This window comes from Pantoea sp. X-Soil-MYKO-1785, assembly GCF_059730675.1.
Window position 1 is genome coordinate 1,034,137 of the sequence record NZ_AP036000.1, and the last position, 111,860, is coordinate 1,145,996.

General features: G+C 56.1%; 110 protein-coding genes, 1 tRNA gene and 7 pseudogenes (2 of these 118 only partly in view). 58 read left to right on the plus strand and 60 right to left on the minus strand.

Annotation, left to right across the window (positions count from 1 at the left end):
* A protein-coding gene (gene cueR, locus AC6I8D_RS04700) for a Cu(I)-responsive transcriptional regulator (protein ID WP_031376061.1) crosses the window boundary here: on the plus strand, window positions 1–391 show its 3' portion. It extends 26 nt beyond the left edge of the window; 391 of the gene's 417 nt are visible here — the last part of the coding sequence; its start codon lies beyond the left edge, outside the window; its stop codon occupies window positions 389–391.
* Here cueR and AC6I8D_RS04705 read toward each other — a convergent pair.
* From AC6I8D_RS04705 to tesA, 5 genes are all read right to left on the minus strand, one after another.
* On the minus strand, window positions 367–825 hold the full coding sequence (locus tag AC6I8D_RS04705; protein ID WP_312053469.1) for an NfeD family protein: 459 nt from the start codon (window positions 823–825) through the stop codon (window positions 367–369). The genes cueR and AC6I8D_RS04705 overlap by 25 nt on opposite strands.
* A complete protein-coding gene (locus AC6I8D_RS04710; protein WP_312053470.1) occupies window positions 825–1,739 on the minus strand; it encodes an SPFH domain-containing protein in 915 nt (304 codons plus the stop codon). The genes AC6I8D_RS04705 and AC6I8D_RS04710 overlap by 1 nt, the downstream gene beginning before the upstream one ends.
* A gap of 57 nt (window positions 1,740–1,796) precedes the next feature.
* The gene (locus tag AC6I8D_RS04715) at window positions 1,797–2,654 is read right to left on the minus strand and encodes a tetratricopeptide repeat protein (protein WP_497819710.1); all 858 of its coding nucleotides are present in this window, start codon (window positions 2,652–2,654) and stop codon (window positions 1,797–1,799) included.
* 79 nt (window positions 2,655–2,733) lie between these two features.
* Window positions 2,734–3,507: an SDR family oxidoreductase gene (locus tag AC6I8D_RS04720; RefSeq protein WP_312053474.1), complete on the minus strand. Its 774-nt coding sequence runs from the start codon at window positions 3,505–3,507 to the stop codon at window positions 2,734–2,736.
* A 30-nt stretch (window positions 3,508–3,537) separates the two neighbouring features.
* Window positions 3,538–4,164: a multifunctional acyl-CoA thioesterase I/protease I/lysophospholipase L1 gene (gene tesA / locus AC6I8D_RS04725; RefSeq protein WP_312053475.1), complete on the minus strand. Its 627-nt coding sequence runs from the start codon at window positions 4,162–4,164 to the stop codon at window positions 3,538–3,540.
* Between tesA and ybbA the strand changes: the two genes are divergently transcribed.
* Window positions 4,132–4,818 (plus strand): putative ABC transporter ATP-binding protein YbbA, encoded by a 687-nt coding sequence (gene ybbA, locus AC6I8D_RS04730; RefSeq protein ID WP_159223788.1) that lies wholly within the window; start codon window positions 4,132–4,134, stop codon window positions 4,816–4,818. The genes tesA and ybbA overlap by 33 nt on opposite strands.
* A complete protein-coding gene (gene ybbP, locus AC6I8D_RS04735; protein ID WP_497819711.1) occupies window positions 4,815–7,232 on the plus strand; it encodes a putative ABC transporter permease subunit YbbP in 2,418 nt (805 codons plus the stop codon). The genes ybbA and ybbP overlap by 4 nt, the downstream gene beginning before the upstream one ends.
* Window positions 7,233–7,569: 337 nt before the next feature.
* Here ybbP and purK read toward each other — a convergent pair whose 3' ends face one another.
* The 4 genes from purK to ppiB all read right to left on the minus strand — a co-directional run bounded on the left by purK (window position 7,570) and on the right by ppiB (window position 10,481).
* A complete protein-coding gene (purK, locus tag AC6I8D_RS04740) occupies window positions 7,570–8,634 on the minus strand; it encodes a 5-(carboxyamino)imidazole ribonucleotide synthase (protein ID WP_497819712.1) in 1,065 nt (354 codons plus the stop codon).
* On the minus strand, window positions 8,631–9,140 hold the full coding sequence (purE, locus tag AC6I8D_RS04745) for a 5-(carboxyamino)imidazole ribonucleotide mutase (protein ID WP_497819713.1): 510 nt from the start codon (window positions 9,138–9,140) through the stop codon (window positions 8,631–8,633). The genes purK and purE overlap by 4 nt, the downstream gene beginning before the upstream one ends.
* 130 nt (window positions 9,141–9,270) lie before the next feature.
* Window positions 9,271–9,987 carry a UDP-2,3-diacylglucosamine diphosphatase gene (lpxH, locus tag AC6I8D_RS04750; RefSeq protein ID WP_312053483.1) on the minus strand — a complete coding sequence of 239 codons (717 nt, stop codon included), beginning with the start codon at window positions 9,985–9,987 and terminating at the stop codon, window positions 9,271–9,273.
* Window positions 9,987–10,481 (minus strand): peptidylprolyl isomerase B, encoded by a 495-nt coding sequence (gene ppiB / locus AC6I8D_RS04755; RefSeq protein ID WP_031376072.1) that lies wholly within the window; start codon window positions 10,479–10,481, stop codon window positions 9,987–9,989. Before ppiB ends, lpxH begins: the two co-directional genes overlap by 1 nt.
* A 212-nt stretch (window positions 10,482–10,693) precedes the next feature.
* On the opposite strand from ppiB, the gene cysS reads away from it, so the two are divergent.
* Window positions 10,694–12,079: a cysteine--tRNA ligase gene (gene cysS / locus AC6I8D_RS04760; protein ID WP_312758235.1), complete on the plus strand. Its 1,386-nt coding sequence runs from the start codon at window positions 10,694–10,696 to the stop codon at window positions 12,077–12,079.
* A gap of 33 nt (window positions 12,080–12,112) precedes the next feature.
* A complete protein-coding gene (locus tag AC6I8D_RS04765; RefSeq protein ID WP_497819714.1) occupies window positions 12,113–13,219 on the plus strand; it encodes an AAA family ATPase in 1,107 nt (368 codons plus the stop codon).
* Between the two features lie 27 nt (window positions 13,220–13,246).
* Here the strand turns inward: AC6I8D_RS04765 and ybcJ are convergent, their stop codons facing one another.
* Both ybcJ and folD read right to left on the minus strand, forming a co-directional pair.
* Window positions 13,247–13,459, minus strand: coding sequence for a ribosome-associated protein YbcJ (ybcJ, locus tag AC6I8D_RS04770; protein WP_031376075.1), 213 nt, complete (start codon window positions 13,457–13,459; stop codon window positions 13,247–13,249).
* Window positions 13,460–14,326, minus strand: coding sequence for a bifunctional methylenetetrahydrofolate dehydrogenase/methenyltetrahydrofolate cyclohydrolase FolD (gene folD / locus AC6I8D_RS04775; protein ID WP_312053487.1), 867 nt, complete (start codon window positions 14,324–14,326; stop codon window positions 13,460–13,462).
* A gap of 174 nt (window positions 14,327–14,500) precedes the next feature.
* Here folD and AC6I8D_RS04780 point away from each other — a divergent pair, with 174 nt between their 5' ends.
* Complete coding sequence (locus AC6I8D_RS04780; RefSeq protein WP_497819715.1) at window positions 14,501–15,004, plus strand: DUF1198 family protein; 504 nt, start codon at window positions 14,501–14,503, stop codon at window positions 15,002–15,004.
* A 94-nt stretch (window positions 15,005–15,098) separates the two neighbouring features.
* Window positions 15,099–15,175, plus strand: a tRNA-Arg gene (locus tag AC6I8D_RS04785).
* A gap of 15 nt (window positions 15,176–15,190) precedes the next feature.
* Here AC6I8D_RS04785 and AC6I8D_RS04790 read toward each other — a convergent pair.
* The 5 genes and pseudogenes from AC6I8D_RS04790 to AC6I8D_RS04810 form a co-directional block, all read right to left on the minus strand.
* Window positions 15,191–15,364 (minus strand): annotated as a pseudogene (locus AC6I8D_RS04790) (integrase); the annotation flags it as partial.
* Window positions 15,342–15,596 (minus strand): annotated as a pseudogene (locus AC6I8D_RS04795) (cupin domain-containing protein); the annotation flags it as partial. The pseudogenes AC6I8D_RS04795 and AC6I8D_RS04790, both read right to left, overlap by 23 nt.
* A gap of 15 nt (window positions 15,597–15,611) precedes the next feature.
* Window positions 15,612–16,355, minus strand: a pseudogene (locus tag AC6I8D_RS04800) (NAD(P)/FAD-dependent oxidoreductase); the annotation flags it as partial.
* A gap of 72 nt (window positions 16,356–16,427) precedes the next feature.
* The gene (locus AC6I8D_RS04805) at window positions 16,428–17,051 is read right to left on the minus strand and encodes a hypothetical protein (RefSeq protein WP_312053522.1); all 624 of its coding nucleotides are present in this window, start codon (window positions 17,049–17,051) and stop codon (window positions 16,428–16,430) included.
* A 42-nt stretch (window positions 17,052–17,093) separates the two neighbouring features.
* Window positions 17,094–17,499, minus strand: a pseudogene (locus AC6I8D_RS04810) (hypothetical protein).
* 630 nt (window positions 17,500–18,129) lie between these two features.
* Between AC6I8D_RS04810 and AC6I8D_RS04815 the strand changes: the two are divergent.
* Entirely contained in the window at window positions 18,130–18,630 is a 501-nt protein-coding gene (locus tag AC6I8D_RS04815) for a hypothetical protein (RefSeq protein ID WP_312053523.1), read from the plus strand.
* A 491-nt stretch (window positions 18,631–19,121) separates the two neighbouring features.
* Here AC6I8D_RS04815 and AC6I8D_RS04820 read toward each other — a convergent pair whose 3' ends face one another.
* Window positions 19,122–20,000 (minus strand): LysR family transcriptional regulator, encoded by an 879-nt coding sequence (locus AC6I8D_RS04820; RefSeq protein ID WP_312053525.1) that lies wholly within the window; start codon window positions 19,998–20,000, stop codon window positions 19,122–19,124.
* Window positions 20,001–20,237: 237 nt separating this feature from the next.
* Between AC6I8D_RS04820 and AC6I8D_RS04825 the strand changes: the two genes are divergently transcribed.
* The 7 genes from AC6I8D_RS04825 (at window position 20,238) to AC6I8D_RS04855 (ending at window position 27,700) form a co-directional block, all read left to right on the plus strand.
* Complete coding sequence (locus AC6I8D_RS04825; protein ID WP_497819716.1) at window positions 20,238–21,464, plus strand: sedoheptulose 7-phosphate cyclase; 1,227 nt, start codon at window positions 20,238–20,240, stop codon at window positions 21,462–21,464.
* Complete coding sequence (locus AC6I8D_RS04830) at window positions 21,461–22,483, plus strand: ROK family protein (RefSeq protein ID WP_312053528.1); 1,023 nt, start codon at window positions 21,461–21,463, stop codon at window positions 22,481–22,483. The genes AC6I8D_RS04825 and AC6I8D_RS04830 overlap by 4 nt, the downstream gene beginning before the upstream one ends.
* Window positions 22,480–23,601, plus strand: a complete 1,122-nt coding sequence (locus AC6I8D_RS04835) for an alcohol dehydrogenase catalytic domain-containing protein (RefSeq protein WP_497819717.1) — start codon at window positions 22,480–22,482, stop codon at window positions 23,599–23,601. Before AC6I8D_RS04830 ends, AC6I8D_RS04835 begins: the two co-directional genes overlap by 4 nt.
* 20 nt (window positions 23,602–23,621) lie before the next feature.
* A complete protein-coding gene (locus AC6I8D_RS04840) occupies window positions 23,622–24,365 on the plus strand; it encodes an SDR family NAD(P)-dependent oxidoreductase (protein ID WP_497819718.1) in 744 nt (247 codons plus the stop codon).
* 5 nt (window positions 24,366–24,370) lie between these two features.
* Window positions 24,371–25,207, plus strand: a complete 837-nt coding sequence (locus tag AC6I8D_RS04845) for a sugar phosphate isomerase/epimerase family protein (protein ID WP_497819719.1) — start codon at window positions 24,371–24,373, stop codon at window positions 25,205–25,207.
* A gap of 157 nt (window positions 25,208–25,364) precedes the next feature.
* Window positions 25,365–26,543 (plus strand): MFS transporter, encoded by a 1,179-nt coding sequence (locus AC6I8D_RS04850; RefSeq protein ID WP_497819720.1) that lies wholly within the window; start codon window positions 25,365–25,367, stop codon window positions 26,541–26,543.
* An 89-nt stretch (window positions 26,544–26,632) separates the two neighbouring features.
* The gene (locus tag AC6I8D_RS04855) at window positions 26,633–27,700 is read left to right on the plus strand and encodes an alcohol dehydrogenase catalytic domain-containing protein (protein ID WP_497819721.1); all 1,068 of its coding nucleotides are present in this window, start codon (window positions 26,633–26,635) and stop codon (window positions 27,698–27,700) included.
* A gap of 545 nt (window positions 27,701–28,245) precedes the next feature.
* On the opposite strand, the pseudogene AC6I8D_RS04860 reads toward AC6I8D_RS04855, so the two are convergent.
* A pseudogene (locus AC6I8D_RS04860) lies at window positions 28,246–28,923 on the minus strand (substrate binding domain-containing protein); the annotation flags it as partial.
* Between the two features lie 378 nt (window positions 28,924–29,301).
* Here AC6I8D_RS04860 and AC6I8D_RS04865 point away from each other — a divergent pair.
* Together AC6I8D_RS04865 and AC6I8D_RS04870 are read left to right on the plus strand one after the other, a co-directional pair.
* A complete protein-coding gene (locus tag AC6I8D_RS04865) occupies window positions 29,302–29,523 on the plus strand; it encodes a hypothetical protein (protein ID WP_497819722.1) in 222 nt (73 codons plus the stop codon).
* Between the two features lie 384 nt (window positions 29,524–29,907).
* The gene (locus AC6I8D_RS04870; RefSeq protein WP_497819723.1) at window positions 29,908–31,038 is read left to right on the plus strand and encodes a GGDEF domain-containing protein; all 1,131 of its coding nucleotides are present in this window, start codon (window positions 29,908–29,910) and stop codon (window positions 31,036–31,038) included.
* A gap of 7 nt (window positions 31,039–31,045) precedes the next feature.
* On the opposite strand, the gene AC6I8D_RS04875 is transcribed toward AC6I8D_RS04870, so the two are convergent.
* The 16 genes from AC6I8D_RS04875 to AC6I8D_RS04950 form a co-directional block, all read right to left on the minus strand.
* The gene (locus AC6I8D_RS04875) at window positions 31,046–32,671 is read right to left on the minus strand and encodes a mechanosensitive ion channel family protein (RefSeq protein WP_497819724.1); all 1,626 of its coding nucleotides are present in this window, start codon (window positions 32,669–32,671) and stop codon (window positions 31,046–31,048) included.
* Between the two features lie 66 nt (window positions 32,672–32,737).
* A complete protein-coding gene (locus tag AC6I8D_RS04880) occupies window positions 32,738–33,535 on the minus strand; it encodes a hypothetical protein (RefSeq protein WP_312053542.1) in 798 nt (265 codons plus the stop codon).
* A gap of 63 nt (window positions 33,536–33,598) precedes the next feature.
* Window positions 33,599–33,886: a YicS family protein gene (locus AC6I8D_RS04885; RefSeq protein WP_312758169.1), complete on the minus strand. Its 288-nt coding sequence runs from the start codon at window positions 33,884–33,886 to the stop codon at window positions 33,599–33,601.
* A gap of 47 nt (window positions 33,887–33,933) precedes the next feature.
* The gene (locus tag AC6I8D_RS04890) at window positions 33,934–34,947 is read right to left on the minus strand and encodes an HAD family hydrolase (protein ID WP_312053739.1); all 1,014 of its coding nucleotides are present in this window, start codon (window positions 34,945–34,947) and stop codon (window positions 33,934–33,936) included.
* Window positions 34,947–35,963, minus strand: coding sequence for an oxygen tolerance domain protein (locus tag AC6I8D_RS04895; protein WP_497819725.1), 1,017 nt, complete (start codon window positions 35,961–35,963; stop codon window positions 34,947–34,949). Before AC6I8D_RS04895 ends, AC6I8D_RS04890 begins: the two co-directional genes overlap by 1 nt.
* Window positions 35,960–37,486: a vWA domain-containing protein gene (locus tag AC6I8D_RS04900; protein ID WP_312053547.1), complete on the minus strand. Its 1,527-nt coding sequence runs from the start codon at window positions 37,484–37,486 to the stop codon at window positions 35,960–35,962. The genes AC6I8D_RS04895 and AC6I8D_RS04900 overlap by 4 nt, the downstream gene beginning before the upstream one ends.
* Window positions 37,483–38,460, minus strand: a complete 978-nt coding sequence (locus tag AC6I8D_RS04905) for a VWA domain-containing protein (RefSeq protein WP_497819726.1) — start codon at window positions 38,458–38,460, stop codon at window positions 37,483–37,485. Before AC6I8D_RS04905 ends, AC6I8D_RS04900 begins: the two co-directional genes overlap by 4 nt.
* Entirely contained in the window at window positions 38,453–38,890 is a 438-nt protein-coding gene (locus AC6I8D_RS04910) for a DUF4381 family protein (RefSeq protein WP_312053549.1), read from the minus strand. The genes AC6I8D_RS04905 and AC6I8D_RS04910 overlap by 8 nt, the downstream gene beginning before the upstream one ends.
* A complete protein-coding gene (locus tag AC6I8D_RS04915) occupies window positions 38,871–39,797 on the minus strand; it encodes a DUF58 domain-containing protein (protein WP_312053551.1) in 927 nt (308 codons plus the stop codon). The genes AC6I8D_RS04910 and AC6I8D_RS04915 overlap by 20 nt, the downstream gene beginning before the upstream one ends.
* Window positions 39,797–40,795, minus strand: coding sequence for an AAA family ATPase (locus AC6I8D_RS04920; protein ID WP_497819727.1), 999 nt, complete (start codon window positions 40,793–40,795; stop codon window positions 39,797–39,799). The genes AC6I8D_RS04915 and AC6I8D_RS04920 overlap by 1 nt, the downstream gene beginning before the upstream one ends.
* Entirely contained in the window at window positions 40,795–42,087 is a 1,293-nt protein-coding gene (locus tag AC6I8D_RS04925; protein WP_312758162.1) for an anaerobic sulfatase maturase, read from the minus strand. Before AC6I8D_RS04925 ends, AC6I8D_RS04920 begins: the two co-directional genes overlap by 1 nt.
* 54 nt (window positions 42,088–42,141) lie before the next feature.
* Window positions 42,142–43,725 (minus strand): arylsulfatase, encoded by a 1,584-nt coding sequence (locus tag AC6I8D_RS04930; protein ID WP_312053556.1) that lies wholly within the window; start codon window positions 43,723–43,725, stop codon window positions 42,142–42,144.
* A 107-nt stretch (window positions 43,726–43,832) separates the two neighbouring features.
* Window positions 43,833–45,017 (minus strand): OmpP1/FadL family transporter, encoded by a 1,185-nt coding sequence (locus AC6I8D_RS04935; RefSeq protein WP_312053558.1) that lies wholly within the window; start codon window positions 45,015–45,017, stop codon window positions 43,833–43,835.
* A gap of 32 nt (window positions 45,018–45,049) precedes the next feature.
* Entirely contained in the window at window positions 45,050–45,343 is a 294-nt protein-coding gene (locus AC6I8D_RS04940; protein ID WP_497819728.1) for a YicS family protein, read from the minus strand.
* Window positions 45,344–45,455: 112 nt separating this feature from the next.
* Window positions 45,456–46,247: a hypothetical protein gene (locus tag AC6I8D_RS04945; protein WP_312053560.1), complete on the minus strand. Its 792-nt coding sequence runs from the start codon at window positions 46,245–46,247 to the stop codon at window positions 45,456–45,458.
* A gap of 67 nt (window positions 46,248–46,314) precedes the next feature.
* Window positions 46,315–48,291 carry an alkyl/aryl-sulfatase gene (locus AC6I8D_RS04950; RefSeq protein ID WP_497819729.1) on the minus strand — a complete coding sequence of 659 codons (1,977 nt, stop codon included), beginning with the start codon at window positions 48,289–48,291 and terminating at the stop codon, window positions 46,315–46,317.
* An 823-nt stretch (window positions 48,292–49,114) separates the two neighbouring features.
* Between AC6I8D_RS04950 and AC6I8D_RS04955 the strand changes: the two genes are divergently transcribed.
* The 7 genes from AC6I8D_RS04955 to AC6I8D_RS04985 all read left to right on the plus strand — a co-directional run bounded on the left by AC6I8D_RS04955 (window position 49,115) and on the right by AC6I8D_RS04985 (window position 57,329).
* Window positions 49,115–49,870, plus strand: coding sequence for an alpha/beta hydrolase (locus AC6I8D_RS04955; protein ID WP_497819730.1), 756 nt, complete (start codon window positions 49,115–49,117; stop codon window positions 49,868–49,870).
* A gap of 23 nt (window positions 49,871–49,893) precedes the next feature.
* Entirely contained in the window at window positions 49,894–50,568 is a 675-nt protein-coding gene (locus tag AC6I8D_RS04960; protein WP_497819731.1) for a heavy metal response regulator transcription factor, read from the plus strand.
* The gene (locus AC6I8D_RS04965; protein ID WP_497819732.1) at window positions 50,565–51,950 is read left to right on the plus strand and encodes a heavy metal sensor histidine kinase; all 1,386 of its coding nucleotides are present in this window, start codon (window positions 50,565–50,567) and stop codon (window positions 51,948–51,950) included. Before AC6I8D_RS04960 ends, AC6I8D_RS04965 begins: the two co-directional genes overlap by 4 nt.
* A gap of 480 nt (window positions 51,951–52,430) precedes the next feature.
* Window positions 52,431–53,333, plus strand: a complete 903-nt coding sequence (locus tag AC6I8D_RS04970; RefSeq protein WP_374043807.1) for an ABC transporter substrate-binding protein — start codon at window positions 52,431–52,433, stop codon at window positions 53,331–53,333.
* Complete coding sequence (locus AC6I8D_RS04975; RefSeq protein ID WP_031376964.1) at window positions 53,330–54,253, plus strand: amino acid ABC transporter permease; 924 nt, start codon at window positions 53,330–53,332, stop codon at window positions 54,251–54,253. The genes AC6I8D_RS04970 and AC6I8D_RS04975 overlap by 4 nt, the downstream gene beginning before the upstream one ends.
* Entirely contained in the window at window positions 54,246–55,007 is a 762-nt protein-coding gene (locus AC6I8D_RS04980) for an amino acid ABC transporter ATP-binding protein (RefSeq protein ID WP_031376963.1), read from the plus strand. The genes AC6I8D_RS04975 and AC6I8D_RS04980 overlap by 8 nt, the downstream gene beginning before the upstream one ends.
* Before the next feature lie 36 nt (window positions 55,008–55,043).
* The gene (locus AC6I8D_RS04985; protein ID WP_497819733.1) at window positions 55,044–57,329 is read left to right on the plus strand and encodes a molybdopterin-dependent oxidoreductase; all 2,286 of its coding nucleotides are present in this window, start codon (window positions 55,044–55,046) and stop codon (window positions 57,327–57,329) included.
* A gap of 4 nt (window positions 57,330–57,333) precedes the next feature.
* Here AC6I8D_RS04985 and AC6I8D_RS04990 read toward each other — a convergent pair whose 3' ends face one another.
* Genes AC6I8D_RS04990 through AC6I8D_RS05000 form a run of 3 tightly spaced genes read right to left on the minus strand, consistent with a single transcriptional unit; the run spans window position 57,334 to window position 60,346 of the window.
* On the minus strand, window positions 57,334–58,653 hold the full coding sequence (locus AC6I8D_RS04990) for an MmgE/PrpD family protein (protein ID WP_312053573.1): 1,320 nt from the start codon (window positions 58,651–58,653) through the stop codon (window positions 57,334–57,336).
* Window positions 58,653–59,804, minus strand: coding sequence for an amidohydrolase (locus AC6I8D_RS04995; protein WP_312053574.1), 1,152 nt, complete (start codon window positions 59,802–59,804; stop codon window positions 58,653–58,655). Before AC6I8D_RS04995 ends, AC6I8D_RS04990 begins: the two co-directional genes overlap by 1 nt.
* Window positions 59,801–60,346 (minus strand): GNAT family N-acetyltransferase, encoded by a 546-nt coding sequence (locus AC6I8D_RS05000; protein ID WP_031377989.1) that lies wholly within the window; start codon window positions 60,344–60,346, stop codon window positions 59,801–59,803. Before AC6I8D_RS05000 ends, AC6I8D_RS04995 begins: the two co-directional genes overlap by 4 nt.
* 301 nt (window positions 60,347–60,647) lie before the next feature.
* On the opposite strand from AC6I8D_RS05000, the gene AC6I8D_RS05005 reads away from it, so the two are divergent.
* Both AC6I8D_RS05005 and AC6I8D_RS05010 read left to right on the plus strand, forming a co-directional pair.
* Complete coding sequence (locus AC6I8D_RS05005) at window positions 60,648–61,718, plus strand: iron-containing alcohol dehydrogenase family protein (RefSeq protein WP_497819734.1); 1,071 nt, start codon at window positions 60,648–60,650, stop codon at window positions 61,716–61,718.
* A 47-nt stretch (window positions 61,719–61,765) separates the two neighbouring features.
* Window positions 61,766–63,067, plus strand: coding sequence for an LLM class flavin-dependent oxidoreductase (locus tag AC6I8D_RS05010; RefSeq protein ID WP_497819735.1), 1,302 nt, complete (start codon window positions 61,766–61,768; stop codon window positions 63,065–63,067).
* Window positions 63,068–63,176: 109 nt separating this feature from the next.
* On the opposite strand, the gene AC6I8D_RS05015 is transcribed toward AC6I8D_RS05010, so the two are convergent.
* On the minus strand, window positions 63,177–63,770 hold the full coding sequence (locus AC6I8D_RS05015; protein WP_312053579.1) for a TetR/AcrR family transcriptional regulator: 594 nt from the start codon (window positions 63,768–63,770) through the stop codon (window positions 63,177–63,179).
* A gap of 139 nt (window positions 63,771–63,909) precedes the next feature.
* Here AC6I8D_RS05015 and AC6I8D_RS05020 point away from each other — a divergent pair, with 139 nt between their 5' ends.
* Entirely contained in the window at window positions 63,910–64,317 is a 408-nt protein-coding gene (locus AC6I8D_RS05020; RefSeq protein WP_031377985.1) for a RidA family protein, read from the plus strand.
* A 156-nt stretch (window positions 64,318–64,473) separates the two neighbouring features.
* On the opposite strand, the gene AC6I8D_RS05025 is transcribed toward AC6I8D_RS05020, so the two are convergent.
* The 3 genes from AC6I8D_RS05025 to norR form a co-directional block, all read right to left on the minus strand.
* Entirely contained in the window at window positions 64,474–64,977 is a 504-nt protein-coding gene (locus AC6I8D_RS05025) for an isochorismatase family protein (protein WP_031377984.1), read from the minus strand.
* Between the two features lie 218 nt (window positions 64,978–65,195).
* On the minus strand, window positions 65,196–66,386 hold the full coding sequence (locus AC6I8D_RS05030) for an MFS transporter (RefSeq protein WP_312758143.1): 1,191 nt from the start codon (window positions 66,384–66,386) through the stop codon (window positions 65,196–65,198).
* A gap of 495 nt (window positions 66,387–66,881) precedes the next feature.
* Window positions 66,882–68,402 (minus strand): nitric oxide reductase transcriptional regulator NorR, encoded by a 1,521-nt coding sequence (norR, locus tag AC6I8D_RS05035; protein WP_312053581.1) that lies wholly within the window; start codon window positions 68,400–68,402, stop codon window positions 66,882–66,884.
* Between the two features lie 151 nt (window positions 68,403–68,553).
* Between norR and AC6I8D_RS05040 the strand changes: the two genes are divergently transcribed.
* From AC6I8D_RS05040 to AC6I8D_RS05065, 6 genes are all read left to right on the plus strand, one after another.
* Window positions 68,554–68,811 (plus strand): hypothetical protein, encoded by a 258-nt coding sequence (locus AC6I8D_RS05040; RefSeq protein ID WP_312053583.1) that lies wholly within the window; start codon window positions 68,554–68,556, stop codon window positions 68,809–68,811.
* 4 nt (window positions 68,812–68,815) lie between these two features.
* A complete protein-coding gene (locus tag AC6I8D_RS05045; protein WP_312053584.1) occupies window positions 68,816–69,049 on the plus strand; it encodes a DUF2526 family protein in 234 nt (77 codons plus the stop codon).
* A gap of 13 nt (window positions 69,050–69,062) precedes the next feature.
* Entirely contained in the window at window positions 69,063–69,428 is a 366-nt protein-coding gene (locus AC6I8D_RS05050; protein ID WP_312053586.1) for a TehB family protein, read from the plus strand.
* 199 nt (window positions 69,429–69,627) lie between these two features.
* A complete protein-coding gene (norV, locus tag AC6I8D_RS05055; protein WP_312053588.1) occupies window positions 69,628–71,103 on the plus strand; it encodes an anaerobic nitric oxide reductase flavorubredoxin in 1,476 nt (491 codons plus the stop codon).
* Window positions 71,104–71,107: 4 nt separating this feature from the next.
* Complete coding sequence (norW, locus tag AC6I8D_RS05060; protein ID WP_497819736.1) at window positions 71,108–72,253, plus strand: NADH:flavorubredoxin reductase NorW; 1,146 nt, start codon at window positions 71,108–71,110, stop codon at window positions 72,251–72,253.
* 125 nt (window positions 72,254–72,378) lie between these two features.
* On the plus strand, window positions 72,379–72,660 hold the full coding sequence (locus tag AC6I8D_RS05065; RefSeq protein WP_497819737.1) for a hypothetical protein: 282 nt from the start codon (window positions 72,379–72,381) through the stop codon (window positions 72,658–72,660).
* A gap of 1,107 nt (window positions 72,661–73,767) precedes the next feature.
* Here the strand turns inward: AC6I8D_RS05065 and AC6I8D_RS05070 are convergent.
* Together AC6I8D_RS05070 and AC6I8D_RS05075 are read right to left on the minus strand one after the other, a co-directional pair.
* Window positions 73,768–74,004: a DUF2171 domain-containing protein gene (locus tag AC6I8D_RS05070; protein WP_312053593.1), complete on the minus strand. Its 237-nt coding sequence runs from the start codon at window positions 74,002–74,004 to the stop codon at window positions 73,768–73,770.
* Window positions 74,005–74,266: 262 nt separating this feature from the next.
* Window positions 74,267–74,656: pseudogene (locus tag AC6I8D_RS05075) on the minus strand (LysE family translocator); the annotation flags it as partial.
* A 349-nt stretch (window positions 74,657–75,005) separates the two neighbouring features.
* On the opposite strand from AC6I8D_RS05075, the gene AC6I8D_RS05080 reads away from it, so the two are divergent.
* On the plus strand, window positions 75,006–75,602 hold the full coding sequence (locus AC6I8D_RS05080; protein WP_312053594.1) for a DUF1349 domain-containing protein: 597 nt from the start codon (window positions 75,006–75,008) through the stop codon (window positions 75,600–75,602).
* Window positions 75,603–75,607: 5 nt separating this feature from the next.
* Here the strand turns inward: AC6I8D_RS05080 and AC6I8D_RS05085 are convergent.
* The 4 genes and pseudogenes from AC6I8D_RS05085 to AC6I8D_RS05100 all read right to left on the minus strand — a co-directional run.
* Window positions 75,608–75,751: pseudogene (locus AC6I8D_RS05085) on the minus strand (nitroreductase family protein); the annotation flags it as partial.
* 89 nt (window positions 75,752–75,840) lie between these two features.
* Window positions 75,841–76,572: an NADPH-dependent F420 reductase gene (locus AC6I8D_RS05090; RefSeq protein WP_497819738.1), complete on the minus strand. Its 732-nt coding sequence runs from the start codon at window positions 76,570–76,572 to the stop codon at window positions 75,841–75,843.
* A gap of 24 nt (window positions 76,573–76,596) precedes the next feature.
* Window positions 76,597–77,031, minus strand: a complete 435-nt coding sequence (locus tag AC6I8D_RS05095) for a MarR family winged helix-turn-helix transcriptional regulator (protein WP_312053597.1) — start codon at window positions 77,029–77,031, stop codon at window positions 76,597–76,599.
* 167 nt (window positions 77,032–77,198) lie between these two features.
* Window positions 77,199–77,525 (minus strand): four-helix bundle copper-binding protein, encoded by a 327-nt coding sequence (locus tag AC6I8D_RS05100; RefSeq protein WP_031377297.1) that lies wholly within the window; start codon window positions 77,523–77,525, stop codon window positions 77,199–77,201.
* Window positions 77,526–77,765: 240 nt separating this feature from the next.
* Here AC6I8D_RS05100 and AC6I8D_RS05105 point away from each other — a divergent pair, with 240 nt between their 5' ends.
* The 7 genes from AC6I8D_RS05105 (at window position 77,766) to AC6I8D_RS05135 (ending at window position 84,073) form a co-directional block, all read left to right on the plus strand.
* The gene (locus AC6I8D_RS05105) at window positions 77,766–78,800 is read left to right on the plus strand and encodes a DUF481 domain-containing protein (protein ID WP_312053600.1); all 1,035 of its coding nucleotides are present in this window, start codon (window positions 77,766–77,768) and stop codon (window positions 78,798–78,800) included.
* A gap of 103 nt (window positions 78,801–78,903) precedes the next feature.
* The gene (locus AC6I8D_RS05110; protein WP_312053602.1) at window positions 78,904–79,869 is read left to right on the plus strand and encodes a magnesium and cobalt transport protein CorA; all 966 of its coding nucleotides are present in this window, start codon (window positions 78,904–78,906) and stop codon (window positions 79,867–79,869) included.
* Window positions 79,870–80,257: 388 nt separating this feature from the next.
* Window positions 80,258–81,622: a cytochrome ubiquinol oxidase subunit I gene (locus tag AC6I8D_RS05115; RefSeq protein WP_312758130.1), complete on the plus strand. Its 1,365-nt coding sequence runs from the start codon at window positions 80,258–80,260 to the stop codon at window positions 81,620–81,622.
* A gap of 9 nt (window positions 81,623–81,631) precedes the next feature.
* Entirely contained in the window at window positions 81,632–82,564 is a 933-nt protein-coding gene (locus AC6I8D_RS05120; RefSeq protein WP_497819739.1) for a cytochrome d ubiquinol oxidase subunit II, read from the plus strand.
* Window positions 82,565–82,632: 68 nt separating this feature from the next.
* Window positions 82,633–83,142 (plus strand): hypothetical protein, encoded by a 510-nt coding sequence (locus AC6I8D_RS05125; protein ID WP_497819740.1) that lies wholly within the window; start codon window positions 82,633–82,635, stop codon window positions 83,140–83,142.
* Between the two features lie 12 nt (window positions 83,143–83,154).
* Window positions 83,155–83,604, plus strand: coding sequence for a DUF421 domain-containing protein (locus AC6I8D_RS05130; protein ID WP_312053610.1), 450 nt, complete (start codon window positions 83,155–83,157; stop codon window positions 83,602–83,604).
* 235 nt (window positions 83,605–83,839) lie between these two features.
* The gene (locus tag AC6I8D_RS05135) at window positions 83,840–84,073 is read left to right on the plus strand and encodes a hypothetical protein (RefSeq protein WP_031377290.1); all 234 of its coding nucleotides are present in this window, start codon (window positions 83,840–83,842) and stop codon (window positions 84,071–84,073) included.
* Between the two features lie 35 nt (window positions 84,074–84,108).
* On the opposite strand, the gene AC6I8D_RS05140 is transcribed toward AC6I8D_RS05135, so the two are convergent.
* The gene (locus AC6I8D_RS05140; RefSeq protein ID WP_312053613.1) at window positions 84,109–85,005 is read right to left on the minus strand and encodes a lipid kinase; all 897 of its coding nucleotides are present in this window, start codon (window positions 85,003–85,005) and stop codon (window positions 84,109–84,111) included.
* A gap of 160 nt (window positions 85,006–85,165) precedes the next feature.
* Here AC6I8D_RS05140 and AC6I8D_RS05145 point away from each other — a divergent pair, with 160 nt between their 5' ends.
* The 3 genes from AC6I8D_RS05145 (at window position 85,166) to AC6I8D_RS05155 (ending at window position 86,340) form a co-directional block, all read left to right on the plus strand.
* Window positions 85,166–85,438: a cupin domain-containing protein gene (locus AC6I8D_RS05145; RefSeq protein WP_497819741.1), complete on the plus strand. Its 273-nt coding sequence runs from the start codon at window positions 85,166–85,168 to the stop codon at window positions 85,436–85,438.
* An 18-nt stretch (window positions 85,439–85,456) separates the two neighbouring features.
* On the plus strand, window positions 85,457–85,882 hold the full coding sequence (locus AC6I8D_RS05150) for a DUF4186 domain-containing protein (RefSeq protein ID WP_312053617.1): 426 nt from the start codon (window positions 85,457–85,459) through the stop codon (window positions 85,880–85,882).
* Between the two features lie 140 nt (window positions 85,883–86,022).
* Window positions 86,023–86,340 carry a KPN_00521 family repetitive protein gene (locus AC6I8D_RS05155; protein ID WP_312053619.1) on the plus strand — a complete coding sequence of 106 codons (318 nt, stop codon included), beginning with the start codon at window positions 86,023–86,025 and terminating at the stop codon, window positions 86,338–86,340.
* Between the two features lie 64 nt (window positions 86,341–86,404).
* On the opposite strand, the gene AC6I8D_RS05160 is transcribed toward AC6I8D_RS05155, so the two are convergent.
* Window positions 86,405–87,634, minus strand: a complete 1,230-nt coding sequence (locus AC6I8D_RS05160) for an AI-2E family transporter (RefSeq protein WP_497819742.1) — start codon at window positions 87,632–87,634, stop codon at window positions 86,405–86,407.
* 353 nt (window positions 87,635–87,987) lie between these two features.
* Here AC6I8D_RS05160 and AC6I8D_RS05165 point away from each other — a divergent pair, with 353 nt between their 5' ends.
* A complete protein-coding gene (locus AC6I8D_RS05165) occupies window positions 87,988–88,314 on the plus strand; it encodes a hypothetical protein (protein WP_497819743.1) in 327 nt (108 codons plus the stop codon).
* A 20-nt stretch (window positions 88,315–88,334) separates the two neighbouring features.
* Here the strand turns inward: AC6I8D_RS05165 and AC6I8D_RS05170 are convergent, their stop codons facing one another.
* Window positions 88,335–92,105 carry an FAD-dependent oxidoreductase gene (locus AC6I8D_RS05170; protein ID WP_497819744.1) on the minus strand — a complete coding sequence of 1,257 codons (3,771 nt, stop codon included), beginning with the start codon at window positions 92,103–92,105 and terminating at the stop codon, window positions 88,335–88,337.
* Window positions 92,106–92,460: 355 nt separating this feature from the next.
* Window positions 92,461–92,712, minus strand: a complete 252-nt coding sequence (locus AC6I8D_RS05175; RefSeq protein WP_312053624.1) for a hypothetical protein — start codon at window positions 92,710–92,712, stop codon at window positions 92,461–92,463.
* Between the two features lie 5 nt (window positions 92,713–92,717).
* On the opposite strand from AC6I8D_RS05175, the gene AC6I8D_RS05180 reads away from it, so the two are divergent.
* On the plus strand, window positions 92,718–93,410 hold the full coding sequence (locus AC6I8D_RS05180) for a DUF421 domain-containing protein (protein ID WP_497819745.1): 693 nt from the start codon (window positions 92,718–92,720) through the stop codon (window positions 93,408–93,410).
* Between the two features lie 19 nt (window positions 93,411–93,429).
* Here the strand turns inward: AC6I8D_RS05180 and AC6I8D_RS05185 are convergent, their stop codons facing one another.
* Entirely contained in the window at window positions 93,430–93,864 is a 435-nt protein-coding gene (locus AC6I8D_RS05185) for a helix-turn-helix domain-containing protein (RefSeq protein WP_497820654.1), read from the minus strand.
* A 76-nt stretch (window positions 93,865–93,940) separates the two neighbouring features.
* Here AC6I8D_RS05185 and AC6I8D_RS05190 point away from each other — a divergent pair, with 76 nt between their 5' ends.
* Entirely contained in the window at window positions 93,941–94,417 is a 477-nt protein-coding gene (locus AC6I8D_RS05190) for a DUF2938 domain-containing protein (protein ID WP_497819746.1), read from the plus strand.
* A 173-nt stretch (window positions 94,418–94,590) separates the two neighbouring features.
* Window positions 94,591–94,803, plus strand: a complete 213-nt coding sequence (locus tag AC6I8D_RS05195) for a hypothetical protein (RefSeq protein ID WP_497819747.1) — start codon at window positions 94,591–94,593, stop codon at window positions 94,801–94,803.
* Window positions 94,804–94,852: 49 nt separating this feature from the next.
* Here AC6I8D_RS05195 and AC6I8D_RS05200 read toward each other — a convergent pair whose 3' ends face one another.
* The gene (locus AC6I8D_RS05200) at window positions 94,853–96,046 is read right to left on the minus strand and encodes a zinc-dependent alcohol dehydrogenase (RefSeq protein WP_312053630.1); all 1,194 of its coding nucleotides are present in this window, start codon (window positions 96,044–96,046) and stop codon (window positions 94,853–94,855) included.
* 214 nt (window positions 96,047–96,260) lie between these two features.
* Window positions 96,261–96,788: a hypothetical protein gene (locus AC6I8D_RS05205; protein ID WP_497819748.1), complete on the minus strand. Its 528-nt coding sequence runs from the start codon at window positions 96,786–96,788 to the stop codon at window positions 96,261–96,263.
* Between the two features lie 378 nt (window positions 96,789–97,166).
* On the opposite strand from AC6I8D_RS05205, the gene AC6I8D_RS05210 reads away from it, so the two are divergent.
* Complete coding sequence (locus tag AC6I8D_RS05210) at window positions 97,167–98,456, plus strand: HAAAP family serine/threonine permease (RefSeq protein ID WP_497819749.1); 1,290 nt, start codon at window positions 97,167–97,169, stop codon at window positions 98,454–98,456.
* A 5-nt stretch (window positions 98,457–98,461) separates the two neighbouring features.
* Here AC6I8D_RS05210 and AC6I8D_RS05215 read toward each other — a convergent pair whose 3' ends face one another.
* On the minus strand, window positions 98,462–98,977 hold the full coding sequence (locus tag AC6I8D_RS05215) for a 2-thiouracil desulfurase family protein (protein WP_497819750.1): 516 nt from the start codon (window positions 98,975–98,977) through the stop codon (window positions 98,462–98,464).
* Window positions 98,978–99,091: 114 nt separating this feature from the next.
* Here AC6I8D_RS05215 and AC6I8D_RS05220 point away from each other — a divergent pair, with 114 nt between their 5' ends.
* The 3 genes from AC6I8D_RS05220 to AC6I8D_RS05230 all read left to right on the plus strand — a co-directional run bounded on the left by AC6I8D_RS05220 (window position 99,092) and on the right by AC6I8D_RS05230 (window position 102,407).
* Window positions 99,092–100,189: an ABC transporter substrate-binding protein gene (locus AC6I8D_RS05220; protein WP_497819751.1), complete on the plus strand. Its 1,098-nt coding sequence runs from the start codon at window positions 99,092–99,094 to the stop codon at window positions 100,187–100,189.
* A 686-nt stretch (window positions 100,190–100,875) separates the two neighbouring features.
* The gene (locus AC6I8D_RS05225; RefSeq protein ID WP_497819752.1) at window positions 100,876–101,370 is read left to right on the plus strand and encodes an RcnB family protein; all 495 of its coding nucleotides are present in this window, start codon (window positions 100,876–100,878) and stop codon (window positions 101,368–101,370) included.
* A 200-nt stretch (window positions 101,371–101,570) separates the two neighbouring features.
* Window positions 101,571–102,407, plus strand: coding sequence for a Cof-type HAD-IIB family hydrolase (locus AC6I8D_RS05230; protein ID WP_312758106.1), 837 nt, complete (start codon window positions 101,571–101,573; stop codon window positions 102,405–102,407).
* A 76-nt stretch (window positions 102,408–102,483) separates the two neighbouring features.
* Here AC6I8D_RS05230 and AC6I8D_RS05235 read toward each other — a convergent pair whose 3' ends face one another.
* On the minus strand, window positions 102,484–103,632 hold the full coding sequence (locus AC6I8D_RS05235) for an iron-containing alcohol dehydrogenase (RefSeq protein WP_312053641.1): 1,149 nt from the start codon (window positions 103,630–103,632) through the stop codon (window positions 102,484–102,486).
* Between the two features lie 292 nt (window positions 103,633–103,924).
* Between AC6I8D_RS05235 and gntT the strand changes: the two genes are divergently transcribed.
* A complete protein-coding gene (gntT, locus tag AC6I8D_RS05240; RefSeq protein ID WP_233984943.1) occupies window positions 103,925–105,241 on the plus strand; it encodes a gluconate transporter in 1,317 nt (438 codons plus the stop codon).
* 51 nt (window positions 105,242–105,292) lie between these two features.
* On the opposite strand, the gene AC6I8D_RS05245 is transcribed toward gntT, so the two are convergent.
* Together AC6I8D_RS05245 and AC6I8D_RS05250 are read right to left on the minus strand one after the other, a co-directional pair.
* On the minus strand, window positions 105,293–106,375 hold the full coding sequence (locus AC6I8D_RS05245; RefSeq protein ID WP_497819753.1) for a malate/lactate/ureidoglycolate dehydrogenase: 1,083 nt from the start codon (window positions 106,373–106,375) through the stop codon (window positions 105,293–105,295).
* A 129-nt stretch (window positions 106,376–106,504) separates the two neighbouring features.
* Window positions 106,505–106,750 carry a hypothetical protein gene (locus AC6I8D_RS05250; RefSeq protein WP_031377748.1) on the minus strand — a complete coding sequence of 82 codons (246 nt, stop codon included), beginning with the start codon at window positions 106,748–106,750 and terminating at the stop codon, window positions 106,505–106,507.
* A gap of 256 nt (window positions 106,751–107,006) precedes the next feature.
* Here AC6I8D_RS05250 and AC6I8D_RS05255 point away from each other — a divergent pair, with 256 nt between their 5' ends.
* A complete protein-coding gene (locus AC6I8D_RS05255; protein WP_019105993.1) occupies window positions 107,007–107,090 on the plus strand; it encodes a small membrane protein YohP in 84 nt (27 codons plus the stop codon).
* Window positions 107,091–107,127: 37 nt separating this feature from the next.
* Here AC6I8D_RS05255 and AC6I8D_RS05260 read toward each other — a convergent pair whose 3' ends face one another.
* Complete coding sequence (locus AC6I8D_RS05260) at window positions 107,128–107,325, minus strand: hypothetical protein (RefSeq protein WP_312053649.1); 198 nt, start codon at window positions 107,323–107,325, stop codon at window positions 107,128–107,130.
* Window positions 107,326–108,077: 752 nt separating this feature from the next.
* On the opposite strand from AC6I8D_RS05260, the gene cspE reads away from it, so the two are divergent.
* Together cspE and AC6I8D_RS05270 are read left to right on the plus strand one after the other, a co-directional pair.
* Complete coding sequence (gene cspE, locus AC6I8D_RS05265) at window positions 108,078–108,287, plus strand: transcription antiterminator/RNA stability regulator CspE (RefSeq protein ID WP_006118399.1); 210 nt, start codon at window positions 108,078–108,080, stop codon at window positions 108,285–108,287.
* Between the two features lie 237 nt (window positions 108,288–108,524).
* Window positions 108,525–108,956, plus strand: coding sequence for a GNAT family N-acetyltransferase (locus AC6I8D_RS05270; protein WP_312053651.1), 432 nt, complete (start codon window positions 108,525–108,527; stop codon window positions 108,954–108,956).
* Here the strand turns inward: AC6I8D_RS05270 and AC6I8D_RS05275 are convergent.
* Window positions 108,934–110,289, minus strand: a complete 1,356-nt coding sequence (locus AC6I8D_RS05275) for an aminotransferase-like domain-containing protein (RefSeq protein ID WP_497819754.1) — start codon at window positions 110,287–110,289, stop codon at window positions 108,934–108,936. The two genes, AC6I8D_RS05270 and AC6I8D_RS05275, sit on opposite strands and share 23 nt — an antisense overlap.
* Window positions 110,290–110,418: 129 nt before the next feature.
* Here AC6I8D_RS05275 and AC6I8D_RS05280 point away from each other — a divergent pair, with 129 nt between their 5' ends.
* Entirely contained in the window at window positions 110,419–111,384 is a 966-nt protein-coding gene (locus AC6I8D_RS05280; RefSeq protein ID WP_497819755.1) for an ABC transporter substrate-binding protein, read from the plus strand.
* Window positions 111,384–111,860, plus strand: partial view of a deaminated glutathione amidase gene (locus AC6I8D_RS05285; protein WP_497820655.1) — the 5' portion only. The gene runs 312 nt beyond the window's last position; only the first 477 of its 789 coding nucleotides appear in the window; it begins with the start codon at window positions 111,384–111,386; its stop codon lies beyond the right edge, outside the window. The genes AC6I8D_RS05280 and AC6I8D_RS05285 overlap by 1 nt, the downstream gene beginning before the upstream one ends.

Consider the following 111,860-nt stretch of genomic DNA (forward strand, 5'->3'; position numbering starts at 1 on the left):
GACCGGTCTCACCAGCAAGGCAATTCGTTTTTATGAAGAGAAGGGGGTGGTGACGCCTCCGCTGCGCAGTGAAAATGGCTATCGCAGCTACAGCGTGCGTCATCTGGACGAACTCAATCTGTTACGCCAGGCGCGTCAGGTTGGTTTTACGCTGGATGAGTGTCGTGAACTGGTGGCGCTGTTTAATAATCCGGCGCGTCACAGTGCCGACGTTAAGGCGCGTACCCTGCAGAAAGCCGACGAGATTGCGGCGCATATTGAGGAGCTGCACGCGATGCGCGCACGTTTACTGGCGCTGGCCGAAGCCTGTCCGGGCGACGACAGCGCAGAATGCCCAATCATCAACAATCTGGCGGGATGCTGTTCTCAGCCGGGCGGTAAGCGCGGCTGAATACGCAGGGTGATGCCTTCGACCGCCACCACTTCGACCGGCGTTCCCGCTGGCAGATCCTGTTCAGCCTGAACCCGCCAGCTGCTGTCACCAATTCGCACGTGCCCGGTGCGGTTCTGCAGCGCGCTATCCAGGGTTAACTGCAGGCCAATCATCTGGCTGCCGCGCTGATTGAGCGAGTTCGGAAGCTGGCGCGCTTCACGGTAGCGCATCCAGCGATACCAGAAAAAGACGCAGACCAGCGTCAGAATGGCAAACATTGTGCCCTGAGCGGTCCAGCTGAACGGGATAAACCATTCGATAATGCCCACCATCACCGCAGCCAGGCCGCTCCACAGCAGATAACCGCTGGTGCCCAGCATTTCCGCCGCCAGCAGCAGGCCGCCGAGCGTCAGCCAGAACCAGTGCGGATGGGCAATGATATCGACCAGCATCAGCGTTTCGACTCGGTGCGGGATTCTTTCAGCAGTTCACCGATGCCGGCAATCGAGCCGAGTAAGCTGCTCGCCTCCAGCGGCATCATCACTACTTTGCTGTTATTGGCTTCGCCAATTTTTTGCAGTGCGTCGGTATATTTCTGCGCCACAAAGTAGTTGATGGCATTGATATCACCGGCGGCAATCGCTTCAGACACCATTTTGGTGGCATTGGCTTCCGCTTCCGCCTGACGTTCCCGCGCTTCGGCCTGCAAAAAGGCCGAGGTCCGTTCCCCTTCGGCTTTAAGGATCTGCGACTGTTTATCCCCTTCGGCGCGCAGGATCGCCGCCTGTCGTACCCCTTCCGCCGTCAGAATGTCGGCGCGCTTGGTACGTTCCGCTTTCATCTGCGCATTCATCGCGCCGACCAGCTCCTGCGGCGGACGCACATCGCGGATCTCGATACGGGTGATTTTCACGCCCCACGGATTGGTGGCTTCATCGACGATATGCAGCAGCCGGGTATTAATGCTGTCGCGCTGCGACAACATTTCGTCCAGCTCCATGCTGCCGAGCACGGTGCGCATATTGGTCATGGTGAGGTTCAGAATAGCCTGCTCAAGATTGCTGACTTCATAGGCGGCGCGCGCCGGGTCAACGACCTGAATAAAGCAGACCGCATCAATGGTAACGTTGGCGTTATCTTTGGAGATGATCTCCTGCGAGGGAATATCCAGTACCTGTTCCATCATGTTGATCTTACGACCGATACGATCCATGAACGGCACTACCAGGCTTAACCCGGGTTGCAGCGTGCGGGTATAACGGCCAAAACGTTCAACCGTCCATTGAAAACCCTGGGGCACAATCTTGACGGTGGCCCAGACAGCCACCAGCGCCAGCACGATCAGGGCAGGAATTACAGTTATCATACAACCTCCGCGTTGTCAGATGAACGGGCCGAGTCGCTTCGGCCCGTGGTCCCGCCGTTAGTAGAGCAGCGAGTAGAGCTGGCGACGATAACGTGCAGCGAGTGCATCGCCGGTGCCCAGCGCCGCCAGAATCTCCTGCAGCATTTTACGTGCCTGACCATCGGCGGCGTTAAGATCGGTTTTGAGGAAGCTGAACAGCAGTTCCAGCGCCTCTTCGTTACGGCCGACCTGATGCAGCTGTAACGACAGTTTAGCAGCCAGCCCGGCGTTCGATGGATCGGCCTCCAGCTGGGATTGCAGTTGCTGGATCTCCGGGGTATCGGCCGCCTGTTTCAGCAGATCGATTTGCGCCATCAGGCTCTGATAACGGGTATCCTGATCCTGTAACGGCACCGCTTTGAGCACTGCTTCTGCTTCATCGCTGCGGCTCAGGGCGATCAGCACTTCAGCCAGCAGAAAACCAATCTCACTCGATTGATTGCTCAGCTGCCAGGCCTCTTTTAACAGCGGCAGCGCATCCAGCGGTTTGCCTTCTTCCATCAGCGCCATCGCCTGCTGCGCTTTCAGCTCTTCTTCACGCGGCAGAACTTTTTCCAGCAGGGCGCGGATCGCCTCTTCCGGTTGCGGTCCCTGGAAGCCATCGACCGGCTGACCGTTCTGGAACAGATAGACCGTAGGAATAGAACGCAGACCAAACTGTGATGCCACCATTTGCTCTTTATCGCAATCCAGTTTTGCGAGAATAAACTGACCGGCATACTCCTGCGCCAGCCGCTCCAGCACCGGTGTCAGCTCCTGACAATGCTGGCTGCGCTCAGACCAGAAGTAAAACAGCACCGGCAGCTGCATCGACTGCTCAAGCGTCTGCTGCAGGTTAGATTCGTTGATGTCGATTATCGAAGCATGTGGTGACATGGATAAGTCTCTTTGCAAAAAGTGTTTAAAGAATATGGGGCCAACTGGCCGCGCTTCAAGTTCTAATCAGGCCGCACGCTCAATGGCTGCGCAAAATGCGATCCAGCATCCAGCCTGGCAGCAGGCGTTTCAACAGGCTCATGGCATGTGCGACCAGCGTCACCGGATAGCGTAAACGCGGATGTTTGCTCTCGAGTGCATGACGAAGTTTAGGCAGAATAGCCTCTGGCGGCAGCGTAAAGCGTGCGGCAATGCCCGGATTACGCACCGGCTTATCCTGCTCACCCTGCGTCACATTATCGGTGAAACGGGTGTGAATCGGTCCCGGTTCGATCAGGCTGACGCGGATGTTACTGGCGCGCAGCTCCAGCCGCAGCGCATCGCTCCAGGCTTCCAGCGCATATTTACTGGCGGCGTAAGCGCCCCGGCCAGGGGTAGAGATCAGCCCGAGTACCGAACTGGTATTAATAATACGACCATCACCACTGGCCGCCAGCGCGGGGATCAGCCGCAGCGTCAGCTGATGAACGCCGAAAAAGTTACTGGAAAACTGCTGCTCCAGCTGCTGGCGGGAGAGGGTGCGTAACGGTCCATAAAGACCAAAACCGGCATTGTTAAACAGGCCTGCCAGACAGTTATCGCTGAGCGCGATGACCTTATCGGCCGCGTTATCGACGCTCTGCGGATTGTCGAGATCCAGCTGAAGTCCGATAAAACCCAGCGTCTCCATGCGCGCCACATCATCCGCTTTGCGGCAGGCGGCGATCACCCGGTAGCCGCGCGCCTGAAGATCGTGCGCCGCCACCAGGCCGATACCGCTGGAACAACCTGTAATCAGGATGGTTTTTTGCATTTCTTTACCCTATTTGCGCGCCTGTTCGCGTTACTGCTGCTTAACTAAGGGAGCCAGTTCTTTTGCCATCAATCCGGCGATAAAGGGTTGGGCATCAGGATTAGGATGAATGCCGTCCTGCTGCATCCACTCCGGTTTCAGGTAGACCTGCTCCATAAAAAAGGGCACCAGTGGGATGTTGTACTGTTGCGCTAAGTCGGGATAGATACCGCTGAACGCTTCGGTGTAGCGGCGTCCGTAATTGGCCGGCAGCCGAATCTGCATCAGCAGCGGTTTCGCATTGGCGGCTTTAACATCATCGATCACTTTACGCAGATTTTGTGCGATATCGGCGGGCGGGAAACCACGCAGACCGTCGTTACCGCCCAATTCGATTAACACCCATTGCGGCTGATGCTGCTTTAATAGCGCGGGCAAACGCGCCAGGCCTTGGGCGGCGGTATCACCGCTGATGCTGGCGTTGATCACTCTGGGCTGCTGCTGCCACTGCTTATTCAGCAGGCTCGGCCAGGCCGCGGTGGCGGACATGCGGTATCCCGCGCTGAGGCTGTCACCCAGCACCATCAGGGTATCCGCGGCGGAAAAACGCGACACCAGCAAAAGAATCAATAACAGGAAGGGATAATGCCAGCGGAAAACATTGTTGAAGTTCATCATCTTACTAAGTCCGTCGGTCAGGGAGAGCATCAGTTAACCATCCTTACCGGAGTTGAGTTAGTTGTCAAACCAGCCGAGACGCTGGCGCTGATTGGCGAATCGGGCTCCGGTAAGTCAACCCTGTTGGGGATTCTGGCCGGGCTGGATGATGGCAGCAGCGGTGAAGTCCATCTGCTGGGCCAGCCGCTGCACCAGATGAATGAGGAGCAGCGTGCGGCGTTACGCGCCCGTCAGGTGGGCTTTGTGTTTCAGTCGTTTATGCTGGTGCCGACCCTGAATGCGCTGGAGAACGTACAGCTGCCGTCTCTGCTGCGTGGCGACAGCGATCGCCAGAGCCGTGAGCAGGCGCGGGAGCTGCTGACCCTGCTGGGACTGGGTGAACGCCTGCATCATCTGCCGGCGCAGCTTTCCGGCGGCGAACAGCAGCGGGTGGCGCTGGCGCGCGCCTTCAGTGGCCGTCCAGGCCTGCTGTTTGCCGATGAGCCGACCGGTAATCTTGACCGCAAAACCGGCGATCGGATTGCCGACCTGTTGTTCTCGCTGAACCGCGATTTTGCCACCACCCTGATTCTGGTCACCCACGATGAGCAGCTGGCCGCGCGCTGCGATCGTCGCCTGCGGCTGCGTGACGGTAAATTGTGGGAGGAGCAATGATCTGGCGCTGGTTCTGGCGCGAGTGGCGCTCGCCCTCGCTGTTAATTGTCTGGCTGGCGTTGACGCTGGCGGTGGCCTGCGTGCTGGCGCTGGGGTCGATCAGCGATCGGATGGAGAAAGGCCTCAGCCAGCAGAGCCGTGATTTCATGGCGGGCGACCGGACGCTGCGCAGCAGTGATGCCGTTCCGGCGGCGTGGCTGGATAAGGCACGGGCAACCGGACTCACCGTCAGCCGCCAGCTGTCCTTCATGACCATGACCTTTGCCGAACAGTCGCCGCAGCTGGCGTCGGTGAAAGCAGTAGACGACCGCTATCCAATGTTTGGCAACCTGCAGACCGAGCCGGCAGGCCTGAAGCCGCAGGCAGGCACCGCACTGGCGGCACCGCGGCTGATGGCGCTGCTCAATCTTAAGGTCGGCGATCTGCTTGAGGTCGGTGATACCCGGCTGCGAATTACTGGCGAAGTGATTCAGGAGCCGGATGGCGGTTTTAATCCGTTTGAAATGGCGCCGCGACTGCTGATCAACCTGGCTGATGCGGCCAGCACCGGTGCGATTCAGCCTGGTAGCCGCATCAGCTGGCGCTATAAGTTTTCCGGTAATCCGGAGCAGCTGGCACGCTATGACCGCTGGATCGAACCGCAGCTCAAGGCTGACCAGCGCTGGATCAGCATTGAAAACTCAGAGGATGCGCTGGGACGTTCGATGCAGCGCGCACAGCAGTTCCTGCTGCTCTCCGCACTGCTGACGCTGATGCTGGCGATTGCCGCGGTGGCCGTTGCCATGAGCCACTACTGCCGCAGCCGTTACGATCTGGTGGCGGTGCTGAAGACGCTGGGAGCGACCCATGGTGCGTTGCAGAAGTTGATCATCGGCCAGTGGCTGGCGGTGCTGCTGCTGGCGGCGATTGCCGGCAGCCTGGTCGGGCAGGGGGTGGAAGCAGCGCTGATGGCAATGCTCAAACCGGTGCTACCAGCCAGCCTGCCAGCTGCCAGTTTCTGGCCGTGGGTCTGGGCGGTCGGATCGCTGTTTATTATCTCGCTGCTGGTGGGACTGCGGCCTTATCGTCTGCTGCTGGCGACCCAGCCGTTGCGCGTGCTGCGGCGTGATGCGGTGGCTAATCTCTGGCCGCTGAAATTCTATATTCCGCTGATGGCGGCCGTGGTGGTAGGGCTGTTAGCGCTGCTGGTGGGCGGCAGTAAAATGCTGTGGGCGCTGCTGGCGGGCGTGGTGGTGCTGGCCGGATTGCTGGCACTGCTGGGCTGGGGCACGCTACTGCTGCTGCGTCGGCTGGTGGTGCGCAACCTGGCATTCCGGCTGGCGATCAACCGTCTGCTGCGCCAGCCGGGCATCACGCTGAGTCAGCTCTCTGCTTTTTCGCTGTCGTTTATGCTGCTGGCTCTGCTGCTGGTGATGCGCGGCGATCTGCTCGATCGCTGGCAGCAGCAGTTACCGGCCGACAGCCCGAACTTTTTCCTGCTGAATATGACCGCCGATCAGGTGCCGCAGGTGCGCAACTTCCTGCAGTCTCATCAGATCAAGCCCGAAACTTTCTACCCGATTGCGCGGGTGCGGCTCAGCGAACTCAACGGTAAACCGGCCGATCCGACGCTGGATAACGCCCTGAACCGTGAACTTAACCTGACCGCGCTGGCGGAGCGGCCGGATCACAATCCGCTGGTTGCCGGAAGCTGGCCGCCCAAAGCGGGCGAAGTCTCTATGGAGGCAGAACTGGCTACCCGCTTAGGGGTGAAACCCGGTGATACTCTGACCTTTGATGGCGATACGCAAAAGTTCAGCGCCAGAATCACCAGCCTGCGCAAGGTGGACTGGGAGAGCCTGAAGCCGAACTTTTTCTTCATCTTCCCGCCGGGCGCGCTGGATAGCCAGCCGCAGACCTGGCTCACCAGCTTCCGAATGGAGGCCGATCCGGCGCTGCTGGCGGCGCTGAACCGCAGTTTTCCGACGCTGAGTCTGCTGGATATCGGCAGTATTATGCGGCAGATTGGCCAGGTGCTGACGCAGGTCAGCCAGGCGCTGGAGGTCATGGTGATACTGGTCACCGCCTGCGGTGTGCTGCTGTTGCTGGCGCAGATTCAGGTGGGGATGCGTCAGCGTCGTCAGGAGCTGGTGGTTTACCGGACGCTGGGTGCCAGTAAACGGCTGCTGCGCACCACCTTATGGTGCGAGTTTGCCCTGCTCGGCGTGGTTTCGGGGGTGGCCGCCGCGATGGGCGCGGAAGCCGCACTGTGGGGATTGCAGCGTAAAATTTTTGATTTTCCGTGGCAGCCTGACTGGACCTTGTGGCTGGCGCTGCCGTTATCCGGCGCGCTGTTGTTGTCGCTGTGCGGTGGCTGGCTCGGGGTGCGGTTACTGAAGGGCAAAGCGCTGTTCAGGAAGTTTGATGCGGCATAAGGGGAGGGCTGGGTGCAGGGCGCTATTCAGCCTGCATCCGCTCGTCATCCAGAACGCACACCAGGTCAGCATTAGCGCTCACGGCGCGCGACGATAAGGTGTTAGCTCGGGGAGCATACGCCCTCCGCAAAGACGCCATTCCTGGCAGGCTCAGCGCGGGCGATTATGCACCTCATCCCTGAGGTGCGCCCGAAGCCGGGCCAACGCTTTGCGTTGTTCAAAAACGCTCCCGGCATTTTGTCCCTGGCCCGCTATGCTGTGCTCCCGGCGTATGCTCCCCTCGCGTTGAGCTTCTCAGCCGCCTGACAATGCCATCAGCAGGTTTTGGTACGGAGGATTACAGTTTTTCAACTGCCCAGGCGATGCCGCTGGCGTACTCTTCCGGCAGCTGAGGCACCAGCGCGTTAAGGGCAGTCCTGAGCCGCTGTGTATCACTGTCGGTCAGATTAAGATGCCCGACCTTGCGGCCCGGGCGCACCTCTTTGTCATACCAGTGCAGGTGCACCAGCGGCTGCTGCAACCAGTCAACGTTGACGGCGGTGCCAATCAGATTGACCATCGCCGACGGCGCAAACACCACCGGCTGCGGCAGGGGCAGCGCCAGAATCGCCCGCAGATGCAGTTCGAACTGGCTGATGGAAGCACCATTCTGCGTCCAGTGGCCGCTGTTGTGCACCCGCGGGGCCAGCTCGTTGATCAACAATCCGTCCGGCGTGACAAAACACTCCATCGCCATCACGCCGACGTAGTTCAGTTCCTGCATGATGGCGCTCAGCATCGCTTCCGCCTGCTGCTGCTGCGCCTGATCCGCCTGAGGCAGCGCCACGCTGGTGCGCAGAATGCCGTCCTGATGCAGATTGTGCGTCAGCGGATAGAACACCGTGCTGCCATCATGGCCGCGCGCGCCGACCAGCGATACTTCGCCGGAGAAATTAATGCCCTGTTCAACGATGCATTCGCCATAGCATTCTTGCGGCAGCGCATCGGTTTCATTCGCGCGCAGACGCCACTGGCCACGACCGTCATAACCGCCGGTGCGGCGCTTCACAATCGCCAGTTCGCCGAGCGAGGCAAACACCGACGGCCATTCGCCTTTGTCGGCCAGCAACTGCCACGGCGCAGTGGCGAGATGGAGCTGATCCAGCAGTTGTTTCTGGGTCAGGCGATCGGCCAGCCGTGGAAATATATCGCGGTTCACAAACGCCGGATGACTCGCCAGTTCTCGGGTCAGCGCGGTTTCCGGCCAGCGCTCAATTTCGGCGGTGATCACGCTGTCGGCCATTGGCAGGGCAGCCGGATCGGCATCCAGACCTACCGGATAAACCGCGATCCCCAGCGGTTCACCCGCCTGGCGCAGCATACGGCCTAACTGACCGTTACCGAGGACGCAAACCGGCTTCATGCTTCCTCCCGTGGATCAGGATGATTCAGTACCTCATCGGTCTGGCTCTGACGCCAGTTCGCCAGTCGTGAACGCAGCGCGTCGTCATGAATCGCCAGAATCTGCGCAGCCAGCAGCCCGGCATTGGCGGCACCGGCTTTACCAATCGCCAGCGTACCGACCGGAATGCCGCGCGGCATCTGCACAATCGAATAGAGGCTATCGACGCCGCTCAGCGCCGCGCTCTGAACCGGCACGCCCAGTACCGGCAGCAGGGTTTTAGCCGCCAGCATACCTGGCAGATGTGCTGCGCCACCCGCGCCAGCAATAATCACCTGAAAACCCTGGTCAGCGGCGGTTTCGGCGAAGCTGAACAGTTTATCCGGCGTACGGTGTGCAGAGACCACTTCAACATGGAAGGGCAGGTCGAGGCTGGTAAGGATTTCAGCAGTGAACTGCATGGTGGACCAGTCACTTTTGGAACCCATAACAATCGCGATGCGGGCCGGGGCGGCGTTGGATGACATGCGGTCAACTCCTGTGAATGAACAAACAGACCTGGCCGGGCGGACAGGTTTTGAAGGGCACAGAGAATAGCATGAGAAGAGAGCAAGGAAAACGGTTGCGTCGGGCTAAACGCGTCGATTTACCCGACGATTAAAAGTCAAAATCGATCAGCTGAATCCCGCTGGCGTCGAGCTGAATCATCGATCCCCGACTGTGCCAGGCCCCGAGCACCGCCCGTTGCGCAGTTTCACCCTGCAGCGTCAGCTGATGAATGGCCGGACGGTGAGTATGACCGTGGATCAGCAAGCGCACCTGCTGGCGCAGCATTGTGGCGGTCACCGCGTCGCTGTTCACATCCATGATGGTCAGGGACTTATGCTGATTGGCTTGTTTGCTGTCGGCGCGCATCCGTGCGGCGATGCGTTTGCGCAGCCGCAGCGGTAACGCCAGAAACAGTCGCTGGATCCACGGGTTATGGACTTTGGCACGAAAGCGCAGATAGCCGGCGTCGTCGGTGCAAAGCGTATCGCCGTGCATAATCAGCAGACGGTGGCCGTAGAGCGTCAGCACCTGTTCTTCAGGCAGCAGCGTCATGCCGCTGGCGCGGGCGAAGCGCTGGCCAATCAGGAAATCGCGGTTGCCGTGAATAAAGTAGACCGGAACGGAGAGGGCGCGCAGGGCGCTGGCGACCTGCTGATGCAGCGGATTGGGATCGTCGTCGCCAATCCAGGCTTCAAACAGATCGCCCAGAATATAGAGCGCGTCGCAGTGTGGCGCTTCGCGCTGTAAAAAATGCAGAAAACCGGCGGTGATCGCCGGTTCTTCCTGACACAGATGGAGATCTGCGATAAACAGGATGCGCGACATTACTCGCTGACAGTGACTTTCTGGATGATAACGTCATCTTTTGGCACATCCTGGTGCATACCACTGCGGCCAGTTGAAACGCCTTTGATCTTCTCGACCACGTCCATGCCTTCAACCACTTCAGCGAACACACAGTAACCCCAGCCTTGTACGCTTTCGTCACGGAAGTTCAGGAAGTCGTTGTCAGCCACGTTGATGAAAAACTGTGCGGTCGCAGAGTGCGGTGCAGAGGTACGTGCCATTGCCAGCGTACCTTTGGTGTTTTTCAGACCATTGTTGGCTTCGTTCTGGATTTCATCTTTGGTGGCTTTCTGCTTCATGCCCGGCTCAAAGCCGCCGCCCTGAATCATAAAGCCGTTGATCACCCGGTGGAAAATGGTGTTGTCGTAGAAACCTTCACGGCAGTAATCCAGGAAGTTCTTTACGGTTGCCGGCGCTTTATCATCGAAGGTTTTGATTACGATATCGCCATGGTTCGTCTGGAAAGTTACCATTTTTGTCGTCCTGTAAAGGTTGTCGTCAGTTGCTGAGGCCGCGTCATCGGTCGGCGTGCCCCTTTTTGTCGACCGTTCTTATATCATAATTTCTGATGACGCGTCAGCAGCGCGGCGCAGTTGGCTTGCTTTGCGTCGCGCGAGCGATAAAAATACGGCACAATGTCTGGATACTTAAAAGTGTCAACCACACGCCAATACGGAACCGTTCAATGCTTAAGATTTATAACACCCTGAGTCGACAGAAAGAGGAATTCAAACCCATTCATGCCGGTAAAATCGGGATGTATGTTTGCGGCATCACGGTGTATGACCTCTGTCACATTGGTCATGGGCGGACGTTCGTGGCGTTTGACGTGGTGGCACGCTACCTGCGTTACCTCGGCTACCAGCTGGACTACGTGCGTAACATCACCGACATCGACGATAAAATTATCAAGCGCGCCAACGAGAACGGCGAAAGCATCGAAACCCTGACCAACCGGATGATTGGTGAAATGCACAACGATTTCGCTGCGCTGGGCATTCTGCCGCCCGATCAGGAGCCGCGCGCCACGCGCCACATCGCCGAGATCATCGAGCTGGTGGAAACCCTGATCGCTCGCGGTCACGCTTATGTGGCCGACAATGGCGACGTGATGTTTGATGTGATGAGCGATGCCGATTATGGCGCGTTGTCACGTCAGGACCTGGAGCAGCTGCAGGCGGGCGCGCGGGTTGAAGTGGCCGACGTGAAGCGTAACCCGATGGATTTCGTGCTGTGGAAGATGTCCAAAGCGGACGAGCCCGCCTGGTCATCACCGTGGGGCAATGGACGTCCTGGCTGGCACATTGAGTGTTCGGCGATGAACTGCCGGCAGTTGGGTACTCATTTTGATATTCACGGCGGTGGCTCAGACCTGATGTTCCCGCACCATGAAAACGAGATCGCCCAGTCGACCTGTGCGCATGACGGTCCGTACGTTAACTACTGGATGCACTCCGGCATGGTGATGGTCGACCGCGAGAAGATGTCAAAATCGCTGGGCAACTTTTTCACCGTGCGTGACGTGCTGCAACATTATGACGCTGAGACCGTGCGTTACTTCCTGATGTCCGGTCACTATCGCAGCCAGCTGAACTATGGCGAAGATAACCTGAATCAGGCGCGTGCGGCGCTGGAGCGGCTGTATACCGCGCTGCGTCACACTGACAGCAGCGTGCCTGCCCGCGGCGGCGAAGCGTTTGAAGCCCGTTTCCGCACCGCAATGGATGATGATTTCAATACCCCGGAAGCCTATTCGGTGCTGTTCGATATGGCGCGCGAAGTTAATCGCCTGAAAAGCGAAGACCGTGATTCAGCGAACGGTCTGGCATCGAAGCTGCGCGAGATCGCCAACGTACTGGGCATCCTGCAGCAGGATCCTGAGCAGTTCCTGCAAAGCGGCGCTCAGGTGAATGATGAAGAAGTCGCTGAGATTGAACACTGGGTGAAAGCACGTGCTGATGCGCGTGCCGCCAAAGACTGGGCGCAGGCGGATATCGCCCGCGACAAGCTGAATGCGCTGGGCGTGATTGTTGAAGATGGGCCGCAGGGGTCCAGCTGGCGCCGCAAATAAACCGGAGAGGGCGAGCAATCGCCCTTTTTTATTATGGCGATTGAACAGATTCAGATACGTGGCTTTCGATCGATTCGTGATCTGACGTTGCCGCTGCAGCAGCTCAACGTGGTAAGCGGCCCTAACGGCTGCGGCAAATCCAACCTGTATAAAGCGGTCCGGCTGCTGCATGAGGCAGCCAGCGGTCGTCTGGCGCTGGCGCTGGCCGAAGAAGGCGGCATCCAGAAAGCGATATGGGCGGGTGGCTTACGGCGTGGCGATCGCCGTCATGATCCGAAGCGACTGATGCTGGCGGTGGTGATGGAGGATATCGATTATCAACTGGAGATCGGTTTTCCCGAACCGCTGGTCACCAGCCTGTTTAATCTCGATCCGCTGGTCAAGCAGGAGCGGCTGTGGCTGAGCGGACAACAGCGCCGTCCTTCTTCATGCATCCTGCAGCGTGAAAATCAGACCGCCTTTCTGCACAACGTTGAGGGCGAACGCGTCGCCTATCCGGCGGTGCTGCATCCGGAAGAGTCGCTGTTTGGTCAGCTCGGCGAACCCCATCGTTATCCTGAACTTTCCCAGTTGCGTGAACGGCTGCGCCAGTGGCGCTTCTACCATGAGTTCGCCGTCTGGCCGGGCTCGCCGATTCGTGCACCGCAGATTGGGGTCCGCGCCCCGGTGCTGTCACATGACGGCAGTAATCTGGCGGCGGCGTGGGCGACGATCGTTGAACGCGGCCAGACGGAACTACTGTATGAGGTGATGGCGCAGGCTTTTCCCGACAGTCAGTTTGAGGTAGAGGTGCAGAATGGCCGCTTTCAGATGCTGATGTCGCGACGTGGCATTCTGCGCCCGCTGGAAAGCGCTGAGTTTTCTGATGGTACGCTGCGGTTTCTCTGTCTGGTGGTGGCGCTGCTTAGTCCACGGCCACCGGCTTTTATGGCGCTAAATGAACCCGAGAACAGCCTGCATCAGGATTTGCTGCCGGCGCTGGCACGCCTGCTTGCTGAAGCCAGCCAGTTCAGCCAGCTCTGGATCACCAGCCATTCGCCCCGGCTTGCAGCACTGATCGCGCAACATACGGCAGTGAATCATATTGCGCTGGAACAGCGGGAAGGAGAGACGCGGGTGGTGGGGGAGGTAACGGAGTAACAGCGTCCCCGCAGGGACGCCTCAGGATTACGCGACCACAGTAATGCGGAAGCCGGAAAATTCCACCGTCTGACCGGCAACAATTTTGCAGCGTTTACGCGTTTCCACCGCGCCATCGACCTTCACTTCACCCTCGGCAATCACGACTTTAGCCTGTGCGCCACTCTGAACCCAGCCTTCCAGTTTCAGCAGATCGCACAGATCGACGTGCGGGAATTTTCCCAGCGAAAAAGTTGCCATTTATTCTACCTCTCCATCGTGAAACTCTTCACACGCCTGTAGCGTATTTTGAATCAGGGTTGCGACCGTCATCGGTCCGACACCGCCCGGCACCGGCGTAATATAGGCCGCGCGCTGTGAAGCGGAATCAAAGTCAACGTCGCCGACCACTTTGCCGCTTTCCAGCCGGTTAATCCCAACATCAATCACGATAGCGCCTGGTTTAATCCAGTCGCCCGGAATAAAGCCCGGTTTACCGACCGCCACTACCAGCAGATCGGCATGTTCAACGTGATGGCGCAGATCTTTGGTGAAACGGTGGGTGACAGTGGTGGTGCAGCCCGCCAGCAGCAGTTCCATACTCATTGGACGACCGACGATGTTGGACGCGCCAACCACCACCGCATTCAGGCCGTAGGTATCGATATTGTAGCGCTCCAGCAGCGTCACGATGCCACGCGGGGTGCAGGGGCGCAGTTTAGGCGCACGCTGGCACAGGCGACCGACGTTATACGGGTGGAAGCCATCGACATCTTTATCCGGCGTGATGCGCTCCAGCACTTTGACGTTGTCGATGCCAGCTGGCAGCGGTAACTGCACCAGAATGCCATCAATGTCGTTATCCTGATTGAGCTGGTCGATCAGCTCCAGCAGCTCAGCTTCGCGCGTGGTGGCGGGCAGATCGTAGGAGCGGGAGAGGAAACCGACCTCTTCACAGGCGCGGCGTTTGCTGGTCACATAAATCTGCGATGCCGGGTTTTCACCTACCAGCACCACGGCCAGACCTGGCGCACGTTTGCCGGCTGCCAGACGCTGCTTCACTTTTTCCGCAACCTCAAGGCGCACCTGCTGCGCAATCGTTTTACCGTCAATAATTTTTGCTGCCATCAGAGAGGAAATCCACTGTGTTGTGTTGAATCGGGGGAAGGGGGCTATTTTGTCAGAAGCGTGGCGCGCTGTCAGTTACAGTTTCAGACGCGTACGCGCTTTCCGGCTTTTTCGTCGCGACGAGTGCCGGCCTGCATGCGTATGATATCTGCAGGACAATCAGGGGACGATGTAATGATTTGGATAATGCTTGTTACTCTGGCGGTGGTGTTTGTCGCTGGATTTCAGCTGCTCACCGCTGGCTCACGTCACGCCGCTCAGCGGCTCAGCAAACGGCTGCAGCTGCCACCGGTACAGGTGGAATCAATGCTCTCTATGATGGGGAAAGAGGCGGCGAAAGAGTTTACCGACTATCTCAGCAACGATAATGAAACGCATCTGCATAATGGCGCAGCGGTACTGCTGATCTGGCAGGTGATGATTGTTGACGGCAGCGAGGAGAACAGCCAGCGCTGGCATGCGATTCTCAGTCGTGCCGGTTTTCCACCGCTTATTAGCCGCCAGCAGCTGCTGCTCGCGCTGGGCTTTCTGCGCCAGCTGGAGCCGGACATCCCGGCGCTACATGCACTTCGTGAGCAATACAATGCGCGTTTCACATCACAAGCGATTGAGCTGGAAGGAGAATTTACCGACAACAGTAAATTCGTGTCGCTCAGCGAATGGCGCAGGCGTCACTGACGCCAATTGGTCATTACCGCAGCACTTCGCTGCGGAGGAACGGCAAAAACGTTGACGTACCCGCTTCCCGACGTATAATCCGTGCCATCTCCATGCGCCCTTAGCTCAGCTGGATAGAGCACCGGCCTTCTAAGCCGTAGGTCACAGGTTCGAATCCTGTAGGGCGTGCCAAATAAAATCATCGACTTACGCCTTCCCTCCGACTACCAGATTTTCCACATGGGACAGATTTGGGACACGACTGCCAAAAATGGCATCAATTTGCCGTGCATGCTCCGTTAAGTGATTAGGTGCAAGGTGCGCATATCGCTGTACCATTTCAATGCTTTCCCAGCCGCCCATTTCTTGCAGCGCAGATATCGCCTTTCTGGTAGCGCGTGCTTTCTCTGGTGGCTTCGACCGTTAGCTCTACTTCTCCCTCAAGCACAGTGGCTGTTCAGTGAATGGATAGGTCATGCTGAAACTGCCTTGCGTTGACGAGAACAGGCCACAGGAGAAGGCATCCTGCGGTTCGCCATAAATCATCAGGCAGGGTGACGCTGCCAATCGGATACAGGTCAGGAATGGGATCGCTTAACTTTATCGATTTCATTTTTTCTCCAGTCGGTTAGCTACGGCCTTTCCAGTAGCCAGCGGTTTGATGTAATAACTTGTCGGGCGTCACCAGCATCAGACGCATGCTGTCGCGGCCGTGAATACGGGCGTGCGGAATTTTGCTCATCAGGTCATAGCGTGCAGAACCACCGTTAATGCCCTCCGCAAGCACTTTGCAAACGATATGCGACGGCGTAACACCAAAACCGGAGTAGCCCTGCACATAGAACACATTGTTATGCTGATTCAGGGTGCCGATTTGTGGGAACAGGTTGGCGCTGCACGCCATCGGACCGCCCCAGGCGAAATCGATCTTTACGTCGCGAAGATAAGGGAAAATCTCCACCATTAACGTGCTATTCCAGGCTGAAAAATCGCGCGGCGTGTACTCAACGAAGCGTGTGGCACTGCCAAACAGCAGGCGGTTTTCGCGGGTCAGACGGTAATAATTGATTACGTGACGAATATCGCTGAATGCGTCGCGGATAGGGCTAAGGCGTTCCACCAGCTCATCTGAAAGCTGCTCGGTAGCAATCTGATCAGAGTACGTCACCAGCGTTTTGTTATGAATTTCCAATTCAAGATTATTGAGGAAGCTATCGCACGCCCAGAGCAGTTTAGCGGCGCGTACGCTACCCATCGCCGTGCGGACACGTACCTGTTTGCCGTACTCCACCTCCACTACGGGCGAAGATTCATAAATTTTCACGCCCAATGAGGTCGCGGCCTGGGCCGATCCCAGCAGCATGTTCAGTGTGCCACTACAGACACCGTAAAAGAGTTACCGGGTCTGGGTTCAAATTGCATAAGCCAGCTGAAAGAAGAAATATTAAGCGTTAGAGTGTAAATGCTTATCGAGCGTCTCAATCAGAAAGACAGCTGCGTTCCCCAAAGAACCAATATCTGAAATCTGGTGTACCTGGAAGGTTGTTAACTTACCGATATTCATGGTTAAGGAAACATCAAGACCATCGAGAACCAGCATAGACGTGGCATGGCTCTGTGAAGCTAAAGTGAGGGCTAACTTCTCTATTTTGCTTGAATCCGCATCGCTAATGGTAACCGTTAAAGATTCAGGCTCAGAACCAATGCGCCTTATGTAGGTATATGAAAGGGCATTTCCCGTAATTGAATAGTGTTCCTGTGGATTGAATGGTGCTGAGGTTAGATCAAGCCTAAGCCATTCATTCTGCTTTGATAATTGATAGTTCCTGCGGTTTTTCTCGGCTTCCTCTTTGTCTAATCTGTAAAAGCTATAGCCAGCCAAGGCTAAGGCACAAATAAGCGATATTCCCCCTCCGCTTCCTACGCCGCCATGGTGTGAGCAAGCTCCCTGTATACCAATTGAAGGTGACTGCCAGCCATCTGAACACCCACCTCCCAATAAAGCTTTCATTCCAAAAAACACAGTAACAAACACAATACCTGGAACTAGCCAAAAGCGTCTTTTCATTTTTCATCCATGCAACATCAACAAGCCTACCCGTTCAGGTTACTAATTTCCGGGCATGGTCGCATCGACTTTAGCTTTATGGTCTGCCTGACGTTTCCATGCGCTATATATCTTTAGTCCACGCCTTACCAGCTTTCGTCTGATAGCCTGCATCGTTAAGCCGCTCTGCGATGATGCGAGCATTGTCAAAGCCCTGATTGATAGTCTCAGCAATGATGCGGATCACCTCCTGTTCGTCATATGGCGAACCCGGTACACCCTGCTTACCGACGATAAGAGCAGCGGCAGCTACTTCCATCCGCTCCACCAATGACATTAAGCGAGCATTAGGGTTATTCTCTGGACGGTTCAGTTTGTGTCGGATGGCATCGACAAGCCATGCGGTTTTATCGCCACTGGAAGAGCTAATGACTTTGAGGTCACAAAAACATTTGGGGGTATGTGTAATTACATAACAAGGAAAAATAACTAAATAACATGCACATATGATTTACTATTCAATCCTGTAGGGGCCAATTTTCTCTCCTGTTATCCTCTTCTGAAGTCCACTAAATCCCTTAAAACAAAACGCTTAACGAAACATTGCTATAGGGTGATATGAAGGCCATACAGCATAGCTGTCAGCAAAAACTGTCGTCGCTGACTGGTCAGGCTTGTAAGCCTCCGATTGGTATCAATCAACAATTAAGACATAACAATGATCAGTTGCCGAAAAAGGGTGGGGCAACAAGGACAGGATACTGCCAGTATTGTGCTTAATTCTTAGCCTGATGTTAACTGCTACTCAGGAAAGCTCATGCCGGACGTCCGCTCTGTGCCATAAGCGGACTTGATTCACTTCGTGGCAGGTTGATCAACTCTGAATAAGTAATAAGAGTGAAATAAATTCGATTTGACAGCTAAAGAGCACATAAATCCGGACCCGGACATTAAAATCCTAAAGTATAGTTATGAATAGCCGATATCAGATATTACTTATCAGTTTACAAATCATTTATTGAAAAAGAGGCTTGCGTTGAAGCGAGTAGAGCGCGATTTCATCTGTCTGTTTAATTGTGTGTGGTATCAAGATTTTCCTGTGTTCAAAGGTGAATATATCAACCGATCTAACTGGACCATTCATGTTGGCCTGGTCATGCGAGAGTGTGCAAAGTTGATGGGCGCGAGAACGTTTTTTGAACAGTGCGGGCGTACCGATGCGGTTTTACGATACCCAGATAATCAAATTTTAACCTATGTTGAGTGGGAGTATAATCAGGCAGATAGAGACAGTGTTAACGAATTAGACAAACTGCTTGAAAAAAACGACAAGTGCTATTTCTCCACGTTCATCTCGTATTGTCAGCATGAAAACATCAATATTGTTATTGAAAAAGCAACCAGAATATGGAGTGAAGCTAGCAGGCCTTTAATTTTTTTTCTTATCACTTATGAACCTCAACCGAAAAAAGGCCGCCATTTTTTAGAACTCAGAACTTATTTCTTCTCAAAAGGAAAAACAAAACTTGTTCGCAAACAACCTGCGCTTCCGTGGGATATTGAGCAACGAAAATACAATGTTGAAGAAGATGCAGGATAAAAAGGGGGTATAAGGTTTTCACGACAGTATCTTTTCGATACCTGACTAAAATTTTCTGTTCGTAAAAACCCATTATCTCCAGCTTCGCTGTAACCGCCTTTTATGTACTAATGCGCCTTCAGGTCCATTTTTTGCTCATAGTGGACCTTGCGCCCGGGCAGTCCGCTCTGTGCCAGTAGCGGACCTTTGTAATATCAGACCGTATTAATCAATGAGGGGCAGGTCATCCGGTTTCATTCAGGGCGTTTGCATGGAGATCTAAATTGGCTTACGCCATACACAGTAATGCATCAAATATGTGAAAAGATTTATATGGATTTTCTCTAAGAAGAAAAAAATAAAATTACCTCGCAAAACAGGAAATAAAAAATATATTATTACTATGCATTATGATAATGGTGTGTTAATTATCCAGAAGGGTGCCAGATATGCATTGCGATATTGAACTATCATAATAAGATGTCTGTTAAACCCCTTGAGATTTGTCCTGCTCAAATTTTGAATCGTTTAAGATAGTCAATTAATAACCTTTGCCGTAACGAATACCTGTGGGCATATGGCCAGACAACATAAATCGGTGTGCTGGTATCACTGATTTTATCCTCCAGCAGCGTACAAAGGGAGCCTGACTCCAGATGTTCTTTTATTGAAACGTAAGGTAAATATGCTATGCCATTACCATTAAGCGCCAGCTTAATGCGAGTCTCAATATCGTTACAAATAATCGATTGAGGAAGATGTAAAGATTTTATTCCAGGTAATGGCCATGTTTGAATCATGCCAGTATTTCTTGACCGATAGTGAATTAAAGTATGAGTGATGAGTTCTTCTGCACTTTCTGGCTGACCATGCATGGAAAGATAATCCGGAGAGGCAACAAGGACGCTTTGAATATCACCAATGTAGTAAGAGCGTAAATTTCCATCAGGATCATTTCCGACACGTAAGGCTGCGTCGAAATTTTCACCGACCAGATCGACAAACCTGTCGGAGAAATCAAACTCGACGTCTATCTCTCTGTGTTCTTCAAGAAAAGCATTAAATCTTTCACTAAACAGATTCGGGATGGGGGCTACGCTGATTTTTAATCTTCCGACGGCGCTCTCGGTTGAAACCAGCATGGCATTTTGTATCTGATCGACTTCCTCAAGAATGCGCAATGCATGGTTCAAAAAACACTCACCTTCATAGGTCAAAGAAATTCTACGGGTATTGCGTTGAAGGAGCTGTGCTCCCACGCTGCTCTCCAGGCTGGTCACCCGTTTGCCTACAGCTGAAGCGCTCAATCCCAGCGCACGGCCCGCTGATACAAAGCTCCCCACTTGCGCCACCTTCACGAACACCGAAATCGCGGAAAGTGAATCGATCATTTTTTGTACCTCAAGTTGGATTGCGGCCAAATCTGGCAGCATAGTCCGGAACTGCAGGTAGGTTATTCCAGAACGTAAGTTAATGTAAAGTCATTGTGGTGTTAATTGATATCACACCCCGAGTTAAAAAATAGCCTATACACGGAAGCTAAAAGTGTAGGACAGCAATCTAATAATGCGAAGTGATGTTATCGCTCGTTGTGCAAATAATAGTTGGCTAAAATCAAAAGGAATAATATGAACGAAAATCAACAGCTATCTAATACTTTAAGTTTTCGGCGCGCACCGCTAGCCAAAAGTACTGATTTAACATGGCATATGCATGCGACACAGGAAGTGGAGTATCAGGTTTCAATTGTCAGAGATATATTAAATCTTAAAAATCCATCTTTAGCGCGGGCCTGTGCAAAGCATGTCGATAAAAACTTAAAGGCAAGCATCAAACGCCTGGTTGTTATAGATAAAAAAGTTGATGAAATCTATGGCGAAAAATTCAAAGCTTACTTCTCACATTGGAATTTTGACATCCGTTGGAAAGTTATCTCAGGAGATGAGATTAACAAAAATGTCGAATCAACTATTCTGGTAGCTGAGGCGATGGCAGACGCCGGTTTATTGCGTCGCGGTGAGGTTGTCATCGGTATCGGTGGGGGTGTCTTACTTGATGTCGTGGGATTTGCCTCTAGTCTTTATCGTCGCGGTATACCCTACCTTCGCATTCCAACCACGTTAATGGGTCAGATTGATGCAGGTATAGGCATTAAAACTGGTATCAATCACGGAGATCATAAAAATCGTCTGGGAACCTATTTTGCCCCGACGTCAGCTTTAATCGATCCGTCGTTTCTTAAAAGTCTCAACCAACGTCATATTTCTAATGGTGTTGCGGAAATTATTAAAATGGCGCTTATTAAAGATAAGCCTCTGTTTGAATTGCTTGAAATGATGTCACTGCATCTGACTCCGGAAGCTTTTTCCTCAGAAGATTGCGCAATGAAGGAAATTATCACGCGCTCAATTGCTGGCATGCTGGCAGAACTTGAACCAAATCTCTGGGAAGCAGAATTAGCCCGTTGCGTAGATTTCGGGCATACCTTCAGCCCGTCGCTGGAACTTCTCGCTAATCCGGTGCTGCTGCACGGCGAAGCGGTTGCCGTTGATATGGCGCTGTGCGTTGCGCTTGCTCATGGGCGCGGACTGCTGACGGCAGAAGAGACAGAACGTGCCATATCGCTGATACAAAAAAGCGGGCTGCCAACTTCAAATCCTGTTTTTAATCTCGCCCTGTTGGAAGAAGCCCTCGTTGACACGATCAAACATCGTGATGGATTACAGCGTATTCCGCTTTCTGACGGTATCGGCAACGTCGCTTTTGTCAATGACATCACACGCGATGAGCTTGCTGTTGCGCTGGCGTTCCTCGAAAGTCGCGAAAATTTATTAAGCGGGGAAGTAGCAGCATGACCCAAACAGCCACTGTGATCGATATTGGCGGGACTCACATGCGATGGGCTAAGTGGTCAGCGGATAAAGGTGTGGGTACTCGCAAATCCATAACCACACCGAGCTTTCATCAGCACCCTGATATGTCAGTTCAACAATTGCAACAGCGGCTGGTGAAAACAATAACTGAAATTCCTGCCTGCGATCAGGATAAAACAGTGGGCATTTCTTTTGGGGCGGCGATGAATCATCGAAATGCAACGGTTTATGCCTCAGCGCCGCTTTGGGGAGCGCACAATGTACCCTTTGATCTTCAAAGCGAGTTGATTCGCCTGCGGCCTGATGTCAAATGGCATGTCGTTAATGATGTCACAGCCGCCTTGCTGCACGTTATTACCACGCCACTGTGTGCCCAGGACCGCAAAGTCATGTTGGTGACAATTAGCACCGGGATTGCTGCGCGCACTATAGACAGAACGACAAGGCATATTCCTTTTGACTCCTGTGGCCTGCAAGGAGAAATCGGTCATCTTCCGGCAACCACGAACCTGGATGGCGAGGCGGTGCATTTGCTGTGCGACTGCGGTGAATTAAATCACCTCTCTTCGTTTTCGTCGGGGCGCGGTATAGCAAGAATGGCGGATCTCTTTAAAGTTCGGCAACCGCAGCAATGGGCTGGTTCGATGCTTGGGCGAACAATTGAAGAAGGTAACAATTTTGAACAGGCCTTCATCAAGGCACTGCATACAAATGACCCGGTAGCGAAAGCGCTGCTCAGGGCGGTGACATTACCTGTTGCTGATGTTCTTCGCACTGCACTCTGTCTTGACCCGGATTTAGATAAAATTGTCATCACCGGAGGCGTTGCAGTTTCGCTGGGTGAACACTACAGATCTGCGATTCTAGAACATTTGCGCACTGCGGGTTTGTACCTGACCAGCCATCTGGATTTTGACTGGATAGCAACACGTATTGTGGTAGCGCCAGCAGACTGTCTTGCTGGCGCGGGGGTTGCCGCTACCTTTGGAGCCTGGCAATGAGTCAGTGGCACAGAGCGTTAGTTCGCCATGACGGTAAAGTCGTGGTGATGGACAGGTCAACCCGCAAACCAGAGGGTTATGAACTTACAGTCAGCCCTATATACGCAGGTTTATGCGGAACAGATATCCAGATGTTACGCGGACTTCGTGATGATCCTAGCCTGATCCTCGGGCATGAAGGTATCGCACGTGTGACTGAGGTAGGCAAAGATGTCCCGGCCAATCTGGCACCTGGAACGCTGGTTTGCATCAATCCAACGCATCGCAGCGATCCTGCATTTCTGTTGGGTCACAATGTCGAAGGCCTGCTCCAGGAAAATGTACTGATTCCTGCGATCGCAGTACGCGATGGCCTGGTTATGCCGCTGAGCACCGTTCACCATTCCGCGACGGCGACCCTGCTGGAACCGCTTGCGGCGGTACATTATGCCTTTGAATTATTGTCAGACCACAACCCAGACACGCTGGTGGTATTTGGTGATGGTGTAATAGGCCATCTGGCAGTTCGGGCTGCGGCTGACAAACTGGTGGCTGGAATACGCATCCAGCATCTGCACCATACTGAACAAGGCATGGCATGGAGCAGGCGTTTTGAAGCGGGTGCTGCACAATGCGTTTTGAATAATGCAGCAGGTACGGCATTACTCTCTTCACTTTCGGAAGGTGCACGTGTTGCGGTGCTGATCGCTACGCCACGTAATGCGACTCTGGCGTGTCTCGAAACTGCACTCCGCTACATTCGTGGAGAAGTCAGGATAAATTTACTGGGGGGGTTACCAGCAGATGCTGCTACGCCTTTGTTACCTGGTGTCCTCTTAAGTCAAATCAGAGCAGCGAATTGTGGCGGTAAGCCCATGCCCGGTGTGGTTCAGACACATCAAACCAATCATGCCAAAACCGTCCAGCTAGTTGGCCAGCGTGGCGTAGCTAACCGTCATTTGAGAAGCGCTGCAGAGGAACTAATGAAACAGCCTGAACGCTACAGTTCTCTCATTACGCATACTCTTTCTCTGGAAAAGGCCGCTGATGTGATGACGCACCTTGCATCATCAACGGAGCGACAATTCGATGGTCGCAGGTTAATAAAACTTGCGGTGCAATTCAGCACGGAAACTTAATAAGAAGGAGCAATTAAATTATGTCTATAACGGGTCGTCAGGCGCTAGTGGTTGGAGGTTCAACCGGGATTGGCAAAGCGATAGCAGAAGCCTGGTCCAGTGCCGGTCTGGAAGTCACAGTTCTCAGTCGGAATCCGCCATCAAACCAGGGGAAAATTCGCTGGATGTCAGTAGATCTTATGGACCATCAGGCTGTACAAGCAGCGCTGGCCGAGGCCGCCACCGGTCCTTTGCAGGCCGTGTGTTATGCGGCTGTGTACTATGGTGATCGTCGCTCTTTATTTTCAGAGACCGCGTTAACCGAATGGCGCCAGCAACTTGAGGTCAATTTAAACGGGCTATGGTTGACGCTGCAGGCAACGTTACCTTCGCTACGTCAATCGTTGCCGGGTCTGTTTCTGAATGTCTCTTCTGAGGTGGTATATAACGGTGGGCCCGGGCGTTCAGGTTACGCCGCAACGAAAGCGGCTTGCGCTTCACTGATTGACTCGCTGAGCCAGGAAGAAGATCCAGCAAAGGTCCGCTTTATTTCTGCGCTTCCAGCAGGAATGGTTGATTCTGCGGGCATTCGCCGTCGCCGTCCATCTGATTTCGATTACTCAGGTTACATGCGACCGGAGAGTTTTGACCGAATCGCGGTGGAGCTGATCACAAATCAGAATCAGTTCATCAATGGTGCAAGCTTAATGGTTCAGGCCAATGGCCACTGGCAGCCTGTCCAGGAAACGAAACCAGCATCACAGAGCGATCGGAGCAGGCTGTGACGCCGATGAACATTGGTTTAGCAGACTGGCGACTGCCTGTGAGTGGCCGGGATGCCATTTACCTCGCTGCTGAGGTTGGCGTTGAAGGGATTCAGCTGGACCTGGGCGGACCGGGCAGGTCGCCATGGCTGGACAATCCGCAAACATTGAAAGCCATAAGTGAAGCACTTACTGAAACCCAGGTTCATTTACTGGCTGTGTCGGCAAATGTACTTAATGATATTGGTCTGTGTGCTGAGCCAGCCAGTTCTGCGTCCCGGGAGGTAAGAAATATTATCTCCAGAGCTATTGATACCGCTGATAAGTTGGGAGCAGGGCTGGTGTTTTTTCCCAGTTTTCGCCGCAGTGAGATCACTAATCAGACTGAATTAGTCAGAACGGCAGAGGTATTACACTGGGCGTGTAGCCAGGCACTGCAACGAGGACTTTTACTGGCAACAGAAAATGTGCTTAACCCTGACAATTTGCTGAAACTTATCCGAATGGTTAATTCAGCCAACTTTCGCGTGGTTCTTGATACAGGTAACCCTTTAAAAGTAGGGCAATCTCCTCTGGGTGTAGTAAAAGTGGCTGCAAATTTAATTGCTCCGCAAATACACATTAAAGTTATGGATGAAAATTCGCCACTAACGTGCAGCGACCAGATTATTCTTGACGTTATTAACTCGCTCAATAACAAAGAAAGTTTCGTCAGTACGTTAGTCCTGGAAAATGACTACCGGGATGGCGTTATTTCACGTCTTAAAAGTGATATCTGTTGGTTGAAAAAATACGCGATAAGACCCTCGGTTACCCAAAACAGGTGCGGGGGTTCTGAGTTGATGCAGAAGTATGATGGGTGATTCCGTTGAGAGATTGAACGTCAGCGAATTTTCTTAATTGTAAATGTTATTTGGCTGGTTCTCATTTAAATGAGGTTTTTTTCCTGCATTTTAATAATGTCGTTACTGTCAGGTTAATAATTGGGTTTCGACATAAAAATTTTCGAGGAGTTTATTTATGCCTATCACGCTATTTGCGCTGATGTTAGGAGTCTTTTGTCTGGGAACAGCGGAAATTATTATTTCAGGGCTGTTACCTGTGGTGTCATCAGATCTGGCGGTTACTCTCCCAGATGCCGGCCTGCTGGTAACGGGATACGCATTAGGCGTAACGATAATTGGCCCGTTTGTTACACTCCTCACTTCCCGTGTTCCTCGTAAGACACTGGTTGTGGGCTTAATGGTGCCATTTATCATTGGCAATGTATGGGCGGTACTGGCATCTGATTATGAAATGCTGATGGCGGCGCGCATTCTCACGTCAGTAAGCCATGGGACATTTGTGGCTGTTGCCTTCAGCCTCGCCGCTACGCTATCTCCCCCCGGTAAACAGGGCTCCGCCATGGCAAAAATTGCGCTTGGCTTTAATCTTGCAAACGCGTTAGGCGGGCCTTTGGGCACGTTCATTGGCCAAAACCTTGGCTGGCGTGCGACTTTTGTGGCTATCGTGATTGTTGCCATGATTTCAATGGCATTGATTGCAGTATTTATGCCAGCAAAATTACCGCAGGCTGAACAGTCTAAACCCGGGGCAATGCGTCGTGAATTGAGCTCGCTGGGCAATCCGACGTTTATCTTTGCGGTGATTACAACGGTGCTGGCACAAGGGGCCGTATTTACAGCTTCGACCTACGTTGTGCCACTGTTAATGGACATCAGCCATTTCTCACCTTCTGCCGTGTCCGCGCTTTTAGTCGTCTTCGGTATCGGTGCGATCATGGGTAACTTCGCGGGCGGCAGACTGGCGGATAAACACGTGATGCGCGGTGTGACAATAGTACTGAGCAGCCTGGTCATTGTGCTGGTTATTTTCTGGATGACCAGCGTGGTGCCGGTGCTTTCAGCGATCACTCTTTTCCTGTTCGGCGCAATTGGATTTTCAATTATTCCTTCCCTGCAGGCGCGCATTCAGTCACTGGCAGTTGCAGCTCCGACGCTCGCGCTGTCAGTAAATGTCTCAGCCTTTAATCTTGGTAACGGATTAGGTGCCTGGATGGGTGGCACTGTACTTGATTTTGGTTTCGGTATTCGCGCAGTCCCCCTGGCCGCAGCCCTGCTTGCGGCAATTAGTCTGGTTATCACTTTGTTTGCATGGCGTCTCAGTCGTCAATCTCTTACGCCGGCGCTTGAATCGTAACCGGTAAATAAAAATAATGTTTGCCTTTCTACCCGTGGTTAACGTTAGAGAGGCAACAATCTTATTGAATTTTGATTTCAGGAATGAACATGTCTTATTTACCTACGACGTATAAAACAGCTGAACTCGCGAATGGCATTGTCAGAAACGCCACTAAAAAATTTCCACGACATACCCTCAATGAAAATAGTGTCGTTATACGGCCAGACTATATCGGTATTTGTCGTGCAGACGTCAAAGAAATCATAGGCTCACGGGACGTTCCATCAGACAGGGGGCCTCTTTTTGGTCATGAGTTGGTAGGAACAGTGGTATTTGGCGGCACGAGTAGCGGATTTCAGGAAGGTGAACTGGTGACTTTCAATCCCAACATTACACCAGACCGAACCACAGGTTTTGCGGAATACGTGTTTATTAATGGCTCTGCAGAGCAACTGGACCAGGCCGTCATCAGAGTTCCTCAGCAAGATATTATCCATCACATCTGGATGCCAGAGCCCATGGCATGCATCGTTCATGCAACTCAGAAATTGTTAACGCTCACTAAGGCCACAGATCTGCAGGGGAAAAAGGTCGGTATAATAGGGGCCGGTTGTTCCGGGACCATGTTTGCAATGTATGCGAAACATTTAGGTGCGTCAGTTGCCATTTTTAACCGGGGCAAAATGAGACGTGATTTCGCGCAGGAAAAACTACTGCTGCGTGAAGATGAAATTTTTTCACTAGATAACGCAAAGGATCATGCAAACGAATTTGATATTGTCATGGTTGTATCGACTATTGTCTCACAAGATATACTGGCAATGGCCGCTGATCTAACTGCCAGTAGTGGTACTGTGTTGATCTACGGAGGAACGCGTGAAGGTGATAAATTTCTGACCACCGAGGTTGATATAGATATTATCCGAAGAAAAGAGCTCATTCGGGAAACCGAGTATCAGGGGCAAGCTTTACGGATTTGCGGCGCATATGGTTGTTACAAGGAAGATTATGAAGAAAGTTTTCGCCTTCATGCCAACTATCCACAGCAATTTCCATTAGAGAGTCTGGTTTCCACTGTTATTGAGTTTGATGATTTCGCTGATCTTGTGATGAGAGTAGCCGCTGGCGAGCATGATTATCCGGGTAAAGTCGTGGTAAGAATAAACCTTGAATGATGTTATTCATTGTCAGGGAGAAATTTATTGTGCAGAACTGATCTGCATCACTTAATACACCCCAATATAAGTATGCCTTCGAAAATTCCTATTTCGCTCATAGCGGACAGGGGAAACAGTAACAAACAAAAAGCGCCAGCTGTGCAGGCAGCTGGTGGCTCACCATTCAGGAAAAAACGAGGCTTAAGGAGATTAATGTTCACGCTAATTCCGGGCAGCGCTGGGCGCAGAACTTAAGGTGAAGCGTGAGGGCGATCAAATCGTCTTTTCACCAGTACCCGGATGAATGATAGCGGGGAGCCAAAGTGCCGTGCGCACGACCTGCAGCCGGTAAATCTATTCACGGATGAAAAGGGAAGAGATCCGTTCGCAGGCCGTGCGGCTGATGAGTGTGATCCGGACATAATTGCCGTGCCAGACCTGAGTGATAAGTCTCTGGCAATCTGGCAGTCGGTAAGAGCCGCAATGCCCAGGGTGAGACCGGTAGAAAAGCCATCACCAGGCAATTTTTACGCTACCTTTTGCCCGTTAAAAGCGGCCTTGTCTCAAATCGCAGCTTCTAAAAACTCAATAAATGCCCGAACTTTCGCATTAAGTGCCGAACGTTCGGTGACGCAGGCATAGATATTCATCGGCAGGGACTCAACGCTGCTCTCGCCATTGTGCCCTGACCAGTACAACGGTCTTAACTGACCACTGTCTATCAACGGCTGAGCAACGAAGCTCGCCAGACGAGCAATGCCGCCCCCGTTGACTGCTATTTTTGCAATAATATCAATATCATCACTGATGAAGCTGGGGTCAGGTTTTGCATTGACAGGTTGTCTGTTGACCATAAACGTCCATGGCAGAAACCGTCTGTCGGTTGGATAGCGGAAAACCAGGCAGGCGTGCTGGCTAAGTTCTGCGAGTGTCTGAGGCGTGCCAGCACGGTCAAGGTAAGCGGGAGCTGCGCAGAATATAAACGGCAATGACGCGATTTTTCTGGCGATCAGTTGATCATTCAGCTGCGCCTCAATGCGGATACTGACGTCGACGCCTTCCAGCCGATGATCGACGTTGCGATCGGTAGCGCTCAGTTCGATATCTATATCGGGGAAGGATGCTTTGATAGCGGGCATAAGGGTGGCCAGAACGTACCGACCAAACGCGGCTGTAGTAGCAATACACCGTGGTCCCTGCGGTTTGGTTTCATTGGCCGCAGCCTGCGAGGCGAGTTCTATCCGGCTGGTAGGATTGACCGTTCAGGGGCACTAAGACCTGAAGAACGGGCATGCGATTTAAAAACAAAATTGCAGATCATTATTAGTCACGTTATGGGGGCAACGCTGAATGATCAGAGCGTCCTGGACTGAGGTGCGATCCTCAGAAAAGCCGGCAGGGGAGGGCGCGGTGCCTTCAGCCACGTGACGTGTTTACCGGGCAGGGAAACTGCCTGATGTGATCACCCGCAAAGCGCCTGATTATCCCGGTGGGTCAGGGTTAAACGTAACGACAGGTAACCAGGTTTTAGTTTTATCCATTCTGGCAAGGCGTCAGATTTTAACTGGCTATGCTGGTAGGTAGCTGGAACACGCCAGTTATTACATGGAGAAATAAATATGAAGAAGTTAACGTTCGGCATTATGGCCGCTGGCCTGCTTTTCAGCATGAGCATGCAGGCTGAGGCGAAGGGATGCCTGAAAGGCGCTGCTGTTGGAGGTGTCGCTGGCCATGTTGCGCATCACGGTGTTGCAGGTGCTGCTGCCGGCTGCGCTGTCGGCCATCACATGGCTAAGAAAAAACAAAAAGAAGCAGAGAGTCAGCAACAAAGTCAGAAATAACAGCCGTCATCGTCTGTCACAGCCTGCTTTAAATTAACCCCGGTCAGCCGCGACTGATTCCAGTCAGACTTCAGTCGCTGGCTGGCCAGGCTTTAAAACCACGGAATGGCATCAGGCAATGATGAAGGCATATCCGTTATGCATTGCCGATAAAGTGAGGCGCGGCCAGGGCAGGAGAACTAACAGCCTGCTTACCGAGGCTTAACCCGGTATTACCCGTCACTGTGGAAAAACGCATGCTGAACCTCCGCTGAGTGCTGTCGGTATCCGACATCCTCCCTCCCTTGATAAGGCGTAGCCCGCCAGCCCGGACATTTTCCGCCGCCGGGCCAGTTGTGAATTACACTGGAAAGTAATACTTCATTATTTTTGAGGCTATCAGGGATGGTGCAGAATTCGGGTAACAGGCGCCGCAGCGTAAATACAGCCAGAGTGTGGCAGGACCATCAGGATATGGTCAGACAGGCGCTATCGGTGAGCATTCCGTGGTTTGCCTTTGTGAATGTCAGCTTTGCTCTGATCATTTTGTTTCGCCATGTTCTTATTCGTGACTTTGACCTGTCGATCGGCGCGCACGCTGACATATTGCCGTTAATAGATCTCACTGCGGGTGCGATTATCGCGCTGTCGCTGCTGTTACTCCTTATCGTTTACCGTCGACCTGCGCGCTTAATAACGTTAAGCGCGGTGTTATTGCTGATTCTCGGTGCGATGTGGAGTTATTGTAGCTACTGCTTTATCGTCTGGTGGCAGCTGCCTTTTGCCTGGCCGCTCAGCGTCATTCTCATGCTCACCGCGCTGGCCGCGCTGTATTATCATCCTCCCGCCTTATTACTTTTTATCGTCCCTCTATGGCTGACCGCGCTGTTAGCCAGCGTGCTGCTTAACCAGCGGCTGAATATCCGCTTTTTACTGGTCTGGCTAACGCTCACCGCCATTCTTATTTATGGTCGCGTTATCCTGCAGCGCTGGTTTGATGAAGCCTGGTTACGTTATCAGGAGAACCGGATGCTGATTGCCCGGCTTGATGTTATGGCACATCAGGATGCACTGACCGGCACCGCGAACCGACGGCTGATGGAACGCTTTCTTGATGATGCTCTGCGGCAGGCCGTGCCGTTTGCGCTGATCATGCTCGATGTGGACTATTTCAAACGTTATAACGATCACTACGGCCATCAGGCGGGAGATGCATGCCTGGCGCAAGTGGCCGATGTTTTGAAATCATCCGTTCGGACGCCAGCGGATCTGGTGGCGCGTTACGGGGGCGAAGAGTTTGTGGTTGTGCTGCCCGCGGCCTCTGTGGATGAAGCTGCGCGGGTTGCTGATCGTATTCAGGCAGGCCTGGGTGAAGCGGCACTGCCACATGCTGCCTCAGCAGTGAGCGAAACGGTTACCGTCAGCATGGGCATCGCGCTGTCAGCCAGTCGGGATAGCGTAGCCAGTGTGATTGCCAGAGCGGATGAGGCGCTTTATCGGGCAAAACAGCAGGGCCGTAACCGGTGGCTAACGTAAACCCGACTTAACCTGGTGGTGAAGGGTTCGTGATATCTTTATGCGCCGGCGGCGCAAACCAGTCCGAGGTTGTCACGGTAACCGGCTGCTCAGGCTGGCTGATAAAATTCGGTGACATAATCTGTACGCCAAATTCACTGAACACATCCTGTATATGGCCGTGGAGCAGGCTCCTGACGCCGGCCAGCGACTCTCCCGGTCGGAGCCGGACCTGAAGCTCATACGCCACATACCAGTCCTGAAGTGCCAGCTGGCGCACCAGCGGCGCGATGTCGTGATTAATACCGGCGGTGCGGCTGGCAGCCAGTTCCAGCATCGCCTCAACCTGTCGCCACGGCGTGTCGTAGCCAATGGTGACGCTGGTGGTCATATTGACCCCTTCGCCTTTTAGCGTGGCGCTCAGATTGACTATCCTGCCGCTGACCACCACCGCATTGGGCACCGTGACTTCATAATTCTCGCGGGTCAGAATTTTGGTGGCCAGCATGCCCACTTCACTGACCACGCCCTCATGATCGGCAATCCTGATCACTTCCCCTTTGCGCAGTGCCCGCGAGTAGGTCAGCACCAGCCCGCTCATGGCATGGTTCATCACGCCAGCCGAACCCAGCGTCAGCATCAGGCCGAAGAACACGCTGATCCCTTTGAAGGCCAGCGAATTGGCGCCCGGCAGGAAGGGATACGCCGCTGACAGCGCGAATAACCAGATGACCACGCCGATCAGTTTACGTGTCACCCCCACCGTGTCCGGATGCAGGCCCGGCAGACGTAACTGTCCGGTCTCAACCCGCCTTAGTACCAGCCTGATTAAGCGCGTCACCAGCGCCGTAATCAGGACGATGATGACGACAATCAGCAGGCCTGGCAGCGCAGAAAATATTGCCATCCCCAGACGCTGCAGCAGGCCTGTTGCATACCCGCCCAGCTCCATGCCCCAGATCCTTGTCCAGGGAAACAGCCGCAATACCCAGCTCACCCAAAGGTAAAAGGCCACGAAGAAAGCCGCGGTCAGCAGCGTGGCATACAGCCGTACCTCAATCGGACCGAGGAAGGCGCGCAGTGCGCCGGGGATAATGCTTTTCCGCTGGGTGCGTCGGGCGGCATAGCGCCGCTTCAGCCAGCCATAGGAGCGGATGGCAAACAGCATAAACAACGCCAGCAGCATCGCGCCCGCCAGGCTCTTCACCGCAGAAAGCAGAAGATAACCGGAAGAGTATTGTTCTCCCAGTGAGAGGCGCAGGGCATCCAGCCGCAGCCGGATGCGTTCCGCCGCCTGCGCGAGTGACAGGTCATCGCCTTCATCCAGATCGCCCTGCGCCAGCAGCATAAAGGGTTTGCCGTTAATTGAAAAAAGCACAGCCGGCTGCCGGTAACGCGTCACGTTATGCGTTTCTACCGGCTGCGTCAGGTCATCATCATTGAGCGATCGCAACAGCGTCACGATCCGCTGTACCCGTTCTTCGGGAGTGGTGAGGCCAAATGTTGCCTGTAGCATCACAACCGGCTGATTGAGCAGGTACAGGGTGCGTGCCTGCTCCTGCGGCGATGGCGCCTGACGCGGTTCCGCGCCGGTTGCCCCCTGCGAGGTGAAAAACATCAGCCAGCAGGCTAAATACACCAAAGGTTTGAACATTTCGCCTCCGCAACGGTTTCATTGCCGGCCGGGCTGAGCTTCAGCCTGGCAGCCACTCTTCATCAGCTACTCAAACTGCCAGGTATAAGAGACCAGAAAGCGCGAGTCCGGATCGTCCAGATAGGTATTGTTGTCCATAACAAAAGTCAGCAGGTTAACGGAACTGTGGGCGTCAAACCGGTATCCCATCCCCAGCCCACCGAAGTACCCACGGTAATTCTCACCCTCATCATTTTTCGAGCCATACGATCCTGCCGCAAAGCCGAGTATCGTGATGTCCGGCGTCAGGGGCCGCAGCGTGAACGCGCCCAGATAGCCGCTGCTGCCGGAGGTGGTGATGGTGCTGAAACCATACTCTGAGGGAATCGCGTCGGCGAACTGAGGCGCTTTGCAGTCAGCCGGATTACCGGTACTGCAGCCGGTTATCTCCCCGGTGTTATAGGTATAGCCAGCCATCGGGAATATCTGGAAGCCTGCCGGTTCAATGCCGAAATAGCTGAGCGGGACGAAGGTGCCGACAGAATAGTTGGTCTGGGTAGCACCGTTGGTGTACTCGTTTTTGCCAAAGTTAAAGTTGATAATTCCCACCGGAAACAGCCAGGAACCGCCAATCCGCCATTCACTGGCATCGCTGTTAACCCGCGCATTCAGCTTCTTCGCCTTATCCAGCGCCACCGAGCCGGAAAACGAGAGATTGCTGTCGTCCAGGTCGTAGGTATCTGACCATGAGACGCCTGCTTTGGTGGTCACCTTTGTTGGATCGTCATCCAGCTTGTCGCGCGGCTCGTTAGTTTCCGCGCTAACGGCTCCCTGGCTGAGTGCCAACATCCCGAGAATCCATGCCTTACCAAAATGACCTGACATAGTCACACTCCGGCTCACGTTTAATGGGTTTCCCGGAAGCGTGGCTGCCCCAGGCTGTTTTCGTCATTCAGGACAGTTAACCTGGCTCAGGAAGGTCTGATAACGCGGCTGATTATTTTCAGACAGCGCTTTCACTGCTGACAGCACGGCGGAGTTATCATGGGTACTGTTCAGGAAGCGAGCCCGTAACTGTTCATCAGATACAGACGCCGGTATCTGACATTTTTGCCGCAGCTCATCGGTGATCTTCTGCTGCCTCAGCGCAAAGGCCAGATTTTCATAGGCGGAATTAGCCAGTGCTGCCGTTGGTGACAGCAGCAGCGTTACCAGAATCGGTATCAGGTATTTCATGCATGCCTCCCGGCCCGTTTTGGCCTGTTTAATTCCGGATAAACCTCTTATTTATTGCTTTGATTCGCGGCGCATTGCGCAGGGTCAAACACCGTTTTCCACTCTTTTTTCATGTCGACAATCACCCAGTTCTTTTGGGGTGCCAGTCTGAGACCGCTGATAAGCTTGCCGCTGGCGGGCGGATGCGCGTCGTAGGCATATTCGCGCGCCGCATCGGTGTGATGAACCAGCAGACCAAAGGTTTTATAGGCCGGATTGGCGGAGGTGTACTGCAGCATCGGCACATCGCCGTCGCTGTTACCAAATGCGCCGACCGGACGCCGCCCCATGAACAGATGAATGGCGACCGGCTTCATCGCTTCGTCATCGTAGAAAGCACCGTTCATGGTTTTTCGCAGTTGCGTGCCATTATCGGTCAGAGAGAATTCACTCAGCGAAAAGGAGCCGACAACCTGTTCGGGTGGAATGCCATACATTTTTTCTGCCAGCACGCGCATAAAATCGATGCCGCCACCGGATACAATCCAGGTTTTGAAACCGTTATCGCGCAGGTAATCCAGCAACTGGCGCATCGGCTGATAGCCAAGCTGGTCATATCGGCAACCGAAACGCACATGCTGATGGCTCCCGACCCAGTTGCTGACCCGCTGGCTGAATTCCTCCGTTGTCATACCGCTGTGCGTAAGGGTCATCAACTGCATCAGCCCCTTTTTGCCCGACTGCTTCACCGCGTTCAGGTCGTTGTTAATGACCGCCTGCACTAAGGCATTGTCATTCCACTCCGGGTGTTGCGGGGCGAGGCGTTTGATTTCATCAATCACAAACTGCAGCTGAAAGGTCAGCGGCGCTTCCGGCCACAATGTGCCGTCATTATCAAACACCACATAACGCTGACTGACAGGAATGAAATCTTTGCTATTCGATGAGGTGGTTTCCTTTACCCACTGTTCGATAGCCTGTTTTGCGTGGCCGTCATTCCATGCGTTAAGCGGATCGTCTGCCGCGAAAGCCGAACTGAGATGAGCCGTTATCAGCAACGCCAGCAAGGGTTTTAGTTTCATCATTTTTGCCTTTTGGTGGGAATAAGGTCGGGCAGCGGGACGATCCGCCAGTATTTACGCAGACGCTGAACCAGCCTTTGCAGGCTCTGACTAACAAGGTGTCGGGAAAAGAAGCCCGCGAGCATCAGCAGCAGCACGATCGCTGCTGCTGTGAGCCATGGCAGCCAGTTGACGGGCGAACGGGCTTTCAACGCCTGTTCACTGCCCGCCGGACGTGCAGCGGCAAGGGTGTAATGGGCACCGGGTAATTCAGCCAGCTGCCACTGGTGCTGGCGCGTATCCCACCAGCGCAAACGCAGCGGGGGGATCACCAGTTCACCGGCCTGAGAGGGCAGGTAACGCAATCGTTCTTCACGCTGCGCGCCGACGATCTCATCCCGTCCCTGCGTCAGATTGCTGTTTACCGGCGGCAGACGCTGCGCACCGGAACCGGGAATGGCATACAGCAGTTGCGGGATTTGCACGGCAATCACATCAGTGGCACGCACTGTCACCACCCGTTCAATGACGTCACCGACGTGTAACTGCTGATCCTCCATGGCGCGGTAGATGTGCCATTGCTGCGAAAGTTCAAGCGTGCTGGCGGGTAGGAAACGGTCCGGCTGACGCACGTCGGCGGGCCAGCTGACCGTTTTCTCCAGCACCGGCAGCGACACGGTTTTGGGGGGCTGATTCGCAGAGATCATCACCATATCCGCAGCCGGAAAACGCAGCGTGCCCTGATCCCATGCCATCACCTGGCGTTCCATGCGGATACCACTCCAGCTGATACCGTCGCTATTACGCGTTACCAGCTGATTGGGCAGCGGCGTGTTAAGCAGATTGCCGTTTTCAATCACCATCTCCGGCCATTGCGGCGGCGGATTAAACCAGCTGTCGGTCCAGAAAGTCACGGCAACGGTCACCGGCTGGCCCGGCACCAGTTGATCGGGTGCGACCAGCTCACGCGTCATGGCCATTTCGGCATGCACCGGCTGACTGAGCAGCAACAGCAGGCAAACGAGCAGTCTCTTCATGGTGCCTCCGCCGGGGCTGAACGGTAGAGATTTTCCAGTAATCCGCCGGGTGAAAGCGTGAGGTTGCTGTACCACTGTTCCGCCGAAGGCGGAGCCCCGGCGATCGGCTTGATATCCAGCTGGTTCACCCCCTGATCGGGTTTGAGATCGTGCTTAATCGCATCAGGATCCTCATCCTTCTGCTCATGCTGATCGGCCTGACGATCGCGTTCTTTTTGCCGCAGTTGCATGATGATATGCGCAATTTTCGCCCGGTTTTGCTGAGCCATTTCCCATTCAGGCCGTAAACTCAGCGCCTGATCATAACTGGTCAGTGCCTGCTGCCAGGATTTCTGTTGCGCGTAGCAGTTGCCGATCCACAACAGACTTTCCGCGCTGGCCGGAACCTGACGAAACGCTCCCAGTGCCGCGACATAATCTTCTGCGTAATAGAAGGCGATGCCCCGCCGTAACGGATCCTGAAAACGTTCGGCGGCGGCCTGATAGTTCCCGCGGTCAAAGGCAAACTGACCCTGCACATCGGGGCGAACCCACGCGTCGAGCAGTGCCGCTGAACTGCCGGGTGACCAGGCGAGCAGCGGTAGCATCAGCACCGCCAGGCAGAACAGCTGCTGTCGCCAGAGCAGCAGCAGTAGCAGCATTGGGATGATCAACAGATAGCCGCTGTTCTTCCACTGCAAATCCTGCCGGCTGTTCTGTTGCGCCGTTACGCTCTGCCGGATATGGCCGCTGACCGCGCGAAGGTCATCATCTTCGGCAGAAACCAGCGTCACCGGAATACCGCCATGACTGACCTGTTCGAAACGCGCGACATTGAGACGCGTATCAATACCCTGCGACGCCTGCGCTTCCGGCAACCGTCCACCGTTTGCCGTGCCTGCCACCCAGATCTGTAGCGGCAGGTTTTGCTGCCGCAGCCAGTCAGCGTCCTGCGCGGCAATACTGTCAGCCACCAGTATCAGCGCGCGCGGGGCTTCCGGTGAAGCGGGCAGGTTTTTTAGCGCCAGCCCTATAGCCTGTCTCAGTCCCGAGCCTTCACCCTGTGGCACCAGTGTCGGCTGCTGTGCCATCAGGAACAGGTTATAAAATTCCGCATCGTGGGTTAGCGGGGTGGTGAGCCAGGCACTGGCGCTGTAGACCACCAAACCAAAATGGCTGCCGGGCATTTGCGCCATTAACGCGGCGATCTTCTGCTGCATGCGCTGATGGCGGTCAGGCGGTACATCCTGTGCCAGCATGCTGAGATCCTGCTGCATTATCACCATGACATTGTTTTCGGGCGTGAAGGCGGCAGGCAGGTCGCGTTGCCAGCTCGGACCGGCTAACGCCAATATCCCGAAGCCAAAGAGCCACGGCAGCACCTGGCGTGCGCGTGCGCGCTGACCTTTGATCAGCGCCGCGGCAAACGGTTTTTCCATGACACGATGCCAGGCACTGCCTGAGCGCTGCGCGAAAAAGAACAGCAGCGGACAGAGCAACAAACCCAGTAGTCGCCAGGGATAGAGGAAGTGGAAATCACTCATGCGCGTCGCCTCATCATCGTGCTGCCGATCGAAAACAGCAGTAACAGCAGCAGCGCAACGGCTAACGGCCAGACGAACAGCGGACGATGCCAGGATAAGCCCAGCGTTTTCACCTGTTCCGGCGTCTGCGCATCAATTTGCTGCCAGACCTGCGCCAGCGCATCGCGGTTAGTCGCCGCGCGCCAGGCATTACCGCCGGTAATCCGGGCGATAGTGTCCAGCAGCGCCGTATCAACTTTATCTTCGCCGCTGCTGTTAACATCACCAAAGGCGATGGTATGCACCATAACGTGATGCGCAGCGGCAAGCTGCGCGGCGATGTCAGGCGCCAGTTGAGACGCGGTGTCATTGCCATCGGTCAGCAGAATCGCCATTTTTGATGCGTCAGCGTCCAGGCTGTGATCCAGCAGTTTAACCGCCACGCCCAGCGCATCACCCACTGCAGTCTGCTGCCCAATCATGCCCGGTGCGAGCTGACTGATGCGTGCCTGTAGCGCCTGCTTGTCCTCGCTGATCGGCGCAAAAGGCCACGCCTGGCTGGCAAAAATCACCAGACCGATACGATCGTTTTTGCGCTGGCTGATAAAGGTGCGCACCGTTTGCTGTACCGCCTGTAAACGCGTCTGACCGTCCTGACCGTCGTTTTTATCCATTGAACCGGAGACATCCAGCACCAGTACGATGTTGCGCATCGGTTTTGTTATCGTTTTCGGCGGCATCAGATATTCGGGCCGGGCCAGTGCAACAATCATTAAGATCCAGACTATCCAGAACAGCAGACGGTGACGCCAGCTGGTTTGCGGCGCCGGGGCTGAAAGCTGCAGGGTTTCAGCCAGTGCGGGTAAAAAGGGTACCCGCACCTGTTCACTTACCGGTCGCTTCGCCGGGAGCAGATAGTGGGTAATCAGCGGTAAAAACAGCAGCACGCCCGCCCACGGCCAGGCAAAATCGATCCGTGATAAAAATTCAGACATGGGGCAGCGTCTCCAGCCAGTGGCGCAACTGCGTCGCAATACGCTGATTGACAGCACTTTCCAGTTGATTGTCAGGCTGACAATAACGACGGCACATTAGCGCGCGCAGCTCTTCATCGAGCGGTGTCTGCGCCAGAATCTGTTCCGGCGACCGCCACTGGCTGACCCGGGCCCGCGGGTGTTGCACCAGAAGCACCCGTTTAACCCATGTTATCCAGCCATCCACCTGTTGCTGGGGAAGTTGCTTACGTGCTTCGCGCCGCCAGCGGTTGCGGCGAAAGCGCGCCAGCATGCTCAGCAAGGCAATAAACATTATCAGCAACACGATGACGCCGAGCACCGTCCAGCCTGGTGGTAGCGGCAACCATGAGGCCGCAGCTGGCAGCGCTGGATGCGCCAGTTCCGGAGTGCTAAACCCTTTTGCCAGCATGCGCATCCTCCTGCTGTAGCTGTGGCAGCACGGCCTCACCGGTTACGATAGTTTTCACTGCGATCCCCGCGCGCTGTAGCCGGCGCTGTTGCTGCGACAGTCGCCCGGTAACGCTGTGCTGAATGCGGTCGCTGAGGTGTGAGGTCAGCGTCAGTGTGGTGCTTACCTCATGGTAATAAGCCGCCAGTTCACCGTGCGACGGCAGGCGGCGATGAAGATCGTCAAGCGTGACAAAGGCGGTAATGTCGCAGCGGCGGCGCAGGTGAGCCAGCACCGCATCGCAGCGCGCATCCAAATCGTGAAAGTCACTGATGATCCCCAGCCAGCAGCCTGACGGCAGCAGGCGGACGATACGTTGCAGCGCCTCTGACAGCGAGACGGTTTGTCGGGGATGTTGCGCATAATGGGCGGGAAGCTGCGCGTTCAGACGCTGGATATCGGTGAGAATCGGCATCAGGCTGCGTTTGGGCGCACGGCAGGGATGCAGGGCCAGTTCATCATCACCCAGTACCGCGCAGCCCAGCCGGTCACCATCATGCCAGCTTCGCCAGGCCAGTAAGCCGGCAATGTTTCCGGCCGCCACCGATTTCATCTGAAAACGGGTACCGAAGTACATCTCCAGACGCTGGTCCACCAGGATGAAGACCGGCCGTTCGCGCTCCTCATTGTAGAGGCGGATCCACGGCGAGCGCAGGCGTGCGGTGGCTTTCCAGTCGATCAGCCTGACGTCATCACCCGGCTGGTAGCGGCGCAGGCTATCGAAGTTGAGGCCACGGCCCTGCTGGCGGGAGACACGCTCCCCGGTTAACGCACCGGGGGGAATTTGTCCCGGTGGATTATCCAGTCGCTGTGCGTCACCCGCCAGCGCCATCAGGTCAGCCAGTTCAAGCGTCAGCGGCTTTGACATCACGGCACCACTGCTTTGAGGAGCATAGCGATCGCCTGGTCGGGCGTGCAGTTATCGGCATTTGCCTGATAGCTCAGCAGCAGTCGATGGCGCAGCACAGCCGGTGCGATGCGTTGAATATCTTCCGGTAACACCGCATCACGTCCATCCAGCCATGCGCAGGCGCGGCCACAGCGATCCAGTGCCAGCGTACCGCGCGGGCTGACGCCGAGGCTGATATAACCGGCAAAAGTGTCACTGACCCGATCGGGATGACGGGTCATTTCAACCAGATTGACAATGTACTGCTCAACGGTGGGAGCAACGTAGATAGCGGCGATTTCACGCCAGCATTCGGCGATATCCTGCTGGCTGATCAGCAACGGGTCAGTTTCAGGAGGGGGATTGTCAGGCTGTTTTTGCTGATATTTTGCCTGTTGCTCAGCGCGCACCAGTTGCATCACTAACTGCTCATTTTCTTTCGAGGGGTAATCGACAATTACCTTCATCAGGAAACGATCAAGCTGCGCTTCAGGTAAGGGCCAGGTCCCTTCCTGATCGACCGGGTTTTGTGTTGCCAGCACCATAAAAACCCCCGGCAAAGGCCAGGTATTGCCCGCCACGGTAACGTGGCGTTCTTCCATCGCCTCCAGCAGCGCGGATTGCACGCGGGCTGAGGCGCGGTTGATCTCATCAGCGAGGATAATGTTGCCGAACACCGGGCCAGGACGGAACCGAAACTGATCTTCTTCGCGCGTGGCATTTTGCTGATAGATTTCGCTGCCGGTAATGTCTGACGGCAGCAGGTCAGGGGTGAACTGGATGCGGCGGAATTCGCCTTCGATATGACGAGCCAGTTCACGCACCGCACGGGTTTTCGCCAGACCCGGCAACCCTTCCAGCAGTACGTGACCGTCACACAGTAAGGCTACGATCAGCATTCGTACCAGCTCCTGCTGTCCGATGACCTGTTTATTCATACTGGCTTCCAGCGCCAGCAGCTTTTCACGATTAGTCATTATGCAGGTTCCACCGTCTGTCGTTTCAGCAGCGTCGCGATGCCAACCAGCATCGGCTGCGCATAGCTAAAAAAGGCTTTGATGCCGGGACAGAGATAATTCATCCCCGTTTCACCTTCCTCGCTTCTGACGATGCGGTTTTTTGGGCATTCGCCGTAACAGAGTTTCAGGTAGGGGCAGCGTTTGCAGGCTGCGGGCAGCGTATCGCGTTTACCCAGGCCAAAAGCCTTTTGTCGCTCGGAAAAGGCCATGTGCGCCAGCTTAGTACTTTGCACATTGCCTAATTTGTATTCGGGATAGACGTAGTGATCGCAGGAGAAGATGTCACCGTTTTTTTCAATCGCCAGCCCTTTGCCGCAGAACTCTGAAGTGATACAGATCTGCGCCGGCATGCCCATGGTCTGTGCCACCGCGGTTTCAAACAGGTTGACCTGAACGCGGCCTAAATCGTTGTTTACCCACTCTTCGAACACCGCAATCAGAAAGCGGCCCCAGTCATCCGGATCTACTGACCAGTCGGTGACAATTGAATCAAGGTCGCCGGGTCTGGCGCGACGGGTACCGATCACCGGTATGCTGTCATCCCGCCAGAACTGCGGCGCGGTTTGTTTAAAATCGACCGGCTCAACGCAGGGATTGAACTGGATGTAGGTGGCACCCAACTCGCGGGTCAGAAAGCGGTAGACCTCCAGCGGGAAGCGGGCATTGGTGCGGTTGACGGTGACTAAGGCGTTAAACGGAACCTGATGTCGTTTCAGCGCAGCGACACCTTCCATGACTTTCTCAAAGGTGGGTTTTCCGCTGCGGGTAACGCGATAGCGATCGTGCAGCTCAGCCGGGCCATCAATCGAAATGCCGACCAGGAAATTATGCTGGCGCAGGAAGCGCGCCCAGTGGTCATTAATCAGAATGCCGTTGGTCTGCAGATCGTTTTCAATGCGCTGACCCGGCTTCTGATATTTCTTTTGCAACACGACAATCTTTTCAAAATACTCAAGTCCCATCAGGGTCGGTTCACCGCCCTGCCAGGAGAACACCACCTGTTCGCCATCCTGGCTGTCAATGTATTGCCGGATGAAGGTTTCCAGCACCTCATCGCTCATCCCGCTGTGTCTGTCCTGTTCCAGAAGCTGTTCTTTATGCAGGTAAAAACAGTAGTTACAGTCAATATTGCACCGCGATCCGGTGGGTTTTGCCATCACGTGAAAACGGCGTGTGTAAGCCGGCCCTTTGCCACTGAACTTTTCCGCTGTCGGGAGCGGTTTAACCGGCAGAGTAGTGCTGTACTTCATGAACGCCTCCTGATAACCGGGTGAAGGATGTCACCCGGTAATGTGGTCAGAGCATCAGTTGGTAGCCGGACTGCCTTCCTCAATCAGTTTCGACACATCAGACACGGTGAATGAACCCGGTTTCTGACGTGGCGGAAACTCTTTGAAGCTCTGCAGCATTTCAGTGGCATATTTCTGCGCACCGCCCAGCAGGAACAGGCGATCGTAGAACCAATGGTTGTAATCCATGCCATCAGTGCCTTTTTCCAGTGGGTCTATTTTCAGGTCAAAGATCAACGGGACGCGCAGTTTGACGAACGGGTATTTCCACACGTCCATCCCTGAACGTTCCTGAATCATAAAGTGTGCTTTCCAGCGCCCGTAACGCATCGCCAGCAGATCGCCGTCATCACTCCAGTAGAAGAACTCTTTGCGCGGATCCTCCTGGGTTTTACCGGTGATGAAATCAAGCTGGTTATAGCCATCAAGATGCACTTTGTAGGTCATGGCACTGGTTTTGTAGCCTTTCAGTAACTGCTGTTTGATGTCCGGCACGCCCGCTGCGGCCACCAGGGTCGGGAACCAGTCATTACTGCCGAAAATGTCGTTGATCAGGGTGCCGGGCTTGATATGTCCCGGCCATTTCACCATCGCGGGCACGCGGAAACCGCCTTCCCAGCCGGTATTTTTCTCACCGCGGAACGGGGTGATGCCCGCATCAGGCCAGGTGGCCGTCATCGGGCCATTGTCCGTGGTGTAAACCACAATGGTGTTGTCTGCTATGCCGAGATCTTTAATTTTCTTCAGCACTTCACCGACGATTTTGTCGTGCTCCACCATGCCGTCGGCATAGTCACCCAAACCGGTTACGCCTTTATCGGCCGGTTTGATGTGGGTTTTGTTATGCATACGGGTGGTGTTGTACCAGGTGAAAAACGGTTTATTGGCTTTGACCTGCCGCTCCATGAAGTCGTTGTTAGCCGCCAGCGTCTCTTCATCGACGGTTTCCATACGTTTGACATTGAGCGGACCGGTATCCTCAATTTTCCCGTCGGCAGAAGACTTAATGACGCCACGCGGGCCAAACTGTTTTTTGTATTCAGGATCTTTCGGGTAATCGGGGTTTTCCGGTTCTTCTTCGGCGTTAAGATGGTAAAGATTGCCCATGAATTCATCGAAACCATGGGCGGTCGGCAGAAACTCGTTGCGATCGCCAAGGTGGTTTTTCCCGAACTGACCGGTCGCATAACCCAGCTGCTTGAGAATACTGGCAATGGTCGGATCTTCTTTCTGCAAACCCTGTGGCGCGCCAGGCATGCCGACCTTACTCATCCCGGTACGGAACGGCATCTGACCGGTAATGAACGAAGAACGGCCAGCGGTGGAACTCTGCTCTGCGTAGTAGGAGGTGAACTTGGCACCTTCCGCCGCAATACTGTCAATATTCGGCGTTTGATAGCCCAGCATGCCCTGGTTGTAGGTGCTGAGGTTCCAGTAACCAATATCATCACCGAATATGACGACGATGTTGGGCTTCTGATTGTTCTGCTCCGGCGCCGTCGGGGTGTTGCTCGCCGGTGCTGCATAGGCGCTGGTTGCACAACAGGCGACAGACAGCACTGAGGCGAGCAGCGATTTGCAAAATGGCACGTTTGACATTTCTGTGCTCCAGTCAAGTGGACTCTCATAGGACGGGCAAGGTTTTTACCCGTCCGGTCAGATCGTTCGATGCTACGTTATGTGATGCGCCTCCTTGGTTTGCCGGCTCAGAATGTCCGACTGTAGTTGATGCCAAAAAAGTAGAGAGCAGGGTTGTCGTAACGCCCTTTAATCAGCGGCGATGAGACCTGTGACGAGTCAATGTGCGCGTATTCGAAGGCCGCGCCGATGCTGCTGGCAGCATCGAGCTGGTAACGCGCACCCGCGCCCCAGCGCCAGGTATCACCGGACGGCATGGTCAGGGAGGTATCCTGCTGGTTGCGGTAGAAGCTGCTGTCGAAGGCAACGCCGGTATTCAGCGTCCAGTCAGAGGTGAGCCTGAATTGGGTGCCCAGCGCGAGGTGCCAGGTATCACGCAGACGACCGTTGTCACCCACCTGGTTACCGGCCACGGTTATTTCACTGTTGCTGTAATCACTCCAGTCCTGCCATCCCGCATCGCCCATCACAGCCCAGCGGTCATTCAGCTGATGAAACAGACTCAACATGATCTGCTGAGGCGTATTGACGGTGGCGGCGATCGGTAGTGTCCAGGACGGGGAGTTATTGAGCTGGTCAAGCCGGACGGTGTTGTTAACATTGAAGTGATAGTTTGTCCGGCTGGTATAGGTTAATCCGGCCCGCGTCTGCGGGGTAAACTGCCACAGCGCACCGATCTTTCCATTGAGAGCCCAGTCGTGATCGGAGAGTTCATCGCCGCGGGCGCGCTTGATTTTTAGCAGGCCATAGTTAATCCCGACACCTGCACCCAGCGAAACGGCGTCACTGAGTTGCCAGGCCAGTGCAGGCATCAGGGTGACCGCCAGTAGCGTACTGTCCCTGACCAGATTCTCACCGGCCCAGTCACCAAAGTGCAGACCCAGCCCGTAGTTGCCATAAAAGCCGACGCCAGCACTGAGGGTCGGTGATATCCGCTGGGTGTAAAAAGCGCTGCCACCGGGAAACCAGCCAATAACATTGCCAGGGCTGTTGCCGCTGAGCCGGGCGTCATCGTCCAGATGATAAGGCGCATCGCCATACAGGGCCTGCGCACCGAGAGTCAGCATTTTATCAGGCAGCATTGTCATGCCCGCCGGGTTGGTGAACAGGGTTGAGGCATCCTGGGCGCGGGCTGCCTGACCGGCTCCGGCCAGACCTATGTCATCGGTACCTATTTCGTAAAGATAAAGTCCGCTGGCCGGTGATGAAGCGGAAAATACAAGTAACGCCAGCAGCCCAGTAATTCGCAGCATAATGCCTCCGGAAGATGATGACTGTGGCCGGCTTATCTGATGTCAGGACACCGGATCTGTTCTAAAGATTCTGCGTAAACCTGCTGGTTACCCGCAGAGAGCGCGTCGGCTGCAGTAAGGATCAGCTGATGGCTGTTTTCATTACTGAGAAATGCTGAGCGGATTTTTTCATCCGGGATATTTTTCCCCAGGGCGCAGTGTGTCCGCAGGTCAGCAATAATCTTCTGTTCCTTTAGCGCGTATTCCAGATTCTGATACGGCGATGATGCCGCCGGCAGCGCTGATAACAGTAACAGTGAGCCAATAGCGGCTGTGGCAAGGTTCATTTTCGGGCTCCGCTAAACGGTAAAATTTGCCAGATTTGCTGAAAGCATCCGGCCGCTGGCGCGAAATATTCTGCTTTCTGCGCCGGTAAAAATGCCGGGGTTTCCCCGGCTATCAGTTGAGGAACTGCAGGTTAAGGCCGGCAAAAATCTGCCAGCGAGGCTGTCCCGGCCCGTCGTCGGCGACCGATGCCTGCGGCTCAACAAAAAAGTTATAAACCGTTTTACCCTGTTTGATGACCTGTCCGACCCCCAGTCCCAGCGGCACGCCATAGCTGTCGTTCTGGAAGTTATAATTCCAGATAGGCGCGGCACGCAGATAGGTGCCGCCGCCCAGCTGATAAAAAACGAACGGCTGGAAAGCGCCGAGGTTAACGTCGCTGCGGTCACCCTCACCGGCAAAGCTGTGCTGCCAGGAAGCCAGATAGCCATACTGAATTTTCGGTGAGCTGGCATCAAACAGCACGTTGACCAGCCCGGCGGACCATTTCTCGCTGCCGAGTGAATTTTCGGTCGCGGTGGGCGCGGTGATCTGCGGGCCAAAACCAAAGCTGACGGCCGGATTGCCGGTATCGATCAGATAAGCGGTAAACAGGTTCAGGTCGCCCAGCCCGGTCTGATGTCCGCCGGTGGGCGGAGAAGGGTAGGTATTGATCGGCAGCGAGGCGCGCAGCAGCCACTTGCTTTCGCCCAGCGAGAAAGGCTGTGCGTAGCGGAACCAGAACTGGTTGGCGTCTTTGTCACTTTCGCTGACGTCACCGATGTAATAATTCTGCATGTTAAATGCAGTCATGTTTGCCAGCGGGTTATTAGCCTGGGCGGCGTCTGCCGGCGGATCGGCTGAGTACGCGTTGCCAGCAAGCGAAGAAAAAAGCAGGCACGCGGCGCTCATCTTTGCAGTTTTCATTGAAAATCATCCCGGAACGTCAGTCGCTAAATACAAAGCCGGTAGCATTACGCTACCGGCTGGGTTTTTACGGCGTGACCATGTTGAACCAGAAGTCGAACTTATCCATGTAGCCCAGCAGCTCGTTAACCTTGTCGGCGTTGCCGGTGATTTTCACTTCGCCTTTATCCTGTGCCTGTTTCAGCGTCTCCTCTTTCAGGATCACTTTATTCAGGGTTTCGCGGGAAAGCGTCAGGGTTGCATCCGCATTCTGTGCTGACGAATTTGCCGTGTGGTTAAGCACGCCATTTTCCAGCTCCAGCTTGTACTTGCCGCCGTCGCCGCCAAAGTCCACATTCAGCACCGCTTTGGCATTGGCGGCTTTTTCACCGTTAATGTGCAGCGCCAGGTAATCGAAGAACATTTCCGGCGTCATGGCACGGACCGTGTCCGGACTGGCGGTATTCGGCGTCGGCAGCTGTTTCACGCCGTTACGCAGTTCCTGCGCGCCGGTCAGGTAGAAGTTACGCCACGGGCCGGATTCAGCCTGATAGCCCAACTGCTCCAGCGCATCGGCTTCCAGGTTACGCGCGGCTTTATTATCCGGATCGGCAAATACCACCTTACTGACCACCTGGGCGACCCAGCGGTAATCCCCTTTGTCGTAATCCGATTTGGCCTTCTGCAGAATGCTGTCGGCACCGCCCATGTACTCAACGTATTTCTTCGCGGCATCTTCCGGCGGCAGTTCGTCAAGCGTTGCCGGGTTGCCGTCAAACCAGCCGAGGTACAGCACGTAGGTTGCTTTTACGTCGTGGCTGACCGAGCCGTAGTAACCGCGGTTAGCCCACATGGTGGCCAGTGACGGCGGAAGCTTGAACTGTGCGGCAATCTCATCACGCGTCAGGCCTTCGTTGGCCATCCGCAGCGTCTGGTCGTTAATGTAACGATACAGATCGCGCTGACTTTTTAGCAGCTTGTTAACATTGTCATTGCCCCAGGTTGGCCAGTGGTGCTGCGCCATCAGGATGTCTGCCTTGTCGCCCCAGCGGTTAATCGCATCATTGATGTACTTGGACCAGGGAAGCGGCTCACGAATTTTGGCACCGCGCAGCGAATAGGTGTTATGCAGGGTATGGGTGACGTCTTCGGCTGTCTGGATGACCTTTTTCTCTTCGATAAACCACAGCATCTCAGCCGGGGCTTCAGAACCAGGGGCCATCATAAAATCGTAGGTCAGACCATCGATGACGCGTTTCTCACCGGTTTTGGTGACGTAATCGGTCGGGGCGATCAGCGTCACCGTACCGGCTGAGGTGGTGGTGCCGAGACCTGCCCCGACCTGGCCTTTCGCATCGGCTTTCAGCAGGTTACCGTACATGTAGCTGGCGCGACGGCTCATGACGTTGCCTGCCATGATATTTTCAGAAACGGCAGATTCCATAAAGCCGGCCGGTGCATAGATTTTCACCTTGCCCGATTTGACGTCAGCTTCATCGACAACGCCACGCACGCCGCCATAGTGGTCAACGTGACTGTGGGTATAGATCACTGCCACCACCGGTTTCTTACCGCGATTTTTGAAATAAAGATCCATGCCAACTTTGGCGGTTTCAGCTGAAACCAGCGGATCAACCACGGTGACGCCTTCTTTGCCCTCAATAATGGTCATATTGGAGAGGTCGAGGTTGCGTATCTGGTAAATCCCGTCGGTAACCTCAAACAAACCACTGATGTTAATCAACTGAGACTGACGCCACAGGCTCGGGTTGACCGTATCCGGTGCTTTTTCACCCTCTTTGATAAAGGCGTACTGTTTGGGGTCCCAGATAACATTACCTGACTCACCTTTTATGACGGCATCAGGCAGGGCGGCAATAAATCCTTTATGGGCATCGGCAAAATCACTTTTATTATCGAAGGGGAGTTGCTGATATAGGGCATCATTGGCCTGTTTGGTAGCAGGTGCGGCGTCCTTCTGTGCCTCATCAGCAAATACGCTAAGCGAAGCGGTAGAGAGTAAACCGGCCAGGGCCAGACTGCGGGCTAGAGGTGTTAATTTCATGGATTCCTCGGGATTATCAGACGAATGAAAACTGCATTCGCTACAGCGAAACTAATAACGTGCTTACAGCGCCCGGCATCAGGTGCAGGCATCGGGCGTTAAGGAATAGCAATAATTGCTAACATTTGTTTTAACGTTAGCAATTTCTTGATAATTCACAAGTTTAAGTTAAGTGAAATTGAAGATTTTGTTCGGTAATTTTGAGGAGTGTCAAATAATGAGAAATTCATGCCGCCTGGATTGTTTTTTATGTTGTTGATTTTAATGGTTAATTTGAAGGGTAAGCGAATCGGCACTCTTTCCATTTTTCACCCGCGTTTAGGCGTCATCTTATCTTTTTGAGAATTTCCTCATTTTGCTCGTGTCGCTATTGTTCAGGACTCATTATTAAAAAACACAGAAATAAGTGGACCTGACGCATTCAGAAATAGCTGGCGCGCATAAATTTCCGCTATGCCATCCTGTTATTTCAGCGACGGCACAATTACGCCGGTTTCAGGCAGAACAGCGGCGTAATTCCGATGGTGCGATGAAAGAATTTATCTGACGACAGCTAAAGCTGTATTTTTGCATTATGAACGAAATGAATAGCAGATGAATTTTGCAATAACGTTTCAGCATCAAATTTCCTGTGAATATAATGATGTTGTTCAAAGGTCACGGGGTATTGAAGCAGCAGGATTGATCATAAAGACTATTGCAGAAAGCGGCCCGAATAAGCCCCGCGCCAGCCGCTGTCATTGTTTTGTCATAACTCGCTCACCCTGATGTCAGAGTGGGTTTCCTATCCTGTAGGCGAACCTTTCTAATCAGGAGCACGAAGATGAAACTGAACAGCATTACTCTGGCCGTGGGCATGTTGCTGGCTATCGTCGGTGGTGAGGCGCAGGCGCAGCCGGTAAAAAATATTGTGCTGGTACACGGCGCTTTTGTTGGCGGCGCGGGCTGGCGTCCGGTCTATGACCGGCTGACCCATGATGGATATCAGGTGACGCTGGTACAACAGCCGCTGACCAGCTTTGCAGAAGATGTAACGGCGACGCGACGGATTATCGATCAGCAGAATGGCCCGGTGATCCTGGTCGGTCACAGCTACGGCGGGGCGATCATCAGTGAAGCCGGTAACGACAGTAAAGTGGCGGGGCTGGTCTACATTGCCGCCCATGCGCCGGATAACGGTGAAACCGAGGCCAGCAACGGTAAAAAATTTCCCAACAGCGCACATCCGTTTGCCCGCTCGGCCGATGGCTATCTGACCATTGCGCCACAGTATTATCACAGCGATTTCGCTGCCGACCTGCCCGCCGCGCAGGCCGACTTTGAAGCGCATGCGCAGATGCCAACCAACGCCGCGGTGTTCACCGCTAACATTGCCGATCCGGCGTGGAAAACCCGACCCAGCTGGTACATGGTGGCGAAAGCTGACAAAATTATCAGTCCCGATCTGGAGCGGATGTATGCCCGACGCGCCCACAGCCATACGGTAGAAATTGCCGGTGCCAGCCATTCGGTGTATCAGTCCCATCCTGATGATGTCGTAAAATTGATCGAGCAAGCCGCGCACCAGGCGCAGCCCTGAAAACAACCGGCAGGAAGAGGCGCATGAAAATTCTGGTGATTGAAGATGAGGCCAAAGCTCGTGATTACATGCGCAAAGGATTGACCGAAGCGGGCTTTATCGTCGACGTGGCGGAAAATGGCGTTGATGGCCTGTTCTATGCCCGCGAGCATCATTATGATCTGATCTTACTCGACGTGATGATGCCCGGCCTTGATGGCTGGCAGGTGATGGCGGCGATGGATAAGCAGATCCACACACCGGTCATCTTCCTGACCGCCAAAGGCACGCTGGAAGACCGCATCAAAGGGCTGGAGCTGGGCGCGGATGATTACCTGGTCAAACCGTTCTCGTTTGCCGAACTGCTGGCGCGCGTCCGTACGCAACTGCGGCGCGGCAGCCAGCAGAAGCTGCCGGATATTCTGAGGCTGGCTGATTTGCAGCTCGACGTTTTTAAACGGCGCGTCGAGCGTGGCGGGCAGCGCATCGATCTCACCAACAAAGAGTTCAATCTGCTGCATCTGTTCCTGCTGCATCCTGGCGAAGTGCTGACCCGCACCGTAATCGCTTCACGCGTCTGGGACATGAATTTTGATAGCGACACCAACGTGGTCGATGTGGCGGTTAAACGTCTGCGGCAGAAAATTGATGGTCCGTTTGCCCAGCCGCTGATCCACACGGTCCACGGTGTGGGTTACCGCTGCGAAGCAGAAACATGAAGCGACGTTCCCTGGCGCTGCGTCTGTCGCTGATGCTCAGCGTCACGGTGATCGCCATTTTTTCACTCTGTGGTTTTGCGCTTTATCACTCACTGGCTCAGCAGATTGGCGTGCGGGATGATGCCGCACTGCTGACGCGTATCGATCAGATCCGCACCCTGCTGCGCGATGAAGATGCGATTACGCTGATTCAGCAGAAACCTCGCCTGTTCGCCAACATGCTCGGCAATACCGAGTCGTTGCTGGTGCTGCGTTTCCCCGGCCAGCCGCCGCTGATTGTAGTGAATCCCGGCCAGCGTCCTCTGCCGGCAATTACGCCGGTTGCCGCTGACCAGCCGCTGACGCTGTCGTCGGTGCATCATCTGGTCAGCGCCAACGGTACGCCGTTTATCTCGGCGGCGGCGCTGACGCCAACCCGGGATGGCAGCGGGCAGATAGAAATCGTCACCGGCCGCCTGATGCGTGACCGGACACACACCCTGAACCATTATCGTCAGCAGATCCTGCTGGCAACTGCGCTGGCGGCGTTGCTGGTGGCGGCGATCAGCATCTGGCTGGTGCGACGCGGTTTGTCACCGCTGCGCCGCCTTGCAGCAGAAGCAGAAGCGATCGATGTGCGTCATTTATCCCGCCGCATGCCCGAACAGTCTCAGGCTGAATTGCAGCCGCTGGTGGCCGCCTTTAATCAGATGCTGAGCCGCCTCGAAAGCGGTTATCAGCAGTTGAGTCAGGTTTCTGCCGATATGGCGCACGAACTGCGCACGCCGATCGGCACGCTGTTAGGCCAGACCGAAGTCGCGCTGAGCCAGACGCGCAGTCAGAGCGATTACCAAACGTTGCTCGGATCTAATTATGAAGAGCTGGAACGGCTGGCGAAGATGATCGACAACATGCTGTTTCTTGCCAAAGCCGAAGATGCCAGTCAGGCACTGAATGAACAACCTCTCGATCTGGCGCAGCTCGGCGGCAAACTGCAGAGCTATTTTGCCGATATGGCAGAGGAAAAGGCGATGCGGCTGGAGATGCGACTGCAGGGCGAACTGCGGGCCGATCCGCAGTTAGTGCAACGCGCGCTGGCTAACCTGATGGCCAACGCGCTGCGCTACGGCGATGCGGGCACCCCGGTGAGCGTCTGCAGCAAGGCGCAGACGACGGCTATCGAACTGGTGGTGGAAAATCACGGCCCGACGCTGAGCGCCGAACAGCAGGCGCGGGTTTTTGAGCGTTTCTGGCGCGCTGAGGCGTCGCGGCATCAGGGCAGCAGCGGCTTAGGGCTTTCAATTGTGCGCAGCATTATGCGTTTACATCAGGGCAGCTGTGAGGTGAGCAGCGCGCACGGCATCACCCGATTTACGCTACGCTTTCCGCAGCGACACCATTAACCACCGGATCGACAGCGGCAGCTAACGGCATACCTTGCCTGCGCGCTGGCCATAAAGTGAACCCAGGCCGTACCTTTTCTGCAACTACGTCCAGCCGATCCGCCTCACTAACCGACAGGCGCTCACGCCCGCCTGGTGAGACAAAATCTGATTAACTGTTGCTCAATCTGCGTTAAGAAAAAGGCGTGCCATAACGGGAAAAGCCGCCTTTGGCTTTTAATCCGCTGTAGCACTGTCCGAGCTTTGCGGACGAATACTTTGTTTCACGCCCACCGAAATGACTATTGCCATATTCCGGCAAAATATTCCTGTTTTAAGCATTTGTGATCGCTGCATATATTCACTGAGAATGAGTTCACACCATCACGAGGATGATAACACCCTTAAAGCGCGTGATTTATCTGGCTTTCTGAGGTTAACAAAACATCGCCACCTCAATACTTTTTTCCTCCGGGAAAGTTTTTAAATATCAGGAGAAAGATGCCAGTGAAATTTATAACCGGAATGACCTTTATTGCCCTTGCGCTGAGTGCGCACAGCGCGGTCGCTGCCGAACAATCGGTGCCGACTGACAGCTCAGTGCATGTGAAAGCCGATCCGGCGTTGAAAAGTCTGATACCGGCCGATATTGCGCAGCGAGGCTTTATTGTGGCCGGAACCAATCCCAACACGCCGCCAACCACCTTCTATAAAGACGATAATAAAACGCTGGCTGGCCGTGAAATCGACATCATGAATGCCGTCGGTGAACGTCTGGGGATTGCAGTACAGTGGCGCGACACCGGCGGCTTCGACAATATCATTCCGGGCCTGAAAACTGGCCGTTACGACGTGGCGCTATCAAATATCAACGCCACGCCAACCCGCCTGAAACAGATCGATTTTGTCGGCTATTACAATGCCAGCCGGCTCGGCATCATTTCAAAGAAAGACGCGGCGATCGCCCCGTTCACCTCACTCAGCGACGTGTGTGGCAAAGAGGTGGGGGCCGGTTCGGGCACTACTCAGGTGACCCGGCTGGAGGAGGCCAGCAAAGCCTGTGAGGCGGCGGGCAAACAGCCGATCAAGGTTTCTGTCTTCCCGGATCGTCCGGCCGGCGTGCAGGCGGTGGTCAGCGGTCGGGTGCCAATGTTCCTCGGGCCGTATGAAGGGCTGCTGTGGCAGGTGAAGGTGATTAAACCGCTGACCATGAGCGGCGAGATCAGCGTTAATGATGCGCCGGTCTCGGTGGCTTTCCCGAAAGACTCTGCGCTGGAACCGGCAGTTCAGGCGGCGCTGAATTCACTGATCAAAGATGGCAGCTACCAGAAAATCCTCGATAACTGGGGAATTGGCTTTGGTGCGGTGACCGAAGCCAGACGTAATCAGGACATTTTCAAATGAGTGCGCCTGATGACCACACCGACGATCTGAGAATTGTCGGTAAACGCTACTATGGACGCTGGCTGAGTGCGCTGGTCGTGCTGTTGTGCGTGGTGGCGATGGCGAACTCGATGATTAACAATCCACGCTTTGAGTGGGACGTGATTGCGGCGAACTTTACCGCGCCCTCCATTCTGCAGGGTGTGTTAATGACGCTGCAACTGACGGCGATTTCGGTGGTGCTGGGGTTTGCTTTCGGCACGGTGCTGGCGCTGATGCGCCTCTCCGCCAACCCGGTGCTGGTCGCGGTAAGCTGGGCCTATACCTGGTTTTTCCGCGGCGTGCCGATGCTGGTGCAGCTGTTTCTCTGGTACAACATCGCGGCCCTTTATCCCAAAATCGCGCTGTCGATCCCCGGCTATGGCGAGATCTGGAGCGCCCAGTCCAATGCGCTGGTCAGCCCGTTCAGCGCCGCGGTGATCGCGCTGGTGATGCATCAGTCTGCTTATGCCGCAGAGATTGTGCGTGCCGGCATCCAGAGCGTGGGTAATGGGCAGGTTGAAGCCGCACGCGCCCTCGGTTATCGCCCGGCGCAGATTTTCCGCTATACCGTGTTACCGCAGGCAATGCGTGCCATTCTGCCGCCCGCCGGTAATGAAATTATCGGCCAGTTAAAAACCACCGCGGTGGTATCGGTGATCTCACTGCAGGACGTGCTGTTCTCGGCGCAGATTATTTATCAGCGCACCTATGAAGTGATCCCGCTGCTGCTGGTCGCGACGCTGTGGTATCTGCTGATGACCTCGGTGTTGTCGGTGGGACAATATTACGTCGAACGTTATTTTGGCCGCGGCGTCACCCGCCGTGAAACGCGCCGTTTATGGCCGTCACTGGCGCGTTTTTCTGGCTTGAAAACCGCAAGGAGCACCAGCAATGGCTGAAGCGATCGCACTGCGCAAGGTCACCAAGCGCTTCTCCGGCGTGACCATTCTCGATGAGGTTAACCTCGATATTCCCGCCGGCTCGGTGACCGTTATCCTCGGTCCGTCCGGTTCGGGTAAATCGACTCTGCTGCGCTGTATCAACCACCTCGAAAAGCTCGATGGCGGCACCATCCGTATTGGCGGAGAGAGGGTGGGATATCAGCAAAAGGGCCAGGCGCTGCATGAACTCAGCAGCCGGGCGATTGCCCGCCAGCGCGCTGAAATCGGCATGGTGTTCCAGCAGTTCAATCTGTTCCCGCACCGCACCGTCTTGCAGAACATCATTGATGCACCGATGCGGGTGAAAAAACAGAACCGCCAGCAGGCGACCAGCAAAGCGCTGGCGTTGCTGAAACAGGTGGGTCTGGACGGACGCGAGCAGGAGTGGCCGCAAAATCTTTCCGGCGGTCAGCAGCAGCGTGTGGCGATTGCCCGTGCGCTGGCGATGGACCCCGGCGTGCTGCTGTTTGATGAGCCGACGTCCGCGCTCGATCCTGAGCTGGTCGGCGAAGTGCTCCAGGTGATAAAGCAGCTGGCGCACTCCGGGATCACCATGGTGGTGGTGACCCACGAAATTGGCTTTGCTCGCGAAGTGGCGGACAACATTGTGTTTATGGAAAGCGGCAAAATTATCGCCGCGGGTCCGACACAACAGGTGCTCGACGATCCGGCCAACGGACGGGTCAGAAACTTTATTGCAACGGTGCTGTAAGCAGCGTTTTTTGTTGCCCGTAAGCCAGGAAACGTGATGACGCAGAAACCGGTAATGCACAGCGCGCATTGGGGGGCTTTTCATGCCCGGCGCGAAGGCGATCGCCTGATTATCGCTCCGTTCGAGGGCGATCCTCATCCCAGTCCTTTATTGCAAAACTTCCAGCAGGCACTCAATCATCCGGCGCGGGTTGCCCGCCCGATGGTGCGGCGTGGCTGGCTGGAGAATGGGCCGGGTCCCGACTCGCGTCGCGGGGTCGATGACTATATCGCCATCGACTGGGACGACGCCCTGCAACGGGTGGCGCAGGAACTCTCGCGGGTCGGGCAGACCTGGGGGCCGGCCGGAATTTTTGGCGGCTCATATGGCTGGTCCAGCGCCGGTCGCTTCCATCATGCACAAAGTCAGGTGCACCGCTTTCTTAACACCACGCTCGGCGGTTATGTCCGGTCAGTCAACAGTTACAGTTCCGGCGCGGCCTCGGTGCTGCTGCCGCACATCGTCGGTGAGATGAACGAAATTGCCCGCCGTGGCGTGAGCTGGGAAGAGATCGCCAGCCACAGCGATATCGTGCTGGCCTTTGGCGGACTGGCGCTGAAAAATTCTCAGGTCGCCAGTGGCGGTTTGAGTGAGCATACCGAACGTGATTTTATGCAGCAGGCGGCGCGGCGCGGAACCCGCTTTATCTCGGTCAGTCCGCTGAAAAGCGATCTGCCGGACGACGCGCGGGGCGAGTGGCTGGCACTGCGACCCGGCACCGATGCGGCGTTTATGCTCGGTCTGCTGGCAGTGCTGATCGAAGAGGCGTTAACCGATGAGGCGTTTCTGGCCCGTTATTGCGTCGGCTGGCCAGAGATGGTGGCTTATCTGCGCGGTGAAGAGGATGGCGTAGTGCGCGATGCGCACTGGGCGGCCAGCATCTGTGGCGTCAGCCACGACGTTATCAGACAGTTCGCCCGTCAGCTGCACGGCAAACGGGTGCTGGTGACGGTGGCGCATGCGTTACAGCGCGCCGAGCACGGCGAACAACCGGTGTGGCTCGGCCTGGTGCTGGCGGCGGCACTCGGCCAACCCGGCCTGCCCGGCGGCGGCTACACCTATGCGCTTGGCGCGCTGGGCCATTATGGCAAACACCATAATCTGGTCAGCTTTCCGGCCTTACCGCAGGGTAAAAATGGCATCGACCGCTTTATTCCGGTGGCGCGGATTGCCGATATGCTGCTGAATCCGGGCACCCGATTTGATTACAACGGCCGTCAGCTGCGCTATCCCCATATCCGTCTGGCTTACTGGGCGGGCGGCAATCCTTTTCATCATCATCAGGATCTGGCGCGCCTGCGTCAGGCTTTTTGTCAGCTCGATACTTTTATCGTGCATGAGAGCGCCTGGACCGCCACCGCTCGCCATGCCGATATTGTGTTGCCCGCCACCATGACGCTGGAGCGGGAAGATATCGGCGGTGCGCCAACCGATCGGCATTTAATCGCGATGCAGCCGGTGGCTGCGCCTTATGCTGAAGCGCGCGATGACTACACGATTTTCAGTGAACTGGCGCGGCGGCTCGGCAGGGAAGAGGCGTTTACCGAAGGGCGTGATGCGCGTGGCTGGCTGCAACATCATTACCATCAGCTACAGCAAAAACTGGCGGCACATCAGGTATCGATTCCGGATTTCGACACGTTCTGGCAGCAGGGCGTGCTGACGTTGCCGCAGTTAAAGGATGGTGGCCGGATGATCAACGCGTTTCGTGCCGATCCTGATGCCGCACCGCTGCCGACACCAAGCGGAAAAATTGAGATCTTCTCCGCCACCATCGCCAGCTTTAACTATCAAAACTGTCCGGGACATCCGGTGTGGCGTGAGCCGCAGCAAAAGCCGACGGCTGATCATCCCTTCTGGTTGATTGCCAACCAGCCAGCGACGCGCCTGCATAGCCAGCTCGATTTTGGCGACTTTAGCCTGAGCGGTAAGCGCGACGGACGGGAAGTGTGCAGCCTCAATCCGCAGGATGCGGCCCGGCTGGCTATCGCCGAGAGCGATCTGATTGAGCTGTACAACGATCGCGGCCACGTGCTTGCCAGTGCCCGCGTCACCGACAGCATCATGGCTGGCGTGCTGCAGTTGCCTACCGGTGCCTGGTACGATCCGGTCGATCCTGCCGCCGCCCGCCCGTTATGCCGTCACGGTAATCCGAACGTGTTGACGCTGGACATCGGCACCTCCTCCCTGACCCAGGGCTGCAGCGGACAGATTACGGTGGTGCAGGTGCGGAAATTCAGGGGCGAACGGCCGCCGGTGCGGGCTTTTATTCCGCCACACTAAGCCGCTATGGCCGCAGACTTTGCAGCAGTGCGTCTGTCACTGCCTGCAAATCGGCGGTTGAGCGCAGCGCGCTGTGCGCCAGCAGTTCCGGTGAGCTGTCACCCAGTGCCAGTCGCAGTTTACGCCCGACATCAACGCCCTCCGCCAGCGATTCCTGCCGCGTGCGCTGCTGATGCCGTGTGCTGCCATCCGCCAGCGACAGCGTCACGCGGTGAAAGCGCTGTGCCGGATTGAGGGCATCCGGCGGCGCAGAAGGATCCGGCATACGGCGAACGCGGGCGGCCAGCGGCATAATCTCCGGATTAACATCGCCTTCGGCAAAATCTGACAACCGCAGATCGCCGTAAATCAACATCGCGGCAATCACATATTCGAGGCTAAAGCGCGCTTCGATACCGTTGACTGGTACCGTGACCGGGGCGGCAATGTCACCGCCGGGCGGAAAGGCGACGGCGATAGCCACGATCTGGCGCAGCAGTGCATCAAGCGGCTGGCCGCTGGACAGCCACTGCTGGCGTAGCAGACCCGCCGCTTCCGCCGCGCTGTGGGTACCGGCGCAGGTCGGGAACGGCTTAAACTCCAGCCCGGGGGCGCTGATACGCCAGGGCTGACCCCAGTTCTGCGTCAACTTTTCCGGCTGCGCCTGGCCATCACTGCTGGCGGCCAGAAAGGACTCAATCACATTTTCTGGTCGGCCCGTCATGCCAGCCAGCGTCAGCTGGGCCGAGGTCACCGCACGTTCCGCCGCCAGGCCGGCATGCAGCGGTTTTACCGCCGAGCCAAACTGAGCGCGTAAACCGCTGGCCTGGGTAGCCGCGATCCCCAGCAGGCTGGCGGTGGCGGCAGCGGACAGGCCGAGGAAACGAGCCAGCGCCGCGGCGGCGGCAAGGGTGCCCAGCGTCGCGGTGTTGTGATAGCCCAGCGCATAGTGCTGCTGGCTGGCCGCCAGTCCCAGCCGGCCGGCCGTTTCCACCCCCACCACATAGGCATCACAGAACTGTTCCACGCTGGCGGCGGGCTGGCCTGACAGCCAGGCAAACAGCGCCGGCAGGATCACCACGCTGGGGTGACCGCGGAAATCGGCATGGAAATCATCATAATCGAGCGCATGACCGGCGTAGCCGAGCAGCAATGCCTGCGAACGGATGCCGCCATCACCGTAGACGGTACGCAGCGCCGGTAAGCCGCTATCAGGCACTTGACCCTGTAACACCGGCCAGCTCACCGCCAGAAAATCGGCTATCCCTTGTCGCGCGTGGTCGCGTGCCCGCGCATCCGGTTGACTGTGGACGATGCGCTCAGCCAGCGCGGCGGTCCCGCTCATCAGGACGGCTCCGGCAGTGTGAGAGCTGTCCGCGCCAGATCGGCCAGATAGCGTGCGGTGGGCAGCAGCACGGCATCATTAATACGAAATGCCGGATGATGCAGCGCATAGGGTTCACCGGTACCGATCATCATAAAAGCGCCGGGCAGCTGTTGCTGGTAAAAGGCAAAGTCTTCGCCAATCGGGCTGGCTTCCACCACCCGGGCTTCAAATCCGCTGGCGCTGGCCTGCTGCAGTGCAACCTCTGTCCAGTAGGCATCATTCACCACGGACGGCGGTCCGGCCTGCCAGTTAAAGCTGATTTGCGCATCAAACGCCGCGCCGATGCCCGCCACCAGGGTACGGAAGCGCTGCTCAAGCCGTTCGCGGGTAGGCTGCGAAAACGATCGCACCGTCCCCTCCAGCCAGGCACCTTCCGGAATGACGTTCCAGGTGCTGCCACTGTGAATCTGCGTAATCGAGACCACCGCGTTATCGGCGGACGGGGCGTTACGGCTGATCAGCGTCTGGGCAGCGGCGACAATCTGCGCCGCAATAACAATCGGATCGTTACCCTGATGGGGTTTGGCCGCATGACTGCCGATGCCGGTAATGCTGATATCAAAGCGATCTACTGCGGCGGTAAGCGGACCCGCTTTACTGCCGATCACTCCCGCCGGCAGCGAGGGATCGTTATGGAGTCCAAAAATCACCCGCGCATCGGCGAGGGCACCGGTAGCGATCACCGCTGGCGCGCCCTGGCCCGTCTCTTCCGCCGGCTGGAAAAAAATGCGCACCCGGCCGGACAGGCTGGCTTCCTGCTGCTTTAACAGGATTGCCGCACCGAGCGCCGCGGTGCAGTGGAAATCATGGCCGCAGGCGTGCATGACTCCAGCACGTTCCGATCGAAAGCTGACGCCGGACTGCTCCTCAATCGGCAACGCATCAATATCAGATCGCAGCACCACCAGCGGTCCCGATGACGATCCTATCTCCGCCACCAGGCCGGTTTTCAGCGGTAGATCGAGGATGCGGATCTGATGCTGCTCCAGCTGCTGCCGCAAGCGGGCGGTGGTTTCAAATTCCTGGTTCGACAGTTCCGGAAAACGATGCAGTTCATGGCGCAACGCGATCAACCGTTCGCCCAGCGCCGCCTGATCTAAGGTGCTCATGCGATGTTCCCTTGTGGTGGTACCTGACGGCTCAGCCAGGCATGGTGTGCCGCTTCATCCAGCACTTTCTTCATATAGAGGGTGATGTGGCCTTTACCGAGGTCAGTGGTATGCATCGGCTGGAAGCCACGCTTGAGGTAGAGCTGTTGCAGCCACGGATGGCTGAGGGCGGTACCGAGAGAGACGGCCGGTGCGCGCAGCTGACCAATCAGGATCTCCTGCTCCAGCCGATGGAGAATCTGCCGGCCGAAATGCTGGCCAGCATAGTCCGGATGCGCGCCAAACCAGCCGATGTGCGGCAGGCCAAACGGACCGGGCAGCGGCCCCCAGGGATAACGCAGGGTCACTGAGGAGACCATTACACCGTCGGCATACAGCGCATAAACTCCGTGACTTTGCAGATGGCGCAGCGCCTTATCCCGATCGGCCGTGGCGGCATCGAAATGGATGCCGAGTGCTTTTACCGGCGCATAAGCGGCGTGCATCAGCGCCAGATAGAGAGTGATTTCATCTGCCCTCACCTGACGAAAGTCGAGTTGCATAATATTTCCCGGAATAGCCACCCGGCGGGCGGATAATTAAGTCAGCGTTTAAGGTAAATGAGATTAACAGTTAAAACCCGGTGGCTATATCTGAAAAATAACTATCCTAATGCCTATTTGTGAAATTGAATTGGCCGGTTTTTGATTGCTTAAATCGGTGGTTGCCGTAGTATGAAAAAAACAAATGCCGCTATAACAAAACGCCATTAACTCCATGTAATAAATTAACTTTATCGGTTATAGCCTCCCTTATAAACCGGCGTTACCTGTAACCGGCCTTACCTATAAACAGGATAGAAACGTGTTAGCGATTAAATCTCCGCGCGCCTACGCGCATGAGGCTGGCCTGCGCGCCCGTGCCGGTGAATTTATTAAACCTTACGCCACGCATATTCGTATATTTACCTCGCCGCACGCCTGGCATGCGGTTAATCCGGAATTAAGCCAGAGTCTTGAGGCTAGCGGAATTAGCTGGCAGCTGGAGTATTTACCCAGTGAATGTACTGAACAGGCGATCGCCCACTTAAAACACAATACCGAACAGCAGGGGGCTGAGCTGCTGCTGGCGATTGGCGGTGGACGGGTACTGGATGCCGCCAAAGCCGCAGCCAGCCAGCTCCCGGCCGTCACGCTGGTTAACTTCGCCACCCTGGCCGCCACCTGCGCCGCCTGGTCGCCGCTTGCCATCATCTACAGCGATCGGGGAGAGCATCTGCGCAGTCAGCCGCTGGGGAAAATGCCCGAGCTGGTACTGGTAGACAGCGAAGTGATCGCGCGCAGCGACGTGCGTTACCTGAAAGCGGGCATTGTTGATGCGCTGGCAAAATATTACGAATTCCAGCCGTATCAGCGTCACAACCCGGACGACCTGGCGCTGGATCTTAAAGTGATGACCGCACGGCGGGCGCTGGAAACCTTTCAGCAGTGGGGTGACGCGGCAGTGGCAGCCAACCAGCAGCAGCAGGTCACGCCGGCGCTGGTCAGGGTGATTGATGCCAGTATCGTGCTGGCCGGACTGGCGAACAGCGTGCGTGACGTGCTGCCTACGCCGGGCGTTGCCCATGCCATTCATAATCAACTGACCCACCAGCCGGAGCTGCACCACTGGCTGCACGGCGAGAAAGTCGGGTACAGCCTGCTGGTGCAGTCGCTGATTGAACATCGCGGTGAGCCTGATGCCGGGCTGCTGGCACTGTTACGTCAATATGCGATGCCGCTAACGCTGCCGGCCCTGTGTGGCGATCGCGCTGCACGTCTGCACACTCTCGCGCAGCAGATTAAGTTTCCCCAAGCCAGTGCAGAACGCCTGCCGTTTACCCTGACCGCGGCGACGCTGGAGCAGGCACTGCTGGCGACTGAGCACCTTGTTTAAGCCGGGCTGCGGCCCGACTTTTCACCTTTACTGACCAGGAATCTTTTATGCAACAGCCAACATCATCACGTCGCCTGCGACTCGGCCTTTTCGTTCAGCCGGTGGGACAACACGTCAGCGGCTGGCGTCTGACCCAGCAGCTCGGCGATCCCACGGACATCGACTGGCTGATCACCCTCGCCAAAAAAGCGGAAGCGGGTAAGTTCGACCTGTTTTTTGTCGGCGATGCGCTGGCAACCAGCATGTACCGACTGCCGTCGACCATGGCCCGACTGGAACCGCTGACGATGCTCTCCGCGCTGGCGGTCAATACCCGTCGCATTGGCCTGGCGGCGACCGCCTCTACCACCTTTAGCGATCCCTTTACCCTGGCGCGCAGCTTCTCATCGCTGGATCACATCAGCCGGGGGCGCGCAGCCTGGAACGTCGTGACCTCGTTTTCAGACGATGTTGCCCGTAACTTCAGCCGCAGCGATATGCCCGACCACGCCGCACGCTATGCCCGGGCGCGCGAGTTCCTCGAGGTCACCAACAAGTTATGGCAAGGCTGGGAAGAGGGTGCGGTTCAGCCCAACAAGCAGACCGGTGAATATTTTGTCGATGACAAAATCAAGCCGATCAACCATCAGGGCGAGCATTTCCAGGTACAGGGCCCGCTTAACATCACCCGTTCTCCGCAGGGGCGTCCGGTGATTATTGAGGCCGGTTCCTCTGCCGATGGTCAGAAGCTGGCGGCTGAGACCGCAGAGGTGATCTTCACCGCCGCCGCCAGCCTTGAGGAAGCGCAAACCTTCTACCGCAGCCAGAAAGAGCAGGTGGTTGCTGCCGGACGTAATCCGGATCGTGTGGTGATCATGCCTGGCGTGATGCCGATTGTCGGCCGCACGCGCGAAGAGGCGCAGGCGCTGTGGAAGGAGCTGAATACGCTGGTGGATATTGATAATGGGCTGCGTCAGCTTTCGCTGCGATTCAGCATGGATCTCAGCCAGTATCCGCTGGATGGTCCGGTGCCGGAGGTGCCGCCGGGTGAAGGGAATCAGAGTCGCGTTAAGCTGATGACCGAAATGGCAAAACGTGAAAACCTGACGCTGCGTGAGCTGGCAGCCATTGCGGCGGGTTCACGCGGGCACCGGGTGATTGTCGGTACCGCGCAGGATATTGCTGATGATTTCCAGCTGTGGCTGGAACAGGGCGGCGCGGATGGCTTTAACATCATGCCCGCCATCATGCCGGAACAGCTCGACCTGTTTGTCGAACGGGTGATCCCGGAACTGCGCCGCCGTGGGCTGTTCCGTGACGATTACCCGTTTGCCACGCTACGCGAGAACCTGGGTTTGCCCGTGGTGTAACGGCAAGGATCGATCGGTTACGCTGGCGAGGCGCTATCCACTCCGCCGGATCATCGGGAAAACAGTTAAACCCGGCGGCTCAGGTCACCGGTCTATTGCGGAACCGGCCTTAACCTGCCGACAGCAATCCACCTGCCAGCAGCCTGAACGCCTCAATTGCTTTGGGCAGCGTTTGTCTGGGGTTATCGCTGGCTGCCACCCAGAGCGCAGCATTAAATGCGCTGCCGTTGAGCAGGCGTGCCGCAGCTTCCACATCGACCGGCCTGAGCGTGCCGCTGGCCGCCATTTGCGCTAAGGCGCTGCGGGTGGCTTCAAGGCAGGCATTCTGGCTGGGCCAGCGGGTGGGATCGCCAAGAAAGGCCGGCCCATCAAGCAATACGATACGCTGCACTTCCGGGTCGAGCGCCATTTCAATGTACGCGGCCCCCTCCAGCATCAGCTTTTCCCATGCGGTATCAGCGGCGGCGGCAACGTCTCTGGCACGCAGCGCTATCTCGCTGTCCACCTGCGCCACTACCGCAGCCAGTAAGCCTTTTTTATCGCCAAAATTGTGGTACAGCGCGCCCCGGGTAAGCCCGACGCTGGCCGTCAGGTCATCCATCGATGCCTCGGCGAATCCCCGTTCGGCAAAGGCCTTGCGGCCAGCAAAGATCAGTTTACTGCGATTCTGTTTCATGGTTTCAGCACGACGACCTGCAGCCATATTTCCTCCCTCGTTGATACGCTGCGTATATTAATTGACATACGAGGCGTATGCATGATTTATTCATATACGGTTCGTATCTGAATCGGGGGCGTGGTTTTTCATGCGCCGTCACGTCAATCCACAATAAGGCGATTTTATGATGCAGCGTGAAGTGATTTTCCCGGCAGGGCGTCATGCGCTATACGAAAAGCATGGCTATTCTGCGGCGATTAAATCCGGTGATTTGCTGTTTGTTTCCGGACAGGTTGGCAGTCGCGCCGACGGTTCGGTTGAACCTGAACTGGCTGAGCAGGTCCGACTGGCGTTTCGTAACCTGCAAGCCACGCTGGCCGCAGCGGGCTGTACGCTGGATGATCTGATAGACGTCACCACCTTTCATACCGATCCGGAAAACCAGTTCGCCACGGTGCTGGCGATTAAAAATGAAATATGGCGGCAGGCGCCTTACCCGAACTGGACGGCGGTCGGCGTCAACTGGCTGGCGGGCTTTGATTTTGAAATCAAAGTGATTGCACGGGTACCTGAAGCGGCGGATAACCACTGAGTCAGCCGGCCGAGCGGTTGTAAAAAGAGGCCGCTTCAGCGGGAGAGATAAAGCCGGCTCCGACAAAGCCGGCAGTCTGATCGGTGCGATATCGGGGCTTATGACGCGCCGCGACGATCACCCTTACCGGCCTCTGCAGGCGGTAAAGGGTGCCGCTTAGTTCAGGATTGCCTGTTCCACGCTACAGCGCACCCGCAGGCCGGAAAGGGCGAGATCGCTCAGCGCACGGGTCGGTGCTGCGCAGCCCGCGGCGATAATGTGGACTTTCATTGGCTGGCTTTGGGGAGAAAGCGCCGTATGCGTGACGCAGTGCTGCGTCATCATGCCGGTGAGATAGATATCGGTAATACCGTGCTCGCTGAGTAACGGTTCAAGATTCGTGTTAAAAAAGCTGTCCGCTTCAGCCTTAACCACCACCGGCGCATTGCCCAGCGCCGCAGCAATATCCGGATGAAACGCTGCGCCTTCGCTCTCCGGGCGGAAAAAAGGTGCCTCAGCGGTGGCGATATGCTGAACGCCGACAATCAGCCATCCTTTTTGCTGCGCGTCGTTAATCGCTTTAACAGCCGCCTTACACGCCTCGTCTGCTGCTTCAAGCGGAAAGGCCCCGCCGGGGAAGTAGTCATTCTGAATATCAATCACGATCAGGGCATTTTTCATGGTGGATCCTTTATTAACAGGGAAGGAAGAGCGTGGTTTTATCGTCAGTCAGCCATATCACGATCATCTGCGTTGAATATCCTTATCGGCGACCCGATCACATTACCTGTCATTGATCGGGCAGGCGTAACGCGTTACTCGGTGGCCTCAGCCAGCCTGCGGGCTGCTTGTCGCTTACCCCTGCGGCCGGCTGAATGGCGCGTTCATCCATTGTCATATTATGACGTAGTTGCAGCCGTCAGCCGTTTCTGATGCCAGGCCAGCCACAGCAGCGGCAGCGCAAGCAGCAGCACCCACGGCAGTAACAGCAGGTTCATGGTTTTCCAGCCGTACAGACTGAGCAGCGATCCGGCACTCAGTGAACAAATAAGAGAGAAGATAAACACGCTCATGTCGTTGACCGCCTGCGCCACCCCTTTTTCACTGGTGGTATAGGTCGTCGCAAGCAGGGTGGTTCCGCCGATGTAGAGAAAGTTCCAGCCGGTGCCGACCAGGATTAACGCACCGGCAAATCCTCCCCAGCTGACCCCGGTACAGGCCAGCACAATGTAACCCAGCATAAGCAGGACGCCGGTCAGCATGATGCTAATCACACCAAAGCGCGCAATCAGTTTGCCGGTAAAGAAGGAGGGCAGAAACATACCCAGCACGTGCAGCTGGATCACTTCAGCGCTCTGGCTAAGGTCAAACGCATGATGATGCATTGCAATTGGCGTCGCCGTCATCGCAAGCACCATAATGCCGAATCCGGAGGCGGCGGAGAAAAGTGCCACCAGATACGCGGGCTGGGACAGCACGGTTTTCCACGGCCGGGCCGCGACCGGATCCGGCACGGCGCTCTGCTGCTGCGGCATCTGCAGACCGGAAAGCACCACCACGCCGAGTAACGCCATGATCCCCATAAAAAGAAACGAGCCGAGGTACGGGATCGCGAACAGGGCGCTGCCACTGCGCGCCAGCAGCGGCCCCAGCAGAGCGGCGACGACGCCACCGGCCAGCACCAGCGAAATCGCTTTCGCCCGTAACGCGGGCAGCGCCGCTTCGCTTGCCGCAAAGCGGTAAAACTGTGCGAAAGCCTGATAAACGCCGAGGAAAAACATGCCCAGACACAGCAGCAGAAAAGAGTGCAGTGCCATTGCTGTCATTGAGACGGCGGCGGCAACAATTCCGCTCAGTGCACCGCTGATAAAGCCGGTTTTTCTGCCGACTTTGCTCATCCACAATGACGCCGGAAACATGACAAGAGCGGTGCCGAGGCTGGCCATCGACAACGGCAAGGTGATCAGGGCGGGCGAAGGGGCCAGCAGGTCACCGGCCAGACCGCCAATCGTCATTGTCAGGATAGAAATGGTCTGAAATATCGCCTGGGAGCCAGCCAGTATAAGCACCGGGCGGTGGATATTTTTCATTGTGATTAACGCTCCGCAACAGAAGATCAGGCAGGCTGACAGCCGGTCCGTAGGAAGAAAGCCGCATCCCGCCGGATGAACCGAGCCGACCTGTCTGGTATAGCGAAGAGTGTAAAGCGTACCGTGCAGTGGCGTGAGTTGCCCGCCAGCCATTAAACGATGACATCAGGCCAACCTCATGCCTCGCGTTTTACCGTTGAGTTGAAGCAGGCGGCGGAGCAACAGGGGAAACTGACTTTTCAGGCTGAGGCGAGGCGGGGGGCTGTGTTGCAACAGCGACAGCAGCGGCAACAACAGCGGCAACCGCGGCAAAAGTGGCAACAACAACAACGACAACAACAACAGCAGCAGCGGCAAAAGTGGCAACGACAACGACAACGACAACGACAACGACAGCAGCAGCAGCGGCTATGGCTGTGCCAGCGCGCCGTCCCGGCAAGGCGCGCTGGCAGGCTCCGGAGTAGGAAAACCGCACTCCCTCAGTCGCCGTTATCGCTATTTCAGACCCAGCTTGCGGGCCAGACGATGCAGGTTACCGGGATCAAGCTCCAGTTGGCGCGCCACTCTGGCCCAGACTTTGCCATTACTTTCATAGACGTGACGGATGTAGTCATACTGAAATTTACGGGTGGCGTCGTTAAGACTCATCATTGGCATGCTGTTAACCGATTCGGTCAATCGTAACTCAGACGGCGATGAATTCTCGAAGCTGAAATGCTGGGGAAACAGGATCACTTCACCGGTCGGCGATTCGGCCTGAGCGATAACCACCGCCCGATAGATCGCATGCTCCAGCTCGCGAACGTTGCCTGGCCAGTCCGCCGCTTCAAGCAGGCTGCTGGCCGCCGGACTCAGGGCCACGCTCATCAGTCCGAACTTCATCCGGCACTGCTCACAGAAGTAACCGGCCAGCAGCACGATGTCGTCGCGGCGCTCATTCAGCGACGGCACAAACAGCGGGAACACGCTTAAGCGGTGGAACAGGTCCGCCCGGAAGCGGCCCTCGGTCACTGCTTTACGCATATCCATGTTGGTCGCAGCAATAATGCGTACATCAACGGTTAGCGCTTTATCCTCGCCGACCCGTTGCAGGTCGCCGTACTGAAGCACGCGTAGCAGTTTGGCCTGCAGCGAAAGCGACAGTTCGCCAATCTCATCCAGAAATAAAGTCCCTTTGTCCGCCAGCTCAAACTTACCCGGACGATCGTGAATCGCGCCGGTAAAGGCCCCTTTTACGTGACCAAAAAGCTCACTTTCCGCCACGGTTTCCGGCAGCGCAGCGCAATTGAGATAGATCAGCGGCCGGGCCGCGCGATGAGAATGGCGGTGAATCGCCTGTGCGATCAGCTCCTTGCCGGTGCCGGTTTCGCCCATGATCAGCACGCTGAGGTCAGAGGGTGCGACCACGCCAATCTCTTTTTTCAGGTGCAGCAGCGAGGCAGATTCACCGATGATCTGCATCTCCCGATCCTCTTCAGGCCGGAAGGGCAGCGGGGTAAAAGAGGAAGCCGGCTTTTCTAACTGCTCCATCAGCAGGGCATTATTTAACGCACCGGCGGTCAGGCTTGCCAGCACGCGCAGCTCTTCATCGCTAAAATTATCAAACTGGGTGGCGTTGATGCCGTCGAGGGTCAGCGCCCCGATCAGCCGCTGTCCTGAAAAGAGCGGCATCCCGACGCAGGCATGCACATGTAATTCACTCTGTTCAGGGATCAGGCCGTCATAGGGATCGGGCAGCGTGCTGTCGGCCGGGAAACGCACCACATCACCGGCGCGCGCGATCGCCTCAAGCCGGGGATGGGCATCAAGTTTAAACCGTCGTCCCATCACGTCAGGTGCCAGGCCGGCGGTGGCCAGCGGTCTGAACTGCTGTTTTTCATAGCGTAACAGCGCGGTAGCGTCGCAGCGCAGCGCGGTGTGGATACTCTTAATCATCTGGCTAAAACGGTCGCGGCCGCTTACGCCTTTTTGAATATCCACCGCCAGCCCAGCCAGCGTTTCAACAGATAAAGCCATATAGTCACCTGAACACGGGTTGTCTTAATAACAAGGTTTTGCGTTGTTTCAAAAACAATAACACGTTGCCCTGACCAGTAATATCAAGCACTTAAAAAATGGCACAAAGTTTGCTCTATCTCACACAGAGACTTTTTTTAGGAGCAAAATCATGTCCGACCTGAAAACGACGCACCTGCTTACCGCAGAACAGCTCGAAACCGCCGCCAACTCATTGCGCTGGGCGGCCTTCGGCGGTCCGCGGGGACCGGTATTTACCTACCGCCAGAGTGCCCCGGACCGGCTACATTTCGAAACGGTGTATAACGGACGCAAAGCCTGGGTGGATTTAGATATTCCCTACACGCCGGTGTCGCTTATCGTTGCAGGCGCACTGCTGCTCCAACAGCTTAATACTTATATGGGGTAATGCCATGAACCATAGAGAAGAGGTGAACAGGGCGGTTGAGGCTGCCTTAGCCAACAACGTCATTCGCGAGATGAATACGCTGCTGTGTGCGCTGAGTGAAGATCCCGAACTGAGCCGGGAAGAGCGCTATAGCCAGCAACAGCGCCTGCGGATGGCGGTGTTTAAACACAGCACCGAAAAACAGGAACTCGCTGAACAGCGCCGTATCTGGCTTACTCGCGGCGGAATCATTGGCTAACCGGAGATTTGTTATGACCCAGACCATCCCACAACATTTTGTTCATACCCGCTCCACGCCGTTCTGGAATCGGGAAAACGTGCCAAAAGCACTGTTAACTCATCACAACACCCGCGCAGGCGTCTATGGCCGTCTCTCGGTAATGTGCGGTGCGGTAAAATATTTTGGCTTTGCCAGTGAAAATGAGACCACTCACGAAATGGAAGTCACGATTAACGCCGGGCAGTTTGGTATCAGCCCGCCGCAATACTGGCATCGGATTGAGCTTTTAACCGACGATACCCGCTTCAATATTGATTTTTTTGCCGATCCGGATGTCGCCTTAACCGGCAACGGATTTGAGCGCGAGGTGCATATCCCGCCCCGGTCAAAAAATTAATCATCACCCGACCCGCTACGGCGGGTTTTTTATTGCCTGCGGCATTGTCATTAAAACAATGCATTGTACGTTAAACAATTTCACAGCATGTCTTTAAAACAATGATGTTTATTTAATTGTAGTAAAAACAAGTGCTTAAAAGTTGGCACGGCAGATGCAAAGGGATACGGGACTATCACTTACACTGCGAGAATTTCTGATGAACATCCATGTTAAAAATAACATTTCCTGGGTTGGCAAACGTGACTGGGAAGTCGAACATTTTCACGGTAAAGAGTACAAAATGCAGCGTGGCACCAGTTATAACAGCTACCTGATTCGTGAAGAAAAGACGGTGTTGATCGATACGGTTGATCTCCGGTTCCGCTCCGATTTTGTCAAAAACCTGGCAGAAGAGATCGATCTGAAAAAAATCGATGCCATCGTTATTAACCACGCCGAAGAAGATCACTGTGGCGCGCTGGCCGAATTGCTGGCGCTGATCCCCGGTACCCCGATCTACTGTACGGCAAACGGCGTCGACTCGATCAACGGGCATCATCACCATCCTGAATGGAATTTTAACATTGTTAAAACCGGTGACTCACTGGATATCGGCAACGGCAAAAAGCTGATCTTCATTGAAACCCCAATGCTGCACTGGCCAGACAGCATGATGACCTACATGACGGAAGATGCGGTGTTATTCAGTAACGATGCCTTTGGCCAGCATTACTGCGATGAACACCTGTTCAACGATGAAGTTGATCAGAACGAATTATTCGACCAGTGCCAGCGCTACTTCTCTAACATCCTGACCCCGTTCGCCCGCCTGGTGACCGCGAAAATCACCGAGATTCTCGGCTTCGGCCTGCCGGTCAGCATGATTGCGACCTCGCACGGCGTGGTGTGGCGCGACAACCCGGTACAGATTGTGGAGCTGTATCTGAAGTGGGCGGCCGATTATCAGGAAGATCGCATCACGCTGTTCTACGACGCGATGTCCAATAATACCCGCATGATGGCTGACGCGATTGCCGAAGGCATCCGCGAAACCGATCCGCGGGTGGCGGTGAAGGTTTATAACGTCTCGACCCACGATAAAAATGAAATCATCACCTCCTGCTTCCGCTCAAAAGGCATTCTGGTCGGTTCTTCCACCATGAATAACGTGATGATGCCGAAAATCGCCGGCATGCTGGAGGAGATGACCGGCTTAAAATTCCGCAATAAACGTGCCTCAGCGTTCGGTTCTTATGGCTGGACCGGCGGCGCAGTGGACCGGGTTGCTACCCGACTGCAGGATGCCGGCTTCGATATGACCATCGCGCTTAAAGCGAAATGGCGTCCCGATCTCTCCGCGCTGGAAGCGTGTCGCGAACACGGCCGCAAAATCGCCCGTGAATGGGCGCTCTCTCCGCTGCCTGACTCAGCCCCTAAACCTGCGAATGAACAGGTGCCTGCCGCTATCGCGGCCGCCGCAGCGGTAAACCGTGATGGCGTGGCGATGGCTGAAGCGGGCGAAGGCAGCGATCAGAAAATGATCTGTACCGTCTGCCAGTGGGTCTACGACCCGGCAGAGGGTGAACCGAATCAGGGCGTCGAGCCAGGCACCGCATGGGAAAATGTACCCGACGATTTCTTATGCCCGGGATGCGCATTAGGTAAATCAGTGTTTGATCCTTTCGAGGGCTAAGCCAATGTCTGAAGATATTGTGATTATCGGCTCCGGGTTCGCCGCCCGGCAGCTGGTTAAGCACCTTCGTCAGCAGGATAAGACGCGACCGATTCGGGTAATCGCAGCCGACAGCTGCGATGAGTACAACAAGCCTGAACTGAGCCATGTGGTCAGCATGCGCTGTGCGGCCGATGACTTAACCCGCCAGACGGCAGCCGACTGGGCAGAAAGCCAGAACATCATGCTGCATCCTTGCTCCCGGGTTAGCGAGATTGACACGGTGGCGCACCGGGTGAAGAGCAGCGCAGGCGATTTTGCTTACGCAAAGCTGGTGCTGGCCACCGGCGCCCGGCCGATTATTCCGGCGTTGCCGGGCAGCGAATTGATCTACACGCTCAATAGCCAGCAGGAATATCGCCAGTGCGCCAGCGAGCTGATGAACGCGGCACGGGTGCTGATTATCGGGGCCGGGCTGATCGGCACCGAACTGGCGATGGATCTGAATCGTGCCGGTAAACAGGTGACGATTATTGATCGCAGTGCGGGCCTGCTCGCCGCGCTGCTACCGGCGGAAATCAGTGGTCGTCTGCAACAGCGATTAACCCGCAACGGCGTGCAGATGCTGTTCCAGACTGAAATGACTGAACTTGCTCGCCAGGCAGATTCTGTTGAGGCCACCTTCAGCAACGGAGAGAAAAAGTGTTTTGACGCGGTGGTCTGCGCCATTGGTTTACGTCCCGATTCAGAGCTGGCAAAAAGCGCGGGTATCGAGGTGCGTCAGGGTATTGTCGTTGATCGCACGCTCGCCACCTCGGTTGCCGATATTTATGCGCTGGGCGACTGCGCGGAGATAGACGGAAAACTGATGCCTTACCTGCAGCCAGCCACGCTGGCAGCGATGACCCTGGCCAAAAATCTGACCGGACAGGCAGCCAGTCTGACGCTGCCTCCGATGCTGATCAAGGTCAAAACCCCGGATATGCCGCTGCAGCTGGCGGGCGATCCGGCGAATCCGGCGTACCACTGGCAGATGGCGTTCTCTTCAGCTGGCCTGGTGGCAAAAGGGTATGACCCGGATGGGGTTCTGCGCGCCTTTGTGGTCAGTGAAGATCAGATGAAGATGGCGTTCAGCCTGCTGAAGGCGTTGAACTTGCCTGCAGCCACTTAACCCGGCGGTAACGCCGGCACGATTCACCCGCTGCCATCCGCTGCACGCTACCTGCGATGCAGCGGATGTCACAGGCGATCCTGCCGGCTTCTGGTCGTCATTTAACATGCAAAATAGGTCCTGTTATGAAGAGTTCTGAAGACGCAGTGGTGAGCCATATTACGCTGCACAATCCTCCCTCCTGTACCTGTGCCCGCATCATCTGGCTTTCGATGAACTGCGATTCCTTTGCGATGAATATTGGTACCGCTAACGGTGACGCGCACGTTGATGCCAGGCTCGGTTCGGTTTATCACAGCACCCGCTTTCACCCGGAAACGCTGAAAGAAACGGTGAACGATTTATTCTGGCAAATCTGGGTGGTATGGGAGCCGGCAGAAGGGATTAAAGTGATGGAGCGCGGGTAAGCCGGTTCTGCGTCCGGTTGAGAAGCCGCCAGTGTGGCGCTGCCCGGCGGGCATCCGCTATTAACGCCGCTCAGATGTGAGCCTCAGCCAGCGCCGCGCCAGTGAAAGCAGCGGTTACGCTGTGGCGAGTTAGCCGGGCAGGTGGGTGTTTTGCCGACCACCGCGCGGCGTCTGCTTTTCGGCAGATGCGGCGGCTGGCGCGCGTTTATCTTCAGGCTGGCCGCTGCATTCATCTTCTCTTTTCTTAACCGTCCGAATCGCCGACGCGCCGCCTGAGCGGTGTGGCCTGCTTTCCGATGGATAACGTTCCCGCCCGATCACATTGCTAATCGATCGCCCGATATTTACTGCATTTTTATATTCCGCTTCGCTCTCGTTACGCCTTTTTTATCTGCCATCCGGTTAACTCTCTGCTCAGTTCCTTCACGATTCAGTCAGGGTGCAGACCGGCTGAGGTCGGGGAAGGTTAGGGGGATGCCGTTTCAGGTTTAATACGGGTTTCACATAATCGTTTCAGCCATTCCACGCTGGCCGCCATCTATTGACGGCATTTTGTCGCGTCGCGGCGGCATGTGGAGCAGCCATCACGATATTGTTGCGGCTGAACATCCCGCGGAACCGCGATCGCTGCCTGTCTGCCACGGTGAACGTTATGACACCCTGACTTTTTCGCTGACGCCGGATGAAGCAAACCGTCGATAAGGAACAGTCGATAAGGAACAGTCGATAAGGAACCGGTCATAACGGCGTTTTGCCGGACGATTGTACCCTGTCAAATCAACGCTTCGGCGCGGCGCAGGTGATAACAATCTACACCGCAGAGTTATATTTTACCTGTCAGCTTGCAGTAACAGATGCCGCTGGAGTAAGTGTGTTCTCAGCCTGACTAATTAGCGTGAATAATGCCGGAGGGAGTTATTTTTTTCAGTGCAATTATTCAGGGCGGCGGGAGGTGAAAAACACTAGCCTGGACGTTGAGTGTTTGTGCTGATTGACTGAAAGGTTGATTGACTGAACGAGAACGGTCTGAAGATACATTGCCTGGAAATTAATTGCCTGAAAGTGAACGGGTAAAACAGAGCCGTGGCGTGCGCCACGGCCATAAAACTATGCAGACTGCCACTCACTTTCGACATCTGCCTTCGCTTTAGAGAGAATGACTTTATTATCATCCACCTCTTTAACCCAGCTGAAAGGAATAATGTGGTGTTTTCCGCCCGCTTCAGGATCGCTTTTTGCCAGCTTGATTTTATCGTCGCCTTCAAAGTGATCAACAATCCCTACGTGCTCACCATTTACATCAACGACCTGAGCGTGGTCTAAAATTTGTGATTTATCTACCATGGTGATTTTCTCCTTATTCGTTTGTGAGGTCATTGCCTCAGACGAATTAAGCCTGGTTGCTAACGGTGAATTACGCCAGCATATTAACAAAATGAAATATTTTACTCTGCTGCCAGTTAAATTAGTGGCGTTGTCAGCTGACTGAATCAGCGGGGTAATCAGGGTCCGGATTGGCGTAGCGCCAAAGTTTTTTTTGGTTTTGTCGCTAGCCAGTGGCGTAACCCAGGCTCGCGGCGCGCTGAAAGGCAGGTTCGGTCGGCGTTCAGACGGATTTTGCTACCATGCCGGTGGCCGCCAGTAACATAATGATACCCGCAGAACGAAACAAAACGCGCTGGGTGCCTGGGCGGGTTAAAAAGTGCCGAATCCGCAGTGCAGCCAGTATAAAAACCGTGCCCACCAGCAGCACCAGAATGGTCAACGGCACCCGCATCATCGCCCAGCTGTGCAGTGAAACCCTGTCCACGGAGATGACCAGTGGCAGAATAGCCAGATAAAAGGCAAAGGTTTTGGGATTACCCAGCGTAATAGTCAGGCCTGATAGCCAGGCCGAAATCAGCGCTTTTCGGCTCGCCTGCTGGTCGATATTGATGGCGGGCGGAACATAATGCCAGAACTGCCAGGCAAGGACGCAATGATAGAGCGCTGCCGCTTCAGCTTAAGTTGAGTAAAAATAACCTGCGGGCTGTGACCGCCTTATTTAATCCGTTGTGGGGCACGGCCTCGTTTACCGTGATTATGACTTATGACGGTATGGTTTTTATTAAAGTCTGGATGTCTTGTTATCCAAAAATAGCGTTAATAAACCGATTATATTGCCGGGCGCGCCGCCTGTTTCCCGGCCTGAATAGCTGTGTATCGGCACGGGTTTAAATTATTGTCAGAAGGCGTTTCGCTATTAAATACGCTGCCTGTCGTCGCCGCGTCCCCGGGAAGCGCGCTATGCTGGTCAAATCAGGCCGCATCAGCCGGCAACAGGTGCAACCTTCACAGGAGAGGCTATGACAGCGATCGATTCAGTTTCCACCGACGGCGGCGTCTGGATTAATCCGCCGCCGGTCCATCATCTTGAGCAGGATGAGTTGCGCTTTGAGACGGCGCTTAACAGCGATTTCTGGCAGCGCACCTGGTACGGTTTTGAGCGTCACAGCGGGCACGCTTATGGCTTCTGGATCGATGAGGACTTCACGGTACAGGTGCAGGTCAGGGCAGAGTTTAGCCAGCTGTACGATCAGGCCGGACTGTTTATTCAGGATGACGAGACCCACTGGGTCAAGGCGGGCATTGAATTTAATGATGACCAGCCGGCGATAGGCTGTGTGGTGACGCGCGAGAGATCCGACTGGTCAACCGGCCTGTTCCCCGGCGATCCGCGCAGCTTCTGGCTGCGGGCTACGCTGGTTAATGAGGCGCTGCGCATTCAGTACTCAACCGATGGAGAGCACTGGCCGCTGCTACGCCTCTGTCCGTGGCCCGGCCGTGCGCGGCGCTTTGTCGGGGTGATGGGCTGCTCACCCGAACGCGCCGGGCTGGCGATTCGCATCGCACACTTCACGCTCAGCCCGCCACTCGGCAAAGCGCTGCACGATCTATCATAAACATGTCATAAACGGCGCTTAGCCGTGAAAGGTGACCGGGTGGCTGAGATCACCTCCCACGGCTGAGTATTGCCGTCCGACGGCGCGCCCCGGGCATCCTCCCGCACCGATCGCAGCATCTGCTGAGGCACCGGCGTCGGCAGGGATCGACGGTAACAGCGACTTTGCCGCCCCGTCTGCCTGAAACTTAGCTCACCGGCGTCGGACGGTGTGCAGGAGTCTGCTGCTTAGCGTTTTTTCAGGCGGTGACGGCACGATTGCGCGCCACGATTGCCGTATGCGTCAGCTCTCCGGCTGACATGAACTCGTTGATCAGCGCATCGCGGTTGTGCGGCGCGCGGTCGCGGTCGGCCGCCTGCAGCGCGCTTATCAGCGCGGGCTGGGACAGTTCAGTGCAGTAGGCGGGCGTACCCGGCTGCTGACGCCATGAGTCGCTCAGCGAACCTGCGTCAACCGCATCAAAACCGGTCACGTCGACCAGCGTCATTGCTACGGCTTTCGCCTGCGCATCGTCACCGGCAACCGGTATCGCCAGACGATCGGGCTGACCTGCCGGCTGGCCTTTTTCGGCCAGCGTCGCCGCCAGTACCGCATTCCACGCTTTAATCACCGGACGGTGCAGCTGTTCGCTGGCCCACTGGCTTTCTGTCTGCCCCTGCTGCAGTGCCGCAATATCGCCGTCGCGGAACGGATAGTAGTTGCTGGTATCAATGATGATGGCCTCCGCAGGTGCAGCGTTTAACAGGCTGGCCAGCGTCGGGTGCTTATCGAAAGGTATCGCCAAAATGATCACTTCGGCGTCCTGAACGGCGTCTTCGCGGGTTACCGCCGTGGCACCCACTTCTCTGGCCAGCGTCTGAATCGAGTCAGGACCACGTGAGTTTGCCAGTCGGATGGTGTGACCGGCGGCGGCCAGTTTGCGTGCCAGGGTTGCGCCGATATTACCTGCGCCAATGATGCTGATGTTCATCTGTTACCTCTTTGTCGATGGGCGTTATTGTTGCGCCGGATGGGCGAAGTCGAGCAGGGTGTCGCGCAGCGCGGCCAGCTCCTGATCCGACAGGTTGCAGGCAGATTTAATGCTGTCGGTAATCGTCCACAAGGTTTGCTGCAGGGCGGCACCCTGGGCGGTCAGGGTGATCAACACCCGTCGTTCATCATTACGGTCGCGGGTGCGGACAATCCGGCCGGCCGCTTCCAGCCGTTTGAGTACCGGCGTAATGGTGCCGGTATCCATGCCCAGCCGGTTGCCGAGATCGCCGACGCTGCGTGGCGTCTCGCTGAACAGCTCCAGCATCACCAGATATTGCGGGAAGGTCAGGCCCAGCGGATCCAGGAAAGGTTTGTGCATCCGGTTCATCCGGCTGGCGGCGCCATACAGGGCGAACGACAGTTGTTTGCCGATGTCGGCAGGTGACTCGCGACTCATGATTTACCTTGTGTTTGATTATCTAGTGCAACAGATAAAAGTGTAGGGTAAGAGATGCCACGTTTAAAGCGCTGACAGCAGGTAATTTGTGCGGTTTCGCCTTTGCGGGATCGGGACGAGCCGACATCACCCCCGACAGGCGGGCAGCGGGAGCGATGTCGGGGCTGTCAGGCGGCCATGCGGCGGCACGCTTCAGCACAGTGATGGCAGGCTTTGGCACACTGCTGGCAGTGATCGTGCTGGTGCTGACCGCACTCGTCGCCGCACTGCTGACACAGGTCGGCGCACAGCTGGCAAAGCGGGCGGGCCGATTCGCTCTGCAGCGCCATAAACTGCGCCGCCAGCCGACAGAGACTGGCACACTGCATGTCCAGCCGGATACAGTTGCGCATCATCTCCAGGTTCTCTTCCTGCAGGCAGGATGCCGCACAGTGATCGCAGGCTGCGGCACACAGATAACAGGCCTCAATGCACTTTTTAAATTCGTCGTTCATGTTGCCTCCTTATGTGGGTTTGCCTGTTTAAGTCTGGAAAAGAACCCTGATTATGCAAATAGCGAATAAGTTAATAACCTTTTCCGCACTTCGCTTATTTCAGCGCGCGCGGGCAGCATCCTGAGCCGGTGCGCGCTGACCGGCATTGCATATCTGCCCGTTATAGTCTTAATTATTAAGCCTCAATCAGCGGTGCCTTATTGCCCGTGAAAGACGACCGACGCCTTAACAGGGAACGCTATGCATCGCACCATCGGCCCGACACGACACCTGATCAGTCCGCTACTGACGGTCGGCCTCGCGCTCGGATGGGCAGACCAGGCCGCTGCGGATACCGTCTGGCTGAACAACGGCGACCGGCTGACCGGCACGGTGCGCTATCTGAGCGATGGCAAACTGGCGATAGAAACTGCCTATGCCGGCACGGTCACCCTCGACTGGAACGTAGTCAGCACCCTGGCGAGCGAAAATCCGGTCAATGTCGAAAACAAGAAAACCGGCGAGCGCTATCAGGTCCGGCTCTCCGCCTCCGACCCCGGCTATATCTGGGTAGAGCGCAATGAGCGTGAAGAGAAGATCTCGGTAAAGCGCATCGACGAGTTTATGAAAGCCAAAGTCCGCACCGATCAGCTGTCGTGGACCGGCAACATCGACGCCGGCATGAAGGTCAAAAAAGCCTCGACCAAAACTGACGATTACAATTTTTCGCTCAATACCAAACTGGCGCAGGGCAAATGGCGTCACGATATCGGCGCGACCTATAACCGCGAGCAGGAGAATGAAGACGTCAATACCGACAACTACAGCCTGCGTTACGCCTTTGATTACCTGTTCCGGGAGCAGTTTTTCTGGCAAACCCGCGCTACCTACAAACGCGACTGGGTCGAAGATCTGTCGCGCCAGGCGCTGATAGGCACCGGACCGGGCTACCAGCTGTGGGACACCGAACTCAGCTCCTTCTCGGTATCGATACTGGGCGGGGCGTTTGGTTATGGCTACAGCGACGGGCGGGAAGAGAAACACTTAGGTGCTTCGGTACGCTGGAGCTATCAGCGTTATCTGTTGGGCAAATCGGTCACGCTCTACAGCAATGGTGACGTCGGCCATTCGCTGGATGACGATGGAGTCTTTACCCTGGATGCTGAAGTCGGCCTGCGCTACACCCTGACCTCGTGGTCAACCCTGCATCTTGGCTATCACCGCAATCTGGTGAACGGCACACCGGATACCCTGAACGAAGGCACCTTCTCAACCGGCCTGGGGGTGAAGTGGTAAGGCTGCGGGCAGGGGAGATTGCAGCAAAGTTTTACCGTTTTTCTCACGATCCCGGCGCGGCTTTGACTAAGCTGCTGATACCGACCAAGGGAGAATGCAGAAGATGATCGTAAGCAGCAGGGTCTATCGTCCGGGATGCGCAGGCGAAGAGGTGGATGTCGAGAATATCAGTGAGGTGATTAAGCAGCCGGATGCCTTTATCTGGCTTGGCCTGTGGCAGCCCGATCCGGCATTCATGGAGAAAATCAAAGAGGAGTTCGGGCTGCACGAACTGGCGGTCGAGGATGCGCTCTACGCCCATCAGCGGCCCAAGATTGAGCATTACGGTGAATCGCTGTTTATTGTGGTTAAAACGGTGCGGGCAAAAGATGACAGCTGCGAACTTGGCGAAACCCATTTCTTTGTCGGGAAAAATTTCCTGATCAGCATCCGTCACGGTGCGTCAGAAAGCTATTCGCCGGTGCGTAAGCGGGCAGCAGAAAATCCGGCGCTGCTTAAGCTCGGACCGGGTTATCCGCTCTATTGCCTGCTCGACTTTATTGTCGATCGCTATGCGGAACTCTCGGCCTCGCTGAATGAACGGGTCGGGCAGATGGAGAACGATCTGTTCAAAAGCGAATTTGATCGTCAGTCGGTGCAGGCGGTCTACACCCTGCGCCGTCATCTGCTGACGCTGCGCAACGCCGCGCTGCCGCTGGAGGAGATCTGTAATCAACTGATTCACCTGCATGAAGAACTGATCCCGCGGCCGCTGCGGGCCTATATCCGTGACGTGCAGGATCACGCCCGGCATGTGGTGACCGACGCCGAGGATATGCGCGAGATGCTGACCAGCGCCATGCAGGTCAACCTGGCGCTGGTGACGGTGCAGCAGAATGAGGTGGTGAAGAAGCTGGCGGGCTGGGGGGCGATTCTGGTGATCCCGACGGTGATATTCAGCATGTACGGCATGAACTTCGAACATATGCCCGAGCTTAAGTCGCTGTATGGCTATCCGCTGGCGGTCGGCATCACCCTGCTGGCCTGCGGCGGGCTGTGGGCGAAATTACGCCGTTCAGGCTGGCTGTAACGCTGCGGATAATTATCCAGTGGCTTATTTACGCGCTGCGCTTAGGCTTATTTAAGCGCAGCGAGAATAAAGGCGGATAATAAGCATTTCTTTCATCAAGGCCAGATTATTCTGCAGTGGAAATAAGAGTGGCCTGGTGCTGTTCCTCTAATCGGTGCGCGGCTTAACTGGCCGCTTTTTTATTTGTTCGCTACGCTGATAATACAATCGTATAACACCGCCGCCCTGGCGAAATAGAATTTGCACGGCTGATTTGCAGCGCTGATATGCGGCGACGCATTTATATCCGGAGAAATACCGATGACAGAACGGACTAATCCTCCGCGCTTTTTAACGTCTGACGCTCGTCTACCGCGCCCTGTGCGAGGCAGCAGGGGTAAGCCCGATTGTGACTGACAGCGACTGGGTTTTAATCATTGCCCGCACGCAGTTTGCGCTGACCATGGGCATGCACATTACCCTCGCGGCGCTGACGCTGGGGCTGGCCCCTTTTCTGGTGTGGTTTGAAGCGCGCTGGCTGTGGGGCAAACAGCAGGCCGCCCGCGATGCGCTGCACTTCTGGCTGACCATCTTTTCCCTGACGGTGGCCATTGGCGCGGTCTCTGGCGTGGTAATGGAGTTTCAGTTCGGCACTCACTGGGCGCGCTTTTCACATCAGGTCGGCGGCGTTATCGGGCCGTTGATGTTTTATGAGGTACTGATCGCCTTTTTTCTCGAATCGGCGCTGACCGGCGTAATGCTGTTTGGCTTCAATAAAATTCGTCCGGCAGTGCATTTCGCGGTGACCTGTCTGGTGGCGGCCGGGGCGTTTCTTAGCGCCTTCTGGATTCTGGCGGCTAATTCGTGGATGCATACGCCGGTCGGTTTCAGCCGTGATGAGAACGGCGTGTTTCTGGCCGAAAGCTGGCGTTCGATCTTACTATCCCCCTCTTTCCCGTGGCGCTTCAGCCATATGGTGATGGCATCACTGATTGCCGTGGCGGTACTGGTGATGGGCGTGGCGGCCTGGCGGCTGCGCCATTTTAAAGCTGAGGCTGCTTCGCGCCTGATGCTCAACAGTGCGCTGACCTTTCTGCTGTTTGCCGTGCCGCTGCAGATGGTTCTGGGCGATCTGCACGGTGAAAATACCCGTGACTATCAGCCGGCCAAACTGGCGGCTATCGAAGGCGGCTGGCATCCGCCGGCACCCGGCGAGGGCGAACCGCTGCGGCTGTTTGCGCTGCCGGATCAGCAGGCGCAGCGCAATCATCTGGAGATTAGCCTGCCCAATCTCGGCTCGCTCTATCTGCGGCATAACCTTACCGGCCACATCAAAAGTCTGAGCGAATTTCCCGCCGATGCGATCCCGCCGGTGCTGCCGGTGTTTTTCGCTTTTCGCCTGATGGTCGGCTTAGGCGGGGTGATCCTGCTGACCACGCTGGTGGCCAATGTGCAGCGCTGGCGCGGCCGGTTACCGGTCTCAGGGCGCTTGCTGCGCTGGCTGACGTGGCTCTCGCCAGCCGGCTTTGTCGCGCTGCTGTCAGGCTGGGTGGTGACCGAAGTCGGGCGGCAGCCGTGGACGGTCTATGGCATGGTGCGCACCGCACAGAGCGTGTCGCCGCTGGCGCTCAGCACCACACTCGGCATTTTCCTGGCGGTGTTGCTGATCTACGGGCTGGTATTCGCCCTCGGCTTACACTATCTGCTGCGCCGGATTAAGGGTGAACTGCCGTCGGGAAAACCGGTGGTTATTCAGCTGAAAACGCCCAATTAGGAGTCCGCCATGGCCGATCTTTCTGCGCTGATCATCTGTCTCTCGCTGCTGCTCTATCTGCTGCTGGATGGCACCGACCTCGGCGTGGGGATGCTGTTTTTCTGGTTTTACGACGAACCGCAGCGTGAACTGATGACCCACAGCATTCTGCCGGTCTGGGATGCCAATGAAACCTGGCTGGTGCTGGCCGCGGGCGGCTTGCTGGCGCTGTTTCCGCCGGTCTACAGCCTGCTGCTCAGTGAGCTGAGCGCGCCGCTGTTCGCCATGTTGCTGGCGCTGGTGGTGCGGGCGATGGCGCTGGAGTATCGCGCCCAGAGCAGCACCCGCTTACGTCACTGGCTGGACCGCATTATGGCCAGCAGTTCGGCGCTGGCGACCTTTATTCAGGGCTGGTGCGCCGGAATGATCATCAGCGCGCAGCCGAGCGGCCTGCCCGATGGGCTGAGCCTGGTGCCGCTGATCAGCGGCGTGGGCTTAATGGCAATCTATTCACTGCTGGCCTGCTGCTGGATCGGCTGGCGGATTGGCGACAAGGTGCAGCCGCTGGCCGAAGCGCAAAGCTGGCTGTGGTGGCTGCTGGCGCTGCTGGTGTTTCTGGTCGAACTCTATCTTAACGCCGACCTCTGGCAGCAAAGCTGGCAGCGCCCGCTGGGTAAAGTGGCTGGCGTGGCGATCGTCATCCTGTGGATCGCCTTGCCGCTGGCGCTGTGGCGCGCCCGGCCGCTGATGCAGCTTCTGGTGACGCTGACGCTGATCGGCGCAGTATTTATCGGATTGCTGTGCGGCCTTTATCCGTGGTTAGTGCCGCATCATTTCACCCTCAGTGAGAGCGCGTCATCACCGGTTACCCAGGGATTTGTGCTGGTGGGCGCGGCCATCGCCATGCCGCTGACGCTGCTTTACCATAGCTGGTCGTTCTGGATTGAACGACGCGGTAAATAAACCGACGCCCGCTATGCTTTAGGCAGATTGCCGTTCGGTGGGTGTGACTGACAGGAGGCGAGGCAACGGTGAAAAAAGAACAAATCAGCAGTCGGGATTACCCGATAAAAGAAAATGTCCGCTGGATACGCCGTGAATGGCTGATTCAGCGCGTCGGCGAGTATCTCCTGATCCTGCTGGTGATTCTCGGCGCGTGCGGACTGTTTTCCAAAGGGGTGCTGAGTAACGGCAGCGCCGTGTCGTCGGATGGCGCGATTCAGGTGGAATATGAACGTTTTGGCCGGGTTCAGAGCAATATGGACATGACAATCCGCATCAAATCACCGACGGCGGAGCGGTTCAGCGTCACCCTCGGTCAGGGGGCGCTGGATAATTTGCAAATTCAGACGCTGCAGCCGCAGCCGCTGGAGGCGATTACCTTCGGCAGCGACCTGCGGCTGACCTTCTCGTCGCGCGATTCCGGTCCGGATCACGCCATCTGGCTCGGCCTGCAGCCGCGCAGTCCCGGCCGTATTGCCGTCAGCGTCAGCAGCGGCGATCATCCGCCGGCCCGTTTCACCCAATGGATTTATCCCTGACAGGAGTGCTTTATGGAAACGGTTTTACGTGCGGCGGGTATTTATCTGGTGCTGATGGTGGTGATTAAAATCGCCGGCAGACGCACGCTGTTGCAGATGACCTCGTTCGACTTAATCCTGCTGCTGATCATCAGTGAAGCAACCCAGCAGGCGTTGCTGGGTGACGATTTTTCAGTGACCGGTGCCGCCCTGACCATTATCACGCTGGTAACCATCGATATTTTACTGGGGAAACTGAAAAACCGTTTTCCGGTGGTCGAACAGGCAATTGATGGCGGGCCGGTGATTCTGGTGGAGAATGGCAATTTACTGACCGAACGGATGAAAATGACCGGCATCAGCCCCGATGATGTGCTGGAAGCGGCACGATCGAGTCAGGGACTGGAACGCTTTGACCAGATAAAATATGCAGTGCTGGAGGTAAACGGCCACATTTCCATTATCCCGCTGCCGCAAAAATAATCGGCGGCGCGCTGTCAGGCCCTGCAGGCGTTGAGCTCCGGCGTCTGCAGAGCCTTTTTCCTGTCCGGTCAGCGCGTTAGCCCATCCCCGCCCGACGAACTTCACGCTTCGCTTATTCTGCCGTTCCCCTTGTGATTTTGCGGATTTAGTTCAGACTCAGCTCTCCACTCACGTTTTTATAACCAGAGCTGGCCTGACTCCCAATCAGCGTTATGCTTTCACGGTCAGGTTCAAAGTGAATAAATTTAACAGTTTTACCTTCTATCCGGTCACTGGCTGGCACATCGGGCCGCTTACCGGTCATCAGGCGCTGGTGCTGCAGTTTGGCTACCACGATCCCAAAGCCCCGTTCACCAAACGTCAGCAGGAATCTCTCTACTTCGGCATGACCCTGGAGATGGCGAAAAAGCTGGTGGTTAATCTGTCGGAACACATTGATTATGCTGAACAACACGCAACAGAGTCCTGAACCGGACGAGGGGGCTGGCGGTTAAGCATGAGCCGCTATTTTACCGCTCCAGCGGACGGTGCATAAACCCGCAGGGCCTGCGCAATCAGGCGAAAATGCGCCGGCGTCTGCCCGATAATCTCGCCGTCCGCATTGATGTAATGAGGACGACGCGTCTCAATGGTCAGTTCGGTAGTACTGAACGCCCGCACGTTACGCCAGCGCCCGTGGGTGCCGCGCCGCAGCGCGGGCAGCAGGGCGATCAGCTGCCAGCTTCGCTGCAACTCCAGACTGTAAACATCCAGCAGGCCGTCATCCGGGGTCGCGCGCTGTTCCACCGTCATGCCACCGCCATAAAACCGGCCATTGCCGACCGACACCTGCACGGTTTTGATCGGCGTTCGCTCGCCCTGATGGATCAGCGTGGCGCTGAACGGGCGACTCTGGCGCAACAGCCGCAGGGCAGCCAGCGCATAGCCGCCGATGCCCCAGCGTTTTTTCGATTCCGCCGTCAGATTGCGCGCCAGTTCCGCTGAAAAGCCGATGCTGCAGACGTTAAGAAACAGGTGCTGATTCACTTCACCGAGATCGACCGGGCGCAGCTGACCGTCAGCAATAATCTTCACCGCCTGCTCCAGGCCGGCACCGATACCGAGGGTGCGGGCGAAATCGTTGGCGGTGCCAAGCGGTAAAATTCCCAGTGGCAGGCCGGTCTGCATCAGGCCGGGCGCGGCAGCATTGAGCGTACCGTCGCCGCCGCCAACAATCACCGCATCAACGCGATCGGCGTAAGCGCTAATCAGCTCAGGGTAGCTGCGCGTATCCTCGGCGGGCGGCTGCAGCAGGGTGATACCGGCATCGGCAAGCAGCGATCTTGCCCGGCTGGCGTCGGTTCGCCCTTTACGCGAGCGCTGATTGATCAGTAGCAGGGCGGTGTTAAACGGTGCAGACATACCTGTGGTCTCTCCTGGTGGTAACGAGCCGGCAAGTACAGCACTGGCACTGCCGACTCACAACCGGCCTTGCGCTACTTTACGCAGCGCGACAGGCGTACCGACAGATAATAAAGATCGTCTACACTGCTAATGTTCAGGTCCATACGCAGGAGGAACAATGACGGAACACGAATTCAGAACGTTGTTAGCCGACCAGGGTTTTGATGAGCCGGTACTGGTTGAGCGCGCCGCCGCCACCCAGCTCGATAATCATGTCCATCCCTTTGAGGCGCTGGCCCTGATTCTCAGTGGCGACATCACCATCAGCACCGAGCAGAGTGACATCACCTATCACCCCGGAGAGACGTTCCATCTTCAGCCCAACGAACTGCACCGTGAGGCGTTCGGTCCGCAGGGCGTGCGTTATCTGGCGGGGCGCAAATACGATTAAGGCCCAATCTGAAACTTTATGACCTCTTCTGACGATCTTTTTACCCGTCTGGCACAGTCGCCGTTTCGCCAGCGTTTCCGGCTGGGACGGGCAGAATATGACTACGCCAGCAGCAAAGGCGAGGCGGTGCTGCGCCAGCATGCGGCGGAGTTTATCGCCCAGCGGCTGGCCCCGGCCCGGCCGGCCAATGACGGCAAACAGACACCGATGCGCGGCCATCCGGTGTTTATCGCCCAGCATGCCACCGCCATCTGTTGCCGCGGCTGCCTGAGTAAATGGCACCACATTGCGCCGGGCCAGCCGCTGAGCGCCGGGCAGCAGGCGTATCTGGTGGCGGTGTTATTGCAGTGGATTGACCAGCAGATGCAACGACCGGCACCGCCTGCCCGACCGCAGAAAGCGAAGGCAAAACCGGATGACGATCCGCAACTGGCATTATGGTGAGGGCGTGAATATCGGGCGGATAGCGATTTTTCTGGCGGAAACTGGCCCTTTTTCATTCCTGGTTTATTCTTAAATCTTTCCTGGCCGCGCTATGCCAGGATTAAAACCTGACACGGCAACTATTCAAAACAGAGGGAATTATGAAGAAAACAATTATTGCACTGTCTGCTATTTTACTGGCTTCGCCAGTTTTTGCCGCGACCACCACAGACAACACCGTTGCAGAAGCGCATAAAGGCGCGGATACCGCGAAAGAAAAGCTGCATCAGACCCAGCATCAGGGCGAAGAGTTAAAACTCAAGTCCGAGCATGCGGCTGAAGGCAAAAGCGATGCCACCAGCAGCAAAGTGACGGAAGGCGCGCAGAAAGGCTGGAACAAGACCAAAGAAGGCACCGAGAAAGGCTGGGATAAAACCAAGCAGGGTGCTGAAGATCTGAAAAACAAAGCGACTAACTAAGCCGCCCTGTTTGCTGGATAGAACAGATTGAAAAAGAAACCCACCGTCAGGTGGGTTTTTTTATTTACTTTTTGCTCGTGCTGGCGGTTTTTTCCGCCTCGGCGGCGGCTAATGCCGAGACTTTGATTTCGGCTTCAGCTGCTGCATCCGCTGCAGCGGCGGCGGCTTCAGCCGCCGCTTCGGCCGCGGTATCTGACTGTTTCTTGCCTTCCTCGATCACCTCTTCATCAATCTCTTCGATGTTTTCGCGGTTATCGCGGCCTGACAGCAGATTCCAGCAGGCGATAAACAGCGCGGCGATCACCGGGCCGATGACAAAGCCATTAATGCCGTAGATTTCCATGCCGCCCAGCGTGGCGATCAGAATCAGGTAGTCAGGCATTTTGGTATCTTTGCCGACCAGCAGCGGACGGAGAATGTTATCCACCAGGCCAACAATCACCACAAAGAAGCCGACCAGGAACAGGCCTTTCCACAGCGCGCCGGTGGCAAAGAAGAACACCGCCGCCGGTACCCAGATGATGGCGGAACCGACCGCCGGAATCAGTGACAGGAACGCCATCAGCGCACCCCACAGCAGGCTGCCGTCGATGCCGGTAAACCAGAACGCCAGGCCGCCGAGTATCCCCTGAACCACCCCGACTACCACCGTGCCTTTCACCGTGGCACGTGCGACCGCAGCAAATTTCACCAGCAGGTGGTGCTTAACGTAGGTCGACAGTGGCAGCGCTTCCAGGATCAGATGCACCAGGTATGAGCCATCTTTCAGCAGGAAAAACAGCAGATAGAGCATTACGCCAAAGCCCACGGTGAAGCTAAAGGTGCCTTTACCGATGATGAAGGCGCTGCCCGCGACGTACTGGCCGCCCTTCAGGGCGAATGACGAGAGCTTCTCCTGAATCTGCGTGGCGTTATCCAGATTATTTTCGGCGAGGAAATGTTTCGCCCAGCGCGGCAAATGCTGTAACAGGTCAGCAAACACCACCGGGAACTGCGCCGAGTTAGTCTGGAGCTTGTGATAAACCGCGTTGGTTTCGACCACCAGCGAGGAGGCGATAATTGCCAGCGGCGTGAACACAATCAGGCAGATACAGAGCAGGGTCAGCAACGCCGCCAGGCCATTACGTTCGCCCAGTCGGGTCCGCAGGTAGGTTTTGAGCGGATGGAAAATCACCGCCAGAATCGCCGCCCATAAAATCGGCGAAAAATAGGGTGACAGCACCTCAAAAAAGGCGAGGGTAGCAATCGCCAGAATCAGAATGAAAAAACCGATGTTCAATCCTTTAAAACGCATGGAAAAACCTCATGGTAAACGTCCCCTGATAATCCTGATTGCCGCGTGTGCTGCGCGTAGCCTCGTTCAGACGAGCGCTATCGGGCAGCTTTCGCGTCAGGATTTTACTCTGTTAAGGGTGCCAGCTACAGCACCATTCTGACTAACAAATTGAAAGATAAGGCGCAGCTTATCAGCCAGCCGATGCCGCCCGCAGCATGACCTGAGCTGCGCGCAGGGCTTAGCGCTTTGCCGACGCGCTAAATCCTACACTAGCGTAGCGGTTTCACCGATTATTGGTAGCAAACAGATTCACGCTCGCGGGCGGCGCTGCCGATAATCCTCAAAGCGCAATGAAACGATGAAGGTGAATAATGAACAGAATAGTGATGTCAGGCGTGCTGCTGATGCTGTTAAGCGGCTGCGCCACCAAACAGTATCCGCAGGCGTCTGCGGTAACGCCTGAAGAGACGGCGGTGCTGGATTGTAAACTGCTGGATCAGGCGATCGTTAAAGCCCACCACGTGCAGAGTGAGATTGATCAAACCGGCCGCTTCGATGCGCTGACCGTGATGGGCTTTATCGGGGATTTTGGTATCGGTAACGGCATTGCGAAGCACAACGCCAGCCATAGAGCGGATACGCGACTGCAGCAGTTGCAGTCGCTGAAAGCCGCAAAATGCAGCCAGCGCGTGGCCTGAGCCACTGGCTGCCTGAGGGATTAGCCGCGCGTGCGCTGGCTGAGGTGCTGCATCCTGACATTTTCCGCCGCGCGTTTACCGGCGAGGAAGGCGTGATCCGAATTGTAATACTCCCACTCGCTGTAACGGCCGGATAAGTGAATATCCTGGGTCAGCAGCCACTGCCGGATCAGCGCCACATTGCGGCTGCGCGCATGGTCATACACCACATAGGCGTAGGGCATATCAACCTGCGACGCGCACAGCAGCCGATCGTCTTCGCGGATCATCCCGACCCGGATGCAGTCCTGACGGCAGCGCTCAATCAGCGCTTCGCCCTCCAGCGGCAGTGGGTTGGCGGCATTGTAGGTGATCTCGCAGGTTAAGCCGAAACCGCCGGGCGGGTTACAGTGCGGACTGGCATTGCCCTGCACGAAGATGCGATGAAACAGGGTATCGCCGGGATAGTAAATCCAGTGTTTATCGGTCAGCCCGGTGCGGCCGATCCCCAGATTGACGCAGCGGACCGAAACAAACTGCAGCTGCTGCGCCGCCTGCTGCACCGTGTCCGGCACCTCATCGCCCATCAGTTTAATCAGCTCCGGCAGCGGCATAGTGCTGATCAGCTGGTGATAGCGATAGTGGCGTCCGTCGGCCAGCAGCGCAACGTGCGCCTGCGGATGCAGCCGGATCAAGCGCGCCCCGGTCTCAAGCTGGCACTTCAGATGCGGCAGAAAGCCGGACATTAAAGCCTGGAAGCCGCCCCGCAGCGGATAGCCAAAGCGGGCATTCGGACCGACCGGTTTCGCCAGCGGTTGCAGCGCGCCATCAATAATCTGCGCCAGATCCGGCAACGGCACCCGTCCGCCCAGCCACGAGGTTTCCATTTCGGTCAGCGGCACTTTCCACAGCTTCTGGTTGTAGGGCAGGGCGAAGTGTCGTGCGATGCCTTTACCCCAGGTACGCAGGATAAAGTGATGGAAATCTTCCTGATCCTGCACCTCGCCGACGTCGTTGCCCTCATCAGGCAGCGCCCCGTCGGCGCAGCAGTCACGCCGCTGACGCGCCCGCTCCAGCGGCACGGCGACCGGCGCACTTTCGCCATAACGCGCTTCAATCGCCCCCAGCACGCACTCCTTCACCACCTCAACCGGCAAACCATGCAGCGCTGACTGGAACGGATAGCGGGTAAAGACGCCGTCGGTGTAGACCCAGGCTTCACGCGCCTGCCAGTGCAGGTTGTCGCCCAGCAGCATCTGATACAGCTGCAGCACGTAAGGGTCCTGCGAAAACATAATGTGGCCGGCGTAATCGAAGGTGAAGCCCTGATCCTCAACCGACCGGCACCAGCCGCCAGGTGTGGCATTTTTTTCCAGCAGCACCGCGCTTTCACCGTAGTGATAACCGGCGCTCAGGCCGGTCGGCCCGGCACCGATAATCAGGCACTCCACCGCGGCACTCTCCAGCATCGCCGGGGTTAGGGCGCTGACGTTGGTTCGCTGCGGTTCGGTCAGCGGCAGGCTGGCCGCGGTGTGTGGTTGTTTGCGGGTCAGCGCCTGCTGGATCAACCCGTATACCTGTTCCACCGTACGGTCCCAGGAGGTGGCAGCGACTTTTGCCTGCATTTTCCCCGCCAGCGCCAGCCGGTCGGCAGCGCTAAGGGCGATTGCCCGTTCACAGGCGGCGATAAACTGCTGATGATCACCGGCGACGGCGACCTCATCGGCATAATGGCGGGCGACATCGGTGATGGCGGTACTGACAATCGGCAGTTGCGCCGCCATATACTCCAGCACTTTGGTCGGCGAAATGTAGCGGGTCGAAGCGTTGAGCGCGAATGGCATCAGGCAGACATCCCAGCCGGCGAGGAACTGCGGCAGCGCCTGATAAGGCTGCTGGCCGAGCCAGTGAATGTTGTCGCGCTGCGGCAGGCTGGCCGGATCGATTTTCACCACCGGGCCGACCATAATAATCTGCCAGTCGGGATGACTGTCAGCCAGCGCGGCGATCAGCGGCAGATCGATGCGCTCATCCAGCACGCCATAGTAGCCAAGACGCCGGGCGGGAATCGAATCCTGCAACGGATGGCGGTTGCTGCGATCGCGCGCCTGCTCAAAATGAACCGCATCGACGCTGCTCGGGAAGCAGTACACCTGCGGATGTTTATCGCGTTTGGCTTCATACAGGCTGGAGCCGCCGGTAAACACCAGATCGGCACGGGTCATCAGCGCTGACTCGCGCTGCTGAAGCTGGCGCGGGGCATTGTGAAAAGCAGAAAGCTCATCCATGCAGTCGTAAATTACCAGCGCCGGATTAAACGGCGTCAGCAACGGCAGCGCCATCGGCGTATAAAACCACACCAGCGGCTGTTCATCTTCGTCCATCAGGGGGGCCAGCAGCAGTTGCAGCGGGGCGATCTGGCTGTCGTGAAATCCGGCAGCCTGAATATCGGTATGCGGCTGGATCACCGTAATATTGGCGGCGGGCTGACTCTGATGCAGCCCTGGCGGCCCGGCCTGCCAGACCGGCTCTTCAACAAACAGCACCCGATAGTGCTGCGCCAGGCGCGTCAGCAACTGCTGCGGACGCTGAAAGACAAATCCCCAACGTAGATGACTGAAAACAATGAGTACAGGCGGGTTATTCATAGCGGACTCCTGACAATGCCGTTGTGATTGTTGGATGTGTTGCAACGATTGCTGCGCCTGGCGCAAAGCGTCAGCGTAAGGGTGCTGTAACTGGCGGGCGTAAGGATCGGGTCCCAGACGATCGAGATCCCACAGGCCGCTGCGGGTCCAGAAGGTGGGTTGCTCCCATAAAGGACGATCAAGGATGGGATAGAGGCAGATGCCGAGCAGGTCGACGCCAGCCAGCAGCGCCTGCGCGACCTGGGCGCCAATCTGGCCGATCCAGGCACCGCGTCCGCTGCCGACGTGACTGGTCTCCGCCAGCAGCAGCGGGCGCTGATAGCGCTGATAGACCTGCCGGAGCAGCTGATGTAACGGCGCACGACGGGGGTCGCCAAGGTGCCAATAGAGGCGCTGATTCGATCCCTGCTGCCACTGATTATCGTGGTAGTAATTCACGCCAATCAAGTCGAGATAGCGTTCTGCTCCTCCGAGTTCAGGATGCAGCCTGCCGCTCAGCATGTCCCACGCCTGATACTGGGTTTCGCGCATCAGCGCGGCGGTCTGAACGCTGCCGGGATCGGCCGGATCGGGAACGATGTGGATCAGCGGATCGCAGTGCAGCAGACGCGCCCGGGGATCGGCCTGCCAGATCGCATCGCAGGCCGCCAGCGTGGCCCGCACCAGCTGCTGTTTAGCGGCATCGGCGCGATCCGGCTGCGGGCAACTGGCGCAGGCGAATACGCCTACCGAGATACCCCAGCTGAGAAAAGAGATTTCATTCATCGGCGAATAGACCGGCGCGCTGTGATACCAGGGCGCAAGAAAGCGCGCCAGCGCGCCGCAAAAGGCGGCAAAACGGCTGACAAAGTCGCGGTCAAACAGGTTCAGGTCGTCGGGCCAGCCGTAATGGCAGAAGGTCCAGCTGAGCTGGATGCCCTGTTGTTGTGCCGCCTGCATCCGGGCGGCGACGGTCGAAAAGTCGTAGCGGCCATCCCGTTCGCACAGTCGCCAGCCGACGCTTTCGCGCACGGTTCGGATAGCGAACGGCGCCAGTGCAGCATAATCCTCTGCCGCACGCGCCTGGTGTTGATTCAGGTCGTTCATCGACAGCGCAACGCCTGCAGGATTGATGTGATCGGCACCTTCATAGCCGGCCTGCCAGAAACTGGTAAAAGGGGTCATGGCATCTCCCGGTAAACAGCAACACCTATCCCGCTGACAAGCCGTGGGGGAACGGGTCAGGTGGCAGGGGCAATATGTAAAGCAGACTGGCTGGTCTGGCCACTCTGTACTGGCGGGCGCTCCTTGCCAGAATCAGCCGACGCGGCGTTGCAGGCAGCAGGGCCTGGCGCATTGACGACGAGTGAGGGATAGCGGGTAGCAACACGCGGCGCTATCGGCGGGAAAAATTGCTGGCTTCTCGTTGAGTTACTGAAGGTTATGGAAGCCTTACTGGAAAGTATAGGTAAGGTCGGCCCCTTCGCAATGTATTGATGTAAAAAGAAAAAGCACAGCGGTAAAATATGGCCGTTATAAATCAGGAAAATTTAACTTTTAAAATTTCACGCCCGACGATAAGCGAAACGTCACCGATAACGGGCCATTTTAAGCTTTGTGAACCTTTTCCATGAGATGCAAACCGGGCAGACTCAGCGGCCGACAAAGCTGCTGCTTCGCTTGCCTTTTCATCTTCCAGCAGCATGATTAATTTATCACTGGCCTCGATCGGCAGGCGGTTTACCGGCCAGCCCAGGCATCGTGGCTCTTTTTGACTGACAGGATGTTTCACTGCTTATGTTTTCATTCGACTGGCACCGTTTCTTACTCAACGATCAACCCGCCACTTTTCTGTTTGAGGTGGTGGCAAGAGTGATGATCGCTTATCTGGTGGTGTTCACCTTTTTGAAAGTCTCGGGTCGCCGCGGGGTGCGACAGCTGTCGCTGTTCGAACTGGTGGTCATTCTGACGCTTGGCTCCGCGTCGGGTGATGTCACTTTCTATGACGATGTGCCGGTGTTGCCGGTGATCATGGTGTTTGTGGTGTTGCTGACGCTCTACCGGCTGACCACCCTGCTGACTGCGCGCAGCCCGCGCTTTTCACGACTGATTCAGGGCGATGTGATTACGCTGATCAAACAGGGATTGTATGTGCTGGAGAGCCTCGATCATCTGAACATTTCAGAAGATGAGTTCTACATGGAGTTGCGGCAGAGTGGGGTAGAGCATCTGGGGCAGATCCGGCTGGCGCTGGTGGAAGTGGATGGTCAGCTGAGCATCTACTTTTACAATGACGATGAAATGCGTGCCGGGTTAAGCGTATTACCGCCAGAACACCGCCAGGATTTCGATACCGTGCCGCACAGCGGACTCTATGCCTGTACCCACTGCGGCCAGACGCAGCAGATCGCCAGTCAGCAGCAAGCGATCTGCCCGCGTTGCCAGCGCCTGCGCTGGTCGGTCGCGCTGAACACCCGCCGCCTGCACTGACGGCGGGCGTCAGGTCAGGTCAGGCTGCGGATGAACTGGAGTGATAACCCGTTGTGCGATCTGACCGGGATTGCATACGCCGGACAATTTTCTGAAATTCCGGGCATAGCAGGTGATCGCTGGCAGGACAGTGCGCGACGTGTCTCAAACCATCACGGACCTTTTTCAACTGACGAATCGTGTTATCGATCTCGTCGGCTTTAGCGATGAGCAAGAGCCGATCCAGTGAGAGTTTACCCTGTGCATCAAACAGACTGGCAATCTCATCCAGAGTAAAACCGGCGCTGCGGCCCAGTGTGATCAGCGCCAGTTTTTCAAGCACGCTGGCGCAGTATTGCCGACGTAATCCTTTGCGGCCGATCGATTTGATCAGCCCCTTCTTTTCATAAAAACGCAGCGCTGAAGGCGCAAGCCCGCTGCGATCGGCGACATCAGCAATATCAAGTTCTTTTATCATTGACTTAAACCTCACTTCACGTTGCATCCTCTGAATCAGCATACCATCAGACGATTATCACAGGAGAATTCACGTGACTGAGATACTGCTTACCGGGCTGCTGGCGACCCTTATTATGGATGGCTGGAGCCTGGCCCGACGCTACCTGTTCGCGGTACCTTCCCTTAATTACGCCCTCGTTGGCCGCTGGATACTGTGGATGCGTAAAGGACGTTACTTTCATCACACCATTCACGATACGCCTGCAGTCAAAGGCGAAACCGTTACAGGATGGGCCGTCCACTACCTCACAGGAATGGCTTTTGCCTTTATTCCGCTGTGGTGGCAAGGCCAGCAGTGGCCAGAACATCCCGATCTATTAAGCGCAGTGATAAGCGGCCTTCTTAGCCTGATGGCTCCCTTTTTCATCATGCAACCCGCCCTCGGGTGGGGGATCGCCGCGTCGAAGACGCCCGTGCCGGGCAAAGCCAGGCTGAACAGCGCTGTGACTCATCTGGTTTACGGGCTGGGACTTTATTTAGCTGCTGTCGGGCTACAGTCACTGACCTGAGCCGCAGCAAAACAGGTATTGAGGAGGCGTTTTTGCTGGATCTATTGTGATTGAACGGCGGTTAAACCGGTCGCGACATCTTTCCGGTTACCACATAACTTTGCCTGCCACTGACAGAAAATCAAACAGATTCGGGCAGCATAGCGACCTCCATCCCCCTTCAGGAGTCACCGATGAGTCGCAGGCTGGCCAGTGCGTTACTGTTTTTGCTGTTATCGTTTGGCGCGTTTTCACAGCAGGTGATGAGTGAGAGTCATCCTCACGCACACAGCGCACGGTTACTGGAGCAGGGGAGCCTGGCGGATACCGCCGATACTCCGGATGAACATCTGCAGGAGCGGCCGGAGCGGCGGGTCAGCCTGCAATGCAGGCCGTGGCGGATGTAGCGTCCGGCGCAACCGGCGAGAAGGCAGCCGGTGCGCCGAGGCGTGCGGGTTACAGGGTGGCCTGGGTGGCCATCATGCCGGGCACCAGAATCACTTTGCGGCACTCTTCCTGTCGCTTCTCAAAAATCTCATAACCCCGGGCGGCGTCTTCCAGCGGCAGATGATGGGTAACAATCTCTTCCGGCTTAAGATGACCCTGTTCGATCAGTTTAAGCAGGTCGGGCAGGTAGGCGTGAACGTGGGTCTGGCCCATCTTAAAGGTCAACCCTTTATCAAACGCATCGCCGAACAGGAAGCCGTGAATAAAACCAGCGTAGACGCCCGGCACGCTGACGATCCCGCCACGCCGTACCGCCGCAATACACTGACGCAGTGCCTTTCCGCTGCTGCCTTCCAGCTTGAGGTTGCTGAGCACGGTTTCCGTCAGGCTGCCTTTGGCCTCAAACCCGACCGCATCGATTACCGCATCGACCCCACGGTGGCCCGCGCTGTGTTCAATGATCCAGCCGGCCGGATCGTCGATCTGATCGAAGTTGATCGGAATCACCCCGTAGCGATCGCGGGCAAAGTTCAGGCGATAGTCGTTATGGTCGATCATGTAGATCTGTTCGGCTCCCTCCAGGCGGGCACAGGCGGCGCTGAGTAATCCCACCGGACCGGCACCAAAAATCGCCACGCTGGAGCCCGGTTTAACGTCGGCATTTTTAACCGCCTGCCACGCGGTAGGCAGGATATCGGAGAGGAACAGCACTTTCTCATCTGACAACAGTGACGGTACTTTAAACGGGCCGGTATTGGCTTTCGGCACCCGAACATATTCCGCCTGTCCGCCCGGCACGCCGCCATACAGTTTGCTGTAACCAAACAGCGCTGCGGGTGGAGTGATGTTTTTACGATTAAGGATCGCCCCCCGGCCGCTGTTGGTGGTTTCGCAGGCGGCATACTGATGCAGATGGCAGAAGAAACAGTCACCGCAGGCGATAACAAACGGGATCACCACCCGATCGCCTTTGGCGACGGCCGTAACGGCGCTGCCCGTTTCCACCACTTCACCCATAAACTCATGACCGAAAATATCACCATGGCCGGTGCCGGGGATCTTGCCGCGATAGAGGTGCAGATCGGAGCCACAAATCGCGGTGGCGGTGACGCGCAAAATAATGTCATCGGCGGCTTCAAGTCCCGGATCGGGCACGTTATCAACGCTGACTTTATGCGGACCGTGATAGGTTAATGCTTTCATCTGTTAAGCTCCTGCGGGCTAGTGGACGGTAACCACGTGCTGGCACGCGGCAACTAAGCGGGGAGATTCAGGAAACCTGAAACCTGAAACCTGCCTGAAGTGTAGCCAGCATCCCGCCAGTAAGCAGAGCGGCAGGGTCAGATGCGCCGGTCCGACCCGCTTGATAAGGTTATAGATCGCGCTGCGAAATAGCCGATCAGTCCGGGATGATGCGTTACCAGCCGGGCAGGGCGTCGAATGCCCGTCGGTAAGCGGTGTCGATTTGGAGCGGCACCTGTTCAATGTAGCGACGCGCATGTTCACGCGTGTCACCTTCCAGCCGCTGCAGGTATGCCACCGCCTCATCAAGGGCAGGAATACGGCCTTCGACGCCCGCCATGCAGGCGGGTAGTGCGGTCCAGATCAAACCTTCAATGCCTCTGGCTCGCGCCCACTCCGCCAGCGGTCCCGCTGAGGTGTCGGTAACCGTCAGAATGCCCAGCCCATCCTCCCGGCTCTCCGGAATGCCTTCCCGCTCACGCAGCGCGCGGCAGGCGGTCGCCAGTGAGGCGGTATTCAGCCAGGCCCACAACACCGGTACCGGCGTAGCATTGAGGCAGATGGCCGTCGCCAGTTCACCTCCTTCACTGATGCGGACAAACTCAATCGGCACCCGCGGACCATCGCGATGCCAGGGGCTGGCCACCGGCAACGCACCCGATTTCCAGATCAGCGAGCCCCAGCCAAGGCAGGCAATTTTCATTCTGTTCTCCTGTGTCGTGTGTCAGCGTCACGCCTGAAGCATAGCCAAAGCGTAGCCCGTCCGGCTCATTCATCGCGCTATCAGGCGATGTCAGGGCGGTAAAACATCGTTAAAAGTGGCATTATCGGGCAGTGACACGGCGCGCAACCTGACGGTTTTTTCAGCGATTTATGCGTATAAAACCGCATAACTTGAACTTTTATCGTCAGGTAGTGTAAAAAGATGCGCACGCAATCGATTACCTGTGCGTCAGCGGGTCAGGAAACCATCCTGGCGAAAATGCTGACGCAGTGATGTCTGGCCCGGAGCGGACGCGGCAAGCTGACGCTTTCTGCTCTGGCAGTCAGATGACTGGCGGCTTTTAAACGGGAAGGGCAGATGAAAACCACGCAAACAGGCACGCTGGGCGCGCTTGAAAGTGACGTCGATACGGCATGGCGCAAAACCGATACCCTATGGATGCTGGGCTTATACGGCACTGCGATTGGTGCCGGCGTACTGTTTCTGCCGATTAATGCCGGCGTGGGTGGACTGATCCCGCTGATCATTATGGCGATCCTGGCCTTTCCGCTGACCTTCTTTGCGCACCGCGCCCTGACGCGCTTTGTGCTCTCCGGAAAAAATCCGGCGGGTGACATCACCGACGTGGTCGAAGAGCATTTTGGCATCGGTGCCGGAAAGCTGATTACGCTGCTCTACTTCTTTGCCATCTACCCGATTCTGCTGATGTACAGCGTTGCCATTACCAACACGGTTGAGAGCCTGATGGTCAATCAGCTGGGACTGGTGCCGCCACCGCGCATCCTGCTGTCGCTGTTGTTGATTGTCGGCCTGATGATGATTGTGCGTTTTGGTGAGCAGATGATCGTCAAAGCGATGAGCGTGCTGGTTTATCCGTTTGTGGCGGTTCTGATGCTGATGGCCTGCTATCTGATCCCGCACTGGCACGGGGCCGCGCTGACCACCCTGAGCAGCGCTGCGCCTGGCGGCAACGGTTTATGGATGACGCTGTGGCTGGCGATCCCGGTGATGGTCTTCTCCTTCAACCATTCGCCGATCATCTCGTCGTTTGCCGTGGCGAAGCGTGAAGAGTATGGCGCGGCGGCTGAGAAGAAGTGTTCCCGCATTCTGGCCTGCGCCCATCTGCTGATGGTGGTAACGGTGATGTTTTTTGTCTTCAGCTGCGTACTGAGCCTGTCGCCCGCCGATTTGCACGCCGCCAAGGCGCAGAACATCACCATTCTTTCCTATCTGGCTAACCATTTTCAGGTGCCGGTGATCGCCTGGCTTGGCCCGATAATTGCGATTGTGGCGATCACCAAATCGTTCCTCGGGCACTATCTGGGCGCGCGTGAAGGCTTTAACGGCATGGTGAATAAGGCGCTGCGCAGCCGCGGCAAACAGATCGCGCCCGCCCGGCTGAACCGCCTGACCTCACTGTTTATGTTGCTCACCACCTGGCTGGTGGCCACTCTCGATCCCAACATTCTCGGGATGATTGAGACCCTCGGTGGCCCGGTGATTGCGATGATCCTGTTCCTGATGCCGATGTACGCGATTCAGAAAGTCCCGGCGATGCGTCAGTACAGTGGCAAAATCAGTAATCTGTTTGTGATGCTGACCGGCCTGATCGCCATCTCAGCCATCTTCTACTCACTGGCGCACTGAGCGGTTTAATCCGGTAGCTGCGGCGCAATCCGCTGGAGGTGGGCCAGCAGTTCGCCCGCCTGCTGTTCAGCGAACACCGCAATGCCGTGCTGGCGTAACAGGGCGGCCGCGACACCCGCTCCGGGCTGGCGCTGGCCGCTGAAGCTGCCGTCGTATATGGCCTGACTGCCGCAGGTCGGGCTGCCATCGCTGAGCAGGGCAAAGCGGCATCCTTCCTGCTGAGCAGTTTCGAGTGCCAGCCACGCGGCCAGCAGATAAGTCTGCGTCATATCCCGCCCGTCTGATTCCACTACCCTGGCCCGTCCCGCCAGCACATCGGCACCGCTGCCGCCGACAATCTCAGCCGGCAGGCGCGGAGTGGGTAAACCGGCAGCAAGCTCAGGGCAGTGCAGCACCAGCCGCTGCTCGCGCTGCCACTGCGTCAGCGCGGCCAGCACCTGCTTTTTGTCACTGCCGTTGTAGCGCACCCGAAAGCCCATCAGGCAGGCGCTAATCAATATTTTTTCACCGCGCTTCTGCATGCTCAGCGCCCTCCGGGCTGACGTATCTATTCAGCAATGGTTAACTTTTGTTACTTATTAGCATGTTAGAGTTAACGCGAATAATTATTATTCCTTAACCGGGTGCTGAAAAAAATGGAAACCAGGCTGCTTGCTGCCACCACAATTTTGTTGTCAACCACCTGCGCGGCCACTACGTATCCGGTCACGGTGACCGATCTCGCCGGGCAAACCATTACGCTGCAAAAACAGCCGCAGCATGTGATTTTGCAGGATGGACGCGACATTCTGGCGCTGGCCTTGCTGGACCGGCAAAATCCGTTTCAGCGGGTGGTGGCGTGGAATAACCTGCCCAAAAAGCAGGACACCCGAACCTGGGATCTGCTGAAGCAGCGCTGGCCGCAGGCCACTTCCATTGTTGATATGGGCTTTAACGATCAGGGGCAGGTCGACCTGGAAAGCGTGCTGGCGAAGCAGCCCGATTTGATGATCGCTCAGCTGCGAGCCAAACCGGCGCTGACCCAGTCGGGCGTGCTGGCAACCTTAAAAAATCTGCATATTCCGGTGCTGTTCCTCGACGATGAGCTGCAGCCGAAGCAGAACACGGTGGCGGGCATCACCCTGCTTGGTAAAGTACTGAACCGCGAAGCCGAGGCCAAAGCCTATACCGATTTTTATCAGCAGCGCTGGCAGCGGATTCAGCAGGGCGTGGCGCAGGTGCAGCACAAACCGACGGTGTTTATCGAGCCGATAGCCGGCAACAGCGATAACTGTTGCTTCACCCACGGTCACAATGGCTGGGGCGCGCTGGTGGAAGCGGTGGGCGGCAAAAATATCGGCTCAGCGCTGCTGCCAGGCAGTTCCGGCTTCGTCTCACTGGAAAAAATCATCGCCATGAAGCCGGATGTCTACATCATGACCGGCTCAAAACGCCCCAACAGTAACGTGCTGCCGTTTGGTTACGGCACCAGCCAGCCAGAAATTAACGCCACCTTCAGCCGGTTGCTGTCCCGTACCGGGCTGGCGCAGATCGCCCCGGTGAAGCAACAGCGGGTCTACGGTGTCTATCATCATTTCTACAACCATCCGTATAACATTATTGGCATGGAGATCCTGGCGAAAGATCTCTATCCGCAGACCTTCAGCGATCTCGATCCGACCGCCGATTATCATCATATCGTGAGCCACTTTACCGGCTTACCCGACGCGCCGATCGTGCTGAGCACCCCCTGACACAGCACGCAGCAGGGCGGCAGTGGCTGCCCTGCTTATTGGTGGACCTGAACAGGTCAGCATCGCGATCTATTTCCATCCTCATTTCTGCCAGACGTTTGTCCTTATTCCTGACTTTTTAACCTGTCGAAATATTAATTTAAAAAGCGCTGATGAAATTAAACAATCTTTTGTAAATCAGGATTTATTTTCACGATCATATTAGCCAGACAATGCTATGTTAGTCGGGCAGCGCTGGTGATGTGGTGTTGCGTGCTCTGGTTTTCCCTTTATTTATTAAGGGTTTCATCTCGTCTTCTGGTGTGGCAGGTTAATTTCCGATCGTTCACGATCGGTTTTTTTTATATAGGGATCATCCTGCAGGCATAATTTACGCTTCGGCTTAATAGCGCACTTTATATAATCTACTGATTTTCTTTGGGTCTGTTAATTAAGATTTTTCTTAAGTTATCCCGGCACAGACCGGTTATCCGCTGTTTGAGCGTTAATAACAGATTAATAGTGGGCTAATAAGGAAATGGTCAGAATATGGAGACAAATCGGGCGGATGTTAAGAAAGCGCTAAGCAAGCGTAATAGTGTGTAAGTTACCGGTTTTTAAGACTTTTACTGATGATGGTCTGCCAGATTATTGCCACTATGATGCGTAACGGTGCCTGAATTACCGTTATCTTCGGAGGCAGTACCATGAAAAAAACAACTTTAACCGTTATCGCTTCACTTTTTGCATACAGCACGCTCTTTTCTCATACCGCACTGGCAGATGGCCAGGGCGACGGCCACGGTCAGCGATGGCAGCAGGGCGAACAATCGCACGCTGACAATCGCGGCCACGACCGTGACAAGGGACACGATGAGCGCGGCCGCGACCACGACCGCGACCACGACCGCGACCATGACCGCGACAAAGGACACGACGATCGCGGTAATAAGGGCTGGCATAACGACGGCCCACGCGCCGATCGCGATCATTTCGCCTGGAACGGTCACGATTTCCGCCGCGGCCATCCGATTCCGGCGGAATATCGCGGCGATCGCTACCGCATCAACGACTGGCACGACCGGGGTTTACGTGAACCACCGCGCGGCGAACACTGGGCCTACATCGACGGCAACTATGTGCTGATTGCTGCCGCCACGGGCGTGATTACCTCACTGATCCTCAGCAGCGCATTCCACTGATCCCGTAACCAAAGTTACGCAATAACCGTCTCATAATAAACGTCATGCAGACACCGGCCCCCCGAACATTCTGCAACCCACGGTGCCCAGGGAAGGGCACGTAATGGATGGCTGCGGCCCTGGTTTACACTTTCCGTTTTGTCGCGTCAGCGGCTATCCTGACAGTCCACTCACAGAACCCTGGCGTGTAAGGAGTCATGATGACGACGGTTAAGATGGTTGCGGTAGATATGGATGGCACCTTTCTGGATGACCAGAAGCAGTACAATCGATCCCGCTTTCTCGACTGCTATCAGCAGCTCACCGCCCGCGAGATAAAATTTGTCGTTGCCAGCGGCAATCAGTATTACCAGCTCAAATCCTTCTTCCCGGAGATCGCCAGCGAAATTGCTTTTGTGGCGGAGAATGGCGCATGGATAATCGATCGTGACGAAGAGCTGTTTTGCGGCGCTTTCGACCGTAGCGATGTCAATGCGGTAATCGGCACGCTGCAAAACGGTCACTATCCCGGCCTGCGTTATCTGCTGTGTGGGCGTAACAGCGCCTATTACTTCGAGGGTATGGAAGAGACGTGGCTGGTTAAGATGCGGCACTACTGTCACCGGCTCAAGCCGATTCGCAGCCTGGAGGAGACCGCAGACGACCGGCTCTTTAAGTTCGCGCTTAATCTGTCGGATGACTACATCGAACCGCTGATGGCCGATATCGAACGGTTACACCAGGGCAAAGTCGCGGCGACTTCCAGCGGGCATGGTTCGGTTGACCTGATTGTGCCGGGCAATCACAAAGCTCATGGCCTGGAGCTGCTGGCACAGCGTTGGGGCATCCATCATGACCAGGTGCTGGCGTTTGGCGATGGCGGTAACGATCTGGAAATGCTGAAACAGTCGGGCTTCAGCTTTGCCATGGGCAACGCGCCGGAGCGGGTGAAAAAGGCTGCCCGCTACCTGGCCCCGACCAATAATCAGCAGGGGGTGCTGCAGGTGATTGAGCAGATGCTGGCGGGTGAGGGGCCGTTTGCCGGCCCGGCGGGCTAACAGCGCGGCCAGGGCGCGGTCACCGCTGGCCGGTCAGGCGCGGCGTGGCCGGGAAAGGCAAGCCACGCTGCGTGGATCAGTGGGTCAGGGTCCACGCCTGGGCGAGCATGGCATGCATCTGTTCGCGAGTGTAATTTACCAGAGAATTTTTGCTGTTAGCGCGTGCCAGTACCCACTCCACCTCGTCGGCGGTCAGGCTGGGCCCTCCGTGCCAGAACGGGGTAATCGCCTGCTGCTGCAGCCACTGCTTCAGGAAGCTGGCCGCTGAGTCGGTCGGCTCGCTAAAAAGCTGCTGATGCAGCTCATCCATTAATGCACGCTGCTGCGGATGGGTACTGTCAGCCAGCTGGTCAAGGAACGGAAACAGCAGGCGTCCACACACTTCACCATGATGAAACGGTTTGATCGCCCCCAGTTCGCCAGCAATACCGTGGATCACTCCCAGCCCGGCGCTGCTGAGACTGACGCCGCCCAGCCATGACGCCATCATCATCGCCTCACGCGCCCGGTCGCCGTCGGCGTCCTGCCGGTTGAGGTTGGGCCAGGCCTGAACAAACTGGCGTAGGCCGGTCAGCGCCAGCTGGCGGGTAAACAGATTGCCTTTGCTGGAAAGCCAGGCTTCAAACAGATGGGTAAAGGCATCGATGCCACAGGTCGCCAGTATCGGGTCGGGTGTGCCTTTCAGCAGGTCCGGATCAAGAATTGCCACCTGCGGCACAAACACCGCATGGCGCAGTGAGGCTTTCACCTGAATATCGTGCTGGTCGGTGACCACCGCATTTTGCGTCACTTCACTGCCGGTTCCGGCGGTGGTCGGGATGGCGATCAGCGGCAGCGTCACCGGCTGGACCGGCGTGTCGCCGACTTTTTCCAGATAACGGGCGGTCGGCAGAGGATGCTGCATCATGGCACTGAAGGCTTTGGCCGCATCCAGCACGCTGCCGCCGCCAATCGCCACCACCCGGTCCACATGGCCGCGCCAGCGCGCGACCCAGCCGTCAATGTCAGCCGGCGAAGCTTCATGGCTGACAATCTCATAGCCAATAATCTGACGGTTAAGATCCGCTTTCAGGCGGTCATAAGCCGCGCTCTGTAAAAACGATTGTCCACAAAACAGCAGGGTAGGCTGAGACTGCGCAGCCAGCAGCGGCACCAGCTTATCAAGACTGCCGCGTCCGAACAGGGTTCGTTGATTACTGTACAGCTCACTCAGATTCTCACTCACCAGCGCATCCTTTTACATTTTCGCTAAAATCTGAGTGTAACGAAAAGCGCGCCGCCAGCACTGGCAAACTTTCTGATAACGCCGTGGCAAAAAGTTGATCACCTTCGCAAAACAGAAATTCACTGGCGGCGGGGTGGTGCTTTCCTGCGGATGTTACCCTTAACATGTTATCGGTAACAGCGGTTGTCGGAATGTTAAAAACTCTTTCAAGCGCACTGTTTTGTAGCCCCCAGGGGATGATGATAATAAACCGGCACTGAACACCGTTCAGTGCGTAAGGTGGAGAAAACCTATGCCATTACTCTATGTGGCGATCGGCGTCGCGTTACTGCTGCTGCTGATGATTCGCTTTAAGCTTAATGGATTTATCGCGCTCATTCTGGTGGCGCTGGCGGTCGGTGTGATGCAGGGCATGCCGGTCAATAAAGTGATTACCTCGATTAAAGCTGGCGTGGGCGGCACGCTCGGCAGCCTGGCGCTGATCATGGGCTTTGGTGCCATGCTCGGTAAGATGCTGGCCGATTGCGGGGGCGCGCAGCGGATTGCCACCACCTTAATCGAAAAGTTCGGCACAAAGCATATTCAGTGGGCGCTGGTGCTGACCGGTTTTATCGTCGGCTTTGCGCTGTTCTATGAAGTGGGCTTTGTCCTGATGCTGCCGCTGGTGTTCAGCGTGGCCGCATCGGCGCGCGTTCCGCTGCTCTATGTCGGGGTGCCGATGGCCGCCGCGCTCTCGGTGACGCACGGCTTTTTACCGCCGCATCCGGGCCCGACCGCCATTGCCACGCTGTTCAACGCGGATATGGGGAAAACGCTGCTGTTCGGTACGCTGCTCGGCATTCCTACCGTGATTCTGGCCGGTCCGGTCTATGCCCGCTTCCTGAAAGGCATCGATAAGCCGATCCCGCAGGGGCTTTATAACCCGAAAACCTTTACCGAAGCAGAGATGCCAGGCTTTGGCGTCAGCGTCTGGACCTCACTGGTGCCGGTAGTGCTGATGGCGCTGCGTGCGGTGGCCGAGATGCTGTTGCCGAAAGGCCATGCGCTGCTGCCTTACGCCGAGTTCTTCGGCGATCCGGTGATGGCTACGCTGATTGCGGTACTGATTGCGATCTTCACTTTCGGTCTGAACCGTGGCCGCAGCATGGATCAGGTGATGGAGACCCTGAGCGATTCGATCAAAATCATCGCCATGATGCTGTTAATCATCGGTGGTGGCGGTGCCTTTAAGCAGGTGCTGGTCGACAGCGGCGTGGATAAATATATCGCTAACATGATGCACTCTACCCAGCTGTCACCGATCTTTATGGCGTGGTCGATTGCGGCGGTACTGCGCATTGCGCTGGGGTCGGCAACGGTTGCGGCGATCACCGCCGGTGGCATTGTCGCGCCGCTGATTGTCACCAGCGGTGCCAGCCCGGAACTGATGGTGATTGCGGTTGGTTCAGGCAGCGTGATTTTCTCTCACGTCAACGATCCTGGCTTCTGGCTGTTTAAGGAGTATTTCAACCTGACGATCGGTGAAACCATTCGTTCGTGGTCGGCGCTGGAAACCATCATTTCCGTCTGTGGCCTGATCGGTTGCTTACTGCTGTCGATGGTGATTTAACCCGTAGCCGCTGGCAGGCAATCTGCCAGCGGCTGACTGTTCCCGCCTGCGTTACACCGCCAGCGCGCGGAAAGCCGCCAGTTCCTCCGCCGACATCCCTGCCTCTGTGGCTGCCTGACAGATCTGCTGCCAGCTGGTGCTATCCAGCGGAATGCCCTCACGACTGCGGATGATACGATTGCTCTCTTCCCATTCACCCGGTACCTGAATCGGCGCGTCACCGCTGCGTGGCGACGCTTTAACCCAGTCAAGAAAGGCTTCTGCCTCATCCTGCATCGCGGGGGCATCAAACGCCTGTGGATTGAGGATAATGGTGGTCATACAGTTAAAGATGGCGTCATTGCCGCTCTGCAAGGTGGCCTGATGCGTGGTGCGTCCACCCGACAACGCGCCGCCGAGAATTTCACACAGCGTCGCCAGCGCATAGCCCTTGTGCAGGCCAAAGGGCAGCAGTGAACCATGCGGTGACTGGTGCATCACGCCGGGGTCAGTCGTCGGCTGACCCTGCGCATCGATCAGGTAACCCGGTGCGACTTCGACACCCTTGTTCCATGCCACCCGGGTTTTGCCATAGGCGATGCCGCTGGTGGCGAAATCGAGCAGCAGCGGCCGGGCATGCGGGCGCGGAAAAATGGCGCAAAACGGATTAGTGCCAAAGCGCCGATCGCTGCCGCCGAATGGCGCCACCATCGGGTCACCCATCACATTTACGAAATGGAAGGAGACGAAACCCGCCGCCGCGCATTGCTCGGCCCAGTGACCGATACGGCCGATGTGGTGCGAATGGTGCAGACCGACCGCGGCGATGCCCAGTTTCTGCGCCCGCTCAATGCCGAGCTTCATCGCTTGCCAGGCGGCAACCTGTCCGAAGCCCTGATGGGCATTCAGCGTCAGCACCGCGCCGTTGTCTTTATCCAGGGTAGGATGCTGATTGAGTTGCAGATGTCCCTGTTTCAGCGACGCCATGTAACTGGGGATCATGCCAACGCCGTGCGAATCGTGCCCGGCGAGGTTGGCAGCCACCAGGTGATCGGCCACCAGACGCGCTTCTTCCGGCTGACTGCCGGCAGCAAGCCAGATTGCTTCGGTGAACTGATGCAGACGCGTAGCATTAATGTGAAGTAGGCTGCTCACGTTGTACTCCTTTTCAGTGGGATAGCTCATCCTGCGGCGAAAAAGGAAGCACGGCAAGTCAGTTTTTAAGCAGGAAAAGGGCCGCAGTGCGCGGCCCGGAATTTCGCTGACAGAATGTGGCAGAACAGCTTAATGTGGCTGTTCAAAACCGGCTTTAATCATCTGTTCCCGCAGCGCACGCGCAATTTCGCGATTGCCGCCAGTAACCGGATAAATCACGTTATTCACTACATCATCAAGGTAATGCTCCTCAAACTCCTGCATCGTGAGTTGAGTACCGCCCTCATCATTGATGGCGAAAGAGCCTTTGATGTGGTCGCCGCTATTTTTTGCCTTAAGGCTGTAGCGGCCCATGCTGGTATTAATGGTGGTCATAAGATCTCCTAGCTAAGCATATTCAGGTCATAACCAAAGAGGCCTGCCTTGCCGGTTAAATTTTAGCCAGGAATTTTCTGCAAATCGAAAATCAGCCGCGGCGAAAATTGCGGGATGCGATCCGGTTCGCAGAATTTTAATTAGCGAAGCGATAACCAGCGGTCAGATTTCCTCGCCGGCAAGGGAAGCGGCATAGGCGTTTTTTTTGGCTATACTGTTTAGGGGAAAGGTTTTTTTATTGGTGAGGGAGAAGGAAATGAAAATTATTCTGTGGATTATTGCCATTATTTTTATCGTAGGTCTGCTCACCCTGACAGGGGTCTTCAAACTGATTTTCTGATCGTGCTGGTCGGTTTCAGCTTCACCGGGCACCTTATTCAGGTGCCCGACGCATTTTTATTCTGATCGATCAGGCAATGTGCGATCGGGTCCATTGATGTTTCAGGCAGCAGATCTTTGGCCTCCAGCCGTTTTTTACAGTGTGCACAACAGGCACCGTGGAAAGTGAAAGCTTCACCATCGCGTTCGGTAAAAATAAACCGGGCACTGCCGCATTGGTTACAACGAATTTTCATTACCATCCTGATGCTATCTCCCTGTAAGTCACGAAAATGGGTTTAGCCGCTGATCAATCTGACAGGTAAATATTCCTTATTTATTGCCTGCCAATATTATCTTTTCGGGCGCAGAAAAAAATAGTGACTTATCTCCGCTATTGTTTGTTGCCAAATGCGTATCTGACGGTAAAAAGGCATTTCTTTGATTTGAATCAATGTTTTTTATCTTTAGCCTTAAATATGAGCAGGCGAGCGGTCTGCCGCGCCTTAAGCGCTAAAGCAGCCCGACCCGCAGCCGGTAAAAAGCAGATTTAACCGGCAGTGACGCCGACGCATCAGGCGCTTGCCTGATGCGTCGCGTATGCCGCAGGCGGAATAGGGAGCAAAAACGGGCTGAACGACGGATAAAAATGACAAAAATGTCCTGAGCGGCGAGCTTGCTATCCGCTAAAATGGCGATGAAATGCGATTTTTAGCGCAGGATAGCCGGCTTATCGGCAAATCAGATTTTATCGCTTAACCTGAAGCCAGCCTGACTGACTGAGCTAAAAAGCACCCAGTTTCCAGCGGGTTACCTTTATCCTGCAGATAATTGCCCTGCAACAAAAAAGGGTTTTTTGGCAAGGTTAAAAGTAGGAAAGTGTGATGGGTAAGCAGAAAGTCGAAATTTATCACTTTTTCATCAAATCGCACTGGACAAATCCCTCCGCAATTGCTGTACTAGATGGCGACACAGTTTAGTGTCCATTTTTCATGTAAAGGTAATATAGATGTCTAAGATCAAAGGTAACGTTAAGTGGTTTAATGAATCCAAAGGATTCGGTTTCATTACTCCTGAAGATGGCAGCAAAGATGTATTCGTACATTTCTCTGCAATCCAGAGCAACGGCTTCAAAACTCTGGCTGAAGGTCAGCGCGTTGAGTTTGAAATCACCGACGGCGCGAAAGGCCCATCTGCTGCTAACGTTATCAGTCTGTAAGTTAACAGTCAGAATTCTAAAAACCCGCCTGATGGCGGGTTTTTTTATGGCTGTCATCCGTGATACCTCTGCATTCAACCCTCTTGCAAACGCCCCTGCGCTGGCGCGCTGGCCGCACAAACTGCGCGGCGCTTCACAATAAATCCTCGTAACATAATTCTAACAACCTTACTTACAGCTTTTTGTTGTCCAACGCTATATAACAACATGATGGCATCGGGCGACTGAGGAAACAGGATGAATATACGTCAGGCGGATTTAAAAGACAGTTTTGCGCTCAGTGCACTGCTGAGCGAGTTAGGCTACGGCGGCACGGAAAATTTTATTGAGCAGCGTCTGGCGCAGTTAAGCAGCGATCCCAGCGAAGCATTACTGGTAGCCGAGTTCGGTAATCAGGTGCTTGGCTTTTTATCGATGCATTTTATACCGCAGCTGGCGCTGGCCGGGGACTTCGCGCGCATCAGCTATTTCTGCATTGCGGAAGGTGAGCGCAGTAAAGGGGTTGGCCAGCAGCTGTTACAGCACGCCGAGTCGCTGGCAGCAGCGCGCGGATGCGATCGGATGGAAGTGCATTGCCATCAATCCCGCCTCAAGGCGAATCAGTTTTATGCCCGTGAGGGTTACGTTGAATCGCCGCGCTATCACGTTAAAGATCTGCCCGCACGCTAGCCTCCCGGCCGGACGCGATGACCAGCGCGTCGGCGATCATCTCACGCTGCTGATCTTTCAGGCTGGCAATACTGACCCGGATAAACTGGGTCGGCCCCAGCCGGCAACGCTCACCGGGTAACACGGCGATACCGCGCGCGGCCAGCGTAATCATGGCGAATTGCTCTGAGACCACCGGAATATAGAGGCTCAGTCCATCCCGTGGCGGTAGCACCAGTCCGCGCTGCGCCAGCGCCTGGCGCAGTTGATCGCGACGCTGATGATAGACTTCGCGCGCCGTGGCAATCTGCTGTTGGGTCGCCTCGTCTGCCAGCAGCCACGCCACCGCATCCTGCAAAATACGGCTGGTCCAGCTGACGCCAAAGTTTCGCCACGCCTGAATACGCTTTACCATCTCCGCCGTGGCGGATAACACCGCCAGCCGCAAATCGGGCCCGTAGGCTTTGGAAAAGGAGCGGACATGCAGGGTACGCTCGGGAAACTGCGTCCCCAGGCTCCAGCTCGGCGCAGCCGAAAGATCACCAATGCCATCATCCTCCACAATCAGCGTGCTGCTGTTTGCCAGTACCTGAGCCAGCGCCAGACGCCGCGCCACTCTGATGGTCCGCCCGGTGGCCGAATGGGTGCGCGGCTGATAAATCAGCATCACCGGCGCGCGAGTCAGCAGGGTGCTTAACACTTCAGGCAATGGCCCCTCGTCATCACAGGCCAGCGGCAAAATTTCAGCGCCGACATTATCCAGCATATCCAGCAGGCGGGTGGCGGTGGGATCTTCAATGATCACCCGATCGCCAGGCGAAACCAGCGTCTGCACCAGCAAATTCATCGCATCGAAACCGCCATCGGTCGCCAGGAAGGCTTCCGCCGGATAAGGCCAGCGCGGCGTTATCGCCTGCAGCAGCGGCGCTGAAATGGCTTCGCGGGTGTAGCTGTTCAGCTGCGGCGATCGCAACGCCGCCTGCAGCGCGTTTTGCAGGTCGGGTAACAGCGCGGGATCGGGAGAGGCCATCGCCAGATCGGCGCGAATGTGCTCGCCATAATTGCCGATTTTTTCAAAGCGGATCGGTCGCGGCATGTCGCTATTGCCGCTGACCCAGACGCCACTGCGTCCTTTACCCGCCAGAACTTTCTGCTGCCTGAGCCGCGACCAGGCAGCAGAAACGGTTGCCGGGCTGATCCCCAGCCGCTCCGCGATTTCCCGCACCGCCGGCATCTGCATCCCGACGGCAATCTGCCCGTCACGAATCAGGCCTGATGCCACCTGAGCAATCCCTTTTACCGAAGGCGTCGTTATCTGATTACAAAACCAGTTCAGGTCGACCATTTGCGTCATAAGAAAATACTTTGTTCAGTAACAAATTAATGATTGTTCAGGTCAGTATTCCGGATCTAGTATCAAATTCAAGCACTATTTGAAGTATCAACCCGCCCGGCCTCACGGCACGGCGTAAACGGAGAGATCATGGCAAGGCTGAGTATCCGACTGGCAGTGCGCGACTGGGACTACTTTACGCCCCTGGCGCTGGGCGATATCACACCGGACAACTTTGATCTGCAAATCGATCGGGTCGGAACGCTGGTTAATGACCTCGCCAGCAGCCCCGATTATGACGCCGGTGAAGTGTCGTTCAGCCGTTACGCCCAGGCGCGGGCCAGAGACGATGCGTCACTGCTGGGCTTGCCGCACTTCCTGATGCGCGGCTTTCGTCAGCGCTGCATCATTACCACGGCGGAGAGTCCCATCACCACGCCTGCAGCGCTGAAAGGGAAAAGAATCGGGGTTACCGGCTGGCAGGATTCGGGCAATACCTGGACGCGTACGGTACTGCGCGAAGCAGGCGTGGAGATTGATGATGTCCGCTGGTTTGCCGGGCGGCTGACCGCCGATCACCCGATTGTCGACCGGCTGGCGGGCTTTGGCCGACCGGGCCGGATTGAGCCTGCGCCGGGTGAGCGGCCGCTGATTGAGCTGCTGAAAGCGGGTGAGCTGGAGGCGGTGTTTACCCCGTTTATGCCGGAAGGTTTTTTCCTGCCGGCGTCCGGTCTGCGTCAGCTCCAGCCTGACTTCTATCAGGCTGAGCGGGCCTACTTCAACCGCGTCGGCTACGTGCCCGGCATTCATATTCTGGCGATGAAACCGGCGCTGGCGGCGCAGCATCCGTGGCTGCCTGCCGCACTCAGCGAGGTGATCGATCGCTCTTATGCCTTGTGGATGCAGAAAAGGGAGAAATATGCCGACACCACGCCGTGGCTGCTGGACGATTTGCGACGAACCGCGCAGGAATTACCGGCCAGCTGGAATCAGAATGGTTTTGCCGCTAATAGAAAGATGATTGCGGATTTTGGCCGTGAACTGTTCCAGCAGGGATTAACCCACAGATTGCTGACGCCGGAAGCGATATTTCCGCTGGCAGGAGGAGAGAAATGATGAAAGTTGCGTTGGGACAATTTGCCGTCAGCCGTGAATGGCAGGAGAACGCCACCCTCTGCCTGACGTTAATGCAGCGGGCCGCTGCGGGCGGTGCCGATCTGCTGGTGCTGCCGGAAGGGGTGCTGGCGCGTGACATTACCGATCCCGATTTAGTGCTCAAGGCGGCGCAACCGCTGGACGGTCCGTTTGTCAGCCAGCTGCTGGCGGCCAGCCAGCATAACGCGCTCACCACCATGATGAGCGTGCACGTTCCCGCCGCAGAGCAAAAGGCGCTTAACGTGCTGATCGCTATTCGCAACGGCGAAATCATTGCGGCCTATGAAAAACTGCATCTCTACGACGCCTTCGCCATGCAGGAGTCGCAGCGGGTCAATCCGGGCCATCTCATCCCGCCGCTGGTCGAGGTGGCAGGGTTAAAAGTTGGTCTGATGACCTGTTATGACGTGCGCTTCCCGGAGCTGGCGCGCCGGCTG

Bases quoted from the DNA above. Each gene is read 5' to 3' on its own strand.
- AC6I8D_RS04780 (WP_497819715.1), top strand. From the start codon at position 14,501: ATGATTTGGATAATGCTTGTTACTCTGGCGGTGGTGTTTGTCGCTGGA.
- AC6I8D_RS04950 (WP_497819729.1), bottom strand. From the start codon at position 48,291: ATGAAATTAACACCTCTAGCCCGCAGTCTGGCCCTGGCCGGTTTACTC.
- ppiB (WP_031376072.1), bottom strand. From the start codon at position 10,481: ATGGTAACTTTCCAGACGAACCATGGCGATATCGTAATCAAAACCTTC.
- AC6I8D_RS05040 (WP_312053583.1), top strand. From the start codon at position 68,554: ATGTCCGACCTGAAAACGACGCACCTGCTTACCGCAGAACAGCTCGAA.
- AC6I8D_RS04955 (WP_497819730.1), top strand. From the start codon at position 49,115: ATGAAACTGAACAGCATTACTCTGGCCGTGGGCATGTTGCTGGCTATC.
- AC6I8D_RS05150 (WP_312053617.1), top strand. From the start codon at position 85,457: ATGACCTCTTCTGACGATCTTTTTACCCGTCTGGCACAGTCGCCGTTT.
- AC6I8D_RS05110 (WP_312053602.1), top strand. From the start codon at position 78,904: ATGATCGTAAGCAGCAGGGTCTATCGTCCGGGATGCGCAGGCGAAGAG.
- AC6I8D_RS04720 (WP_312053474.1), bottom strand. From the start codon at position 3,507: ATGCAAAAAACCATCCTGATTACAGGTTGTTCCAGCGGTATCGGCCTG.
- AC6I8D_RS04980 (WP_031376963.1), top strand. From the start codon at position 54,246: ATGGCTGAAGCGATCGCACTGCGCAAGGTCACCAAGCGCTTCTCCGGC.
- AC6I8D_RS05070 (WP_312053593.1), bottom strand. From the start codon at position 74,004: ATGGTAGATAAATCACAAATTTTAGACCACGCTCAGGTCGTTGATGTA.
- folD (WP_312053487.1), bottom strand. From the start codon at position 14,326: ATGGCAGCAAAAATTATTGACGGTAAAACGATTGCGCAGCAGGTGCGC.
- AC6I8D_RS04945 (WP_312053560.1), bottom strand. From the start codon at position 46,247: ATGAAAACTGCAAAGATGAGCGCCGCGTGCCTGCTTTTTTCTTCGCTT.
- AC6I8D_RS05140 (WP_312053613.1), bottom strand. From the start codon at position 85,005: ATGTCTGCACCGTTTAACACCGCCCTGCTACTGATCAATCAGCGCTCG.
- AC6I8D_RS04710 (WP_312053470.1), bottom strand. From the start codon at position 1,739: ATGATAACTGTAATTCCTGCCCTGATCGTGCTGGCGCTGGTGGCTGTC.
- cspE (WP_006118399.1), top strand. From the start codon at position 108,078: ATGTCTAAGATCAAAGGTAACGTTAAGTGGTTTAATGAATCCAAAGGA.
- AC6I8D_RS05025 (WP_031377984.1), bottom strand. From the start codon at position 64,977: ATGAAAAATGCCCTGATCGTGATTGATATTCAGAATGACTACTTCCCC.
- ybbP (WP_497819711.1), top strand. From the start codon at position 4,815: ATGATCTGGCGCTGGTTCTGGCGCGAGTGGCGCTCGCCCTCGCTGTTA.
- AC6I8D_RS05275 (WP_497819754.1), bottom strand. From the start codon at position 110,289: ATGACGCAAATGGTCGACCTGAACTGGTTTTGTAATCAGATAACGACG.
- AC6I8D_RS04875 (WP_497819724.1), bottom strand. From the start codon at position 32,671: ATGTTCAAACCTTTGGTGTATTTAGCCTGCTGGCTGATGTTTTTCACC.
- AC6I8D_RS05145 (WP_497819741.1), top strand. From the start codon at position 85,166: ATGACGGAACACGAATTCAGAACGTTGTTAGCCGACCAGGGTTTTGAT.
- AC6I8D_RS04885 (WP_312758169.1), bottom strand. From the start codon at position 33,886: ATGAAATACCTGATACCGATTCTGGTAACGCTGCTGCTGTCACCAACG.
- norR (WP_312053581.1), bottom strand. From the start codon at position 68,402: ATGGCTTTATCTGTTGAAACGCTGGCTGGGCTGGCGGTGGATATTCAA.
- AC6I8D_RS04880 (WP_312053542.1), bottom strand. From the start codon at position 33,535: ATGTCAGGTCATTTTGGTAAGGCATGGATTCTCGGGATGTTGGCACTC.
- AC6I8D_RS04805 (WP_312053522.1), bottom strand. From the start codon at position 17,051: ATGAAAAGACGCTTTTGGCTAGTTCCAGGTATTGTGTTTGTTACTGTG.
- AC6I8D_RS04865 (WP_497819722.1), top strand. From the start codon at position 29,302: ATGAAGAAGTTAACGTTCGGCATTATGGCCGCTGGCCTGCTTTTCAGC.
- AC6I8D_RS05195 (WP_497819747.1), top strand. From the start codon at position 94,591: ATGAGTCGCAGGCTGGCCAGTGCGTTACTGTTTTTGCTGTTATCGTTT.
- AC6I8D_RS04965 (WP_497819732.1), top strand. From the start codon at position 50,565: ATGAAGCGACGTTCCCTGGCGCTGCGTCTGTCGCTGATGCTCAGCGTC.
- AC6I8D_RS04820 (WP_312053525.1), bottom strand. From the start codon at position 20,000: ATGATCGATTCACTTTCCGCGATTTCGGTGTTCGTGAAGGTGGCGCAA.
- AC6I8D_RS04715 (WP_497819710.1), bottom strand. From the start codon at position 2,654: ATGTCACCACATGCTTCGATAATCGACATCAACGAATCTAACCTGCAG.
- AC6I8D_RS04830 (WP_312053528.1), top strand. From the start codon at position 21,461: ATGACCCAAACAGCCACTGTGATCGATATTGGCGGGACTCACATGCGA.
- AC6I8D_RS04870 (WP_497819723.1), top strand. From the start codon at position 29,908: ATGGTGCAGAATTCGGGTAACAGGCGCCGCAGCGTAAATACAGCCAGA.
- AC6I8D_RS05030 (WP_312758143.1), bottom strand. From the start codon at position 66,386: ATGAAAAATATCCACCGCCCGGTGCTTATACTGGCTGGCTCCCAGGCG.
- AC6I8D_RS05280 (WP_497819755.1), top strand. From the start codon at position 110,419: ATGGCAAGGCTGAGTATCCGACTGGCAGTGCGCGACTGGGACTACTTT.
- norW (WP_497819736.1), top strand. From the start codon at position 71,108: ATGTCTGAAGATATTGTGATTATCGGCTCCGGGTTCGCCGCCCGGCAG.
- gntT (WP_233984943.1), top strand. From the start codon at position 103,925: ATGCCATTACTCTATGTGGCGATCGGCGTCGCGTTACTGCTGCTGCTG.
- AC6I8D_RS05015 (WP_312053579.1), bottom strand. From the start codon at position 63,770: ATGGCTGCAGGTCGTCGTGCTGAAACCATGAAACAGAATCGCAGTAAA.
- AC6I8D_RS05095 (WP_312053597.1), bottom strand. From the start codon at position 77,031: ATGAGTCGCGAGTCACCTGCCGACATCGGCAAACAACTGTCGTTCGCC.
- AC6I8D_RS05065 (WP_497819737.1), top strand. From the start codon at position 72,379: ATGAAGAGTTCTGAAGACGCAGTGGTGAGCCATATTACGCTGCACAAT.
- tesA (WP_312053475.1), bottom strand. From the start codon at position 4,164: ATGATGAACTTCAACAATGTTTTCCGCTGGCATTATCCCTTCCTGTTA.
- cysS (WP_312758235.1), top strand. From the start codon at position 10,694: ATGCTTAAGATTTATAACACCCTGAGTCGACAGAAAGAGGAATTCAAA.
- AC6I8D_RS04920 (WP_497819727.1), bottom strand. From the start codon at position 40,795: ATGACTAATCGTGAAAAGCTGCTGGCGCTGGAAGCCAGTATGAATAAA.
- AC6I8D_RS05080 (WP_312053594.1), top strand. From the start codon at position 75,006: ATGACAGCGATCGATTCAGTTTCCACCGACGGCGGCGTCTGGATTAAT.
- AC6I8D_RS05230 (WP_312758106.1), top strand. From the start codon at position 101,571: ATGACGACGGTTAAGATGGTTGCGGTAGATATGGATGGCACCTTTCTG.
- AC6I8D_RS04975 (WP_031376964.1), top strand. From the start codon at position 53,330: ATGAGTGCGCCTGATGACCACACCGACGATCTGAGAATTGTCGGTAAA.
- AC6I8D_RS04960 (WP_497819731.1), top strand. From the start codon at position 49,894: ATGAAAATTCTGGTGATTGAAGATGAGGCCAAAGCTCGTGATTACATG.
- AC6I8D_RS05010 (WP_497819735.1), top strand. From the start codon at position 61,766: ATGCAACAGCCAACATCATCACGTCGCCTGCGACTCGGCCTTTTCGTT.
- AC6I8D_RS04765 (WP_497819714.1), top strand. From the start codon at position 12,113: ATGGCGATTGAACAGATTCAGATACGTGGCTTTCGATCGATTCGTGAT.
- AC6I8D_RS05155 (WP_312053619.1), top strand. From the start codon at position 86,023: ATGAAGAAAACAATTATTGCACTGTCTGCTATTTTACTGGCTTCGCCA.
- AC6I8D_RS05200 (WP_312053630.1), bottom strand. From the start codon at position 96,046: ATGAAAGCATTAACCTATCACGGTCCGCATAAAGTCAGCGTTGATAAC.
- AC6I8D_RS05270 (WP_312053651.1), top strand. From the start codon at position 108,525: ATGAATATACGTCAGGCGGATTTAAAAGACAGTTTTGCGCTCAGTGCA.
- AC6I8D_RS05205 (WP_497819748.1), bottom strand. From the start codon at position 96,788: ATGAAAATTGCCTGCCTTGGCTGGGGCTCGCTGATCTGGAAATCGGGT.
- AC6I8D_RS05220 (WP_497819751.1), top strand. From the start codon at position 99,092: ATGGAAACCAGGCTGCTTGCTGCCACCACAATTTTGTTGTCAACCACC.
- AC6I8D_RS04850 (WP_497819720.1), top strand. From the start codon at position 25,365: ATGCCTATCACGCTATTTGCGCTGATGTTAGGAGTCTTTTGTCTGGGA.
- AC6I8D_RS04995 (WP_312053574.1), bottom strand. From the start codon at position 59,804: ATGAGCACCTTAGATCAGGCGGCGCTGGGCGAACGGTTGATCGCGTTG.
- AC6I8D_RS04915 (WP_312053551.1), bottom strand. From the start codon at position 39,797: ATGTCAAAGCCGCTGACGCTTGAACTGGCTGACCTGATGGCGCTGGCG.
- AC6I8D_RS04970 (WP_374043807.1), top strand. From the start codon at position 52,431: ATGCCAGTGAAATTTATAACCGGAATGACCTTTATTGCCCTTGCGCTG.
- AC6I8D_RS04935 (WP_312053558.1), bottom strand. From the start codon at position 45,017: ATGCTGCGAATTACTGGGCTGCTGGCGTTACTTGTATTTTCCGCTTCA.
- AC6I8D_RS05165 (WP_497819743.1), top strand. From the start codon at position 87,988: ATGAACAGAATAGTGATGTCAGGCGTGCTGCTGATGCTGTTAAGCGGC.
- AC6I8D_RS05105 (WP_312053600.1), top strand. From the start codon at position 77,766: ATGCATCGCACCATCGGCCCGACACGACACCTGATCAGTCCGCTACTG.
- AC6I8D_RS05020 (WP_031377985.1), top strand. From the start codon at position 63,910: ATGATGCAGCGTGAAGTGATTTTCCCGGCAGGGCGTCATGCGCTATAC.
- AC6I8D_RS05210 (WP_497819749.1), top strand. From the start codon at position 97,167: ATGAAAACCACGCAAACAGGCACGCTGGGCGCGCTTGAAAGTGACGTC.
- AC6I8D_RS04840 (WP_497819718.1), top strand. From the start codon at position 23,622: ATGTCTATAACGGGTCGTCAGGCGCTAGTGGTTGGAGGTTCAACCGGG.
- AC6I8D_RS05160 (WP_497819742.1), bottom strand. From the start codon at position 87,634: ATGCGTTTTAAAGGATTGAACATCGGTTTTTTCATTCTGATTCTGGCG.
- purK (WP_497819712.1), bottom strand. From the start codon at position 8,634: ATGAAGCCGGTTTGCGTCCTCGGTAACGGTCAGTTAGGCCGTATGCTG.
- AC6I8D_RS05215 (WP_497819750.1), bottom strand. From the start codon at position 98,977: ATGCAGAAGCGCGGTGAAAAAATATTGATTAGCGCCTGCCTGATGGGC.
- AC6I8D_RS05130 (WP_312053610.1), top strand. From the start codon at position 83,155: ATGGAAACGGTTTTACGTGCGGCGGGTATTTATCTGGTGCTGATGGTG.
- AC6I8D_RS04705 (WP_312053469.1), bottom strand. From the start codon at position 825: ATGCTGGTCGATATCATTGCCCATCCGCACTGGTTCTGGCTGACGCTC.
- AC6I8D_RS05170 (WP_497819744.1), bottom strand. From the start codon at position 92,105: ATGACCCCTTTTACCAGTTTCTGGCAGGCCGGCTATGAAGGTGCCGAT.
- AC6I8D_RS04835 (WP_497819717.1), top strand. From the start codon at position 22,480: ATGAGTCAGTGGCACAGAGCGTTAGTTCGCCATGACGGTAAAGTCGTG.
- ybbA (WP_159223788.1), top strand. From the start codon at position 4,132: ATGCCAGCGGAAAACATTGTTGAAGTTCATCATCTTACTAAGTCCGTC.
- AC6I8D_RS04925 (WP_312758162.1), bottom strand. From the start codon at position 42,087: ATGAAGTACAGCACTACTCTGCCGGTTAAACCGCTCCCGACAGCGGAA.
- AC6I8D_RS04890 (WP_312053739.1), bottom strand. From the start codon at position 34,947: ATGAAACTAAAACCCTTGCTGGCGTTGCTGATAACGGCTCATCTCAGT.
- AC6I8D_RS04985 (WP_497819733.1), top strand. From the start codon at position 55,044: ATGACGCAGAAACCGGTAATGCACAGCGCGCATTGGGGGGCTTTTCAT.
- AC6I8D_RS04895 (WP_497819725.1), bottom strand. From the start codon at position 35,963: ATGAAGAGACTGCTCGTTTGCCTGCTGTTGCTGCTCAGTCAGCCGGTG.
- AC6I8D_RS05045 (WP_312053584.1), top strand. From the start codon at position 68,816: ATGAACCATAGAGAAGAGGTGAACAGGGCGGTTGAGGCTGCCTTAGCC.
- lpxH (WP_312053483.1), bottom strand. From the start codon at position 9,987: ATGTCGCGCATCCTGTTTATCGCAGATCTCCATCTGTGTCAGGAAGAA.
- AC6I8D_RS04905 (WP_497819726.1), bottom strand. From the start codon at position 38,460: ATGTCTGAATTTTTATCACGGATCGATTTTGCCTGGCCGTGGGCGGGC.
- AC6I8D_RS04855 (WP_497819721.1), top strand. From the start codon at position 26,633: ATGTCTTATTTACCTACGACGTATAAAACAGCTGAACTCGCGAATGGC.
- AC6I8D_RS05255 (WP_019105993.1), top strand. From the start codon at position 107,007: ATGAAAATTATTCTGTGGATTATTGCCATTATTTTTATCGTAGGTCTG.
- purE (WP_497819713.1), bottom strand. From the start codon at position 9,140: ATGTCATCCAACGCCGCCCCGGCCCGCATCGCGATTGTTATGGGTTCC.
- AC6I8D_RS04910 (WP_312053549.1), bottom strand. From the start codon at position 38,890: ATGCTGGCAAAAGGGTTTAGCACTCCGGAACTGGCGCATCCAGCGCTG.
- AC6I8D_RS05100 (WP_031377297.1), bottom strand. From the start codon at position 77,525: ATGAACGACGAATTTAAAAAGTGCATTGAGGCCTGTTATCTGTGTGCC.
- AC6I8D_RS05000 (WP_031377989.1), bottom strand. From the start codon at position 60,346: ATGCAACTCGACTTTCGTCAGGTGAGGGCAGATGAAATCACTCTCTAT.
- AC6I8D_RS05225 (WP_497819752.1), top strand. From the start codon at position 100,876: ATGAAAAAAACAACTTTAACCGTTATCGCTTCACTTTTTGCATACAGC.
- AC6I8D_RS05120 (WP_497819739.1), top strand. From the start codon at position 81,632: ATGGCCGATCTTTCTGCGCTGATCATCTGTCTCTCGCTGCTGCTCTAT.
- AC6I8D_RS05250 (WP_031377748.1), bottom strand. From the start codon at position 106,750: ATGACCACCATTAATACCAGCATGGGCCGCTACAGCCTTAAGGCAAAA.
- ybcJ (WP_031376075.1), bottom strand. From the start codon at position 13,459: ATGGCAACTTTTTCGCTGGGAAAATTCCCGCACGTCGATCTGTGCGAT.
- AC6I8D_RS04940 (WP_497819728.1), bottom strand. From the start codon at position 45,343: ATGAACCTTGCCACAGCCGCTATTGGCTCACTGTTACTGTTATCAGCG.
- AC6I8D_RS04900 (WP_312053547.1), bottom strand. From the start codon at position 37,486: ATGAGTGATTTCCACTTCCTCTATCCCTGGCGACTACTGGGTTTGTTG.
- AC6I8D_RS04825 (WP_497819716.1), top strand. From the start codon at position 20,238: ATGAACGAAAATCAACAGCTATCTAATACTTTAAGTTTTCGGCGCGCA.
- AC6I8D_RS05260 (WP_312053649.1), bottom strand. From the start codon at position 107,325: ATGAAAATTCGTTGTAACCAATGCGGCAGTGCCCGGTTTATTTTTACC.
- AC6I8D_RS04930 (WP_312053556.1), bottom strand. From the start codon at position 43,725: ATGTCAAACGTGCCATTTTGCAAATCGCTGCTCGCCTCAGTGCTGTCT.
- AC6I8D_RS04990 (WP_312053573.1), bottom strand. From the start codon at position 58,653: ATGAGCGGGACCGCCGCGCTGGCTGAGCGCATCGTCCACAGTCAACCG.
- AC6I8D_RS05050 (WP_312053586.1), top strand. From the start codon at position 69,063: ATGACCCAGACCATCCCACAACATTTTGTTCATACCCGCTCCACGCCG.
- norV (WP_312053588.1), top strand. From the start codon at position 69,628: ATGAACATCCATGTTAAAAATAACATTTCCTGGGTTGGCAAACGTGAC.
- AC6I8D_RS04845 (WP_497819719.1), top strand. From the start codon at position 24,371: ATGAACATTGGTTTAGCAGACTGGCGACTGCCTGTGAGTGGCCGGGAT.
- AC6I8D_RS05090 (WP_497819738.1), bottom strand. From the start codon at position 76,572: ATGAACATCAGCATCATTGGCGCAGGTAATATCGGCGCAACCCTGGCA.
- AC6I8D_RS05180 (WP_497819745.1), top strand. From the start codon at position 92,718: ATGTTTTCATTCGACTGGCACCGTTTCTTACTCAACGATCAACCCGCC.